Consider the following 114,174-nt stretch of genomic DNA (forward strand, 5'->3'; position numbering starts at 1 on the left):
ACCCGACGGGCATCGACCAGATCCGGCTGCTCACGGAGCGAGGCGTCTCCACCGTGGTGAGCCCGGGCGTCGTGCTCACGTCGATGATCGTCTTCACGCTCGTCTACGGGGCGCTGGCCGCGGTCTGGTTCACGCTCATGCGGCGCTACGCGATCGAGGGCGTCCCGCTCACGGTCCGCGACGAGTCCCCGGAGGCGCAGGAGCCGCCGGACGAGGGCTCCGAGGCCGCCGACCGTCCGCTGTCCTTCGCGTACTGACCCGACGCGCCTGAACCCGCCCAGAAAACTCAGGAGACATCGTGGATCTCGCCGTCGTCTGGTTCGTGCTCATCGCGGTCCTGTGGACCGGCTACCTCGTGCTCGAGGGCTTCGACTTCGGGGTCGGCATGCTGCTGTCGATCCTCCCCCGCGGTGACAAGGAGCACCGCGAGAAGGAGCGTCGCGTCCTCATCAACACCATCGGCCCCGTCTGGGACGGGAACGAGGTGTGGCTGCTCACCGCGGGCGGCGCGACGTTCGCCGCCTTCCCCGAGTGGTACGCGACCCTCTTCTCCGGCTTCTACCTGCCGCTCCTGCTCATCCTCGTCGCGCTCATCGTGCGTGGCGTCGCGTTCGAGTACCGCGGCAAGATCCGCGACGAGGGCTGGGCGCGCCGCTGCGACGTCGCGATCCAGGTCGGGTCGTGGGTCCCGGCCGTGCTGTGGGGCGTCGCGTTCGCCAACCTCGTGCGCGGCGTGCAGCTCGACGCCGACCACCAGTTCGTCGGCGGCTTCTTCTCGCTCCTGTCGCCGTTCGCGCTCCTCGGCGGTCTCGTCACGCTGAGCCTGTTCCTGCTGCACGGCTCGGTCTTCGTCGCGCTCAAGACCGACGGCGAGATCCGCGCCCGCGCCCGTCAGCACGCCTCGGTCTTCGGTGTGGCCGCGCTCGTGCTCGCCGGCGGCTGGGCCGTCTGGGCCCAGGTCGCGTACTCGGTGCCCTGGACGTGGGCCGCCGTCGTGCTCGCCGCCGCCGGGCTCGTGACGACGCTCCTCGCGAACCGCAAGGGCTCCGAGGGACGCGCGTTCACGGCGTCGGCCCTGACGATCGTCGCCGCCGTCGTGCTGATCTTCGGCTCGATGTACCCCGACGTGATGCCCGCCGTCGACCCGGCGAACTCGCTGACGGTCCACAACGCGTCGTCGACCGACTACACGCTCACCGTGATGACGTGGGTCGCCGTGATCCTCACTCCGCTCGTCATCGCCTACCAGTCGTGGACGTACTGGGTGTTCCGCCGCCGCCTGTCGACGAAGGACATCCCCGCGCCCGCGGGCCTGTCGCTCAAGAAGGTCCGCGAAGCGGCGTTCGGCGGGGCGTCCTCGGGCGGCTCGACCGGCCGCGGCCTGACCGACGGCGGAGGCTCCGGCTCGTGAAGCCGCTCGACCCGCGGCTCCTGCGCCACGCGCGGGCCGCGCGGGGGTACGTCGTCCTGACGGCGGTGCTCGGGTTCGCCACGGCGGCCCTGGTCGTCGCCCAGGCCCTCGTCCTCGCGTCGGTCCTCGCGCCGGCCGTCCAGGGGACGGCCGACCTGGCCGACCTGGGGCCGCGGGTCGGGCTGCTCGCCGCCGTCGTCGCCGCGCGCGCCGGCACCTCGTGGGCGCAGGAGCGCTTCGCGCTGCGTGCCGCGACGCGTACCGTCGCCGAGCTGCGCGAGCAGGTCGTCACGCACGCCGTGGCGCTCGGCCCGCGCTGGCTCGCGTCGGGACGCGGCCCCGAGGTCGCGACGCTCGCGACCCGCGGGCTCGACCAGCTCGAGCCCTACATGGTGCGGTACCTGCCCCAGCTCCTGCTCGCCGCCACGGTCACGCCCGCGACGCTCGCCGTCGTGCTGGGCCTGGACTGGGTCTCGGCCGTGATCATCGCCGTGACCATCCCGCTCGTCCCGATCTTCATGACGCTCGTCGGGCGCCTCACCGCGGGGACGTCGGAGCGGCGCCTCGTCGTCATGCAGCGGCTCGGCGCGCAGGTGCTCGACCTGCTCGCCGGCCTGCCGACGCTCCTCGCGTTCGGCCGCGCCCGCGGCCCCGAGCGGCGCGTGCGCGCGCTCGGCGAGGCCAACCGTCGCGCCACGATGGGCACGCTGCGCGTCGCGTTCCTCTCCGGCATGGTGCTCGAGCTCCTCACGACCCTGTCCGTGGCCGTCGTGGCCGTGGGCGTGGGCCTGCGACTCGTGCACGGCGGAATGGAGCTCGAGCCGGCGCTCGCGGTGCTCGTGCTCGCGCCCGAGGTCTACCTCCCGCTGCGCCAGGTCGGCCTGCACTTCCACGCCTCGACCGACGGCATCGCCGCGGCCGAGCAGGCCTTCGCCGTCCTCGACGAGGACGCGCCCGCGCGAGGCACCGCGTCGGCACCCGCGCTCGCCGGGACGACGCTCGCCCTGCGCGGCGTGAGCGTGCGGGCCGGGGAGCGCGACGTGCTCGCGCCCGCCGACCTCGACCTCGAGCTCCGGCTCGGGACGTCGTCGGGCCGCGTCGTGGCCCTCACCGGGCCGAGCGGCGCGGGCAAGACCACGACGGCGATGGTCCTGCTCGGTCTCGTGCGGCCCGACCGCGGCACCGCGACCCTCACCGCGCCGGACGGCGCCCGGCTCGACCTGGCCGACGTCGACCCCGAGACGTACTGGCCCCAGGTCGCGTGGCTCCCCCAGCGCCCCGTGCTCGCGCCGGGACGGCTGCGCGACGTCGTCGCCGGCGGCCTGGACGTCACCGACGCCGACCTCGACCGCGCGGCGCGCACCGCCGGCCTCGACACGGTGCTCGACACGCTGCCCGCAGGCTGGGACACCGAGGTCGGGCGCGGCGGCGTCGGGCTGAGCGTGGGCCAGCGCCAGCGCGTCGCGCTCGCCGCGGCGCTGCTCGGCGACCCCGCGCGCGTCCCGCTCGTCGTGCTCGACGAGCCGACGGCGCACCTGGACGCACGGGGCGAGCAGGTCGTGCTCGACGCCGTGCGCGCGTTCCGCGACCAGGGGCGCACCGTCGTCGTGGTCGCGCACCGCGCCTCGCTCGTGCGCGCCGCGGACGACGTCGTCGAGGTCCGCTCCGCTCCGCTCGACCCGCCCCCGGCGGGCACCGACGACGCCCCGGCCGATGCCGTCGACTCCGCCGTGGCGGTCGGCTCCCCCACCTCCACGACCCCCGAGGGGAGCGTCCCGTGACCGGACCTCGTGCCCGCGTCGCCGCCGACCCGCTGTGGCGGGCGGTCGGGCTGCTCGACGTGCGCTGGCGCCGCGTCGTGTGGGCGGTCGTGCTCGGCACGCTCTCGCTCGGGAGCGCCGTCGGTCTCGCCGCCGCCGCGGCGTGGCTCATCGCGCGCGCCTCGCAGATGCCACCGGTCCTCACGCTGTCCGTCGCCGTCGTGGGCGTGCGCGCGTTCGGTATCTCGCGCGGCGTCTTCCGGTACCTGGAGCGACTCGCCTCGCACGACGTCGCGCTGCGCGGCATGGCGTCCCTGCGCGCCAACCTCTACACCGCGCTCGCGCAGGGCTCGCCCGCCGCGCTCGTCGGGCTGCGGCGCGGTGACCTGCTGGCGCGCGTCGGCGCGGACGTCGACGCGGTCGGCGACGTCGTCGTGCGTGCGTTCGTGCCCGCCGGGGTCGCGCTCGCCGTGTCGGTCGGGTCCGTCGTGCTCGTGGGCGCGTTCCTGCCCGCGGCCGGGGTCGCGCTCGCGCTGTGCCTGCTGCTCGCCGCCGTCGTCGCGCCGTGGCTCTCCGCCCGGTCGGCGCGCGAGGTCGAGGCGCGCGGCGCCACGACGCGCGCGGCGATGACCGCCACCACGCTGGAGATTCTCGAGGAGTCCGGGCCGCTCGCCGTGTCCGGGCGCCTCGGCACGCGCCTCGACGACCTGCGCGCGACCGACCGGGCGCTGGCCCGCGTGACCGACGACGGCGCCCGCCCCGCGGGGGTCGCGGCCGGGATCGCCGCGCTCGCCGTCGGCCTCGCGGTGCTCGCGTCGCTCCTGCTCGGCATCCCGGCCGTCACCGCCGGCACGCTCGCGCCCGTCGAGCTGTCGGTCATCGTCTTCACGCCCCTCGCCGTGTTCGAGGCGGCGAACACGCTGCCCGCCGCGGCCGTCCAGCTCCACCGCTCGCGGCAGGCCGCCGCGCGCGTGGTCGGCCTCCTCGACGCGCCCGCGACCGTGCCCGGCCGGACCGCGTCCCCGGCGCACGGTGTCGGCGAGGGCGACGACGACGGCGACGGCGACGCCCCGGGCCGGGCCCGGGACCCGCGCACGTCGCTCGTGCTCGACGACGTCGCGGCCGGCTGGCCGGGCACGGGACGCACCGTCGTCGAGGGCGTGGACCTCACGCTGGCGCCGGGGCGCGCGGTCGCCGTCGTCGGGCCGTCGGGCGTCGGCAAGACGACGCTGCTCGCGACCGCCGCCGGGCTCGTCCCGGAGGTCGCGGGGCGCGTGCTCCTCGACGGCGCCCCGACGGCCGACCTGCCGCGCGAGGACGCGGCGCACGGCGTCGTGCTCGTCGCGGAGGACGGGCACGTGTTCGACACGACCGTGCTGGAGAACCTGCGCGTCGCGCGCGGCGACGTCACGACCGAGGAAGCCGAGGCCGCGCTGCGGGCCGTGGGGCTCGACCCGTGGCTCGCCGCGCTGCCGGACGGCCTGGAGACGCTGCTCGGCCCGGACGCGACCACGGTCTCGGGCGGCGAGCGCCGCCGTCTGCTCGTCGCCCGCGCGCTCCTGTCCCCCGCGCCGCTGCTGCTGCTGGACGAGCCCGTGGAGCACCTCGACGCCGCCGGCGCCGACGCGCTCGTGCGGCACCTCGTCGCGACGACGCGCGCCGCGCAGGACCGGCGCGGCGTCGTCCTCGCGACGCACCGGCTGAGCGCGCTCGAGGCGGTCGACGAGGTGCTGCTGCTCGGCGTCCCCGACGGCGCGCCGGACGGCGCGCCCGCACGCGTCGTCGCGCGCGGGACGCACGCCGAGCTGCTCGCGCTCCCCGTCTACCGCTGGGCGCTCGACCAGGAGGCCCCCGCGGTGCGGTGATCCCGCAGGTCAGCCCTCGCCGAGGCGCGCGAGGAACAGCGCCTCGCCGACCGCGAGGTTCTCGATCTCGCTGGGCGCGACCGACTCGTTCGGCGCGTGGATGAGGCACGCGGGCTCCTCGACGCCGAGGAGCACGATCTCCGCGTCCGGGTACTGGCCCGCGAGCACGTTGCACAGCGGGATCGAGCCGCCCTGGCCCGCCGTGACCGTCTCGCGCCCGTACGCGTCCGCGAGCGCCCTCGTGAGCGTGTCGAACACGTGCCCGCTCGTGCGGGCCGCGAACGGCTGCCCGACGGCGTCGCGCTCGACCCGCACCCGGACCCCCCAGGGAGCGTGGGCCGCGAGGTGCGCGACCAGCCTGTCCTGCAGCTCCTGGGCGTCTGCACCGGGCGGCACGCGCAGGTTGAGGCGGGCGGACGCGCGCGGCTGGATCGCGGCCGCCGAGCCGACGACGCTCGGGGCGTCGATCCCGAGGATCGTCACGACGGGCCGCGCCCACAACCGGTCGGCGACGCTGCCGGTCCCGACGAGCCCGACGCCGTCGAGCACGCCCGCGTCGCGACGGAACTGGTCCTCGTCGTACGCGACGCCGTCCCACGTGCCGTGCGCGACGGCGGGCGGCACGCCGTCGATGGTCGTGTCGCCGTGCTCGTCGCGCAGGCTCGCGAGGATCGCGACGAGGGCCGCGAGCGCATCGGGGGCGGCGCCGCCGAACATGCCGGAGTGGATCTCGCCCTCGAGCGCCTCGACGTGCACGACGACGTTCGCCGCGCCCCGCAGGGTCACGGTGAGCGTCGGGAGGCCGAGCTCGGCGTTGCCGGTGTCCTGGACCAGCATCGCGTCGGCCGCGAGCGCCCCGGGGTTCGCCTCGACCCACCGGTCGAGGCCGCCCGTCCCCTGCTCCTCGGAACCCTCGACGACGAGCCGGACCCCGACGGGGAGGTCGTCGCCACCGAGGGCGCGCAGGGCCCGCAGCGCGGTGAGGTGGGTGACGACGTTCCCCTTGCAGTCCGCGGCGCCGCGGCCGTAGAGGCGGCCGCCGCGCTCGGTGAGCTCGAAGGGCGGGCTCGTCCACGCGGCGTCGTCGAGGGGCGGCTGGACGTCGTAGTGCGCGTAGAGCAGGACGGTGGGTGCGCCGTCGGGCGCGGGACGGTGGCCCAGGACGACCTGCGACCCGTCGGGCGTGACCTCCAGGCGCGTGTCGATCCCCTCGGCGCGGAACGCGTCGGCCACCCACCGCGCGGCGCGCTCGCACTCGGCGCGGGGGTAGAGGCGCTCGTCGGCGACGGACGGGATGGCGACGAGCGTGCGCAGGTCGTCGAGCGCGCGCGGCAGGAGGCCCTGCACGGCGGCGCGCACCTCCTCGACGTGCCCGGTGGCGTCGGGTCGTGCTCCGGTGCTCGGCTGGCTCACGCGTCCTCCTCGGTCGTGGTCGCGGTGGTGGGGTCGGTGCCCTCGCTGCCCTGCTCGGTGGTGCGGCCGGGGTCGAGGTCGAGCGAGTCCACGTAGGCGTCGAACGCGTCGAGCTGGTCGGGGCAGTAGACCTCGATGACGAGCCGGTCGCCGGCGAGGCGGCGCTCGTCGAGCACGGAGGGCCGCAGACCCGGGCCGGCGGCCCCGTTCGCCGCGCCGAGGTTCGCCGTCGCCTCGACGAGCGCGGCCGGGTCGGCGCAGAAGCCGCCGCCGTCGTCGCCGAGGACGTCGGCGATCGTCTCCTCGCTGAAGGCGGTGATCCCGATCGCGGCGAACCGCTCGTGCAGCTCCGCGGCCTTCTGCTCGGCCTCGCGCGCGTCGCGGTTGGACCGCACGTTGTCGAAGACGATCAGCATGACTGCGCCGAGAGCGACGAGGAGCAGCGCGACGGCGGTGTACGTGACCCACCGCTTCGACGAGACCGGCTCGGGCTCGTGCTCGGGGACGTGGGCGGGCCGGGTCGTGGTCATGCCGCCTCCCCCTCCCCCGCCTCGTCCGCGGCCGCGATCGCGGCCGCCTCGGGGTCCCGCCACGACGGCTTGCGCAGCAGGTAGAAGAGCGCGGGGACGAGCAGCCCGATGATCCCCAGGCCGCCGCCCACGATGAGCACGTACACGCCGACGTTGCCGCTGGAGAACTGGGCGGGCGGCACGAACCCGATGATCATCGCCGCCACCGACGCGCAGAACCCGACGACGCACAGGAGCGTCAGCGCGGGCGCGCGGTAGCCGCGGGGGTGGTCGGGCGCACGACGGCGCAGCCGCACCGCCGCGACGAACAGCAGCAGGTACATGACGAGGTACACCTGCGTCGTGATGACGGACAGGATCCAGTACGCGCTCGAGACGTTCGGGATGAACGCGTAGAGGAGTGCGATACCGGTCGTGATGACACCCTGCGTGACGAGGATGTTCTGCTGGACGCCGTGCTTGTTGAGCCGCTGCAGGAACGGCGGGAGGTAGCCCTCCTCGCGCGCGACGGTGAGCAGTCCCTTCGACGGCCCGGCGAGCCACGTGAGCATGCCGCCGAGCGACGCCGCGATGAGCATGAGACCGAGGACCGGCGTCAGCCAGCTCACGCCGAAGTTGGCGAAGAACGCGTCGAAGGCCTGCATGACGCCGGCGGTGAGGCTGAGCTGGTCGGCGGGGATCACCCAGCTGATCGCGACGGCCGGGAGGATGAAGATCACGAGCACGAGCCCGATCGCGAGGAACATCGACCGCGGGAACTCCGTCGCCGGCCTGCGCAGGGTCGTCACGTGCACCGCGTTCATCTCCATGCCCGCGTACGACAGGAAGTTGTTGACGATGAGCACGAGGGACGCGAGCCCGGTCCAGGCCGGCAGCAGGTGCTGCGCGTCCATGGGCGCGGCCGACGGGTTGCCCTGGGCGAGGAAGACGATGCCGAGCACGACGAGGATCGCCGCCGGGACGAGCGTCCCGATGACGAGACCCCAGCTCGACAGCCCCGCGACCGTCTTGGTGCCCTGGGACGAGAGCCACACGCCCGTCCAGAAGAGCACGACGATGACGATCGCCACGTAGAGCCCGTTGCTCGCCAGGCTGGGGTCGATGACGTAGGCGAACGTGCTCGCGACGTACCCGAGCAGGCTCGGGTAGTAGAAGATCGTCATCGCGAACTGGCACCAGATCGCGAGGAACCCGAGCGGCTTCGAGACGCCGTCCGCGACCCAGCGGTACACGCCGCCGGACCACCCCGACGCGAGCTCGGCGGACACGAGCGACGTCGGGAGCAGGAACACGAGCGCCGGGACCACGTAGAGGAACACGGCCGCGAGGCCGTAGACCGCCATGGTCGGCGCCGCGCGCAGGCTCGCGACCGACGACGTGATCATGAACGCGAGCGTGAGCCACGTGATGTAGTTCTTCGGTGTCCGTGCCGTGATCGCCGCGCGCACGTCAGCGTGCGTCGGCGCGCCGGTGGACGAGCCCATCCCCACCCCCGAAGCCGTGACCCCCGCCGGGGCCGACCGGGACGGCGCGCGGCCGGCGCGTCGTCGGAACACCGCGAACATATCGCCGCGGGGCAGGTCGCGCCTGGGGAGTGGTCCGGCCCCTGCCGGGGGCGCGGACCGGAGCTGCACGGGCGCGGGGTCGGCGCCGGGCAGGCAGCGGGCCGGCGGCGGGCCGGCACGGGGCCACCACGAACGCGGTGATACGTTCGCGAGGCGGCCCGCCCGCGCAGCGCCGGGGCCGTGACCACACCACGGACCACCCCCTGGGAGCAGCGTTGAAGATCCTCGTGCCCGGCACCATCGCCCTCGACGTGCACGCCGGACCGGACGACGAGGTCGTCGTGTACGACGCCGCGGCCCCGTTCCGCCCCGAGGACGCCGACGCCGAGGTGCTCGTGGTGTGGGGCGCCTCCCCGGAGAACCTGGCCGACGCCGCGGCGCGGCTCACGCGCCTGCGCTGGGTCCAGACGCTCGCCGCCGGCCCCGACGCCGTGCTCGCGGCCGGGTTCGGACCCGACGTGACGATCACGTCGGGCCGGTCCCTGCACGACGGCCCCGTCGCCGAGCACGCGCTCGCGCTGGTCCTCGCGGCCGTGCGCCGGCTCGACGTGCTCGGGGCGGCGCAGCGCGAGCACCGGTGGGACACCGCGGTGAACCGGGCGCAGGCGGACCCGGTGACGGCCGCGCGCTACACGCTCGACGGCGCGCGCGTGACCGTGTGGGGCTTCGGCTCGATCGCGGCCCGGCTCGCGCCGCTGCTCGCGGCGCTCGGCGCGGACGTGACGGGCGTCGCGAGCCGCCGGGGCGAGCGCCACGGCTTCCCCGTCGTGACCGACGACGACCTCCCCGACGTGCTCGCCTCGACCGACGTGCTCGTCTCGCTCCTGCCCGCCCTCGGCACGACGCGGCACGCGTTCGACGCCGCGCGGATCGACCAGCTCCCCGACCACGCGGTCTTCGTCAACGTGGGCCGCGGCGCCACGGTCGACGAGGGCGCGCTCGTCGCCGCGCTGCACGACGGTCGGCTCGGCGGCGCCGCGCTCGACGTCACCGAGTCCGAGCCCCTGCCCGCGGAGTCGCTCCTGTGGGACGCGCCGCGCCTGATCCTCACGCCGCACGTCGCGGGCAACCGGCCGCAGCGCGCGTCGGAGCTGGTGAACGCCAACCTCGACGCGCTGCGCGGGGGCCGCGAGCTCCGCAACGTCGTCCCCCGCTAAGTGCACGAAAGAGTCGCGTCCGGGTCGACCGGACGCGACTCTCTCCTGCACTCAGCGTCGGGGGCGCTGTCGGGGGGCTTACCAGCGGCCGTTGCGGGGGCGGGGCTGGCAGCGCGGGCACGTGTACGACGAGCGGTTCATGAACTCGTCGCGCCTCACGGGTGTTCCGCACCGGGGGCACGGCTCGCCCTCCTGCCCGTACACCGCGAGCGACCGCGAGAAGTAGCCCGACTGCCCGTTCACGTTGACGTAGAGGGCGTCGAAGCTCGTGCCACCCTGCGCCAGGGCCTCCGTCATGACCTCGGCCGCCGCGTCGAGCAGGCGGTGGGCCTCGGGACGGCGCAGCGTGTCCGTCGCGCGGGCGTAGTGCAGCCGGGCGCGCCACAGCGCCTCGTCCGCGTAGATGTTGCCGACGCCGGACACGACGGTCTGGTCGAGCAGCGCGCGCTTGACGCCCGTCCGACGACGCCGGATCGCGTCCACCACGTCGTCGCGCCGCAGCGACGGGTCGAGCAGGTCCCGGCCGATGTGCGCGACCGGAGACGGGACCGCGGCGAGGTCGGACCCGAGGCCGCCGGGGGCGCCGTCGGGCGTCGGGACGAGGTCCTGGACGGACAGGTGCCCGAACGTGCGCTGGTCGACGAAGTCGAGCGCCTGCGCGCCGTACGCGGTGCGGTCGTCGTGCTCGAGCACCACGCGCACCCGCAGGTGCGGCGAGCGGTCGGCGAGCGCGACGCCCGAGCGGACGAGGAGCTGGCCCGACATCCCGAGGTGGGCCAGCAGGGCGGCGGCGGGGCCGTCGTCGGACCCGGCAGCGGGTTCGAGCGGGAGCCAGAGGAACTTGCCGCGCCGCACCGCGGCGCCGAACCGCTGACCGAGCAGCTCGTCGCGGAAGCCCGCCGGCCCGCCGTCGTGTCGCCGCACGCTGTAGTCCCGGAGCACCTCCACGTCGACGACGCGAGCGCCCACGACGTGGCGGGCGAGACCGTCGCGGACGGTCTCGACCTCGGGCAGCTCAGGCACCGGCGTCCTCGGTCGCGACCGGCGAGGCCGGGGCTGCGTCCCCGTCCTCGCTCCCCTTCTCGCGCTCGCGCTCGGCCTGCTCCGTCGCCAGCGCGCGGTACGCGCGCTCCGCGGCCTCCTGCTCGGCGTACTTCTTCGCCGTCCCGCTGCCCGTGCCGTAGAGGCGGCCGTCGAGGTGCACGTACGACGTGAAGACCCGCGCGTGGTCCGGCCCGACGGCGTCGCTCGAGTACGAGGGCGCGCTCAGCCCGGCCGCGGCCGCGGCCTCCTGGAGCGACGTCTTCCAGTCGAGCCCGGCACCGAGACCGGCCGCCGCCGAGAGCGTCGGCTCGACGAGCTCGAGCACGAGCCCGCGGGCCGGCTCCAGACCGTGGCTCAGGTAGACCGCGCCGATGATCGCCTCGACCGTGTCGGAGAGGATCGAGTCCTTGTCGTTGCCGCGCGTGCGGATCTCGCCCTTGCCGAGCAGCACGTACTGCCCCAGGCCGAGCCGGCGCGCGATCGCGGCGAGCGACTTCTGCGAGACGGTCGCGGCCCGCATCTTGGCGAGCTCGCCCTCGGACAGGTCGGGGTGGCGGCGGTAGAGGGTCTCCGTGACGACCAGGCCCAGGACGGTGTCACCGAGGAACTCGAGACGCTCGTTCGTGGGGATGCCGCCGTTCTCGTGCGCGAACGACCGGTGCGTGAGCGCAAGCACGAGAAGCTCGGGGTCCAGATGGACCCCGAGCTTCTCGAGAAGACCGGATGCCGGTGCAGCCGGTGCCACGCGCCTCAGCCTGCGTGCTCGGTGCGCAGCGCCTCGGCGTACTGGCGGCCCTTGTAGGTACCGCACGTCGGGCACGCCGCGTGCGACAGCTTGTCGCCCTTGCACTGCGGGCAGGTCGTGAGGTTCGCGGCGGTCGTCTTCCACTGCGAACGACGCGCACGGGTGTTGCTGCGCGACATCTTGCGCTTCGGAACAGCCACGGCTAGCTCTCTTTCGTCTCGTCGGACACGTTCGAGGTGTCGAACATGCTCTCCAGCGCCGACCACCGAGGGTCGACAAGTTCGTGGGTGTGGCCCGGGTCGTCCGCCAGGCGCGCACCGCACTCGGAGCACAGCCCCGGGCAGTCCGCTCGGCACACCGGACTGAATGGTAGTGCAGTGACGACCGAATCCCGTAGCGCGGGCTCGATGTCCGCGAGGTCGCCGTCCAGCTCGTAGACGTCCTCGGCGTCCTCCAGGTCGTCGCCCGACTCCTGGGCGGCCTTGGCGCGCTCCGGGTAGGCGAACAGCTCGCCGAGCTCGACCGAGACGTCCTCGTGCACCGTGTCGAGGCAGCGCACGCACTCCCCGACCGCGTGGCCCGTCACCGTCCCGGAGACGAGCACGCCCTCCATGACGGCCTCGAGACGCAGGTCGAGCTCGAGCTCGCTGCCCTCGGGGATGCCGATGACGGCGGTCCCGAGGTCGGCCGGCGCGGGGACGGTCCGACGGACCGTCAGCATGCTCCCGGGTCGCCGACCGAGCTCGTGCGTGTCGAGCACGAGCGGCGACGTCTTCTCGGCGGTGATGGTGCGCTCCAGGATCGGAGCCCGCAGGCGTGGGTGCCCGCGGACGGTGGTCAACGATGGTCGGGGGCCGGCGACCGCTCGACGGCGGGTGCCAGGCACGGGTCGACGCGTGACGCGACGAGCCCAAACATCGATCTTACGTCACCGGACGCCGTGGTCGCCACCGTCGCGGTGCCGGCCGCGGCGGCCGTCGGGGACGCCGGCCCGCCGGTCGTCAGCGGGCCGCGCGCTCGCCGCCGCGCTCGCGCATCGTCGCCGGGAACGGCGACTCGTCGGCGTCGCCGAAGCGGTCGCCGAGCCGGTCCGCGAGCTTCGCGCGGCCCGCCTGGACCTGCGCGAGCAGCTTGCCGAGGTCCACCTCGAAGTCCGCGAGCCGCCGGTCGCAGTAGTCGTCGGCGTCGCGCCGCAGCACGGCCGCCGCCTCGTCCGCCTCGTCGACGATGTCGCGGGCACGCGCCTCCGCCTGGACCACGACCTGCTCCGTCTGCACCAGCTCGATCGCGCGGGCGCGCGCCGTCGTGAGGATCTCCTCGGCCTGTCGGTGCGCGTCCTCGAGCACGGCGTCCGCCTGCGCGAGCACCTCGTCCGCGTGCGCGAGCTGCTCCGGCAGCGCGCCCCGCAGCTCGTCCAGGAGCGCGAGCGCGTCGCCCTTGTGCACCAGCACCGAGGCGGACATCGGCATCGTGCGCGCCGACTCGACGAGGTGCGTGAGATCGTCGAGGATCGCGTTCAACCCGACCTGCGCCTCCTCGCCCGCGTGGTCCTCGTGCGTCGTCCGTCGGCCCTGCTGCTCGCTCACGTACCCGGTCCTTCCCGTCGTGCTCACCTGCTGGTCCCCTGCGTCCGTGCCAGCGCCGCCCGGACGGCGTCGCCCACCCCCGGCGGGACGAGGTCGTCCACCGGTCCCCCGTACCGCGCGATGTCCTTCACGAGCGACGACGCCACGTGCAGGAGCGCGGCGTCGCCCGCGACGAACACGGTCTCGACGCCCGCGAGGTGCCGGTTCATCAGCGCCATCGGCAGCTCCGCGTCGAAGTCCGCGCCACCGCGCAGGCCCTTGACCACCGCCGTCGCGCCCGCCTCCCGGCAGAAGTCGACGAGCAGCCCCGGCACGACCTCGACGCGGACGCCGTCCAGCCCCGCGTCCCGCACCGCGGACCGGGCGAGGTCCACGCGCTCGTCGACGCTCAGGAGCGCCGACTTCGACGCGTTCCGGGCGACGCCGACGACGACCTCGTCGAAGAGGGCGCGCGCACGGCGGACGATGTCGAGGTGGCCCAGGGTGATCGGGTCGAACGACCCGGGACAGACGGCTGTGGTCACCTCGTCACGGTAGTACACGGGGGCCGCCGGACCCCGGCGGCGCGGCCGGGCGCGCGCCGACCGTCGTCGGGCGCGACGATGGTCGGCGTGACCACCCCCGCCGTCGTGCCGCTCACCGACCCGGATCTGCTGCGCTCGCTGCACCGCGACGTCCTCGCGCCCTCGTTCCCTCCGGCCGAGCTCGTCGACGAGCAGGAGCTGCTCGACGCCCACGCGAGCGGGCGGCTGCGCAGCCTCGGCGTCGTCGAGGAGGGCCGCGTCGTCGCCGGGGTGGTCGGCGAGTGGTTCGCCGACGCACGCGTCCTCCTCGTGCTCTACCTCGCGATCGCCCCCGGACGCCGCGGCGGCGGGGTCGGTGGCCGCCTCGTCACCGCCGCGCTCGAGGACTGGCGCACGCTCGACCCGCTCGTCGTCGTGGGCGAGGTCGAGCACCCCGCGCACCACGCCGGCAGCGAGGCCTACGGCGACCCGGTCGCGCGGCTCCGGTTCTACGCGCGGCTCGGCGCCCGCGTCCTCGCGCTGCCCTACTTCCAGCCCGGCGACGGCCCGGGCGGCGAGCGCGTGCCCGCGCTCCTCCTCGTGTCGTTCCCCCTCGGGCCGCACACCGCCGGCGACGACGTCCCGGCCGCACCGCTGCGCGCCTTCCTCGCGGAGAACCTCCGCGAGAGCGAGGGCACGCTCGCCGACGACGCCGCGGCCCGCCGCCTGCTCGACGCCGCGGGCGGGGACAGCGTCCGCCTCGTCGACCCGGACGACCCCGCCGCCCTCGCGACCGTGCCCGTCGGCACGCTCGCCCCGGCCGAGACCCGCGCCCCGACGACCTGACCAGGCAGCCCCGGCCGAGCAGGCGGTCCAGGTGCGTCAGCCGACCCGGACGAGCCAGAACCGTCGACGGGCTACACGTCGTCGGGGAGCTCGGGGCCGACGAAGAACACCGCGGTCTCGCCGTAGTCCTTGTGCGCCACCAGCTCCCAGCCGGCGGGCCACGTCGGCTCGGGCGTGCGCGTCGAGCGCTCGACCACGACGACGGCCGACGCGTCGAGCACGCCGGGCACCGCGAGGTGGGCGAGGACGCGCTCGAGCGCCTCGGCCGTCACGTCGTAGGGCGGGTCGACGAGCACGAGGTGATAGGGGCCGTGGCCCGCACGCCCCGGCGTCGGCGCCCCGGCCGCTCCGACCGCGTCTCCGGCCGCCGTCCGCTGCGCCGCGGCCGCCGCCACGCCGGCGACGAACGCCTCGGCGGGCTGCGCGACGACGCGCACGTTCGGCAGACCGAGCGCGGCGACGTTGCGCCGCGCGACGTCGGCCGCGACCCGGGCGGAGTCGACGAGCGTCACGTCGGCCGCCCCGCGGCTCGCCGCCTCGAGGCCGAGCGCGCCGGAGCCCGCGTAGAGGTCGAGGACGTGCGCGTCGTCCACGACGCCGAGGTGCTCCAGCCGGGAGAAGATCGCCTCGCGCACGCGCTCGCTCGTCGGCCGCGTGCCGCGGGGCGGGACCTGCAGCGTGCGCCCACCGACTGTTCCCGCCACGATCCTCGTCACGCGCCCACCCTACGCAGAGGCCGCGGCGCCCGGCCGTCACGCACGCTCGAGGAACTCCTCGCGCTCGGGGTCGAGCTGCTCGCGGATCGCGGCGGCGAGCGCCGGGTGGTCCGCGAGGTCCGGGTCCTGCGCGACGACCTGCGCCGCGTCGGCGCGCGCGGTCTCGATGACGTCCGCGTCCTTGACGACCCGCAGGAGCCGCAGCGAGCTGGCCCGCCCGGACTGCGCGGCGCCCAGGACGTCGCCCTCGCTGCGCAGCTCGAGGTCGACGGTGGCGAGCTCGAACCCGTCCGTCGTCCGGGCGAGCGTCTCGACGCGCGTCGCGGCGGGCGTGCCCGGCTGCGCGGTCGAGACGAGCAGGCACAGCCCGGCGGCGGAACCGCGCCCGACGCGCCCGCGCAGCTGGTGGAGCTGGGAGATGCCGAACCGGTCAGCGTCGAGCACGACCATCGCCGTGGCCTCCGGGACGTCGACGCCGACCTCGACGACCGTCGTGGAGACGAGCACCTGGACCGCACCCGACGCGAAGTCGGCCATCACGGCGTCCTTGTCCGCGGGAGGCATCTGCCCGTGCAGCACGCCGATCGCGAGCCCGGCGAGCCGGGGGTGGGCGCGGAGCTCCTCCGCGACCTCCAGCACGGCGCGCAGCGGTGCCCGCTCGACGGCGTCGGGCTCCTCGGGGTCGAGCAGGAAGTCGGGGACGTCGTCGAAGTCGTCGTCCCCCGTGCCGCCCGCGCCGGCGTCCGGCTCGTCCGGGTGGATGCGGGCGCACACCACGTACGCGCGGTGCCCGGCGTCGACCTCCTCGCGCACGCGTGCCCACGTCCGCTCCATCCAGGCCGGGTTCCCGGCGGGCACGACGTGCGTCGTGATGCCCGACCGCCCGGCGGGGATCTCCGTGAGCGACGACGTCTCCAGGTCGCCGAACACGGTCATCGCGACGGTGCGCGGGATCGGCGTCGCCGTCATGACCAGCAGGTGCGGGGCGGTGCGGGCCTTCGCCCGCAGCGCGTCGCGCTGCTCGACGCCGAACCGGTGCTGCTCGTCGACGACCACGAGCCCGAGGTCGGCGAACTGCACGTTCTCGGAGAGCAGCGCGTGCGTGCCCACGACGATCCCCGCCGCGCCGCTCGCGGCGTCGAGCAGGGCCTCCTTGCGCGCGGCGGCGCCGAGCGAGCCCGTGAGGAGCGCGACGCGCGTCCCGTGCTCGGCGCCCCCGAGGAACCCGCCCTCGGCGAGCGGACCGAGGAGCGCCCGCAGGGTCCGCGCGTGCTGCGCGGCGAGCACCTCGGTCGGCGCGAGGAGCGCCGCCTGTCCGCCGGCGTCGATCACCTGGAGCATCGCGCGCAGCGCGACGACGGTCTTGCCGGAGCCGACCTCGCCCTGGAGGAGCCGCTGCATCGGTCGCGCGAGCGCGAGGTCGTCGGCGATCTCGCGGCCTACGTCGCGCTGCCCCTGGGTGAGCGTGAAGGGCAGCGCCGCGTCGAAGTCGGCGAGGATCCCGGGCTCGCCCTCCGGGCGCGGCGGGCGGGCGGTCGCGGGCTCGGCGGCGGCCCGCGCGCGCCGCTGCGCGAGCGCGGCCTGGAGGACGAACGCCTCCTCGTACCGCAGGCGGTCGCGACCTCGGCGCCACTGCTTCTCGTCGTACGGCTCGTGGACGTCGCGCAGCGCCTCGAGCCGGGTGCCGAGCCCGTGCCGCTCGCGGACGGCGTCGGGCAGCGGGTCGGGGACGTCCTCCTCGCGCAGCGGGTCGAGGACGGTCCGCACGGCGGGCTGGATCTTCCAGCTCGGGATGCTCCCGCTCGCGGGGTAGATGGGGATGGGCCGGCTCGCCTCGAGGACGGCGCTCTCGGCGTCCTCGGCGTCGTCGTCCATGCCGATGATCTTGTAGTCGGGGTGCGTGAGCTGGCGCGTGCCCCGGTAGAGGCCGACGACGCCCGTGAACAGGCCGTGCCGACCCGGCGCGAGCCGCTGCTCGTGGTACCGCAGCACGTTGGGGCTCTTGGCGAAGAACGTCAGCGAGAGCTGCTGCGGGCCGTCCGTCACGACGGCCTCGAGGATGGCGCCCGCGCGGTTGCGCATGCGCCGGACGGTGGCGCTGCGGACCTGGGCGACGATCGTCACGTGCTCGCCGAGGGCGAGCCCGCCGAGGTCCGTCAGCCGGCCGGGGTCGCCGTAGCGGCGTGGGTAGTGGCGCAGCAGGTCGCCCACGGTCTCGAGGCCGAGCTTCGCGAGCGGCCCCGCGCTGCGCGTCCCGACGGCCCGGGTCAGCGGCTCGGCCAGACGGTCCGTCATGCCCCCACCGCCTCGTCCGTGCCGTGGTGGACGACGGCGCCCTCCGCCGCGAGCGCGACGGTGCCGCCGTCCCGGCCCGAGCGCAGGAGCACCAGCTCGGCCCCGGACCGGGCGGCCGCGGGGGCGAGCTCGTCGAGCGCCGGGAGCGGGACGTCGTCGTCCGCGAGCACCGTGACGACCTCGGCGGGGCTCGCGAGCAGCGCCTCCAGGAGCCCGACGAGCCGGGCCGCGACCTCAGGACCGTGCGCACCGGCCGTCGTCGTTCGGGACGTGCGCACCGTGTCGAGCGCCGACCGGACGGCGTCCACGCGCGCGCGGCCGTCGGCCAGCTGGGCGGCGGCGAGGGCGACCGTCACGTGCAGGTCCGTCGGCGCCGGGAGCACCTCGAGCGTCTCGACGCCGTCCTCGCGCAGGGCCGCTCGGAGCGTCGCGACGTCCCGCTCGGGGAGGTCGCCGCCGGCCAGCACCACGACGTGCGCCGCGCGCGCGTCGACGGCGACGCGGTGCAGCGCCGCGAGGTCGGGCGCGCCGGGCGCCTCGCGCAGGAGCACGACGGCGCCCGCGCGCGCGAGGTCCGCGACGAGCCCCGGCGCGGTGGTCACCGCGACGATCCCCGCCTCGTCGGACCGGCCACGGTCCGCCGACGCGTCACCGGTCTCGGGAAGGTGCCCGTCCCCGTGCGCGCCGGTCAGGTGGCGCACGCGGACCTGCCGCAGCGCGGCAGGCTCCTGCGCGTGACCCTGCGAGTCCCGGCCGGAGGCGTCGGCGAGCACCGCCCGCCCGGCCGCGACCGCGGCCATCGGGTCGTCGGTGTGGACGTGCGCCTGCCAGAGCCCCGACCCGTCCTCGCCCGCACCGCCGACGACGACGACGGAGTCCCCGATGCCGGACAGGTCGGACCGCAGCCTCTCCCCCGGTCCCGCGGACAGGCCGGCGGCGTCGCCGAGAGCGCCGCCCGGCAGGTCGACCACGTACATCACCTCGAACTCGCCCCCCTCGTGCGCGGCCGAGGTCCCCGGCGCCGCCGCGGACGACCCGGTGACCGGCGTCATGCCGGACATCATGCCCAGCACCTCCGACACGACCGGCGCGGTGGCCGCCGGGGCCGTACCGAGCCCGCCGATCTGCTCGTCGAGCCGCTCGTCGGCGCTCCTGTCGCCCGCCTCGTCGGTCCGCTCGTCGACGTGCCCGCGGTCCGGCTCGCCGGTCCGCTCGTCGAGCGCGGCGACGAGCGCGCCGAGCACGAGGACGAGGCCGAGGGCGCCGGCGTCGAGCACCTGCGCCCGCGCCAGCACGTCGAGCTCGTCGGTGCTGCGCAGCGCCGCCGCACGGGCTCCGTCCCGCGCCGCCGCCGCGACGGCTCCCGGCGAGGCGTCGCCGTCGGTGACGACGACCGCGGCTGCGCGTGCCGCCGCGTCGGCTGCGGTGAGGATCGTGCCCGGCGCCGGGCGCGCGACAGCGCCACGGGCCGTGCGCGCGGCACGGTCCAGGCCGGCGGCCAGCGCCGCGCCCGAGACGCTCCGGTGCTCGGCGAGCTCGAGCGCGAGCCCGCGCAGGTACTCGCTGAGGATGACGCCGGAGTTCCCCCGGGCCCCGACGAGCGCCCCGCGCGCGAGACGCACGAGAAGGTCGCCCGCGCCGCTCCCGGCCGCCGCCCCGGCAGGCAGCGCCCGGACGGCGTCGAGCAGCGTGAGGTACATGTTCGTGCCGGTGTCCGCGTCGGCCACGGGGAAGACGTTCACGCGGTCGAGAGACGTACGCGCCTGGGCGAGGGCGTGGACGCCACCACGACCCCACGCGACGACGACGGCGGCGTCGACCACGTCGGCTCCGGGGCTCACGTCGGGACGGCTCCTCGTACGCTGGGGGACGGCCCGGCCGCGCGCGGCGGGTCGGACGACCCGGCGGTCGTCGGGACCACGGTAGTCAACGCGGCCCGCGGTCGTGGGCAGAGGCGCCCCGGGGTCCGGCGTGATCCGTGCGACGCGGACCCGGTTTGAGCTGAGGCCCTCGGATCGGCTACCCTGACGAGGTTGCCCGGGTGCTTCGCGCGCCCTCGACACCGTCGAGGAGCCGCCGAGGGACACCGGGCCGGACACCCTACAGACCATTCAGGACGTCGCCGCTGCGTGCGCGACGTGCACGACGATCAGGAGAAACCGTGGCTGCCAACTGCGACGTCTGCGGCAAGGGCCCGGGCTTCGGGCACAGCATCTCGCACTCCCACATCCGCACGAAGCGCCGCTGGAACCCGAACATCCAGCGCGTGCGCGCCGTGGTCGCGGGGACGCCCAAGCGCCTCAACGTGTGCACCTCGTGCCTCAAGGCCGGCAAGGTCACCCGCCCCGCCTGAGTCGCGCGACTCCTCCACGAGAGCGCCTGCCGGTCCCCGGCGGGCGCTCTCGTCGTCTGCGCCCCCGTCGAACGGTCGTCCGACCTCCGGAGATCTCCTGAAGATCCGGACAAACGGGCTTGGTGTATCTCCGCCCGGGTGGCAGTCTTTGTACATGGTGACGGAACTGAGCGAGGTAACGATCCGCCCGGCCGGCCCCGCGGACGCGCGCGCCATCGCAGCCGTGCACATCGCGTCGTGGCGCGGCGCCTATGCCGGCATCGTGCCGGACGAGTATCTCGCCTCGCTCGACCACGACCAGCGCGAGAAGCACTGGGTCCAGAGCCTCGGCACCGCCGGCGCGCGCACGTGGCTCGCCGACGCCGACGGCCGCACCATCGGCTTCGCCACCCTCGGCCCCGGCCGCGACGAGGACGCCGAGCCCGGGGACCTCGAGATCTACGCCATCTACCTCGACCCCGAGTCCTGGGGCCGCGGCGTCGCGCGCGACCTGATGCGCACCATGCTCGGCGAGGTGGGCCCGGGCACCACCGTGACGCTCTGGGTCCTCGAGGACGCCGAGCGCGCGCGCCGGTTCTACCGCCGGCACGGGTTCAGCCCGGACGGGGTCGAGCGCCGCGACGACATCGGCGGCAAGGACCTCACCGCGGTGCGCTACCGCCGGAGCTGACGCCCGCGCTCAGGCGCGGAAGTGGTCCCACCCCGACGGCCGGCGCGGCACCGTGCCGTCCAGGCGCACGCCCGCGCCGTCGTCGCCCGCCGGACGCACCGTGCCGAGCGGTCGGAACCCGGCAGGGAGCGGCGTCGTCGCGGGGAACGTGGCGAGCAGGCCGTGGTCCTCTCCCCCGGACAGGACCCATTCGTCGACCAGTCCAGCCCCGTCGTCCTCGCCCGCGAGCACGACGGCCGCGTCACGCAGCCGGGAACGGTCGGCGTCGAGCGCGCCCGTGCCGAGGTCGACGACGACGCCGCTCGCCCGCGCGACCCGGCCCGCGTCGCGCAGCAGGCCGTCCGAGACGTCCATCATCGCCGTGGCCCCGGCGACGGCCGCGACCGGGCCCGCGGCGAGCGGCGGGTCGGGACGCAGGTAGGCGGCGACGAGCGCGTCGTCGACGTCCGGGCGACCGGCGTCGAGCAGCGCGAGACCCGCGGCGGACCGTCCGAGGGTCCCGGCGAGCGCGACGACGTCGCCCGCACGGGCCCCGCCGCGCAGCACCGGATCCCGGCCCTCCAGGTCCCCGTGGACGGTCACGGCGACCACGACCTGGTCCCCTCCGGACAGGTCGCCGCCGACGACCGCGGCGCCGAGCGGGGTGCACGCGTCGGCCAGCCCGCGCGCGAGCCCCGTGACCCAGTCGACCGGCAGGTCGCCCGGCATGACGAGCGAGACGACGAGCGCCGCAGGGCGCGCGCCCATGGACACCACGTCGGCGAGGTTCTGCACCGCGGCGCGCCGACCGACGTCGTACCCCGTCGACCAGCGCCGACGGAAGTGCCGGTCCTCGACGAGGACGTCCGTGGACACGACGTAGCGGCCGTCCGGCGCGGCCACGACCGCGCAGTCGTCCCCGGGCCCGACGATCGTCGAGGGGGAAGTGGGCAGCAGGGGGAGGATCCGGGCGAGGAGCGCCTCCTCGGGCACGTCGCGGACCAGCAGGGGCGTCTCGCTCACGCGGCCACCCTAGTCGCCGCCCGGGCGGTCACGGGCACCGGTCGCGGGCGGCTACGGTGGTCGCGTGCTCGACGTCGTCCCTCCCCGCTCCCCCTCCACCCTCCCGGGGTCCCCCCGGCCGTCGGGGCGCCGGCTCGTCCGCGCCCTCGCGGTGCCCGCGCTGCTCGGCGTCGTGGCCACCACCGCCGCGTGCGCGCCGCGCGTCGGCGTGCCCGTGGCGGACGACGCCCAGAACCCGCTGTGCGCGGACGTCGTGCTCGCGCTGCCCGACTCGCTGGGCGAGGACCTGCCGAAGGTCGGCACGACGAGCCAGGCCACGGCCGCGTGGGGCGAACCCGGTGCCGCGGTGACGCTGCGGTGCGGCGTCGAGGTGCCCGGGCCCACGACGACGACGTGCCAGAGCGTCGTGTCCGAGGGGGGCAGCGTCGACTGGCTCGTCGTGGAGGACGAGGGCACGTGGTCGTTCACGACCTACGGCCGCGACCCCGCGGTGCAGGTCGTCGTCCCGCCCGCCGTGACGGAGGGGCACTCGACGTCGTTCATCGCGGACCTGGGCCGCGCGGTCATGGAGGTCCCGCAGACGCGCGCGTGCGTCGGGGCGGGCGACGCCGGCTGAGCCGGAGCCCGTCCCGAGGCGGGCCTCCGGCCCGTCGCCGGTGCGCTCAGCGCAGGCCGGTGGGCCGCTCGAGCGCGAGGGCGACGAGCTCGTCGATGAGGTCGGGGTAGCTGAGCCCCGACTTCTCCCACATGCGGGGGTACATCGAGAACGGCGTGAAGCCGGGCATGGTGTTGATCTCGTTGACGACGACCTGCTCGTCGGGCGTGACGAACACGTCGACGCGCGAGAGGCCCTCCGCGCCGACCGCCTCGAACGTGCGGACCGCGATCTCGCGCACGCGCTCGACGAGGTGCTCCGGCAGGTCTGCGGGGCACGACAGCTCGACCCCGGCCTCGTCGAGGTACTTGGCCTCGAAGTCGTAGAAGTCGTGCTGCTCGCCCGTGACGACGATCTCCCCCGGCAGGGACGCCCGGGGCCGCCCGCCCCCGCGTCCGCCGAGGACGGCGCACTCGATCTCTCGGCCGACGACGCCGGCCTCGACGACGACCTTCGGGTCGTGCTCCTGCGCGGCGGCGATCGCCGCGGGAAGGTCGGCGAGGTCGTCGACCTTGGAGATGCCGAGGCTCGACCCGGCGCGCGCGGGCTTGACGAAGACGGGCAGGCCGAGCGCGGCCACGGCCTGCGTCACGGCCTCCGGGTCGCGCTCGAACGCCCCCGGCTTGACGACGGTGTACGGCGCGATCGGCAGGCCCTCGCCCGCGAGCACGAGCTTCATGAAGTGCTTGTCCATGCCGACCGCCGACGCGAGCACGCCGGCGCCCACGTAGCGCACGTCCGCGAGCTCGAGCATGCCCTGGAGGGTGCCGTCCTCGCCGTAGGGCCCGTGCAGGAGCGGGAAGACGACGTCGACCTCGCCCAGCACGCGCGGCACCTCGCCCGGCGCGAGCACGCGCAGGTCCCGACGACCGGTCGACAGCGGGAGGAGGACCTCCTCGCCCGTCGGCTCGACCTGCGGCAGCCGGCCCGCGGTGATCTCCCAGCGCGCGGGCTCGTCGGCCGCGAGGACCCACTCGCCCGACGGCGTGATCCCGACCGGGACGACGTCGTAGCGCGACCGGTCGATGGCGCGCAGGACGCCCGCGGCGGTCGCGGCGGAGATGGCGTGCTCGCCCGAGCGCCCGCCGAACAGCACGAGGACGCGGGGCTTGCGGGGGGCGCCGGTGGGGTGCTCGTCGGTGGACGGCACGGACCGGTCGGGGATCTGGCTGGACATCGCCGACGACCCTACCGGACGCCTGCTCGCGCGCGGACGCGCACCGGTGCGAGATCCCGGGAACGATCCGGGAGGCTCCGGCGTTGGGAGTGCCGTGGAAGACACGACTCTCGAGGCCCCCGCGGCCGACGACCCCGACCATAGTCCCGGCCGCACCGGCCCCGGCAGCGAGCGGACGCACCCACGCGTCCCCGACGACCGAAGGGCGGTGCGGGCACGATGACGACCTTCCTCTCCCTCCTCCTCGGGCTCCTCGTGGTCCTCGCGATCACGGCGGCGACGGCCTACTTCGTCGCGCAGGAGTTCGCCTACATGACCGTCGACCGCTCCCGGCTGGGGGCCAAGGCGGAGGCCGGCGACGAGTCGGCCCGGCGCGCGCTCGCCGTGACCCGGCGCACCTCCTTCGTCCTGTCCGGCGCGCAGCTCGGCATCACGGTGACGGGCCTGCTCGTCGGCTACGTGGCCGAGCCCCTCATCGGGCAGTCGCTCGGCACCATGCTCGGTGGCGTCGGCGTCCCGACGGGTGTCGGCGTCGCGGTGGGCACCGTCCTGGCGCTCGTGCTGTCGACGATCATCCAGATGCTCTTCGGCGAGCTGTTCCCCAAGAACCTCGCCATCGCGCGGCCCGAGCCGCTCGCGAAGGGCCTGGCGCGCTCGACGTCGGCGTACCTCACGGTGTTCGGCTGGCTCATCGCGGTGTTCGACAAGGCGTCCAACGCGCTGCTGCGGATGCTCAAGATCGAGCCCGTCCACGACGTCGACAACACCGCGACCGCGCGCGACCTCGAGCACATCGTGGCCGACTCGCGCGAGAGCGGGGACCTGCCCGACGAGCTGTCCGTGCTCCTCGACCGCGTGCTGGACTTCCCGCAGCGCGACGTCGAGCACGCGATGATCCCGCGCTCGCGCGTGGGCACCGTCCGGCCCGAGGCGACCGTCGCCGAGGTGCGCGAGCTCATGGCCCGGGCCCACACGCGGTACCCGGTGGTCGACGACACGGACCAGCCGCTCGGCGTCGTCCAGCTCGCCGACGTCCTCGCGACCGACCTGCCCGCGGACGCACCCGTCACGGCGCTCATGCGCCAGGCCGTGGTGCTGCCGACGGCCATGACCCTCCCGGACGCCCTCGCGCAGCTCAACTCCACGCGCAACCAGCTCGCGTGCGTCATCGACGAGTACGGCGGCTTCACCGGCGTGCTCACGGTCGAGGACCTCGCCGAGGAGCTCGTCGGGGAGATCACCGACGAGCACGACCCCGAGCAGCCCGCCACGGTCACGGCCGAGGAGGACGGCGTGTGGGTCATGGGCGGCGACGTCCACGTCGACGAGGCGGAGCGCGCCCTCGGGCACGACCTGCCCCGCGGCGACCACGAGACCGTCTCCGGCCTCCTCATCGCCCAGCACGGCGCCCTGCCGCGCGCGGGCGACCAGATCGAGGTGCCGCTCCCCGACGACCCGGCCGACCTCGTGCACGACGAGCCCGTGCACCGCGCGCTCCTCGTCGACGTCCTGTCGGTCGAGCGGCACGTGCCGCGCCTCGTGCGCGTGCGGCTCGTCGAGCGGCGCGGCGACGTCCCCGTCGACGTGGTCGTGCACGCGACCGCACGCGAGGCTGCCCGCCCGACGGACGCAGCGGAGGAGACCCGATGAGCAACCCCTGGGTCGTCGTCACGGCGACCGTCGCGATCATCGCGCTCAGCGCGTTCTTCGTCGCCGTGGAGTTCGCGCTCCTCGGCGCCAAGAGGCACCGCCTCGAGGACGCCGCGCCCACGAGCCGCGCCGCGCGCGCCGCGCTGCGCAGCTCGAACGAGCTCACGCTCCTCATGGCCGGCGCCCAGCTCGGCATCACCGCGTGCACGCTCGCGCTCGGTGCCATCACCAAGCCCGCCGTCCACCACTGGCTCACACCCGTCTTCGAGACGTGGGGGGCGCCCCTGTGGGCCGCCGACGTCGCGGGCTTCGTGCTCGCGCTCGTCGTGGTCACGTTCCTGCACCTCGTCATCGGCGAGATGGCCCCGAAGTCGTGGGCCATCGCCCACCCCGAGCGGTCGGCCACGCTCCTCGCGCTGCCGATGCGCGGGTTCATGTGGGCGTTCCGCCCGCTGCTGCGCTGGCTCAACGAGCTCGCGAACCGCTGCGTGCGGGCCGTGGGGGTCGAGCCGGTGGAGAACGTCGAGGTGGGCGGGCAGGACGCCGCGACCCTGCGGCACCTCGTCGAGCACTCGGCGAACGTCGGTGCGCTCGAGGCGTCGTACCGCGTGCAGATCTCGGGCGTGATCGAGCTCGAGACCCTCACGGTCGACGCGCTCGTCCCGACCGGGAGCCGGCCGACGTCGGTGCCCGCCGACGCGACCGCGGCCGACGTGCGACGCGCGTCGGCCCGCTCGGGCCACCTGCGCATCCTCGTCCAGAACGGGAGCGTGGTCCCGAAGGTCGTGCACGTGCGCGACACGCTCCTCGAGCCGGACGACCGGCCCGCCAAGGAGCTCGCGCGCCCCGGGTTCGTCCTGGAGTCCGGCACCACGGTGCACGCCGCGCTCGCGCGCATGCGCGAGTCGAGCGAGCAGCTCGCGGTCGTCATGGACGGCGAGCGGTTCGTCGGCGTCGTGACGCTCGCCGACGTCCTGCGCCGCATCCTCCCCCACCCGGAGGACCCGGTGCCCGTCCTCGTGGGCTGACGGCCGGCTACCGGCCGCCGTACGGTGGAGGGGCCCCGGCGACGCACGTCGCCGGGGCCCCTCGCCGTCCACCCTCCACCGTCCGTCCCGAGACCGAAGGCAGGCCATGCCCACGCCCGTCCCGTCCCCCGCCCCGTTCCCCGCACCGCGCACGCTGCTCTCCGACGACCTGCTGGAGCAGATCCGCGGCCGGGCCGCGGGCTACGACCGCGACAACGCGTTCTTCACCGAGGACCTCGCCGCGCTCACCGAGGCCGGGTACCTGCGCGCGCTCGTGCCGGAGTCGTTCGGCGGCGCGGGCCTCACCCTGCGCGAGGTGGCGCACGAGCAGGCGCGGCTCGCGGGCGCAGCCCCCGCGACGGCGCTCGCCGTGAACATGCACCACGTGTGGACGGGCGTCGCGCGCTACCTCCACGAGCGCGGCGACGCGTCGCTCGACTGGCTGCTCGAGGAGGCCGGCCGCGGCGAGGTCTTCGGCTTCGGCTACTCCGAGGGCGGCAACGACCTCGTGCTGCTGGGCTCGCGCACCGAGGCCCGTCCCGACGAGCGGGGCGGGTACACGTTCCACGGCCGCAAGATCTTCACGTCGAACTCGCCCGCGTGGACGCGGCTCGGCGTGCTGGGTCTCGACACCCTGTCGGCCGACGCCCCGCGCCTGGTGCACGCGTTCGTCCCGCGCGACGCCGGGGTCCAGGTGCTCGACGACTGGGACACGATGGGCATGCGCGCGTCGCAGTCGCGCTCCACGGTGCTCGACGGCGCGTTCGCCCCCGCCGAGCGGGTCGTCCGGCGCCTCCCGCCGGGCCCGACGCTGGACCCCCTCGTCGTCGGGATCTTCACGACGTTCGAGACGCTGCTCGCGTCGGTGTACACGGGCATCGCGGAGCGCGCGCTCGAGCTCGGCGTCGCTGCGGCCCGCCGTCGGACGTCGATGAAGAACGACGGCGCGCCGCTCTCCGAGGACCCGGACGTCCGCTGGCGCCTCGCGGACGCCGCGCTCGCGCTCGACGCCGTCTGGCCGCAGATCGACACCGTCGCGGCCGAGCTCGACGCCCTCGTCGACCGTGGCGCGGGCTGGTTCCGCGCGACCGCGGGGCTCAAGGTGCGCGCGACGGAGACGGCGAAGACCGTCGTCGACCAGATGGTGCGGGTCGCGGGCGGCTCCAGCTACTTCGCCGGCAACGAGCTCGGCCGCCTCTACCGCGACGTCCTCGCCGGGATCTTCCACCCGTCCGACGACGAGTCCGCCCACTCGACCGTCGCCCAGTCGCTCCTCGGCCCCCTCCCCTGACCACCCCGCCCGACGCCGAGCAGGTGGTCCTGGCTCGTCCCGGCCGCAGGACGAGCCAGGACGGCCTGCTCGGTCGACCGTGATCGCCTGGTCGCGCGGTCGGGTGGCGGTCGCCCGGGGCACTCGTCGCACGGCCGGGCGTACGCTGCCGCCATGACCGACCCGCACGTGCCCGACGCCCTGTCCCCCGCGACCGTCGCCGTCGCCGCAGGGCGCCCCGAGCGGTCGCAGGGCGCGCCCGTGAACCCCCCGATCGTGCTGTCCTCGACGTACGTGTCGCAGGGGTTCCAGCAGCCGGGCGAGCTCCTGTACACCCGCATGGACACCGAGACGTGGCACCCCTTCGAGGAGGCGCTCGCCGCGCTCGAGGGCGCGGAGCACCCGGGCGTGGTGTTCGGCTCCGGGATGGCGGCGATCGCCGCGGTGTTCTCGTCCGTGTCTGCGGGCGGGAAGGTCGTGCTCCCGCGGCACGCCTACCAGGTGTCGCTGGGCTTCGCGGACGACCTCGCGGCCCGGGCCGGAGTCGAGGTCGTGCGCGTCGACGTCGCCGACACCGACCAGGTCGTCGCGGCCCTCGACGGCGCGTCGCTCCTCCTCGTCGAGTCCCCGACGAACCCCATGCTCGAGGTCGCCGACCTGCCCGCCCTCCTCGCGGCGGCGCGCGAGCGCGGGGTGCTGTCCGCCGTCGACAACACGTTCGCGACGCCGCTGGGCCAGCAACCCCTTGCGCACGGCGCGGACGTCGTCGTGCACTCGGTGACGAAGTACCTCGCCGGGCACTCCGACGTCGTGCTCGGGGCGGCCGTCGCGCGCACCCCGGAGCTCACGGCGACGCTGCGTGCCTACCGCACGCTCCACGGCTCGATCCCCGGGCCGTTCGAGGTGTGGCTCGCGCTGCGCGGCCTGCGCACGCTCGCCCTGCGCGTCGAGCGCTCCCAGCAGAACGCGGCGGAGCTCGCGCGCCGGCTCGCCGAGCACCCGGACGTCGTCGAGGTGCGGCACCCGAGCCTGCCGGACGACCCGGGCCACGAGCGCGCGACGCGCCTCATGACCGGGTACGGCTCGATCCTCGGCGTCCGCCCGCGAGGCGGCGCGGCGGGCGCGGACGCCGTCGTCGCGGCGGTCCGGCTGTGGGTGCCCGCGACGAGCCTCGGCGGCGTCGAGTCGAGCCTCGAGCGCCGGCGCCGGTTCGCGACCGAGTCGCGCACGGTCCCGGAGGACCTGCTGCGGCTCTCGGTCGGCGTCGAGGACGTCGAGGACCTCTGGCGCGACCTGGACCGGGCGCTGCGCGGCGCGGCCGACTGACGCCGACGCGCGCGGCGGCGCTCGATCGGCGAGCAGTCGGACACGCGCACCCGGCTTCGCACCCGCACGCTCCGACGCTGCCTCAGAGCAGGTCGTCCTCCGCCTGTTCGACGGGGCCGCTCCACCACGAGTCCGGCCCGGTCGCGGTGCTGTCGACGGCGCGCAGCCTCGTGCGGAGCGTCCGCAACCGCGCGCCGTGCGAGAGCGCCCCGTGCCCGGACGGGCGGGACCGAGGACGGACCTCGCCCGCCCGGAAGGCACGCAGCCGCTCCGCGGCCTGCTCGGCCGTCATCGTCGTCGGCCCCGGAGCAGGCGGCCCGGAGCTCAGGTACTCCGCGAACGCCTGCACGACGTCGAGCCGCTGACGTTCCTTCTCCTCGGTGAGGTGCGTGCGGTTCGGCTGGACGATCTCGCCGAACATGCCGGACGACGCGCTCTCACCCGTTCCCTCGGAGCGCCGGGCACGCGCCTCCGCCCCGGACATGTAGCGCACGATCCCCACCACGACCAGTCCCGTGAGCGCGACCGCGAGCAACGCACCACCGATCCCCTGCGACGTCCCCCGAGGGTAGCGGCGGGGACGTCGCCGGGACAGGGTGCAGGGCGTGCGAGACCGCGCCGTGACACGACCGTCGTCGGACCGTGGCCCAGCCGCCGCGCGCGCGTGACCTGGGCTTTCTAGGATCGACGGCATGACGACACGACGAGCGGTGCGGACGCGGCAGGTACGAACGACGGGCGGCGCGGTGCCCGGAGGCCCGGTGGCGATCGCCACCGGGCTGCTCGTCCTCGCCCTCGCCGCGTGCAGCCCCGGCGGGACGGACGAGTCCCCCTCGCCGTCGAGCACCGCGACGAGCGCGTCCCCCACCCCCACCGACTCCCCGACCACCCCGGAGCCCGGTACCGAGCCGACCGACGGCACGTCGACGCCGTCGGACGACGCGACCGAGGCGCCGCTGCCGTTCCCCGCCAACACCGACCCGGACACGCAGGACCCGTCCGCGGACGCGGCGCTCACGGTGACGGACGTCCGCGTCGGCCACCACGACGGGTTCGACCGTGTGGTGTTCGAGCTCGGCGGCACGGGCACGCCCGGGTGGCGGGTCGAGTACGTCGACCAGCCGGTCGACGACGGCAAGGGCGACGTCGTCGCCGTCGACGGCGACGCGTACCTGCAGGTCATGATCTCCGGCTCGGGGTACCCCATGGACACCGGGGTCGAGGAGTACGCCGGTCCGAACCCCGTCCGGGCGGGGGACGACGGCGAGGTCGAGGAGGTGCTGCTGCGCGGCGTGTTCGAGGGGTACACGCAGGCCTTCGTCGGGGTCGACGACGAGCGGCGCCCGTTCCGGGTGTTCTCGCTCGAGGACCCGGCCCGCGTCGTCGTCGACGTCCGCGACGACGGCTGACGGCCCGCCGCAGAAGACCGAGGGCCTCAGCGCTCTGCCGCGACGCCCTCGGCCTTCTGCGGCCGGGACAGCAGGCCGCGCGCCATCTCGTCGACGGGCATGCCCTCGTGCAGCACCGCGACGACGCCCGCCGTGATGGGCATCTCGACGCCGACCTTGCGCGCGAGCTCGAGCACCGAGCGGCACGACTTCACGCCCTCCGCCGTGCCGCCGGTCGCGGCGATCGAGTCGTCGAGGCTCAGGCCCTGGCCGATGTGCTTGCCGAGCGTGTGGTTGCGCGAGAGCGGCGACGAGCACGTCGCGACGAGGTCGCCCATGCCGGCGAGACCGGGGAACGTCTCGGCGTCGGCACCGAGCGCGAGCCCGAGGCGCGTGATCTCGACGAGGCCGCGGGTGATGACGGTGGCCGTCGTGTTGTAGCCGAACCCGCGGCCCTGGGCGATGCCGACGGCGAGCGCGATGACGTTCTTCACCGCGCCGCACAGCTCGACGCCGACCACGTCCCGGTTGGTGTACGGGCGGAAGTACGACGACGAGCACGCGCGTGCCACGTAGCGGGCCACGTCGTCGTCGACGCACGACACGACGGTCGCGGTCGGCTGCCGGTGCGCGATCTCCCGCGCGAGGTTCGGCCCCGAGACGACGGCGACGCGCTCGGGCGGCAGACCGAGCGACTCCGCGACGACCTCGCTCATGCGCCGGTCGGTGCTCAGCTCGACGCCCTTCATGAGCGAGACCGCGACGGCGTCGGGCGCCACGTGCGGGCGGAGCTCCGTGAGCGTCTCGCGCGCGACCTGCGAGGGCACGGCGACGACGACGAGCCCGGCGCCCGCGAGGGCCCCCGCGGCGTCGGTCGTGGCCCGGATCCCCTCCGGGAGGTCGATGCCCGGCAGCCGCTTCTCGTTGCGGCGCGAGGAGTTCACCTGCTCGGCGACCTCGGCGTCACGGCCCCAGAGCCGCACCTCGCACCCGGCGTCGGCCAGCACGGCGGCGAACGTGGTGCCCCAGCTGCCGGACCCGAGGACGGCGGCGACGATGCGCTCGGCGCTCACGCGCGGTCCTCCGTCCCGGGCCGACGGCGCAGGTCGAACCGCTCGGCGGGCGCCTGCTCCCCGCGGATCTCCTCGAGCTGGCTCGTGATCGCGGCCATGATGCGCTCGGTCGCCTCGCGCAGCGTCGCGGTGTCCTGCGGGCGGTCGTAGAGGTCGGAGAGGTCGACGGGCGGCCCGGCGTGGACCGCGACCTGCTTGGGCGGGATCGGCTTGAACACCTTGCCGTAGGGCGCCAGGAGCCGGTGCGCGCCCCACTGGGCGATGGGGACGACGGGCGCCCGGCTCGCGAGCGCGAGGCGCGCGACGCCCGTCTTGCCGACCATGGGCCAGCCGTCCGGGTCGCGCGTGAGCGTGCCCTCGGGGAAGAACACGACGCACTCGCCCTCGTCGAGCCGCGCGGTGGAGTCCACGAGCGACTGCGCGGCGCCCGCGGTCCCGCGGTGCACGGGGATCATCCCGGTGCGGGTGAGGAGGCCGCCGAGCACGGGCACCTTCCAGAGCGAGGCCTTCGCCGTGATCTTGGGGGCGCGGCCCTGGTCGTAGAGGAAGTGGGCGAGCGTCACCGGGTCGACCTCGGTGACGTGGTTCGCCGCGGCGATGAACCCGCCGTCGGGCAGGTTCTCGGCACCCCGCCAGTCGCGTCGGGTGATCGCGAACAGGATCGGGCGCAGCAGGAACGCCAGGGTCTTGTACGCGCGCGGGGTCTGGGGCTGGCTCGGCACGGTCACCGAGCCTACCGGGCGGAGCCCGGCCTCAGATCCAGCCGTGCCGCCGCGCCGCGTGCGCGGCCTCGTGCCGGTTCGCGGCACCCAGCTTGGCCGCCGCGGACGAGAGGTAGTTGCGCACCGTGCCGGGCGCGAGGTGGGCGCGCGTCGCGATCTCCTCGACGGGGGCGCCGTCGGCGGCGAGCTCGAGCACGTCGGCCTCGCGCGGCGTGAGCGGGCTCGCGCCCGCGGCGATCGCCTCCGCGGCGAGCTCCGGGTCCACGTACCGGCCGCCGTCGCGCACCTGGCGCACGACGTCCGCGAGGACGCGCGCCGAGACGGTCTTCGGCAGGAACCCCCGCGCCCCCGCCTCGAGCGCGCGCTTGAGGTAGCCCGGGCGGCCGTGGCTCGTGACGATGACGACGCCGCACGACGGCAGCTCGCCGGCGAGCCGCTGCGCGACCTCGACGCCGTCGAGCCCCGGCATCTGGAGGTCGAGCACGGCGACGTCGGGCCGGAGCTTGAGCGCGGCGGCGACGGCCTCGGGGCCGGACGCCGCCTGCGCCACGATCTCGAGGTCGTCCTCGAGCGCGAGGAGCGACGCGACGGCGTCGCGGATGAGGTTCTCGTCGTCGGCGAGGAGGATGCGGATCACGCGGGGGTGGTCCTCTCGGGGAGCGGGGACGGGGACGAGCGGTGGGGCCGGGTGGCGTCGGGCACGCGGGCCACGAGCCCGAAGCGGCCGTCGTCGACCCACGTCTCGAGGCGACCGCCGGCGCCCTCCAGCCGTTCGCGGAGCCCGACGAGGCCCGAGCCGCCGCCGGTGCGCGGCGTCGTGGGGACGCCGTCGTTGACGACCTCCACGACGCTCCACGCGCCGTCGCGATGGACGGTGATGACGCACGTGCGCGCGGTCGAGTGCCGCACGACGTTCGTCACGGCCTCCCGGACCGCCCACGCGAGGGCCTCCTGCGCGTCCTCGCCGACGGGGGTCTCGTCACCGTGCACGGTCGTCTCGATCCCGGCGGACCGCAGGACGGAGCGCGCGCCGGCCAGCTCGGCGCCGAGGTCGGCCGTGCGGTAGCCCGCGACGACGGCGCGCACCTCGCGCAGCGCGTCCTGCGCGATGCGGCGGACCTCGAGCATCTGCTCCTCCGCGCCGGGACGGCCGCGGGCCGCGAGCTCCGCGGCGAGCTCGCTCTTCACGGCGACCACGGACAGGGTGCGCCCGAAGACGTCGTGCAGGTCGCGCGAGAACCGCAGCCGCTCCTCGGCGACGGCGAGGCGCGCGTGGAGCACGCGCGTGCGCTCCTGCTCCCACACGACGCCGAGCATCCAGACCGAGGCGCGGTACGAGCCGAAGACGCCGAGCAGCATGACCAGGACCGAGAGGCCGAGGCCCACCGCCATGCCCGCCGTCCTCGCGGTCACGGGCCCGGTGCCCATCCACACGGAGCACCCGGTGACGACGGCGAGGACCAGCGCGACGAGCGCGACCCGCCGGAAGGTGAGCAAGGGGACGAGCGCCAGCACCCCGTAGCCGAGGCCCAGGAGCATCGCGTAGTAGCGACCGCTCGCGGCGACGTCGTCGGCACCGTCCACGGGGAAGGTGCCGACGGCGAGCGCGGCGACCGCGAGCGAGAGGACCCCGAGGGACGCGAGCAGCACCGGGTGGACGCGGCGTCCGCCGAGGAAGTGCCCGATCCCGGCGCGCAGCGCGAGGATGCAGACGACCGTGTGCACGAGGACGAGCGCCAGCCAGAACCGCGCCGCCGACGGCTCGAACGTCCGGTCGCTCCCGATGAGGGCGAGCGCGATGAAGGGCTCGGTGCCCGAGAGGAAGTAGAGCGACCATCGGGTGTAGGAGTCGAACCGCTCGGGGCCGGTCCGACGGCTCCACACGTCGAGGAACGTGCGCGGTCGGGTGATCACGACGTCCAGCCTCGCACGCGGACCGCGTGCGAGGCCGTGACAGTCGTCATGACGTGGGTGCCCAGGGCACCCGTGGCGGCGTCAGTCCCGGCGGACGTCCGCGCCGAGCGCGACCAGCTTGTCCTGGAAGTTCTCGTAGCCGCGGTCGATGAGGCTGATGCCGCGCACGGTCGACGTGCCCTTCGCGGCGAGCGCGGCGATGAGGTGGGAGAACCCGCCGCGCAGGTCGGGCACCTCGATGTCGGCCGCGGTGAGGGGTGTCGGGCCGGAGATGACCGCGGAGTGGTGGAAGTTGCGCTGCCCGAACCGGCAGTCGCGCCCGCCCAGGCACTCCTTGTAGACCTGGATGGTCGCGCCCATGCCGCGCAGCGCGTCCGTGAAGCCGAAGCGGTTCTCGTAGACCGTCTCGTGCACGATCGACAGGCCCTTCGCCTGCGTGAGCGCCACGACGAGCGGCTGCTGCCAGTCCGTCATGAAGCCCGGGTGCACGTCGGTCTCCAGCACGATCGGCGTCAGGTCGCCGCCCGGGTGCCAGAACCGGATGCCGTCGTCCTGGACGTCGAAGCGGCCGCCGACCTTCCGGAACGTGTTGAGGAACATCATCATCTCGGGCTGCGTCGCGCCCTTGACCGTGATGTCGCCGCCCGTCGCCAGCGCGGCCGACGCCCACGAGGCCGCCTCGATGCGGTCGCCGAGCGCGGTGTGCGTGTAGCCGTCGAGGCGGTCGACGCCCTCGATGCGGATCACGCGGTCGGTGTCGACCGAGATGATCGCGCCCATCTTCTGGAGCACCGCGATGAGGTCCATGATCTCGGGCTCGATCGCGGCGTTCGCGAGCTCCGTGATGCCCTCGGCGCGCACGGCCGTCAGCAGGAGCTGCTCGGTCGCGCCCACCGACGGGTACGGCAGCGCGATCTTCGTGCCCTGGAGGCGGCGCGGGGCGCGGATGTGGATGCCGTTCTCCCGCTTGTCCACCACCGCGCCGAACTGGCGCAGGATGTCCAGGTGGTAGTTGATCGGCCGGTCGCCGATCCGGCAGCCACCCAGGTCGGGGATGAACGCCTCACCGAGACGGTGCAGCAGCGGGCCGCAGAACAGGATGGGGATGCGGCTCGAGCCCGCGTGCGCGTCGATGTCCGCGACGTGCGCCGACTCGACGTTCGACGGGTCCAGGTCGAGGATCCCCGCGTCCGGGTCGGACTTCACGGTCACGCCGTGGAGCTCCAGCAGCCCCGTCACGACGCCGACGTCGCGGATCTGCGGCACGTTGCGCAGCACGCTCGGCGACTCCCCCAGCAACGACGCCACCATCGCCTTCGACACGAAGTTCTTCGCGCCGCGCACGGTGATCGTCCCGTCCAGCGGGGTCCCGCCGTCGACGTACAGCACATCCTTCATGAGCTCTGGTCGCCCTCTCGCCAAGCCGGTGGTCGTGGTGCCCCTGCGGGGCAGGGGCCCGCGTGCGGGGCCGCGGACGGCCGTTCCGCGCGCGCGGGTCCCGTGCGTGCCAACGTGCGACACCCGGAGATTATTCACCCCCTGCGGGGGTGCTCGCCGCCGAGCCGACGGCGGCGGCCGTCCCCGACACGTTACTCCCCGGTACGTCCGCGCGGGACTGCTGCCCAGAACCGCGAGGTGAAGGCGAGGTCTCGCGGGGTCAGACCCCGGGTCCCGCGAGGTAGAGGCGTGGTCCCGCGAGGTAGAGGCGTGGTCGTGACCACGCCTCTACCTCGGCGGACCGGGGCTCTACCCCGGCAGGATGGGAGGCCGGGTCAGACGGCGGTCGCGTCGAAGGCCGCGACGTACCGGTCGATCTCGGCGAGGTAGGCCGCGCGCTGCGAGTCGCCGAGCCACGACGCCTCGAACGAGTTCCTCGCGAGCTGCACGACCTCCTCCGTCGTGAGGCCCGCGGCCTCCGCGAGCGCCACGTAGTTCTCCGCGACGTAACCGCCGAAGTACGCCGGGTCGTCGGAGTTCACGGTGACGCGCACGCCCGAGCGCAGCAGACCCGCGATCTCGGTCGCCTTCATGTCGTCGGTCACGAACGAGTTCGAGATCGGGCAGGTGGTGAGGCCCAGCCCGCGCTCGCGCACGACGTCGACGAGCGCCGGGTCCTCCACGACGTTCGTGCCGTGGTCCACGCGGTCGACGCCGATCTCGTCGAGCACGGTCCGGATGTTGTCGATGCTGCCGACCTGGTCGATGTCGCAGTGCATCGTCAGCCGGTACCCGAGCTCGCGGGCGCGCGCGAACACGTCGGCGAACTTCTGCGGCGGGTTGTCGCGCTCGTCGGAGTCGAGCCCGACGCCCAGGATCTTGTCGCGGAACGGCACCGACGCCTCGAGCGTCTCGGCCGCGCTCTGCGCGGAGTGGTCGCGCAGGAAGCACAGGATGAGGTGCGCGTCGATGCCGTGCTTGCTCGGCGCCTCGGCCGCCGCGCGGTGGTACCCGGTCACGACCGCCTCGAACGGCACGCCGCGCGACGTGTGCGCCTGCGGGTCGAAGAACATCTCGGCGTGCTTCACGCCGTCCGCCGCCGCGCGCGCGAGGTAGGCGTCGGCGAGCTCGTAGAAGTCGTCCGCGGTCTGCAGCACCTCCATCGCCGGGTAGTACACGGCGAGGAAGCTCGTCAGGGAGTCGAACGCGTACGTCGCGCGCACCTCCTCGACCGTCGACTGGCCGATGTCGATGCCGTTGCGCTGCGCGAGGCGCAGCTTGAGGTCGGGCTCGAGCGTGCCCTCCAGGTGCAGGTGCAGCTCGGCCTTCGGCAGGCCGGTGACGAACTCGCGGGTGGGCGTCGTGGGCGCGGGCATGGGTCTCCTTCTCGGTCGGTGTCCCCCGGGACCATCTTCTCCCGGGCACGACGACGGCGGCGCACCCGGGTGGGGTGGCCGCCGCCTGGTCGCGCCGGGGACGAGCGCCGTCAGAGCAGCCGGCCGCCGGTCACGCCGATGCGGTCGCCCGTGATGTAGCTCGACTCCTGCGAGGCGAAGAACACGTACGCCGGCGCGAGCTCGGCGGGCTGCCCGGCGCGGCCGAGCGGCGTGTCGGCGCCGAACTGCTCGACCTTCTCCTCCGGCATCGTCGCCGGGATGAGGGGCGTCCAGATCGGCCCGGGCGCCACGGCGTTGACGCGGATGCCCTCGGGCGCGAGCTGCTGCGCCAGCCCCTTGGTGAAGTTGAGGATCGCCGCCTTGGTGCTGGCGTAGTCGAGCAGCGGAGGGCTCGGGTCGAACGCCTGGACGGAGGTCGTGTTGATGATCGCGCCGCCGCTGGGCAGGTGGTCGAGCGCCGCCTGCGTGATCCAGAACAGCGCGTAGACGTTCGTCTTGAGGACCCGGTCGAGCTGCTCGGTCGTGATCCCCCGCAGACCCTCGTCCTGCGCCATCTGGTACGCGGCGTTGTTCACCAGCACGTCGAGCCCACCGAGGCCCGCGACGGCGTCCGCGACGAGCTGCCGGCAGAACTCCTCGTCGCGGATGTCGCCCGGCAGCAGCACGGCCGTGCGGCCCGCGTCCTCGATCCACCGGGCCGTCGTGCGGGCGTCCTCCTCCTCTTCCGGGAGGTACGAGATCGCGACGTCCGCGCCCTCGCGCGCGAAGGCGATCGCGACCGCCCGGCCGATCCCCGAGTCGCCGCCGGTGATCAGCGCCCGCTTCCCGTCGAGCCGGCCCGACCCCCGGTAGGTGGTCTCCCCGTGGTCCGGCTCCTGCGACATGTCGCCCGTGCGTCCCGGCGGCTGGAGCTGGTCCGCGGGCTGCTCCGGCTGCGGCTCCTGCGTCGTGGGGTCCTGCGGCGTGGTCTGGTCGGACATGTGGCAACTCCCCTGTCGTCGTTCGGCGGAACGTCCAGCATGGGGGCGTCCGCGCGCGCTCGCAGCGCGCCGCCTGCGGGACGGCCGGCGCCCGGGCTGCGGAGCACCGCGACGGCGGACGGCGGACGGCCGCTCAGGAGTCGTCGCGGAGCGCGGACGGCTTGTGCACGGCGTCCTTGCCGCTCGCGTCGCTCCGGACGCGGTACTGCGGGTCGTCGTCCGACGCGCGGACGGTCCGACCGGCTGCCTCCGTGTCCTCCGTGATCTCCTCGACCACCTCGCCGCGCACGGTGCGCCCGTGGCTCGACCAGGTCACGTCGTCGTCCTGCGGCGGGACGCACGAAGGCCCGGACCTGCGGAGCGCAGGTCCGGGCCTCGGCGCCGGTAGCCGCCCGACCGGGCGGCCGCCCGGTCAGAAGTTGATCATGTGCCCCGCGAGGCCGTGGATCGACTCCTGGACGGCCTCGGACAGCGTCGGGTGGGTGTGCACGTTGCGCGCCACCTCGTTGACCGTGAGGTCCCACTTCTGAGCGAGCGTGAGCTCGGGCAGCATCTCGGAGACGTCGGGGCCGATGAGGTGGCCGCCGAGGAGCTCGCCGTAGGTCTCGTCGGAGATGAGCTTGACGAAGCCGACCGGGTCGCCGAGGCCGTGCGCCTTGCCGTTCGCCATGAACGGGAACGACGCGACCTTGACCTGGTAGCCCTCGTCGCGCGCCTGCTGCTCGGTGAGGCCGAAGCTCGCGACCTGCGGCTGGCAGAACGTCGCGCGCGGCATCATGCGGTAGTCGCCGAGCGTGAGCGTCTCGGCGCCGCCGATGGTCTCGGCCGCGACGACGCCCTGCGCCTCCGCGACGTGCGCGAGCATGAGCTTCGCGGTGACGTCGCCGATGGCGTAGATGTGCTCGACGTTCGTCCGCATGACGTCGTCGATCGCGATGGCGCCGCGCTCGGTGAGCTGGACGCCGGTGTTCTCGAGGCCGAAGCCCTCGACGTTGGGCGCGAAGCCGACGGCCATGAGGACCTTGTCGACGACGAGCTCGCCCGGCTTGTCGTCCTTGACGCCCTTGTAGCTGACGGTGACGCCGTCGGCGCCGTTGTCCTTCACCGTCTGGACGGCGGTCGAGGTGAGCAGGTTGACGCCGAGCTTCTTGTACTGCTTGGCGATCTCCTTCGACACGTCGGCGTCCTCGTTGGGCAGCGCGCGGTCGAGGAACTCGATGATCGTCACGTCCACGCCGTAGTTCTTGAGGACGTAGGCGAACTCCATGCCGATCGCGCCCGCGCCGACGATGGCGATGGAGCGGGGCAGGTCGCGCGTGAGGATCTGCTTCTCGTACGTGACGACGTTCTCGGACAGCTCGACGCCGGGGAGCAGGCGCACCTTCGAGCCGGTCGCGATGATGACGTTGTCGAACGTCACCTGGTCGGTCGAGCCGTCGGCGAGCTTCACGTCGAGCGTGTGCGCGTCGCGGAACGTGCCGCGGCCGTCGTACTCGGTGATCTTGTTCTTCTTCATGAGGAAGTGCACGCCCTTGACGCGCCCCTCCGCAACGGTGCGCGAGCGGTCGAACGCCGCGCCGAAGTCGAAGCTGACCTCTCCGGAGATGCCGAAGGTCTTCGCGTCGTGCTGGAAGATGTGCGCGAGCTCGGCGTTGCGCAGGAGCGCCTTGGACGGGATGCAGCCCACGTTGAGGCACACCCCACCCCAGTACTTCTCCTCCACGACCGCGACCGACAGACCCAGCTGGGCTGCACGGATCGCGGCCACGTAACCACCGGGACCTGCACCGAGGACGACGACGTCGTAGTGGGATGCCATGGCCTCAAGCCTACTGGGGCAGCATCGGCCGTGGCGCGCCCGCGTGCGCGACGTCCGCCACACCCGGCCCCGCCCCGGTCCTGCGCCGTCCCGGTATTGACCGCGCGTCGGCGCCCGGGCGACGATGGCCGGGTGCGACACCTGAGGCTCCTCCTTCGCCGGCCGCGCTGAGCCCGCCGGGCGGGCACGCTCAGCGCGGCGGTGCCTGCGCGTCCCCGAGGGGCCGCACGGCGAGTGCCCGACGACGAGTCCACCTCTCGAGGAGCCCTCCCGATGCACGCCGCACCCCCACCACACCCGTCTGTCCCGACCGTCCCCGCCGACCATGCGGGTATCGACCATGTCGAGCCGAGCTCGGGCGACAGCCGCATGCTCGGCGCGTCGTCGCGAGAGATCGAGGCCCGCTGGCAGCGGTACTGGGCCGAGCACGGCACGTTCCGCGCGCGCGACGACGGCTCGCGCCCCCGCCGGTACCTGCTGACGATGTTTCCGTACCCCTCGGGCGACCTGCACATGGGTCATGCCGAGGTGTTCGCGCTGGAGGACGTCGTCGCGCGGTACTGGCGCCTGCGCGGGTACGACGTCCTCAACCCGATCGGCTGGGACTCGTTCGGGCTGCCCGCCGAGAACGCGGCGATCCGCCGCGGCGAGAACCCCGCCGTCTTCACCGAGACGAACATCGCGACGCAGGCCGCCACCGCGCGCCGGTACGGGGTGTCGTTCGACTGGTCGCGCCGCCTGGAGACCCACCGGCCGGAGTACTACCGCTGGACGCAGTGGCTGTTCCTGCGGCTGCTGGAGCGCGGCCTCGCCTACCGCGCGACGGCGTCGGTGAACTGGTGCCCGGTCGACCGGACCGTGCTCGCGAACGAGCAGGTCGTGGGCGGTCGGTGCGAGCGGTGCGGGGCCGTCGTCGGGCAGCGCGAGCTCACGCAGTGGTTCGTGCGGGTCACCGCGTACGCGGACCGCCTGCTCGACGACATGGCCGCGCTCGAGGGCGCGTGGCCCGCACGCGTGCTCACGATGCAGCGGAACTGGATCGGGCGCAGCGCCGGTGCGCGCGTGCGCTTCCCCGTCGCGCCCGACGACGCCCCGCGCGCCCCCGCGAGCGCCGCGCCCGGGGCTGCCTCGCGGCCCGCCCACGTCGAGGTCTTCACGACGCGCCCCGACACCCTGCCCGGCGCGACGTTCGTCGCGGTCGCGCCCGACGGCCCGCTCGCGGCGGCACTGTGCACACCGGAGCACGCGGAGGCGCTCGCCCGGCACCGCGAGGCCGCGCTGGCGTCCGGGGAGATCGAGCGGACGAGCGCGCAGCGCCCGAGCGCCGGGACGTTCCTGGGCGCCTGGGTCCGTCGTCCCGGCAGCGACGAGCGGCTGCCGGTCTGGGCCGCCGACCACGTGCTGCCCCACTACGGGACGGGTGCGGTCATGGGCGTGCCCGCGCACGACGACCGCGACGCGCGCTTCGCCGCCGCCCACGGTCTGCCGACGGGGTCGGGCGAGACGTGGCCGGGCGTGGAGGAGACGATCGCCCGGCTGGAGGCCGACGGCGCGGGCGAGCGCGCGACGTCGTACCGGCTGCGCGACTGGCTGGTCTCGCGGCAGCGCTACTGGGGCGCCCCCGTGCCGGTCGTGCACTGCCCGGGCTGCGGCGTCGTGCCCGTCCCGGACGAGGACCTGCCCGTGCGGCTCCCCGACCTGGCCGGCGACGACCTCCTCCCCCGAGGTCGCTCGCCGCTGGCCTCGCCCGCCGCCGAGGCGTGGCGGCACGTGCCGTGCCCCCGGTGCGGCGCCGACGCCGAGCGCGACCCGGACACGCTCGACACGTTCGTCGACTCGTCGTGGTACTTCCTGCGGTACTGCTCGCCGGGCGACGACGGCCCGCCCGACGACGTCCCGTTACGCCCCGAGGACGCGCGGCGGTGGATGCCCGCGGCGCAGTACGTGGGCGGCGTCGAGCACGCGATCCTGCACCTGCTGTACAGCCGGTTCGTCACGAAGTTCCTGCACGACGAGGGCTGGGTGGACGTCGTCGAGCCCTTCGCGACCCTGCTGAACCAGGGGCAGGTGCGCAACGGCGGGCGGGCCATGAGCAAGTCGCTCGGGAACGGCGTCGACCTCGGCGAGCAGCTCGACCGGCACGGCGCCGACGCGGTCCGCCTCGCCCTGGTGTTCGCCGGGCCGCCGGAGGACGACGTCGACTGGGCCGACGTCGACGCGGGCGCGATGCGGCGGTTCTGCGCGCGCGTGCTGCGGCTCGCGGACGCCGTCGGCGCGGTGACCGGGCCGCGGGCGGCCGGCCCCGAGGTGCTGGGCGCCGTCGCTTCCGGTTCGCGGGCGCACGCGCTGCGCCGGGTCACGCACCGGACCGTGCACGAGGCGGAGGACCTGCTCGACCGGAGCCGGTTCAACGTCGTCGTCGCCCGCGTCATGGAGCTCGTGAGCGCCGCGCGGCGCGCGTCCGACGCCGGGCCTGCGTCCGACGAGGACGCCGGCGCGCACGCCGCCGCCGTGCGCGAGGCCGTCGAGGCGGCCGTCGTGCTGCTGGGCCTCGTCGCGCCGCACACGGCGGAGGAGGCGTGGCGCCGCCTCGGGCGCGAGCCGTCGGTGGCCGAGGCGGCCTGGCCGGCCGTCGACCCGACGCTGCTCGTCGCCGACGAGGTCGTGGCGGCCGTCCAGGTCGACGGGAAGGTCCGTGACCGGGTGCGCGTGCCCGCGGACGTCGACGAGCGCACGCTGCACGACCTCGCGCTCGCCACGACGGGTGCCGCCCGGGCGACGGCCGGGCGCGACGTCGTGCGCGTCGTCGTCCGCCCACCGCACGTGGTGAACGTGGTGACCCGGCCCCTGGCCAGGTGAACCACCGCCGAGCACGGGGTGGGCGACCGAGATCACCGCGATCCGGTCGTGGACCCCGTGCTCGGCGCCTCGGCCTCGCCGTGCGTGGATCCAGCGACGCGTGGTGGGGGCGGAGTCGCTACGATGCTGCGGCCGCGTCCACTCGACCAGCGGCCCGTGCGCGGCGACACGGGCCGGCGCACGGAGCACCCACCCATGGCTTTCGGACTCGCTGCCCTCCTGGACGACATCGCGGCGTTCGCCAAGCTCGCGGCCGCCTCGATCGACGACGTCGGCGCCGCCGCCGGGCGCGCGAGCGCGAAGGCGACGGGCGTCGTCATCGACGACACCGCCGTCACGCCCCGCTACGTCGAGGGTCTGGCGGCCAAGCGCGAGCTGCCGGTCATCAAGCGCATCGCGACGGGGTCGCTGCGCAACAAGCTGCTCTTCATCCTCCCGGCGATCCTGCTGCTGAGCCAGTTCCTGCCGTTCCTGCTCACGCCGCTGCTCATGCTGGGCGGCACGTACCTCGCGTTCGAGGGCGCGGAGAAGCTGTGGGAGCTCGTCTCGGGGCGGCACCACGCCGAGGTCGAGACGAAGACCGAGAAGAAGGCGGTCGACGAGGACTCGGTGGTGTCGAGCGCGGTGCGCACCGACTTCATCCTCAGCGCGGAGATCATGGTCATCGCGCTCAACGAGGTCGCGTCGGAGAACTTCTGGTCGCGTCTGATCATCCTCGTGATCGTGGCGATCCTCATCACGGTCCTCGTGTACGGCGTCGTGGCGCTCATCGTGAAGATGGACGACATCGGCCTGCACCTCGCGAAGCGCGACACGCCGTGGGTCCAGTCGTTCGGGCGCGGGCTCGTGGGCGCGATGCCCAAGGTCATGTCCGTCATCTCGATCGTCGGGATCGTCGCGATGCTCTGGGTCGGCGGGCACATCCTGCTCCAGGGCACGTACGACCTCGGCTGGCACGGCCCGTACGACGTCGTGCACCACCTCGAGCACGCGGTGACCGGCGTCGCGGGCGTGGGCGGGTTCCTCGGCTGGCTCGTCAACACGGCGTGCTCCGCCGTCGTCGGGATCGTGGTCGGCGGCGTGGTGGTCCTCGTGGCGCACCTCGTCCCGCGCCGCAAGCACGGCGAGCCCGGCGCGACGGAGGCGACGACGCCCGAGGGCCCCGCCCCGACCGCCGGCTGAGCCCACGCCGGGCCGGGCGGTTTGGTTGGATGAGGCATGGACTCCGGCACCTGGACCAACATCGGCCTCGTCCTGCTCTTCATCCTCGTCGGCGGCGTGTTCGCCGGGACCGAGATCGCGCTCGTCTCGCTGCGTGAGAGCCAGGTCGCCCGCATCGAGAAGCAGTCGGCGCGCGGCGCGCGGGTCGCGGCGGTCGCGCGCGACCCCAACCGCTTCCTCGCCGCCGTGCAGATCGGCGTGACCGTCGCGGGGTTCTTCTCGGCCGCGTACGGCGCGTCGACGCTCGCACCGGACCTCGCGCCCGCGCTCGAGGACCTGGGGCTGTCGAGCGGGCTCGCGGACACCGTCGCGCTGGTGGGGCTCACGCTCGTCATCGCGTACCTCTCCCTGGTGCTCGGCGAGCTCGTGCCCAAGCGCATCGCGCTCCAGCGCTCGGCGGGCGTCGCGCTCGTCGTCGCCCCTCCCCTGGACCGCTTCGCGACCCTCATGCGGCCCGTCATCTGGCTGCTGTCGCGCTCGACCGACGGCGTCGTGCGGCTGCTCGGCGGCGACCCCTCGGCGCGCAGCGAGGAGATGAGCGAGGAGGAGCTGCGCGAGATCGTGCTCGCGCACGAGTCGCTGCCCGAGGACGAGCGCCGCATCCTCGACGACGTGTTCGCGGCGGGCGACCGCTCGCTCGCCGAGGCGATGACGCCGCGCGGCGAGGTCGCGTTCCTCGCGGCCGACACCCCGCTCGCGGACGCCGCCCAGACGGTCGCGGCGGGTCCGTACTCGCGCTACCCGGTGACGGGCGACGACTTCGACGACGTCGTCGGCTTCCTCCACGTGCGCGACCTGCTCGGGCGGGACTGCCCCGACCACCCGCCGACGGACCCGACGACGGGGCGCACCCTCACCGTGCGCGACGTCGTGCGGCCCATCCTCGCGCTGCCCGCGACGAACACCGTGCTGCCCGCGATGTCGCAGATGCGGCGCGAGGGCGTGCACATCGCCGTCGTCGTGGACGAGTACGGCGGCACCGACGGGATCGTCACGCTCGAGGACCTCGTCGAGGAGCTCGTGGGCGACATCCGCGACGAGTACGACGCCGACGAGCCGTCGCCCGCGCGCGAGCACGGCGCGACGACGAGCGTCGACGCCGGCCAGACGATCGAGGAGTTCGCGCGCCGCACGGGCGTCGAGCTGCCCGACGGCCCGTACGAGACCGTCGCCGGCTTCGTCCTGGCGCAGCTCGGCCGGCTCGCCGTCGTGGGCGACCACGTCGACACCGACGGCCACCGGCTCACGGTGACCGACGTCGCGCGGCGCCGCATCGTCCGCGTGGACGTCGTCCCGCTCCCCTGACCGCACGACGCTGAGTGCAGGAGACAGTCGCGTCCCGGCACCTCGGACGCGACTTCTTCCTGCACTGAGGGGTGTGGGTGGGGGCGCGTAGCGTCCGGTGGATGAGCGCAGCGACGACGGGGACAGGGATCAAGGTCGGGGTGGTCGGGAGCTTCGGCTCCGCCGCCCAGGTGCTGGAGATGGCGGTCGGGGCGGAGGACGCCGGCTGGGACGGGTTCTTCTCGTGGGACGGGCTGAGCCTGCTGTCCATACCGGTCAACACGTTCGACCCGTGGGCGGTGCTCGCGGCGGCGGCGGTCCGGACCGAGCGGATCACGCTGGGCGCGATGGTCTTCGCGCTCCCCCGCCGCAAGCCGTGGGAGGTGGTGCGCCAGGCGCTGACGGTCGACCACCTGTCGGGCGGCCGCCTCGTGCTGCCGGTCGGCGTCGGCGTGCTCGACGACGGTGGGTTCTCCGCGGTGCCGGGTCAGCCGCAGTCGCTGCGCGAGCGCGCCGAGCTGCTCGACGACGCGCTCGCCTATCTCGACCGCGCGTGGACCGGCGAGCGGTTCACGTTCGAGGGGACGCACGTGCGGACCGGGGAGATGCAGTTCCTCCCGCAGCCGGTGGAGCGCCCCGTCGTCGGCTACCACGTGCCGGTGTGGCCGGTCGGCGTGTGGGACGCCGAGCGCCCGCCGGTGCGCTCGCTCGACCGCACCCTGCGCGCCGACGGGATCGTGCTCCAGCTCCGCGGCGACCGCGGCTTCGACGTGCCCACGCCCGACGACGTCTCCGCCCTCGTCGCGTGGCTCACCACGCGTCGCGCCGAGCTGGGCCTCGACGCGGCCCGGCCGTTCGACGTCGTCGTGCAGGGCGAACTCCCAGCGGACCGCTCCGCGGCGGCCGACCAGCTCGCGGGCCTCGCCGACGCCGGAGCGACCTGGTGGGTCGAGTCCCGCTGGAACCCCGAGACCGCGACCCCGGACTCGCTCCTTGCCACGATCCACGCAGGCCCGCCCCGTCCCTGAGCAGGGACGGACCCAGGCGGCGTATGCGCAGGCTTCACCGCGCGACGTGTCGGGGACACGATCACGGGCGGGCTCTGGGGTGGTGACGACGGGTCGTGGCGGGCCTGGCGGGAGCAGGGCGAGGGACGAGCCCTGCGGATGGTAGACCCGTCGTCACCACCCCAGAGCCCGCCCCCGACCACGGACCCGACGAGTCAGACCGGCCGCGCCGCCTCGATCTCGACCTTGGGCAGCGTCTTCGCCGGCAGCGTCTTCGGCCGCCACGACGCGCGCGTCGCCTCGAACGCGGAGATCTCGTCCGCGTGCTGGAGCGTGAGGCCGATGTCGTCGAGGCCCTCCATGAGGCGCCAGCGCGTGTAGTCGTCGATCTGGAACGGCACGGTGACGTCGAGCGCCGACGCGGTGCGGGCGACCAGGTCGACGGTCACCTCGGTGCCCGGGTTGGTCTCGAGGATCTTCCACAGGAGCTCGACGTCCTCCTGCGCGACGATGCCCGCGACGAGGCCCTGCTTGCCGGAGTTGCCGCGGAAGATGTCGGCGAAGCGGGACGCGAGGACGACGCGGAAGCCGTAATCCTTGAGCGCCCAGACGGCGTGCTCGCGCGACGAGCCCGTGCCGAAGTCGGGGCCGGCGACGAGCACGGAGCCCGCGCGGTAGGCGTCCTGGTTGAGGACGAACGTGGGGTCGCCGCGCCACGCGGCGAACAGCGCGTCCTCGAACCCGGTGCGGGTCACGCGCTTGAGGTAGACGGCGGGGATGATCTGGTCGGTGTCGACGTTGCTGCGGCGCAGCGGGACGCCGACGCCGGTGTGGGTCGTGAACTTCTCCATGACGGAACCTCTTCGGGTCTTCGGGGCGACGGGTGGGCGGCGCGGTGCGGCGGGCTCAGACCTGCACGAGGACGCGCGGGTCGAGCGGCGCGAGCGGCGTGCCGTCGAAGGACGTGATGTCGGTGCCCTCGGGCAGGTCGAGGTCGCTGAGCGACGACAGCGTGCCCCGCAGCGCGGTGGCCGCGGCGACGAGCGGCGACACGAGGTGGGTACGGCCGCCCTTGCCCTGGCGCCCCTCGAAGTTGCGGTTGGACGTCGAGGCGGCGCGCTCGCCCGGCTGGAGCTGGTCGGGGTTCATGCCGAGGCACATCGAGCAGCCGGCGTTGCGCCACTCCGCGCCGAAGTCGAGGAAGATCTGGTCGAGGCCCTCGGCCTCGGCCTGGAGGCGCACGCGCGCGGACGCCGGGACGACGAGGACGCGGACGCCGTCGGCCTTCTTCTTGCCCTGCACGACCTTCGCGACCGAGCGGAGGTCCTCGATGCGGCCGTTGGTGCACGACCCGATGAAGACCGTGTCGACGGGGATCTCGCGCAGCGGCTGGCCCGGCGTGAGGCCCATGTACTCGATCGCGCGCTCGGCGGCGACGCGCTCGTTCTCGTCCGCGATCTGCTCGGGGACGGGCACGGTCGCGGAGATGGGCAGGCCCTGGCCGGGGTTGGTGCCCCACGTGACGAAGGGCTCGAGGTCGGACGCGCGGAGCGTGACCTCGGTGTCGAACACGGCGTCGTCGTCGGAGCGCAGCGTGCGCCAGTACTCGACGGCCGCGTCCCAGTCGGCACCCTCGGGCGCGTGCGGGCGGCCCTTGAGGTACTCGAACGTCGTGTCGTCCGGGGCGATCATGCCGGCGCGCGCGCCCGCCTCGATCGACATGTTGCAGATCGTCATCCGCGCCTCCATGGAGAGCTTGCGGATGGCCTCGCCGCGGTACTCCAGGACGTAGCCCTGGCCGCCGCCGGTCCCGATCTTGGCGATGATCGCGAGGATGATGTCCTTGCTCGTGGCGCCGGGCGGCAGCTCGCCGTCGACGTTGATCGCCATGGTCTTGAACGGGGCGAGCGGGAGCGTCTGCGTGGCGAGCACGTGCTCGACCTCGGACGTGCCGATGCCGAACGCCAGCGCGCCGAACGCGCCGTGCGTCGAGGTGTGCGAGTCGCCGCACACGACCGTCAGGCCGGGCATGGTGAGCCCGAGCTGCGGCCCGACCTGGTGCACGATGCCCTGGTCGGCGTCGCCGAGCGAGTGGATGCGGACGCCGAACTCGCGCGCGTTGTTGCGCAGCGTGTCGATCTGCGTGCGGCTCGTGAGGTCCGCGATCGGCAGGTCGATGTCGAGCGTCGGGGTGTTGTGGTCCTCGGTCGCGATGGTGAGGTCGGGGCGGCGGACCGGGCGGCCCGCGAGGCGCAGCCCCTCGAACGCCTGGGGGCTGGTGACCTCGTGCACGAGGTGGAGGTCGATGTAGAGGAGGTCGGGCGACCCGTCGGTGCCTCGTCGCACCAGGTGCGCGTCCCAGACCTTCTCCGCCAGCGTGCCGGCCATGTAGCTCATCTCCTCGTCGTCTGTCACGGTCCTCCTGGGGGGTACGGAGAGCCGCCTGGGTCGATGGTCCGCCGTCCGGCATCCTGCCGGGGAAGACGTCCAGCGGGTGGAACATCCGTGCCGGACTTGCATCTCAGTGCGTGAGACGTCAATATCGACCTATGGACAATACTAGCGGAGTCGGAGTGCTGGACAAGGCGGCCTCCGTCCTGGGCGCCCTGGAGTCCGGACCTGCCACCCTCGCCCAGCTCGTCACGGCCACGGGCCTGGCCCGCCCGACGGCGCACCGCCTCGCCGTCGCCCTCGAGCACCACCGCATGGTCGCGCGCGACATGCAGGGCCGGTTCGTCCTCGGCCCCCGGCTCAACGAGCTCGCGACCGCGGCCGGCGAGGACCGGCTGCTCGCCGCCGCGAACCCCGTGCTGACGGCGCTGCGCGACCACACGGGCGAGAGCGCCCAGCTCTACCGCCGCCAGGGCGACCACCGCATCTGCGTCGCGGCCGCCGAGCGCCCGGTCGGCCTGCGGGACTCGATCCCCGTCGGCGCGACGCTCACGATGAACGCCGGCTCTGCGGCCCAGGTGCTGCTCGCCTGGGAGGAGCCGGACCGGCTGCACCGCGGGCTGCGCGAGGCCGTCTTCACCGCGACCATCCTCTCCGGCGTCCGACGCCGCGGGTGGGCACAGTCCGTCTCCGAGCGCGAGCTCGGCGTCGCGTCGGTGTCGGCGCCCGTGCGCGGCCCGTCCGGCCGGGTCGTGGCCGCCGTCTCCATCTCGGGCCCGGTCGAGCGCCTCAGCCGTCAGCCCGGGCGGCTGCACTCCGGCTCCGTCGTCGCCGCCGCGAACCGCCTCACCGAGGTGCTGCGCCGCGCCGGCGAGTGAGCCGGGCCGACGCCGGCCCGTACCGGGCCGGCGTCGGCGTGCCGCGGGCCGCAAACGGGACGCGCCCTGTCAAAATGTCCCCGGCTGCTGCCATGCTGTGCGTGCCCCGACGCCCGGACAGCGCAGCGGTCGCGGGGGCGACCGCTGACCGTCCGATCCCGAGACACGAGGAGTTCCGATGCACCCGAAGCTGAAGGCAGCCCTGATCTGGGTCCTCGTGATCTTCGCCGTGTACGCGATCGTCACGAGCCCGGACCGCGCGGCCGACATCGTCGAGGGCGTCTGGGACGTGATCGTCGGGGCGTTCCGCTCGATCGGCCAGTTCTTCAGCTCGCTCCTGGACTGACCGTGGCCCGCGGCGGACCTCGCAGCAGGATCCTGGACCGCTACGTGCTCAACGGCGAGCGCGTCGTCATCGCGACGCGCCACCACTGGGGGATGCTCGTCGAGCCCGTCGCGACGACGGTCGCGGGCGCGGTCGTGATCGCCTGGCTCGTCGTGCAGGCCGGCCCCGCGGTGGGCGACGGCGTGCTCGTGCTGTGGTGGCTGTGGCTGATCCTCGCCGCCCGACTGGTGTGGAAGGTCTTCGAGTGGCGCAACGAGTGGTTCGTCGCCACGGACAAGCGCCTGCTCCTGCTCTACGGCCTCATCACGCACAAGGTGGCGATGATGCCGCTCACCAAGGTGACGGACATGAACTACGGGCGCTCGCTCGTCGGGCGCGTCCTGGGCTACGGGCAGTTCCTGCTCGAGTCCGCCGGGCAGGACCAGGCGCTGCGCCAGATCGACTGGGTCGCGCGCCCCGACCGGACCTACCGCCTGCTGTGCGACACGCTGTTCATCCCGGGCGCCCGCCCGGGCGGAGCGCCGGTCGGACCGGGCGGAGCCGCCGCGACGACCGCTGCCCCGTTGCCCGCGACCGTGCCGCCGCCCGCGCCGCGACCGCCGCAGCCCGCCGAGCCCCCACCGGTCGAGCCCGCGCCCGCGTGGGACGGCCACAGCCGGGCCGCCACGACCCCACCGCCCCCGGCGCCGCTCCCGACGGACCCGCGGGTCGTCGTCGTGCCCGGCCGGTCCGCTGGCGTGTCGAGCGGGCCGACGCAGCCGATCCCCGCCACGGGCGACGCCCACGCGGGGCAGGTCGCCCCGCGCCCCGACGGCGGGCCGGCGGCCCCCGACGAGGGCGAGCCGGGCTGGACCGTGTCCGGGGAGCACCGCGCGACGTACGTCCCCGTCACGCCGGCACGCCCGTCGTCGACGCCCATCCCGAAGCCGTACGAGCCCGGCCCGGGGCGCGACAGCGCACCCTGACCCTGCCCGCACGAGCTCCCGCCACGGGCCTCTCCACCGGCACCGGTGGCCCCGCGACGTGCGTCACACCGGGCGGGCCCGGCCGCGGCGCCGCGATCACCCGGAGATCGAACAAGCGGCTGAAGAAACGACGAAGGCCCGGTCACCGTGATGGTGACCGGGCCTTCTTCTGTACCCCCAACGGGATTTGAACCCGTGTTACCGCCGTGAGAGGGCGACGTCCTAGGCCGCTAGACGATGGGGGCCTGTGGAGCTTCGTACCGTTTCCGGTCCGTTTCTCCGGTGAGAACTCTACCTCATGTTTCTCGCGGTCTTGACCGCTCGATCCAGAGCCGGAGCTCTTCGCTGGGGTACCAGGACTCGAACCTAGACTAAGTGAACCAGAATCACTCGTGCTGCCAATTACACCATACCCCAAGGGGGTAACCGATCCGCGTCGGGAAGCCGTTGCGACGAGTCCGAGACTTGTCTCCTGGCTCCCTCCCGTGGAGGTCCCACCGGCCGAGAACATTACCGGACATGCCGACGCGGACCAAATGCGCCTCGCGCACCCGAGCCGTCCCCCGACCTCCGCGTGGCGCGGTCGACGCGCACGGCCGCCGTCTGGCACCGTCAGGCCATGAGCCCTGGAGACTCCCTCGACCCCGGTTCGCGCGCCGACCGGGCCGCGTCGTTCGAGCACGGCGCCGCGCAGTACGCCTCCACCCGGCCGTCGTACCCGGACGCGGCCGTCGACTGGCTCGTGCCCGACGGCGCTCACCGCGTCCTGGACCTCGCCGCCGGCACCGGGAAGCTCACGGAGCGGCTCGTCGCGCGCGGCCTCGACGTCGTCGCCGTCGAGCCGTCCGACGCGATGCGCGACCGCCTCGCCGAGACCGTCCCCGACGCCGAGGCGCTCCCGGGCTCGGCCGAGGCCGTCCCGCTGCCGGACGCGAGCGTCGACGCCGTGCTGGTCGCCCAGGCGTGGCACTGGTTCTCCCCCGCGGCCCAGCCGGAGATCGCGCGCGTGCTGCGGCCCGGCGGCCGGCTCGGCATCGTGTGGAACGTCCGGGACAGCTCGGTCGACTGGGTGGGCCGGTTCACCGAGATCATCCACCGGGGCGACACGCTCGAGCACAGCTACCGCGAGCCCGCGCTCTCCGAGCGGCTCTTCACGACGCCCGAGCACCGCACGGTGCCGTGGGCGGACCGGGTCCCCACGTCCTCGCTGCGCCCGCTCGCCGCGTCGCGCAGCTACCTCCTGACCCTCCCGCCCGCGCGGCGCGAGGAGCTGCTGGACGAGATCGATCGGCTCGTCGCGACCCATCCCGACCTGGCCGGCCGCACCGAGGTGGACCTCCCCTACCTCGCCCAGTGCTGGCGCGCGGACGTGCGCCCCGACGCACCGGGTGCAGCGTGACCGGCCGCGGCGCCCACGGCGCGGTCACGGGCGACGACGTCCGGATGGCCGTCCGATGGCTCGCCGACCGCCTCGCGGGCCAGCCCGTGTCGGCGTTCGACGCACAGGCAGGCCCGGTCCGCTGGTCGTGCTGGACGACGACGGAGCACGTCGTGGACGACCTCCTCGCCTACGCGCTCCAGCTCGCGGCACTCCCCGCGCTCGCGTACGTGCCGCTCGTCGGGCCCAAGGGCGAGGGCGAGATCGCGCACGTCGACCGCGCGGCCGGGACGGCGGGGCTCGTCGAGGCGCTCGTCGGCGGCGGGGAGCTGCTCGCGACGCTCGCCGAGACGCGGCCCCCGGACGCGCGCGCCTTCCACCCGTACGGGGTCTCGGACGCCGACGGCTTCGCGGCGATGGGGGTCGTCGAGGTCCTCGTGCACGGCCACGACGTGCTCCTCGGGCTCACGGATGCACCGAGCCCGTTCCCCCCGGGGCTGGCAGCCCGGGCGCTGGCCCGCCTGTTCCCCGACGTCGACACCAGCCCGGACGAGGACCCGGACGCGGTGCTCCTCTGGGCGACAGGCCGAGGCGAGCTCCCGGGCCGACCGCGGCGCACGCGCTGGCGCTGGGACGCGACCGTGCGCGCGGACGCGCCGGGCTGAGCCGGTCCGTCAGCCCGACGACGCGGCGGCCGCCGCCGCGATGCGGCGCGCGGCCGAGGAGAGCGCCGTGCCGTCCTTCCAGACCATCCGCAGCCGACGGTCCAGCTCGAGCCCCGGCACCGCGACGCGCACGAGCGCACCCCGGGCCACGTCGTCGGCGACGGCGAGGCTCGACAGCACGGCGACCGCCCCGCCGTGCTGCACAGCCGTCTTCAGCGCGGCCGTGGAGCCGAGGTAGGGCAGGTGGTCCGGCAGGCGCTCCCCGAGCGCCGCGAGGCCGCGCTCGAGCGTCTCGCGCGTCCCGGAGCCGCGCTCGCGCACGACGAGCCCCCCGGACAGCAGCTCGTCGACGCGTACGGCGCTGCGGCGCGCCCAGGGGTGCGCCGGGCCGACGACGACGACGAGCCGGTCGTGCGCGACGGTGCGGCTGCGCAGCCCGCGCCGCAGCGTCGCGCTCTCGACGAACCCGAGCTCCACCCCGCCGTCGAGGACGAGGTCCGTCACCTCGCGCGAGTTGCGGACGACGAGCTCGACGTCGGGAGACGCGCTGCCCGGCGTTCCCTCGAGCGCGAGCCGGGAGAGCCAGCGCGGCGCGAGGTACTCCGCGACGGTGAGGCTCGCCGCGACGCGCACGCGGGCCGCCGGGGCGTCGCGCAGCGCCGCGACGGAGGTCTCGAAGCGGTCGGAGGCCTCGATCACCTCGCGCGCCCACGCCGCCGTCGCGCGGCCGGTCTCCGTGAGCCGGGACCCGCGCGTCGTGCGCTCGAGGAGGTCGAGGCCGAGGCGGCGCTCGAGCGCGCGCAGGCCCGCCGAGGCGGTGGGCTGCGCGACGCCGAGCGCGCGGGCGGCGGCGCTGATCGACCCGTGCGAGTCGGTCGCGACGAGCAGCTCGAGCGCGGAGAGGGACGTCCGGTCACGGGCGGTCGGGGCCATAGGTCCACTCTATGCCTCGCGAGGGAAGTCGCTCTTCTGCCGCCGCACCGGCCGCAGCACGCTGGAAGCATGACCCAGCCTGCACCTCCCTCGACCCGCACGGAGGCCCTCGCGACCCGAGGCGTCCCGGCGGTCACGGCCGCTCCCCCGGCGCCCGCACCCGACCGGCGCCCCGGTGCACCGCGCGGACCGCGCGACCTCGTCCCCGGCCTCGTGCTCGTCGGCGCGGCGACGCTCCTCGTGCTCGCGGGCGCGCGCCTGGTCCCGACGGTCTCCCCGCTCGTCGTGGCGCTCGTCCTGGGCGCCCTCGTCGCCCCGGTGCTCGGCCGGCTCGCGACGACGCGTCGGGGCGCGGCGACGGTCGCCGCCACGCGTCCCGGCGTCGCGTGGACGTCGCGCGTCGTGCTGCGGGTGGGCGTCGTGCTGCTCGGCTTCCAGCTCTCGCTCCCCGAGGTGCTGGGGCTCGGCTGGCGCGGGCTCGTCGTCGTCACGACGACGCTCGCCGTCACGTTCGCGGGCACGCTCGCGCTCGGCCGCGTGCTGCGCGTGCCGCGCGTGACGACGCTGCTCGTCGCGACCGGCTTCTCCGTGTGCGGGGCGGCCGCGATCTCCGCGATGCAGGGCGTCGTGGACCGGCCGGGCCGCACGCCCGACGAGGTGCGCGAGGACGACGACGGCGTCGCCACCGCGCTCGCGCTCGTCACCGTCTACGGGACGCTCGCGATCGTCGTGCTGCCGTGGCTCGCGGGGCTGCTCGGGCTCACGGACGACCGGGCCGGGCTCTGGATCGGGGCGAGCGTCCAGGAGGTCGCGCAGGTCGTCACCGCGGCCGGGACGATCTCCGCGCCGGCGCTCGCGACCGCGACGGTCGCGAAGCTCGCCCGCGTGGCCCTGCTCGCGCCGCTCGTCGCCGTCGCCGGGGTCGTGGTGGCTCGTGGGGCCCGACGCGCGGCGTCGGCGCTCGCGGCCACGGCCGCGCTCGGGGCGCCGGACGCCGCGCCGTCGTCCGGTGCGGAGGACGGCGAGCCCCGCGGCGTGGGCGCGGGTGCGGAGGCCGAGAAGCGACGCGTCGCCCCGGTGCCGTGGTTCGTCGTGGGGTTCGTGGCGGCGGTGGCGCTCCGCAGCCTCGGGGTCGTGCCCGCGCCGGTGCTCGCCGTCCTCGTCACGGCCTCGACGCTCGCGTTCGTCGCGGCGATGTTCGCCCTCGGGCTCGGCGTGGACGTGCCGACGCTCGTGCGCACCGGGCGGCGGTCGCTCGTGCTCGGCGCCCTGTCCGCGGTGCTCGTCACCGCGACGGCCCTCGTGGGCCTCCTGCTCCTCGCCTGACCGCCCACGATAAAGCGGCCCGGTCCCGCGAGGTAGAGGCATGGTGGGCCGAGGTAGAGGTCTGGTCATGACCAGACCTCTACCTCGCGGAACCAAGGCTCTACCTCACGGAACCAGGGCTCTACCTCGCAGGACCGGGGCTCTGCCTCGCGGGCGGGGGCTGTGCCTCGCGGGGCCGGGGGTTAGCTCGGCGCGGGGGTCTGCGCGGCCGCGACGCCGAGCGTCGCGGGGAGGTCGTCGAGGCCGTGGACGACGTGCACGCCCGACGCGCGGGCGGACGCCGGGTCCTCCGGGTGCGGGCCGCCGCGGCGGGTGCCGGGGCGGTCGAGCCACACCCCGACGAGGCCCGCCGCGAGCGCGCCGCGCGCGTCGACGTCGAGCTCGTCGCCGACGTACGCCGTGCGGGCCGGGTCGGTGCCGAGACGACGGCACGCCTCGGCGAACACGCGCGGGTCGGGCTTGCCGAAGCCGAGCGTGTCCACCCCGACGAGCAGCGGCACGTCGGCCAGGCCCGCGGCCGCGAGCTTGCGGGTCTGGAGCTCGACGCGCGCGTTCGTCAGCGAGCCGACGCGCACCCCGGCCCCTGCGAGCGCGTCGAGCACCCCACGGGAGTCGGCGAACGCCGTCCACGACGCCTCGAACGTGCCCCAGAAGAGGTCCTTCCAGTCGACGTACGCCGCGTCGTCGAGCAGCTCGCCGCCGAACGCCGCCTGGAGCTCGTTGGCGCGCGCCATGCGCTGGGCGTCGAAGTCGACCTCGCCGCGCGTGTACGCGCGGTAGTGCCCGTTGGGGTCGGCGCGCCACAGCGCGAGGACGTCGTCGTAGCGCTCCTCGGGCAGGTGCGGCAACCACACCCGCGACGCGGCGGCGATGGCCTCGGCGAAGGCGGCGCGCGTGTCGACGAGCGTGTCGTCGACGTCGAACAGGACACCCTCGAGGGGCGCGGCCGCCGAGGCCGCGGCGTCGGTCACAGCGCGTCCCGCAGGCGCACGAGGCGCTCCAGCGTCGAGCCCTTGCCGAGCAGCTCCATCGACTCGAACAGCGGCGGCGAGACGCGGCGGCCCGTGAGCGCGACGCGCAGCGGCGTGAACGCGAACCGCGGCTTGACGCCCATGCCCTCGACGATCGCGTCGCGCAGGCGCTCCTCGATGGCGGCGGTGACGAACTCGTCGTCCTGCAGCACGTCGAGCGCGGCGATCGCCGCGGCGAGGATGTCCTTCGCGTCGTCGCGCAGGGCGCCGCGCGCGTCGTCCTCGACCGTGAGCGCGTCGTCGGCCGTGAAGAGGAAGCCCAGCATCCCGACCGACTCGCTCAGCAGCACCATGCGCTCCTGGACGAGCGGCGCGGCCGCCGTGAGGATCTCCTGGTTGCGGGGCGACAGGTCGGCGAACGAGTCCGCCGGCACGAGCCCGCCCGCGTGCAGGTACGGGACGAGGCGGTCGCGGAAGTCCTCCGGCGCGAGCATCCGCACGTGCGTCGCGTTGATCGCCTCGGCCTTCTTGAGGTCGAAGCGCGCCGGGTTCGGCAGCACGTCGTGCACGTCGAAGGCCTCGACCATCTCGGTGACCGTGAAGATGTCGTGGTCCGGCGAGATGGACCAGCCGAGCAGCGCGAGGTAGTTGAGCAGGCCCTCGGGCGTGAACCCGCGCTCACGGTGCAGGAACAGGTTGGACTCGGGGTCGCGCTTGGAGAGCTTCTTGTTGCCCTCCCCCATGACGTACGGGAGGTGGCCGAACTCCGGCATGACGTGCGCGACGCCGATCTCCAGCAGCGCCCGGTACAGCGCGATCTGGCGCGGCGTCGAGGACAGCAGGTCCTCGCCGCGCAGCACGTGCGTGATGCCCATGAGCGCGTCGTCGACGGGGTTCACGAGCGTGTAGAGCGGCTGCCCGTTCGCGCGCACGAGCGCGTAGTCCGGGACCGAGCCCGCCTTGAACGTGATCTCCCCGCGCACCACGTCGGTGAAGGTGATGTCCTCGTCCGGCATCCGCAGGCGCAGCACCGGCTCACGGCCCTCGGCGCGGAAGGCGGCCTTCTGCTCGTCCGTGAGGGTGCGGTCGAAGTTGTCGTAACCCTTCGTCTTGAGCCCCGCGGCGGCGTTGCGCGCGTCGGACTCCTCCGGGGTCGAGAACGACTCGTAGACGTACCCGCCCTCGACGAGCCGCGCGATGACGTCCTGGTAGATGTCCGCGCGCTGCGACTGCCGGTACGGCTCGTGCGGGCCGCCGACCTCGACGCCCTCGTCCCAGTCGAGCCCGAGCCAGCGCAGCGCGTCGAGGAGCTGCTGGTAGCTCTCCTCGCTGTCGCGCGCCGCGTCGGTGTCCTCGATGCGGAACACGAACGTGCCGCCGGTGTGCCGCGCGTAGGCCCAGTTGAACAGCGCGGTGCGGATGAGCCCGACGTGCGGCGTCCCGGTCGGGGACGGGCAGAAGCGGACGCGGACGGGCGAGGAACCAGGTGCGGGGATCACGGCTCCCAGCCTAGTTGCCCGACGCCGCCCGGCACCCGCGCGTCCGGCGTCGGGCCCGTCCTCGTCTCAGTCCGGGACGGTCTCCGCCGCGCCTCCCGCGCGACCGGCCCGCCACGACCGCGTCGCCACGACCGCCGCCCCGAGGGCGGCGCCCGCGAGCGCGCACCCCGGGACCAGGATGATCGCCAGGACGACGGCGTACGCCAGCACCTCGCCCGGGGGCACGTTCCCCGAGGCGATCGCGAGGACCGCGAGCACGAGGACGACCACGCACGGGACGACGGCCCCCCAGCCCGCCCACCGCGCGACGGCGCGGCCCGGACCGCGTCCCACGATCAGCCGCGCCGGACGACCGGGTTGCTCAGGACGCCCAGCCCCTCGACCTCGCACTCGACGCGGTCGCCGACGTCGATCAGCCCGACGCCGGCGGGCGTGCCGGTGAGGATGACGTCGCCGGGCAGCAGGGTCATCGCCTCGGAGACGTACGACACGAGGAACGGGATGTCGAAGATCATGTCGCTCGTGCGGCCGTCCTGCTTGACCTCGCCGTTGACGCGGCTGCGGACGCCGACGTCCTCGGGGTCGAGGTCGGTGTCGATCCACGGCCCGAGGGGGCACGCGGAGTCGAAGCCCTTGGCGCGCGCCCACTGGCCGTCGGTGCGCTGCGCGTCGCGCGCGGTGACGTCGTTCGCGACCGTGTACCCGAGCACGTACGCCGGCGCGGCCTCGGGCGACACGTCCTTCGCGAGGCGACCGATGACGACCGCGAGCTCGGCCTCGTACGAGACCTCCTGCGAGAAGTCGGGCAGGACGATCGGGTCGTCCGGGCCGACGACCGACGTGTTCGGCTTGAGGAACAGCAGCGGGCTCGTCGGGACGTCGTTGCCCATCTCCTTCGCGTGGTCCGCGTAGTTGCGGCCTACGGCGACCACCTTGGAGCGCGGGATCACCGGCGCGAGGAGCCGGACGCCGTCGCCCAGCTCGACGCGCTCGCCCGTCGGCGTGACGGGCATGTAGAGCGGGTCGCCCGTGAGGACCGCGAGGTACGTGCGGTCCCCCTCCTGCTGGACGAGGGCGTAGCGGGGGTCGTCTCCGGTGGTGAATCTCGCGATGCGCACGGGCCCAGGCTATCCGGCCGTGCCCGCACGATCACGCGCGGGCGAGGACCTCGCCGTTGAGGACGGCGAACCAGCCCGCCGGCTCCTCGGCCCAGCGCAGCCAGTCCTGCGCGAGCTGCTCGAGCGCGACGTCGTCCGCGAGCGCCGACTCCTTCGCCTGGACGGCGAAGTTCGACGCGACGCAGCGCTCGGCCCACAGCCCGCCCCACCACGTGCGGTCGGCGGGGGTGGCGTAGCACCAGGTGCTCGCGCTGGGCTCGATCCCGTCGAGCGGGAACCCGGCGTCCTGCACCCAGGAGAAGAGGCGACGACCGGCGTCGGCCTCGTACCCGTAGGCGTGCGTGACCTCGTGGTAGAGCGTGTTCCACTCGGTGAGCCCCGGCGACTCGGGGTACCAGGTCATGGCGGCGTAGTCGGCGTCGCGCACGGCGACGAGCCCGCCCGGCTTCGTGACGCGTCGCATCTCGCGCAGCGCGGCGATCGGGTCGGACAGGTGCTGCAGGAGCTGGTGCGCGTAGACGACGTCGAACGTGCCGTCGGCGAACGGCAGCTCGTAGGCGTTCGCGTGCTGGAACGAGATGTTCGCGGTGCCGCGCTGGGCGGCGAGCTCGCGAGCGCTGTCGAGGACGGCCTCGGACGCGTCGACGCCGACGACCCGTCCGTCGCCGACGCGGTCGGCGAGGTCGACGGTGACCGTGGCCGGGCCGCAGCCGACGTCGAGGAGGCTCATGCCGGGTCGCAGGTGCGGCAGGAGGAACCCGGCCGAGTTCTCGGCCGTGCGCCAGCGGTGCGAGCGCAGCACGGACTCGTGGTGGCCGTGGGTGTACGACTCGGACTCCTGCGCGGGGTCGCTGCCTGCCCCGGTGGGGGCGTCGGCGTGGTGGTCGGCGGCCTCGTCGGCGCCGTGGGGGGTGTGCGTCATACCCGCACCGTAGGCCGCGGTTGCGGCGTTCTCGACCCCGTTCTCACACTCTGGGCGCGTGGTCCCCGCGCGGCTCGTCCCCGGCGTGGCGGCGGGGTGGGAGCGCGCCCGCGCACGGACAATCCCCCCATGACGGCCGCGACCGGCACGACCTCCGCCTCGGGCGATCCCGCCCGGTCCTCCGTGGGCTTCGCGCGGCGCCACGCTGCGCTGCTCCTCGGCGGGCCGGGCCGCGTCACGGGGCTCGACGTCGCGCGCGGGGTCGCGGTCCTCGGGATGTTCACGGCGCACGTGGGCTTCACGACGGACGACTTCGGCGAGGTCTCCGGCTGGCTCTCGCTGTCCCACGGCCGCTCGTCGGTCCTCTTCGCGCTCGTGGCCGGGGTGTCGCTCGCTCTCGTCTCGGGCGGGCGCACCCCGCTCGACGGGCTGCCCGCGCTGCAGAACCGCACCCGCGTCCTCGTGCGCGCGGTGCTCCTGGTCGCCCTGGCGGGCCTGCTGGACCTGCTCGGCACGCGCGTCCTGCTGATCCTCGGCTTCTACGCCGCCTACTTCGTGCTCGCGCTGCCGTTCCTGCGCTGGCGGCGCCGGGACCTCCTGCTCCTCGCGGGGGCGGTCGCCGTCGTGGGCCCGGCGCTCGCGCTGTGGCTCCCGGAGGTGCTCGCGCGCGCCGGGCTCCACCTGCCCGACGACGGGTCGGGTGCGCTCACGGACTTCCTCGTCTCGGGGCACTACCCGGCGGTCGTGTGGATGGCGTACGTGCTCGTCGGGATCGCGATCGGTCGGTCCGACCTCGGCGCGAGGACGACGCGCGTCGCGCTGGTCGCCGGCGGGCTGCTCGCGGCGGGGCTCGGCTACGGCGTCTCGGCGGCGCTCACGGGTCCTCTGGGCGGGGCGCAGGCCGTGGAGGACGCGGCCGCGGTGTGGTCGAGCGCGTACCGGCCGGAGCCGCTCGGGTGGGCGGACCCGTGGCCGACGAGCGCGTACCTGTGGCTCGCGGGCCCGCACACGGACACTCTCCCCGAGGTCGTGGGGTCGGGCGGGTTCGCCGTCGCGGTGCTCGGGCTGTGCCTGTTCGCGGGCCGGGTAGGTCGCTGGGTGCTCGCCCCCGTCGCCGCGGTCGGCGCCATGGCGCTCACGGTCTACTCGGCCCAGATCGTCGTCCTGTGGGCCTGGGGCGACGCGGCGTACGAGCAGACGACGAACGGCCCGCTCCTCGCGCTCGTGCTCGCGACGCTCGGGGCCGCGACCCTGTGGCGCTGGGCGTTCGGCCGCGGCCCGCTGGAACGGCTCGTCGCGTCCGTCGCGGCGCGCGCCTCCGCCGTCACGTCGTCGCGCGGGCCGACGTAGGGTCGGCCGCATGACCACCACGAGCGACGACACCGCACCCCGCCCCGCCCTGCGCCGTCTCGGCCGGTCCGGCCTGGCCGTGTCCGCCGTCGGGCTGGGGTGCAACAACTTCGGGCGCCCCTCGACGGCGACGGAGACCCTGGAGGGCACGCGCGCCGTCGTCGACGCCGCGCTCGACGCGGGCGTGACGTTCTTCGACACGGCCGACACGTACGGCGGCCGCCCGGGCCTGAGCGAGGAGCTGCTCGGCCAGGCGCTCGGGTCGCGGCGCGACGACGTCGTCGTGGCGACGAAGTTCGGCATGTCGATGCGCGGGGCCGCGGGGGCGGACTTCGACGCGCGCGGCTCGCGCCGCTACGTCGTGCGGGCGGTCGAGGGCTCGCTGCGCCGCCTCGGCACCGACCGCATCGACCTCTACCAGTTCCACACCCCCGACCCGCAGACGCCGATCGACGAGACGCTCGCGGCGCTCGACGACCTCGTGCGCGCGGGCAAGGTGCTCTACGTGGGTCACTCCAACCGGGCCGGGTGGCAGATCGCGGAGGCAGAGCTCGTCGCGCGCGCGGCGGGCACCGTGCGGTTCGTGTCCGCGCAGAACCAGTACAACCTCGTCGACCGCGCGGCCGAGCTCGAGGTGCTGCCCGCCGCGGCGGCGTACGGGCTCGGCGTCCTGCCGTACTTCCCGCTCGCGAACGGCCTGCTCACCGGCAAGTACGCGCACGGCGCGCGGCCCGACGACGGCCGGCTCGTGCGCAGCAAGCCGCACCTGCTCGAGTCCGCGCCCTGGGAGGCGCTCGCGCGGCTGGGCGCGTTCTGCCAGGTGCGCGGCATCACCGAGGTGCAGGTCGCGTTCGGGTGGCTGCTCTCCCGGCCCCAGGTGTCGAGCGTCATCGCGGGTGCGACGAAGCCCGAGCAGGTGCGGCAGAACGCCGCCGCGGGTGCGTGGCGGCCCACGGCCGACGATCTCGCGGAGCTCGACGAGATCTTCCCGCCGCTCGGGAAGGTCGCACCCTTCTGACCCGTCCCGCCGCGCTCCCGCGGGCGCGGCGGCCGGTCGTGTGGCCCGACCGCGACCGGCTGCCTACCGTGGGGGCATGGCCTCGTGGGAGGACGTCGGACGGGTCGTGGCGGTGCTGCCGGGCACGGACCTCAAGGACGCGCGCCGGTGGACGGTGCACGGCAAGCTCTTCGTGTGGGAGCGCCCCCTGCGCCCGCGCGACCTCGACGAGCTGGGCGACGCGGCCCCGGCGGAGCCGCCCGTCGCGCTGCGCGTCGCGGACGAGGGCGAGAAGTCCGCGCTGGTCCAGGACGACCCCGGCACGTTCTTCACGACGAGCCACTTCGACGGGTACCCGGTCGTGCTCGCGCGGCTCGACCGGCTCCCCGTGCCGGAGCTCGAGGAGCTCGTGCAGGACGCGTGGCTCGCCCGCGCCCCGCACCGCCTCGCGCAGGAGTACCTGCGGCGCACGGAGTGACGCTGCGCGAGCGGGGAGAGGCGTCACCAGGAGAAGACGGCCACCGCGTAGTTCGCCCACGTCGGCTCCAGCGCCACCGTGACGTCCTCCGGGTCGTGGACGGCGTACACGAGATCCCACTCGCCGCTCGATCCCCGGGCCACGAGATCGGGGCGTTCGAGCAGGACGTCCGGCGCGTAGTCGTACACCCGGCGGGCCACGAGGCCGCCCGACACCGGTTGCACGTCGATGCTCCCGGGGTCGACGGCGCGGCCCGTGCCGTTCGTCAGGCGCACCCGGACGCGCACGGAGTCCGGCGGGTCGCCGTCCCGCACCGCCGCGTGCTCGCTCGGCGTGTACGCCTGCGGGGCCGAGACCGAGACGACGAGGCCGTCGGCGTACCGGACCGATTCGCCGAACCAGACGCGGTCGGACACGGCCGTGATCTCCGGGCCGTCGTCGGACCCGCCGCCGAGCGGGTACCCGCGCAGCGAGCTCCCCACGCCGTAGCCGGGACCGGTCGCGGGCACGACGTCGACCGCGACCCAGGTCGTGACGACGACCGTCCCCGCGAGCAGCGCGACGAGCGCGCGCGTCGCCCCCGGCACGCCGCGCGTGCCCCGACGCCAGGCGACGGCGCCGACCGTGAGCACGACGGCTCCGGCGACGGGGTAGAGCCAGCCCACGTGCGCCCAGCCCCAGCGCGCCGTCATGGCCTCGGTGACGAGGACGGCCCCGACGAGCAGGACGCCGAGGCACGCCGTGACGAGGACGCCCGTCCCCGAGCGTCGGGCCCGCGCGGGCTGCGCCGTCGGTGCGGGCTCGGGGTCGCCGGGGGCCGGGCGTTCGCCGCCGTCTGCGGGCGGCGAGGGCTCCGCAGGGCCGGGTGCCGACGGCGCGGGCTCGCGCTCCCCCGCCGCGCCGGGCGCCGTGCCCCACGCGGGTGCGGGCCCCGCGTCGTCGGGCGGGGTCCTGGGGTCGCTTCTGCTCACCGGTCCGTCCCTCGGTCCCGTGCGCCGGTCAGTACGCGCTCACGCGCGTGACCTCGAAGGTCGCCGTCTTCATGGCCTCGAGGTTCTCGGAGTCGATGAAGTCGAAGGCCTCGACGGTCGTCGACTCGCCCGGGGCGAGCTGGTCGGTGTAGACGAAGTCGGACTCGACGACCGTGCCGTCGGCCGCGACGGCGTCGACGTCGAGGTCGAACGTCAGCGGCTCGTCGGAGGTGTTGGTCAGCGTGAGCGGCAGGGCGGACTCGACCCAGCCGAACTCGTCGGCGGTGCCCTCGAACGTGCCGACCTCGACACCGAGGTCGTTCGCGAGGATCTCGTCCGTCGACTCGCCGAGCGCGCGGTCGGAGTCCTCCTGGATCTCCGAGAGCGTCTGCTCGTACTGCGACGAGGCCTCGTTCGCCGCGACGACGAAGAGGACCCACACGAGGATGGTCACGAGCACCGAGACCACACCGAGCACGATCGCCGCGATCGAGAAGCCCTTGCCCGACCGGCCCTGCTTCGCCTGCGACAGCCCGACGAAGCCGAGCACCACGCCGGCGATGCCCATCACCGCGGCGAAGATGTTGACGAACGGGATCCAGCTGCCGAGGAAGCCGAGGATCGCCAGCACGAAGCCGACGATCGCCATCGTCCCGGTCGACGGCGCCGGCGCCGTGTACGCGGCGTAGCCGTTCCCGTACGGGCTCCCGTAGGGCTGCTGGGCGGGGTCGCCGTAGGGCTGGCCGTACGGCTGCTGCGCCCCGGCGTCGGGGTAGGGCTGCGCGTACCCCTGCGCCGGGGACCCGGCGGGCTGGCCGTAGCCCTGCTGCCCGTACGCGGCCTGAGGATCGGCACCGTAGGGCGGGTGGCCGGGGTCTCCGTAGGGCGCCTGCTCCGGCGTGCTGCCGTACCCGGGCGCGCCGTACGCGGCGTCGGGCGAGCCGTACGGCCGGGGCTGCGGCTCTCCCTGCGACGCCCACGCGTCCTGCCCCTGTCCGTGCCCCTCCTGCGCAGGGTCGGAGCCCTGCGGCCGGTAGGGGTCGAACTGGTACGGGTCCTGCGGTGCCGTGGGCGGCTGCGACATGGTGCTCCTCCGCGGCCTCGCCGCGAGATCGGTCGTTCGGGTCGGGGTGGACGGCCGACGCGCGGTCGGCCGGCCGGACGCGCCGGGTCTTCACAGCACGTTCACGGCCATTCTTCCCGGTCGCGCCCACATCGGGAAAACCGCGCGGCGGGTGAAAGTCCGCCGCGCCGACGCCCCCGCGGGCTCTCGTACCCTGGATGCGTGCCTGCGACCGCCCCCGCGACCCCCCGGACGACGCCCGTCGTCGTCCCCGGCGTGCTGCCCGCCGCGGAGTGGGCGGAGCGCGAGCGCGCCCACGCCGAGCGCGCGGACGCGCTGACGGCCGGGTGGCGGCACCGCAAGCCGCTCGGGCAGAAGCACGCGATCGAGGACTTCCTCTTCACCTACTACCCCACGCGCCCGGCCCAGCTCCGGCGCTGGCACCCGGGGCCGGGCGTCGTGCTGGCTCCCCCGACCGCCGCGAGCGGTGCGGCACCGGGCACCGACGCGGCGCCCGACCCGTACGCCGACCGCTCTGGATGGCGCTGGTACCGGAGCACGCCCGACGGTCTGACGCTCGACACCGACGCGTTCCTCGCCGACCGCGGCGACACCGTGCGGTACCTGCGCGCCCTGCTCGACGCCACCGCGTCGCGCCCGGGCCGGTTCGGCTGCTTCGGGCTCCACGAGTGGGCCATGGTCTACCGCGACAAGGAGGCCGGGCGCGACCACCGGCACCCGCTCCCCCTGCGGCTCGGGCACGAGGGGACGGACCGGGTCGTCGAGGACCACCCCGTGCAGTGCTCCCACTTCGACGCCTTCCGCTTCTTCACGCCGGAGGCCGGGCCGCTCAACCGCCTGCGGCCCACGCGCGAGACGCAGCCCGCCCTGGAGCAGCCGGGGTGCCTGCACGCGACGATGGACCTCTACAAGTGGGCGCTCAAGCTCACGCCGGCCGTCCCCGGCGACGTCGTCCTCGACGCCTTCGAGCTCGCGCGCGACGTCCGCGTCGTCGACATGCAGGCGTCGCCCTACGACGTGTCGTCGTACGGGCTGGAGCCGGTCGCGATCGAGACGCCCGAGGGCAAGGCCGAGTACGTGCGGCACCAGCGCGCCTTCGCCGTCCGCGGGGCAGCGCTGCGCGAGCGGCTCCTCGCCGTGTGCGACGCGCTGCTCCCGCCGGACGGCGACGCGTCCGCCCACGTCTCCCGCTGAGGCCTGACATCCGACGCGCGGACGAGGGACGTCGCGCCGGCGGCGGCCGTGACCGGCGACCGGCCCGCGTGCGAGGATCGCCCGCGTGAGCCGCGCCGAGACCATCGCCGAGATCCCGACCGGCCCCGTGGCCGTCCCCGCCGTCGTCCGCGCGCTCGCGGGGGACGACGTCGTCACCCCGGTCTGGCGCAACACCGTCGGCGGGCTGACGTTCCGCCTCGACCCGCGCGGCGGCGAGGCCGCGGGACCGGTCCGGTACGCGAAGTGGGTCCCGGCGGGCGTCCCGGAGATCGACCTGGCGGGAGAGGCCGAGCGGCTCGCGTGGGTCGGCGACCGGACCCCTGTGCCGCGCGTCCTCGACCAGGGCGCGGACGACGACGGCTCGTGGCTCGTGACGCAGGCCGTCGCGGGGCGGTCGGCGGTCGAGGCGCGCTGGGCGGGCGACCCGGCGGTGGCCGCGACCGCGATCGGCCGCGGGCTGCGCGCGCTGCACGAGGCGCTCCCGGTGGCCTCGTGCCCCTTCACCTGGTCCGTCGCGCAGCGTGTCGCGAACGCCGACGACCGGCTCGCACGGGGGCACGGGCCCGACGAGTGGTTCCCCGAGCACCGCGGTCTGGCCGTCGCCGAGGCGCGCGCCCGGCTCGACGACGCTCCCCCGGTCGACCGCCTCGTCGTGTGCCACGGGGACGCGTGCGTGCCGAACACGCTCCTGCACGACGACGGCACGTTCGCCGCGCACGTCGACCTCGGGTCGCTCGGGGTCGCGGACCGCTGGGCGGACCTCGCCGTCGCGGCGTGGAGCACGGAGTGGAACTACGGCCCCGGGTACGACGGCCACGTCTACGCGGGCTACGGCATCGACCCCGACCCGGAGCGCATCGCGTACTACCGGCTGCTCTGGGACCTGTCCTGACGGCGGGGTGCGGCGCGCCGTGCGCCGTCAGCGACGCGGCTGGTGGGCGGCGACGCCCTGCTCGGCGAGCTCGGCGGTCTCCGCGATCCGGCGCGCCCGGGTGTCGGGCCGCTTCGCCTCGACGATCCAGCCGAGGATCGAGCGCCGCACGCCGGGCGTGAAGGCGTCGAAGCGCTCCCGCGCGTCGGGCCGCTCGCCGAGCGCCGCGGCGAGGTCGTCGGGGACGACGAGCGCCTCCGCGTCGTCGTGCCGGGTCCAGGACCCGTCCGCCCGGGCGGCCTCGACGACGGCGCGCCCGGCGTCGGTGAGGCGCCCGTCCGCCTCGACGCGTGCGACCCGCTCCTTGCTGAGCCGCGTCCAGCGGGAGCCGGGACGGCGGCGCGTGAACCACAGCGCGTGCCGGTCCTGGTCGACGGTCGCGGCCTGCCCGTCGATCCAGCCGTAGGACAGCGCCTCCTCGATCCACGGCTCGTACCCGAACGTCGGCCGACCGCTCTCGCGCCGCCACGTGAGGAGCCAGACCCCGGGCTCGGGGTCGTCGTGGTGCGCGGCGAGCCACGCCCGCCACTCCGCGGGGGTCTGCGCGTGGAACGCGGGACGGCCCTGGTACTCCTCGGTCACGGTGGCGCCTCCGTCGTCGGTCGGGGCACCAGCGTGCCCGGTCCGCCGCGGAGGTGCCAGGGTGCCGACCCGGGAGGCGCCCCGTCGGCGCCTCCCGGGTCGGTCGTGCGTCCTGCGGTCAGGAGCAGGACGGGACGGTGACGACCTGCTCGACCGTCTGGGTGCCGTCCGCCCCCGTCGCCGTGACGGTGACGTCCAGGTCGCCCGTCGCGGACCGCGCGGCGAACGACTGGTACGCGCTCGCCCCCGCCGCGACGCCGGCGAACGACCGCGTCCCGAGCGACGACGCCAGCTCGACGTCGACGGCCGCGTCGGAGACGTTCACCGCGCGGACCGCGACGTAGGGCTTGCCTGCGAGGCAGCGCGGGCTGACCTCGACCTCGACGAGCACGACGTCGGCCGGCTCCTCGAGGGCGTCGATCGCGCCCTGGAGCGCGAGCCGCGCGTCGCGCAGCGCCGCGTCGGACGCCGCGGCGTCGTCGAGCGTCCCGGTCGCCGCGCCGAGCGCCGTGCGGAAGGCCTGCCAGGACTCGGGGCTGTACCCCTCGTCGGTCAGGGCCTCGGCGCTCGCCACGAGGTTCTCGAGCCGACGGCGCTCGGCGGGCACGAGCTGGTCGGTCGCCAGGCCGAGGCGCCGCGCCCGCTCGTCGGCCTGCGCCTGGGTGGCGCCGGCGTCGGCGAGCACGGACCGTGCCGCCGCGAGCTCGCGCGTGAAGACGCGCGCGTCGATCCGGCCGTACCGCGCGATCTCCGCCTCGGGCGTCCCGGCCGCGTCGACCGCCGCGGCGAGCGCCGCGGTGTCGGTCGGCGGGGCCTCGACGTCGTACGCGTCGGTGAAGAAGCGCATGCTGTCGAGGTTCGCGACGTACGGGTGGTCGGCGTACGCCTCCGTCGACAGGCGCACCCACACCTGGTGCTTGCCGCGCACGGTGCTCGGCAGGTCGACGACGGCCGTCCCGTCCGTGGTCCAGCTCGACCCGGTGCTCGCGAGCGGGACGGTGACGAACGGCTCGCCCGGGTTCGCGGGGTCGAACGCGTCGAGGTAGACCGACAGCGCGGAGCTCCGCCCGGACCGGTTGGCGTTGTGCACGTAGTGCACGGAGAGCTGGTCGAGCGCGGCGGAGCCGAGGTCGATCTCCCCGTACGCGAGCCAGTCGCCGTCGGCGGTGCCGCCGACGTTCGTCACCGGACCGCTCGTCCACGTCGAGCTCTCGTTCTTGAGCCCGCGACCCGAGTTCGAGGTCCAGGCCTCGGACTCGACGACGACCGACGTCGGGCCACCCGGCGCGAACGTCAGGCTGTCGAGGTTCGCGACGTACGGGTGGTCGGCGTACGGCTCGGTCGTCAGGCGCACGAACACCTCGTGCGTCCCCTGCACCGTCTCGGGCAGGACGACGGTCGCCGTCCCGTCCGTGGTCCAGGTCGACCCCGTGGTCGGCAGCGGCACGGTGACGAACGGCTCGCCCGGGTCCGCCGGGTCGAACGCGTCGAGGTACACCGACAGCGCCGAGTTCTTCCCGGACCGGTTCGAGTTGTGGACGTAGTGGACCGACAGCTCGCCGAGCGGCAGCTCACCGAGGTCGACCTCGCCGTAGGCGATCCAGTCGCCGTCCGCGGTGCCGCCGACGTTCGTCACCGGCCCGCTCGTCCACGTCGAGGACTCCTTCTTGAGCCCGCGACCGGAGCTCGCGGTCCAGTCCTCGGCCTCGATCGTCACGGTCGGGGACTCGCCCGGCTGGCCCGGGGCGCCCGGGTCCTCGGCGCTGAACCGGAACCAGTCGAAGTTCCCGACCCAGCTCCGGCCCGACGGCGCGAGGAGCTCGAACGTCACGACCTGCGCGTCGACGAGCGCCTGCACGTCGCCGAGCTCCGCCGTCACCTCGGTGTACTTTCCCCAGCCGCTCGTGCCCGTCAGGTCGACGGTCGCGACCACGGGGCCGCTCACGTCGCCGGCGTGCACGCGCACGGTGCTCGGCGTGTCCGTCGGGGCGAAGCTCGTGTCGTACCGGACCGTGAGGAAGCGCGGCGGGGTGTCCCCGGCGGCGGTCTCGAAGGTCATGTCGCGGTACTGCACCCACGACCCGGAGCGCACGCCGCCGAGGTTGCCGGACGAGCTGTTCGCCTCGTTCTTCAGCTCGCCGCCCGACCACGCCTCGGACTGCTCGGCCTCGAGCGTGCGGTACCCGCCGCCCGTGAGGTCGAGCGCGTCGGCCGCCGCACCGAGCCGGTCGGCCGCGAACCGCAGCGCGATGCTCGTCGCCGCCTCGTCCGCGAGCGCCTCCTGCGCCCGGGTCAGGGCGGTCGAGAACCGGTCGAACGTCACCGAGGAGTAGTTCCCGTGCCGCACGAGCACGGCGTCGTCGACGAGCGCGGCGAGCGCGTCGCGCTCGGCGGACGCCACGGACAGCCGCAGGGGCGAGCGCACCGAGACGCCCTGCCCGCGGAGCGACGCCGCGGGGACGCCGTCGGCGAGCGCGGCGTCGCGCAGGTGCACGAAGAAGCGCGCGTCGGCGGACGCCGTCCCCGTCAGGGAGACGGTCAGCGCGGTCGGCGCCGCGACCGTCACGGCCGCGGTGACGCCGTCGGGCAGCCCGACGACGCTCGCCGCCCCGCTCGCGACGAGGTCCGTGCCGGCGGGCGCGGCGAGGCGGGCGCCGTCGAGAGTGAGCGTCACGGTCGCGTCGAGCGCGCCGCCGTCGCCGGTCCGCACGGTGGTCGGGTCGGCGCTGACGCGCGGTCCTTCCGCCGGCTCGTCGGTCGCGGTGCTCATCGAGAACGCGGGCGCCGTGTCCGTGCCCCAGTCGCTCGGCTGCTCGCCCATGCGGAACGCGAGGTCGGCTCCGCCGACCACGGTCGCGTAGTCGACCCACGTGTTGCCGAACGTCACGCCGTCGAGCGTCGCGGACTGGACGTAGAACGCGTCCTCGGAGACGCCGTCGGCCGTGACCGTGAAGGCGCTGCCGTCGTCGTAGGTGATGGTCGTCGAGTCGAAGAACGGCGACCCGACCTGGAACTCGGACGAGCCCGCGGTCACCGGGAACAGCCCGACGGCCGCGGCGACGAACATCGTCGACATCGTGCCCGCGTCGTTGTCCATCGTGGGGAGCATCCCGCGGGGGTCGAGCCGGTACACCTTCGTCTTCACGGGCGGCGTGAACTCGCCGCCGCCGCTCGGCACGGCGCTGGAGGAGCCGGTCGCGATGTACCGGTTCCAGGTCTCCTTCGTGTAGATCGCGCGCGCCCACTTCTGCGTGAGGCTCGGCTCGCCCGTGTAGTTGAAGAGGTACGGCGCCTGGAGGTCGATCTCGTTGGCGTTCGAGTGGAGCATGGCCTTGCCGTCGTCCGGCGCGTGCTCACCGAACATGTGGCGCATGGCGAGGCGCGCCGCCTCGGGGCCGCCCATCGCCTCGACGAGCGCGTCCATGTCGTACGCGTCGTACCAGTGGTATTGCCAGAGCGTGCCCTGGTAGAGGCCGGCGGCCTCGAACTTCGCGTGGTCGGCGCTCTGCCACGACCCGTCCGCGGCGCGCGGGGTGAGGAGGCCGACCTGCGTGCCGTCGGCGGCGGTCCACGCGCCCGGCTTGGTGAGCTTCTCGATCGGCCACGACGCCTGCTCGCGCAGCGTCTCGGCCTCCTCGGTCAGGCCGAGCTCGTCCGCGATCACGGACAGGCCGTACTGGTCGTAGCCGCGCTGCACGGACGCGCCGGGGTTGCCCGCCACGTAGCCGCGCCGGAGCTCGTCCGCGCTGTACTGCCCGACGAGCCGCTGGAGCGCCGGGTACGCCTCGTCGAGGCGGTCGAACCCGTCGAAGCCCTTGGCGATCGCGTCCGCGACCACGACCGACGACCGCTCCCAGCGCACCGTCGGGACCGAGTGCACGAACCCGCCGAGGCCGCCGCCGGTGCCCGTCGCCTCGGCGTCCGCGAACAGGTAGACCAGCGACTGCACCATGTCCCGGTACAGCGCCGGGTCGATGTACGCGATGACGGAGAACTTGCGGAAGTCGTCCCACGTGGCCCACGAGTCGTAGTACGTGAAGCCCTGCGCGGCGTGCACCGCCCCGTCGACGCCGCGGTACGTGCCCGAGGTGCTCGTCGCGTTCATCGGCATCGCGAACATGCGGTAGAGGTGCGTGTAGAAGAGCCGCTGGAGCTCGCCCGTCGGGTCCGTCGCCGTCGAGGCGTCGATCGCGACCCGCCCGAGCGTCGCGTTCCACTCCGCGCGGGTGCGGTCACGGATCGCGTCGAACGACAGGTCGCCGAGCTCGACCTGCTGGTCGATCCGCGCCTGCTCGACGCTCACCGGCGACAGGGTGACCTGGAGCCCGACCTCCCCGGCGTCGGCCGGGTCGAACGTGAGGATCGCGCCGGTGTCGACGCCGTCCTGGGCGGTCGCGTCGACGAGCCGGTCGTCGTCACCCCACGTCTGGACCGTCGCGGGCTGGAGCGTGCGCGCGGTGTAGTACAGCGTGTAGGCCGCGTTGTAGAAGTAGCCCGTGACCTGCCCGGACAGCTCCACGGTGCCGTCCGCGCGCGTCTCGACCTGCACCGACGACGACCGGCGGCTCGTGTTGTTCGTCTCGAGGTCCACCACGAGGCTCGGTGTCGAGCCGGCGGGGAACGCGTAGCGGTGCACGCCCGAGCGCGTGGTGGCCGCGACCTCGGCCTCGATCGTGCCCGGTGCACCGGTGATGGCGCCGTCCTTGCCCGCGACGTTGCCGAGCCCGACGGAGTAGAAGCCCGGTCCGGCGTCCTCGTCGTCGTGCGAGAACGGGTGCGCGTACGTGCCCGTGCCGGGGCGCGCCGTGTACGACCCGGACGTCGGCACCACGAGGAGGTCACCACCGCCGCCGGAGCCCCCGACCCCGTCGAGGTTGGTGTGCGTGAAGCCCGAGATCTTCGACTGCGCGTAGTCGTACCCGGTGTTGTTGCGGCCCGGGGTCGTGCGCGGGTTGACCTTCGCGAGGCCGTTCGGCGCCTGCGCGGCGGGCATGTCGTTGCCGTAGTCGCCCTCGGTGCCGACGAAGACGTCGACCAGGGACGCGTAGTCGGCCGACGGCGGCTCGGGGGCGGCGCTCGCGGCGGTCGCGGGCGCGAGACCGACGACGGCGAGCGCCACGGCGAGCGCGCCCGCGACCAGCCGCGGGGCGGGCCGGCGCGGGCGGTCCGGGGTCGCGGGGGTCACAGGTCTGGGCTGCAGGGATCGGGGGGTCGGCAGGCTGGGGGCCATGGTGTCCTCGGGCAGGGGCCGCCGGCGGGGGCGCCGGGACGGCAGGGTCGGTCAGGGGGTGGGATGGCGCGGGCGGCCGGGGCGGCGCCCGCGCCACCCTGTCAGGGGCAGGTGACGAGCGGGTGATCTGCGGGTGGCCGCACGGGGTGCTCCCTCCGTCCCACGGCGGCGTGGGCTCGGTGGTCGTCGGTGACGCGGAGGCTGGACGCGCGTCCCGTGCACGTCCGGGGCTACCCTCGCACAGGTTGACAGCGCTATCAACCCCCTTCTCGGTCCCCCGGGACGCCCGCTGCGCCGGTCCGGCGACCGGCCTCCCCGACACCTGACAGACTCGTCCCGTGACCACCACGACCGGCCGCACCCCGGCTCTCCTCGCGCACGTGCCCGCCCCGACGGGCAAGGCCCCCGACCCGGACGCGCTCTACGAGGGGTTCACCACGTGGACGACGGAGCAGGGCCTCGAGCTCTACCCGCACCAGAGCGAGGCGCTCATCGAGCTGGTCACCGGCTCGCACGTCATCCTCTCGACGCCCACCGGCTCGGGGAAGTCCCTCGTCGCGATGGGTGCCCAGTTCGCGGCGCTCGCCGCGCACCGCTCGGGCCGCGGCGGCCGCACCTACTACACCGCGCCGCTCAAGGCGCTCGTCAGCGAGAAGTTCTTCGCGCTCGTCGCGGCGTTCGGATCCAAGAACGTCGGCATGACGACCGGTGACTCCGCCGTGAACCCCGACGCCCCGATCATCTGCTGCACGGCCGAGATCCTCGCGAACATCGCGCTGCGCCGGGGCGGCGAGAACGCCGGTGCGGACGACGAGGACGCGATCTCCCAGGTCGTCATGGACGAGTTCCACTTCTACGCGGACCCGCAGCGCGGCTGGGCGTGGCAGGTGCCGCTGCTCGAGCTGCCGAGAACCCAGTTCCTGCTCATGTCGGCGACGCTCGGCGACACGACCCGGTTCGTCGAGGAGCTCGAGGAGCGCACCGGCCGGCCGGTCGCCGAGGTGACCACCGCCCAGCGGCCGGTCCCGCTGCACTTCAGCTACGTCGTCGAACCGTTGACCGAGGTCATCGAGGAGCTCGTCAGCACGCGCCGCGCGCCCGTGTACGTCGTGCACTTCACCCAGAAGGACGCGGTCGAGCGCGCGCAGTCGCTGCTGTCGATGAACGTCGCGACGAAGTCCGAGAAGGAGGCGATCGCCGCCGAGCTCGGCGACTTCCGCTTCGGCACCGGGTTCGGCAAGACGCTGAGCAAGTTCCTGCGGCACGGCGTCGGCGTGCACCACGCGGGCATGCTGCCCAAGTACCGGCGCGTCGTCGAGCGCCTCACGCAGGCGGGCCTGCTCAAGGTCGTGTGCGGCACGGACACTCTCGGCGTCGGCATCAACGTGCCGATCCGCACCGTGCTGCTCACGAGCCTCGTGAAGTTCGACGGCGAGCGCATGCGGCACCTCACGGCGCGCGAGTTCCACCAGATCGCGGGGCGCGCGGGCCGCGCCGGGTACGACACCGTGGGCGAGGTCCTCGTCATGGCACCCGAGCACGTCATCGAGAACCGCAAGATGCTCGCCAAGGCGGGCGACGACCCGAAGAAGCTCAAGAAGATCGTCCGCAAGAAGGCGCCGCAGGGGTCGGTCAACTGGACCGACGCGACGTTCGAGCGCCTGCGCGACGCCGAGCCCGAGCCGCTGACGAGCCACTTCACCGTCACGCACGCCATGGTGCTCAACGTCCTCGCGCGCACGGCGCAGCACGGTCGCGGCGGGCAGGCCGACGCGAGCGACCCGCGCCGCGACCCCGTCGAGGCCATGCGCCACCTGCTCCTCGCGAACCACGACACGGAGTCGCAGCGCCGCGAGCACGTGCGCCAGACGTTCCGCATCTACCGCTCGCTGCGCGTCGCGGGCATCGTCGAGCGCGTCCGCGTGCCCGACCCGTCGCGCCCCGCGGGCTACCGCCCGAGCGTGCGCCTCGTCGGCGACCTGCCGCGCGAGTTCGCGCTCAACCAGCCGCTGTCGCCGTTCGCGCTCGCCGCCCTGGACCTGCTCGACGTCGAGGGCGCGACCCACGCGCTCGACGTCGTCTCCGTCATCGAGGCGACCCTCGACGACCCGCGCCAGGTGCTCTACGCCCAGCAGAACGCCGCCAAGGGCGAGGCCGTCGCCGCGATGAAGGCCGAGGGGTACGAGTACGAGGAGCGCATGGCGCTGCTCGAGGAGATCACGTGGCCCAAGCCGCTCGAGGAGCTGCTGGCGCCCGCGTTCGCGATGTACAAGCGGTCCAACCCGTGGGTCGCGGACGCCGAGCTCTCCCCCAAGTCGGTGGTCCGCGACATGGTCGAGCGCGCGATGACGTTCGCGGAGTTCGTGTCCGTCTACGGCCTCGAGCGCACGGAGGGCGTGGTGCTGCGATACCTCGCGGACGCCTACCGGGCGCTGCGCCAGGTCGTCCCCGAGGAGCACCGCACCGAGGAGGTGCAGGAGATCGTCGAGTGGCTCGGCGAGCTCGTGCGCGGCGTCGACTCGTCGCTCCTCGACGAGTGGGAGCGCCTCGCGCACCCGGTCGACGACGACGCGGACACCGAGGTGGGCGACGGCCCGCTCTCCGGGGCGGGGGCCGAGGCGCCCACCCGTCCTGTCACGGGCAACCCGCGCTCGTTCCGCCGCCTCGTGCGCAACGCGCTGTTCCGGCGCGTCGAGCTCGCCGCGCGCGAGGACTACCGTGCGCTCGGCGCGCTCGACGGCGGCGCGGGCTGGGACGCGGACGCGTGGGGCGACGCGCTCGACCCGCTCTTCGAGGACCAGGGCGACGACGCGATCGGCATCGGGCCCGGCGCCCGCTCCGCGGTGCTGTTCCGCGTCGTCGAGGCGGGCGCCGAGCTGCCCGCAGGCCACGAGGGCCCGACGGCGGAGCACGCCCCCGGCGGCGTGGTACCGGCGGGCACGTGGCTCGTGCGGCAGGTGCTCGACGACCCGGCGGGCGACCACGACTGGGCGATCACGGCGAGCGTCGACCTCGCGGCGAGCGACGAGGCGGGCGAGCCCGTGGTGACGGTGCTCGCCGTCGGGCCGCTGTAGGCCGGGTGCGCACGGTCGGCCGGGCGTCCGGGCCCGGCCCTCACTCGACCGGCAGGAGCCCGCGCCGCGCGAAGACCTCCTTCGCGACCGCGGTCGCGTTGAGGGCGCGCGGGAAGCCGCAGTACACGGCCGACTGGAGGAGCGCCTCGACGATCTCCCGGGGCGTCAGCCCGACGTCGAGCGCGGTGCCCACGTGGATGTCGAGCTGGGCCTCGCACCCGCCGAGAGCGCTGAGCATGCCCAGCGTGACCAGCTGGCGGTCGCGCGGCTCCAGGTGCGGCCGCGCGTACATCTCGCCGTACGCCCACGCCGAGATCTGGTGCTCGAGCTCGGGCGAGACGTCCGCGAGCGCCTCGGCGATCGCGGCGGGCGCCGCCTCGTTGACCGCGCCGAACACCGCCCGTCCGTGCTCGTAGCGCTCCGCGCGCGTCGTCGGCCTGTCGTCCGTGGAGTTCCCCTGCGTCACGCGGTGCAGGGTAGAGGACGCGCACCGGCCGTGGTCGACGGTCTCGCGCCACCGGTCGCGCTCCGGCGGCGGCGCCCTACGGTGAGACCATGAGCGACACGCCCCGGACCGGTCGTCACCCCGGCGAGCCCCATCACCCGGAGGGCACGGGCTCGCGGCTCAACCGGCTCCGGGCGGGAGTGCTCGGCGCGAACGACGGCATCGTGTCGACGGCGGGCGTCGTCGTGGGCGTCGCGGCGACGAGCACGTCGATCCCCGTCATCGCGACGGCGGGGGGCGCGGCGCTGCTCGCGGGCGCGCTGTCGATGGCCGCGGGCGAGTACGTCTCGGTGAGCACGCAGCGCGACACCGAGAAGGCGCTGCTCGCGACCGAGCGCCGCGAGCTCGCGGAGATGCCGGACGAGGAGCTCGACGAGCTCGCCGGCATCTACGAGGCGAAGGGTCTGACGCCCGACCTCGCGCGCCAGGTCGCCGTGCAGCTCACCGAGCGCGACCCGCTCGCCGCGCACGCCGACGCCGAGCTGCACATCGACCCCGACGAGCTCACCAGCCCGTGGGAGGCCGCGGTCGCGTCGATCGTGTCGTTCACCGTCGGCGGGCTGCTGCCGTTCGCGGCGATCCTCCTCACCCCGGCGGCCCTCCGCATCCCGCTGACCTTCGTCGCGGTCGTGCTCGCGCTCGTCCTCACCGGGTGGGGCTCGGCCCGGCTCGGCGACGCGCCGACGCGCCGCGCGACGATCCGCACCGTGGTCGGGGGCGCCGTCGCGATGGGCGTGACGTACGCGATCGGCTCGTTGCTCGACGTGAACGTCTAGCCGGTCTCCCGACCGAGACGGTCGGGGCGCTCCGGGCGCGCGTCCGGCGCTGTGGGTAGGGTGTGGCCCATGTCGACCCCTGAGGCATCCACTCCGGGGGCTCTCGGTCACACCGTCAGCCCCCAGGACCGCTGAGCCGCTCAGCGCTGCCTTCCGCCCCCCGCTCCGTGCGGGTGCCGTACCGGACGCTGCCCTCCGGGTGCTGACCGTGGTGACGAGACACCTCCTGCTCACCCTCTCGCACCCCGGAGCCCTCGATGCCTCGTGCCCTGTACCTGCTCGCCCTGGCGGTCTTCGCCATGGGCACCTCGGAGTTCATGCTCGCCGGCCTGGTGCCGGACATCGCCACCCGCTTCGACGTCCCGGTGGGGACGGCGGGCCTGCTGACGTCGGCCTTCGCCGTCGGCATGGTCGTCGGCGCGCCGGTCATGGCGGCCTCGGCCCGCCGCCTGCCGGTGCGCGCGACGCTGCTCGGCTGCGTCGCGCTGTTCGCCCTCGCCCACGTCGTCGGCGCGGTGACCCCGAGCTTCGCGGCGCTCGTCGTGGCCCGGGTGGTGGCGGCGTTCGCCAACGCGGGGTTCCTCGCCGTCGCGCTCAGCACGGCCACGACGCTCGTCCCCGCGGACCGCACGGGGCGTGCCGTCGCCGTGCTCCTGTCGGGCACCACGGTCGCGATGGTCGCGGGCGTCCCGGCCGGGGCGCTCCTCGGCGCCGCGTGGGGGTGGGAGTCGACCTTCTGGGCCGTCGCGGTCCTCTGCCTGCCCGCTGCGGTCGGGATCGCCCGCGGCCTCCCTGCCGCGCGCGGGACCGAGCGGGCTGACCTCGTGCCCATCGGCGCACCGACGCTGCGGGCGGAGCTGGCACAGCTCGTCTCGCCCCCGCTCGTCCTCACGATGGCGTCCGCCGCGCTGGTCAACACCGGCACCTTCGCGACGCTCACGTTCCTCGCACCGCTGGTGACCGACGTCGCCGGGCTGAGCCGGTGGTGGGTCCCGGTCGCGCTCGTGCTCTTCGGGGTCGGCTCGTTCCTCGGCGTCACCGTCGCGGGCCGGACGTCCGACCGCATCCCCGGGGTCGTGGTCGGCGTGGGTGGTGTGCTGCTGCTCGGGGGCTGGGTCGCCCTGGCCGCCTTCGCGGCCGTTCCCGGGGTGCTGCTCTGCCTCGTGCTGGTGCAGGGCGTCCTGGGCTTCGCGGTCGGCAGCACGTTGATCACGCGGGTGCTCCGCGGCGCGTCGGGCGCGCCGACCCTGGGCGGCTCGTTCGCCACGGCGGCGCTCAACGTGGGCGCGGCCGTGGGGCCGGCTGCCGCCGCAGCGACCATCGCCACCGGGCTCGGCGACCGGGGTCCGGTGTGGGTCGCCGTGGCGGCGACCGCCCTCGCCCTGGTGCCGGTGGCCGTCCTGCGTCGCGTGACCGGCCCCGCGACGGCCCGCGCGCCCCGATGACCCGTGCGAGCGCTCCCCCGCGGCCGCTGCGGCAGAATCGGGACGTGGCCAAGAAGTCGAAGTCCTCCGCGCACGCCGGAACGCCTGCGGTCGCCCTCCTCGAGCGCGAGGGGGTCGCGCACACGCTCCACCCGTACGAGCACGACCCGTCGAGCGAGCTGTCCTTCGGGCTGGAGGCGGCCGCCGCCATCGGGGTGCCCGCGGAGCAGGTGTTCAAGACGCTGCTCGCCGTGGTCGACGGCGGCCCGCTCGTCGTGGGGATCGTGCCGGTCGACCGGCAGCTCGACCTCAAGGCGCTCGCCAAGGCCGCGGGCGGCAAGAAGGCGACCATGGCCGAGCCCGCCGCGGCCGAGCGCGCGACCGGGTACGTCGTGGGCGGGATCTCGCCGCTGGGCCAGAAGCAGCCCCACCGCACGTTCCTCGACGACAGCGCGCTCGCGTTCGACGCCGTCTACGTCTCGGGCGGGCGCCGAGGGCTCGACGTGGGCCTGGCGCCCGCGGACCTGCTGCGCCTCACCGCGGGCACGGCCGCCCCCGTCGCGCGGTAGGACCGCGCCGCGGGGGGCGCGACCCCGCGCCGACCTCAGCGCTGGTAGAAGGTGTACCGCGCGTCGGTCGGGACGATGTCCTTGCCGAGCGGCAGGAGCGAGACCGGGATCATCTTGAGGTTGGCGATCCCGAGCGGGATGCCGATGATCGACACGAACAGCGGGATCGCAGTGACGACGTGCCCGATCGCGAGCCAGATCCCCGCGACGAGCACCCAGATGACGTTCCCGATCGTCGACCAGGCGCCCGCCGTCGGCTTGTCGACCACCGTGCGGCCGAACGGCCACAGCGCATAGCCCGCGATGCGGAACGACGCGATGCCGAACGGGATCGTCACGATCAGGATGCAGCAGATGACCCCCGCCACGACGTAGCCCAGCGCGAGCCACAGCCCGGCGAACACGAGCCAGATGATGTTGAGCAGCGTCTTCACGGCACCGTCCTTTCCCCACCATTCTCGCCGATCGGGCGGCCGTGCGGATCGGGGACCACCCTGAGACGACCCGGATCCCGGACCGTGCGGCCGACCTAGACTGGCCGCATGCCCCTCGCCGAGCCGTCGTCCGTGCTGCCCGCGCAGATCGCGCAGAACCTCGCCCGGGTGCGGACCCGGGTGGACCACGCCGCGCGCGCGGCCGGGCGTGCGGCGTCGGACGTGCGGCTGCTCGTGGCGACGAAGACCCAGACCGCCGACGCGGTGCGGGCGGTGGTCGAGGCGGGCGCGGACCTCATCGGCGAGAACCGCGTCCAGGAGCTCGTGGCGAAGGCGCCCGACCTGGCCGACCTCGTCGCCGCGGGTCGGGTCGAGGTCCACATGATCGGCCACCTCCAGCGCAACAAGGTCAACCAGGTCCTCGCCACCGCGACCGGCGTCGAGAGCGTGGACTCGCTCGCGCTCGCCGAGTCGCTCGCGGCGCGCTGCGCGCGGGACGGCCGCGTGCTCGACGTCCTGGTCCAGGTCAACGTCTCGGGCGAGGAGTCGAAGTCGGGCGTGCGGCCCGACGACGCGCCCGCCCTCGCGACGGCGGTCGCCGCGCTCGACGGGCTGCGCCTCGCGGGCTTCATGACGATCGGCGCGAACTCGCCCGACGAGGCCGTGGTGCGCGCGGGCTTCGCGCGCCTGCGCGCGGTGCGCGACGCCGTCGTGGGCTCGGGCGCACCCGGGACCGCGGACGCCCGTGCGCTGTCCATGGGTATGAGCGGCGACCTGGAGCTCGCGGTCGCGGAGGGCGCGACGATCGTCCGCGTCGGCACCGCCGTCTTCGGCCCCCGCCCCACCCCGCCGAGGGAGAGCCCCGGTCAGCCGAGGTAGAGCCCCGGTAGCCCGAGGCAGAGGCCTGGTAGGGCGAGGTCGAGGCCTGGTCCCGACCACGGCTCTACCTCGTGGTACCTGGCCTCTCCCTCGCCGGGGTCGTCAGCGCGCGGGGAGGGCGCCCAGGCGCGCGAGCGCGCCGCGGACGCCGGCCACGCCGTCGCCGGCCAGGGCGTCGCGAGCGGCGTCGGCCTCGACGCCCGCGAGGAGCATGACGAGCGCGACGTGCACCTCGCCGTCGGCCGCGCGCAGCACGCCCTCGCACTCCTCCGCGCGCAGGCCCGTCGCCTGGACGAGTATCCGGACGATGCGGGCGCGCAGCTTCTGGTTCGTCGGGCGCACGTCGATCATGAGGTTCGAGTACGTCTTGCCCAGGCGGATCATCGCCGCGGTCGAGAACGTGTTGAGCACGAGCTTCTGGGCGGTCGCCGCCTTCATGCGCGTGGAGCCCGTGACGACCTCGGGACCCGTGTCGACGAGGATCGCGACGTCCACCCCCGCGGCGAGCGGGGCGTGGGGGTTGGCCGAGACGAGCACGGTGCGCGCGCCGCGCTCGCGCGCGAGGTCGAGCGCGCCGCGCACGTACGGGGTGCGACCGCTCGCGGCGAGGCCCACGACGACGTCGCGCGGCCCGACCGCGTCGACGTCGGACCGCCCGAGCGCCACGTCGTCCTCCGCGCCCTCGACGGCCACCATCATCGCGCCCACGCCGCCGGCGAGGTGCGCGACGAACCACTCCTCGCCCACCCCGTACGTCGGCAGGAGCTCCACGGCGTCGAGCACGCCGAGGCGCCCCGACGTCCCCGACCCCACGTAGTGCACCCGGCCCCCGCTGCGCAGCGCCTCGACCGCGAGGTCCACGGCCTCGGCGATGCGGTCCCGCTGGGCCCGCACGGCGTCCGCGACCCCGGCGTCCTCCTCGGTGATGAGCCGCACGACGTCCGCGGTGGGGAGCAGGTCCACGTCGGCGGTGCGCGGGTTGCGCTCCTCGGTCGGCGAGGCGAGGCGGACGAGCTCCTGCCACTCGTCGGGGCTCGAGGCGGTGCTCGTGGCGACGGTCGGGTCGGTCATCGGGAGGTTCCCTTCGTCGGGTCCGGCAGCGGACCCTGGGTGCGCGGGCCCGGGTGCAGGCCGTGCGGGGTGTTGGCGAGCGCCAGACGGCGCACCGGGCCGCTCGCCGCGGGCCACGGCAGCGGCGTGGGCGGCGTGAGCGAGCCGAGGACGACCGCGCGGCGCGCCCCGGTCGCCCGACGGCGGTGCTCGCCGGCGGCGGTGCCCGGCAGCCCGTGGGCCGACAGGAAGCCGAGGAGCGCGAAGAGGTACGCCTCCTTCGCGTCGACGGGCAGGCCGAGCGCCTCGGACGTCACGACGTCGCACGCGTGCGGCACGCGCTCGGCGAGCGCCGCACGCAGCCGGTCGAGGAGCACGGGGTTGCGCGCTCCCCCGCCGGACGCGACGACGCGGCGCACGTCGCGGCCCGCGAGCGCGTCGGCGACGCTGACCGCGGTGAGCTCGGTGAGCGTCGCGACGAGGTCGGGGCCCGTCAGCCCCGGGCGCACGGACGCGAGCCGGCGGGCCGTGTACGTCGTGTCGAAGAGCTCGCGGCCCGTCGACTTCGGGGCGGGCGCGGCGAAGTACGGGTCGTCGAGCAGCGCGGCGAGCGCCACCGGGTCGACCGTGCCCTGCGCGGCGAGCTCGCCGTCCCTGTCGTACGCGAAACGGCCGTCGGTGAGGGCCGCGACCGCGACGTCGAGCAGGCAGTTGCCGGGGCCCGTGTCCCAGCCGGTGACCGGGTCGTCGACGCGCCCCACGAGGGACACGTTCGCGATCCCGCCGATGTTGAGGGCCGCGGTGAGCCCGGTGCCCGCGCCGTCGGCGCCGGTGTCCTCACGCCCGAGCCAGAGCGCGTCGAGCACGCTGACGAGCGGCGCGCCGTGGCCGCCGGCCGCGACGTCGGCGACGCGGAAGTCGCTGATGACCGGGCGCTTGACGTGCTCGGCGACCCACGCGGCGTTGCCGAGCTGGAGCGTCCCGCGGGCCCGCGCCCCGACGACCCAGTGGTAGATCGTCTGGCCGTGGGACGCGACGAGGTCGACGTCGCCGCCGGCGACGTCGTCGATCGCGCGCCGGCCGGCGCGGCCGAGCTCCTGCCCGATGAGGGTGTCGAGCTGGGCCACCTCGGCCACGTCGACCGCGGCGGGCGGCAACGCCTTGAGGATGCGCTCGCGCAGGGCCCGCGGCCACGCGTACTCCGTGTGGCCGAGGGGCCGCATGCGCAGCACGCCGTCGTCGCCGAGCGTGAGGTCGGCCGCGGCCGCGTCGATCGCGTCGACCGACGTGCCGGAGGACAGTCCCAGGACGATCATCGCTCCCCCTCCCCTGCCGCGCCGACGGGCACGTCGTCGCGAGATGTCCCCGCCTCGGTGCCCGCGGCCGCGCCGGTCCCCCGCAGGAGCGCGACGGCGGCGCGCGCGTTGGCGCGCCCCGTCCCGCACGTGACCACGACCGTGCGGTCCGCGCCGAACCACGCGTCGACGGCGCCGGGGAACCCGGTGTGCACGACCGCGGCGTCCGGCCGCGCGGCGAGCAGCTCGGTGAGCCGCTCGTGCTCGCCCGAGCCGGGGACCGGCTCGCGCGTGAGGACGACGAGCGGGCGATCGCCCGCGCGCACGGCGTCGAGCGTGCGCGCCCACGCCGCGGCGTCGGCCGGGCGCAGGTGCCGCACGTCGGGCCCGAACGCGTCGTCGAGCGCGCGCTGGACGTGCTGCGCGGTGCGGCCCGCGGCGTGGTCGAACCGCAGGCGCAGGTCGACGACGTCGGGCGCCACGGTCACGGGCGGATCCTGCGGCGCGGGGCCGGCGAACCGGACGGCGCGCGCCGCGACGCGGGCGCCCACCCGGTCGAGGGCGTCGAGCGCGGCGTGCGCGGACTCCGGCGAGGGGACGACGCCGCTCGCCGCCTGGCGCGCGCGGACCGCGGCGAGGGTGCGCGCCGTGCGTGCGGCGGACGCGTGCAGGCGCTCGACCGCGACGCGACCGGACGCGACGGCGTCCACGAGCGCGCGCTGCGCCTGGCGGAACAGGACCTCGTCGTCGCGCCCGACGGTCGTGCCGAGGCACAGCAGGTCGGCGCCCGCCTCGACCGCGCGGACCGCGACCTCGCCGATGCCGTGCGGCGCCGTGTCGTCGCCGACGGCGCGGGACGGGGCGCCGGACGCCGCGAACGTCGCGACCGCACCCATGTCCAGCGCGTCGGTGACGATCGGGCCGTCGAACCCGAGCTCGCGCACGAGCGCGCCGACGGCGGGCTCGAGCGTCGCGGGCAGCGGGCCGAGCGCGGGGACGACGACGTGCGCCGTCATCACGGCGTCGAGCAGCGCGTCGTCGGACCCGTCGCCCGGGGCGATGGTCGCGACGAACGGCGGCAGGTCGCGCGCGCGGAGCTCGTCGAGGCTCGCGTCCACGACCGGGAGCGCGAGGTGCGAGTCGACGTTCGTCGCACCGTGGCCCGGGAAGTGCTTGCCGCACGCGCCTGCGCCGCCGGTGTGCAGGCCGCGGACGAACGCCGCGCCGTGGCGGGCGACGAGCGCGGGGTCCGCGCCGAACGAGCGCACGCCGATCACGGGGTTGTCGGGGTCGGAGTTCACGTCGAGGTCGGGCGCGAGGTCGAGGTCGACGCCCGTCGCGGTGAGCAGGCGGCCGAGCGCGGCGCCCACCTCCTCGGTGACCGCGACGTCGTCGACCAGCCCGAGCGCCGCGTTGCCGGGCAGGCTCGACCCGGTCGCCGCCTCCAGCCGCGAGACGTCCCCGCCCTCCTCGTCGACCGCGACGAGCAGGTCGGGCGACGCGCCGCGCAGGCGCGCGGTCAGCCGGGCGGTGGTCGCGACGTCGGGCGTGTTGTGCCCGAACAGCACGACCCCGGCCAGGCCGTCGCGGGCCGCGTCGACGAGCCACGTCGGCAGGTCGTCGGTGCCGGTGAACCCGGGCAGGAGCACGCCGTTCACGGCGCGCACGACGTCGACGGCGCGCTCCGCCGCGCCCGAGCCTGCGGTCGGGGGCGTCACGGCGCTCATCCCTTCACCGACCCGGCGGTGAGGCCCGACGACAGGTTGCGCTGCACCAGGACGAAGAACACGAGCACGGGCAGCGTGATGATCGTCGACGCGGCCATGACGGCGCCCCAGTCGGTCGTGTTCTCGCCGAAGAACTTCTGCAGCCCGATCGGCACGGTGTACTTGCTCGACTGCTGGAGGAACGTCAGCGCGAAGATGAACTCGTTCCACGCGGTGATGAAGGAGAAGACGCTCGTCGCGACGACCCCGGGCGCGACGAGCGGCACCAGGACCTTCCAGAACATGCGCCCCCACGACGCGCCGTCGAGGAACGCCGCCTCCTCCAGCTCGACCGGCACCGCGGCGACGAAGCCGCGCAGCGTCCAGATCGCGAAGGGCAGCGCGAACGCGAGGTACACGACCGCCAGGCCCAGGAGCGAGTTGAGCATGTTGAGGTTGCGCATCTGGATGAACAGCGGGATGACGAGCGCCTCGAGCGGCACCATCTGCACCATGAGGATGAGCACGAGCATCGACTTGCGGAACCGGAAGCGGAACCGGCTCACCGCGACGGCGGCGAGCAGCGCCACGACCGACGACGCGAGCACCGTGCCGAGCGCGACGAGCACCGAGTTGCGCAGGTAGTGGCCGAACCCGCCGTCGTCGATCACGGTGACGAAGTTGTCCCACGTGACGCCGGCGGGCAGGAGCCGGGCGCCGCGCGTCGCGGCCTCCGGGTCGATCGCCGAGGAGAACATCCAGTAGGCGGGGAAGAGCGAGAAGGCCAGGAGGGCGACGATCCCCACCGTCTTGGCCGCCGCCACGCCGGGACGACGGCGGCGGGCGCGCAGCACCCGCTCGGTGCGGGCGCCGGGCCCGGGGGTGGCGCGGGTGTCGACGGCGGCGCTCACAGCTCCTCCTCCTTGAACAGGGTGCGCATGTAGACGAGCGTGATGCCGAGCAGGATGAGCGTGAGCAGGACCGCGATGGCCGCGCCCATGCCGTACTTGCCCTGCGCGAACGACTGGATGTACGACCACACGCCGAGGTTGAAGACGCCCTTGTTCCCGCCGTTGCCGCCGGGCATGAGGTAGATCTGCGTGAAGACCTTGAAGTCCCAGATGGTCGACAGGATCGTCACGACCGCGAACACGGGGCGCAGGATGGGCGCGGTGATGGCCCAGAACCGGCGCCACGCCGTCGCGCCGTCGACCTTGGCGGCCTCGTGCAGCTCGTGCGGGATCGTCATGAGACCCGCGAGCACCGTGATCGCGACGAACGGGAACCCGTGGTGCACGACGTTGAGCGTCGCGATCGCGTAGAACGACAGGCGCTCCGTGAACCAGTTGACGGTGCCGGGCTCGATCGCGCCCACGCCCTCGAGCACCGAGGCGACGAGGCCGTTCAGCGGGTCGAAGATCCACACCCACACGTACGTGCCCGTGATCGCCGGGACCGCCCAGGCGACCATGATTGCCGTCGCACCGACGCCCCGCCAGAAGCCGCCGAGCGTGTTGAGGAACAGCGCGACCGCGGTCCCGAGCGCGACCGTGAGCACGACGCACGCGAGGGCGAACAGCACGGTGTTGGGCAGGACCGTCGTCCACAGGTAGCTGTCGCCGAGCAGGTCGGCGTAGTTCTGGAGCCCGATCCAGTTGGACTCGCCGCTCGCGATCTGCCGCAGGCCGTAGTCCTGCAGCGAGAGCAGCACGACGCGCACGAGCGGCCACAGGAGCAGGACGCCGAGGACGACGAGTCCCGGGGCCAGCAGCAGCCAGGGGCGCAGCGGGGAACGGTGGCCGAGGCCCGTGCGGCGCCGGCGCCCGGCGGTCGGCGCGGTACTCGACGGCGGCCGGTCGGCCGGGGCGGCCGGGGCCGGCGAGGCGCCGGGCGCGGCTCGAAGGTCTGCCATGGGAGAGGTCCTGTCGCGGGGTGCGGGTCGTGGTGCGGGCGCCGACGGTCGGGGCGCCGGCGGAGGGCGGCGTCCGGCCGCGGGCGTGCTGCCCGCGGCCGGACGCGTCAGGTCAGGAACCGAACGTCTCGTCCATGTCGGCGGCCGCGGTGTCGGCGGCCTCCTGGACGGTCGCGCTGCCCGACAGGACGGACTGGAGCATCGTCTCCAGCGTCTTCTTGCCCTGGATCTGGCCGTAGAGCGGCGTGACCGGGACCGAGCGGCCGGCCTCCACCATCTGCTGGGCGAACGGCGCGACGATCGGGTCGTCCTCCTCGATGACCTTCTCGAGCAGCGACGTCTGGCCCGGGAAGTAGCCGGACTGCTCGCCCCACGCCTGCGCGAACTCGCCGGTCGTCATCATCTCGACGAACTTCCACGCGAGGTCCTGCTTCTCGCTGGCCTCGAAGACGCCGAGGTGCGAGCCGCCGAGGAACGAGTCGGACAGGCCCTCGGTCTGGCCGGGGATGGGGAAGGCGCCGATCTTGCCCTCCATGTCCGGGACGTCGGCGAGGATCTTGCCGGGGGTCCAGCTGCCGGAGATCATCATGCCGACCTGGCCCTGCTCGAACGCGGCGAGGAGGTCCGTCTCCTTCCACGTCGTCGCGGCGGCCGTCGAGAAGCCGTGCTCGGTCGCGAGACCGGTGTAGAACTCGAGGCCCTCGACCGACTCCGGCGAGCTGATCTCCGACGTCCAGGTGTCGCCGTCCTTCACCGCGAGGTCACCGCCCGCGCCCCAGACGAACGGCATCGCGCCGTACTGGCTGTCGCCCGCGACGGGGAACGGGATGATCTCCGGGTTCGCCGCCTTGAGCGCGTCCGCCGCGGCGACGAGCTCGTCCCACGACGTCGGGGTCTCGATGCCGGCGGCCTCGAAGAGGTCGGCGCGGTAGACGACCGAGCGCACGCCCGCGTACCACGGCATGCCGTAGACGCCGCCGTCGAGGGTCGCGGACTCGACGAGCCCCGGGACGAGGTCGTCCTCGAGGCCGGCGTCCGCGATGCGGTCCGAGAGGTCGGCGAGCGCGCCGACGTCGGCGAACTCGCCCGTCCAGGTGGTGCCCACCTCGGCGACGTCCGGCGTCGTGCCGCCGGCGATGGCGGTCGTGAACTTGTCGTGGGCGCTGGCCCACGGCTGGAACTCGATCTGGAGGTCGGCGCCCGTCTCGTCCTTGAACGCGGTCGTCACCTCGTCGAAGAACGCGTCCGCGTCGGGGTTGGTGCCCTCCATGATCCAGACGGTGAGGGTCTCGCCCGAGAAGTCGGTCGCGTCGTCGCCACCGGTCCCCTCGGAGCCGGACCCGCCGCCGGAGCTGCACGCGGCCAGGCCGAGCGCGAGGACGAGGGTGCCCGTGACGGCCACCGTGCTGCGTCGCTGCATGCCGTGACACTTCCTTTCTGGTCGGCCGTCGGGGGAACGGCCGGGTCGTGTGTCCTGACGGTCCCGCGCGGCCGGTCGGCTCCCGCGGTGTGAAACTTACTTCCATCAGTGGACGTATGCGTGAAGATTACTGCCACGCGTGCGCGAACGGAAGCCACGGCGGCAGATGTTGCACGTTCTTAACAATCGCCGGGGCGGTGCCCGGCTCGGGGCGACCGCTCAGGCCGGGCGGCCGGGCCTGCAGGCGGGCGTCATCCTCAGGCGCCGGCCACGCAGGGCCCCAGGCTCGGCCCCGCCCGCGTCACGGGACGCGCGCGGTCCACTCCGGCGTCGAGAACTTCGTCCGCGCGAGCTCCTGCGCGCGCTCGCGCTCCTCGGGGGTGACGGCACCCTCGACCGTGCGGTACCGCGAGCGGAAGTGCTCCTTGAACGCCTCGATGACGTCCTCGCGCGCCATGCCCGTCTGCGAGCGCACCGGGTCGACGCGCTTGTTGGCGCTCGTCGTCCCCTTGTCCGAGAGCTTCTCGCGCCCGATGCGCAGCACCTCGGTCATCTTGTCGGCGTCGATGTCGTACGCCATGGTCACGTGGTGGAGCACCGCTCCCCCGCGCAGCCGCTTCTGGGCCGCGCCCGCGATCTTGCCGGCCGGCGACGCGATGTCGTTGAGCGGCTTGTACGCCGCCTCCACGCCGAGGTCGGCGAGAGCGCCCAGCACCCAGTCGTCGAGGAACGCGTACGAGCGCTCGAAGCTGAGCCCCTCGACGAGCGACCCCGGCACGTACAGCGAGTAGGTGATCGTGTTGCCGGGCTCGACGAACATCGCGCCTCCGCCGGAGATGCGCCGCACGACCGTCACCCCGTGCCGTTCGGCACCCTCCGGGTCGACCTCGTTGCGCAGCGACTGGAACGAGCCGATGATCACCGCGGCCGACGCCCACTCCCAGATCCGCAGCGTGGGGCCGCGACGGCCCTCGTCGAGCTCCTCCGTGAGCACCTGGTCGAGCGCCAGGTGCATCGCCGGCTCCTCGGGCCCCTCGTGCAGGACCTCGAACGTGTGGTCGCCCCAGCCCGTCGCGTGGCCGAGCGCCCGGCGCACCGCGATCGCGACCGCCTCGGGCGAGAACCCGACCATCGTCACGTCGGGGCCCAGCGCCGCCTGGACGGCGCTCGCGAGCTGCGCGACCGTCGCCGTCTCCGGCATGCCCGTCAGGGCGCCGTCGATGTCCTCGAGCGCGTCGTCCGGCTCGAGGAAGAAGTCGCCGCTGACCGCGACCCGGGCGAGCCGCCCGGCCTCCACCTCGACGTCGACCGCCACGAGCTTGCCACCGGGGACCTTGTACTCACCACGCACGCGTCCACCCTAAGCCCGACGGCCCGCACCTCCGGCTCAGCGCGGCTCGACGCCCGCGTGGACGAGCCCGTAGATCGCGGAGTCGGTGAGCGCCTCCCACGCCGCCTCGATGAGGTTCGGCCCGACGCCGACCGTCGACCACGACGTCGAGCCGTCGGTCGTCTCGATGAGGACGCGCGTGACCGCGTCCGTGCCCTGCTCGGTGTCGAGGATGCGCACCTTGAAGTCGATGAGCTCGAACGCCTCGATCTCGGGATAGACGCGCCCGAGCGCGAGCCGCAGCGCGTGGTCGAGCGCGTTGACGGGGCCGTTGCCCTCGCCCGTGGAGACGATGCGCTCACCCCCGGCGTGGAGCTTGACGGTCGCCTCCGCCGTCGCCTCGGTGCCGCGCGACCCCGCGCGCTCGACGATCGTGCGCCAGCTCTCGACCCGGAAGTACGGCGGCCGCTCCCCCGCGATCTCCTCGCGCAGCAGCAGCTCGAACGACGCGTCGGCCGCCTCGTACGTGTAGCCGCGCGCCTCGTCGTCCTTCACGCGGTTCGTCACGCGGGTGAGGAGGTCGCCCTGGCCCGACAGGTCGAACCCGAGCTCGCGACCCTTGAGCTCGATCGACGCCCGTCCCGCCATGTCCGAGACGAGCATGCGGATGTCGTTGCCGACCGCCGTCGGGTCGATGTGCTGGTACAGGTCGGGGTCCACCTTGATGGCGCTCGCGTGCAGGCCGGCCTTGTGCGCGAACGCGCTCGCCCCGACGTACGGCTGGCGCGCGTACGGGGAGATGTTCGTGATCTCGCTGATCGCGTGCGAGATGCGCGTCGCCTCCTCCAGGCCCTCGCCCGTGAGCGTGCGCACCCCGTGCTTGAGCTCGAGGTTCGCCACGACCGTGAGCAGGTCGACGTTGCCCGTGCGCTCCCCGTACCCGTTCACCGTGCCCTGGACGTGCGCGGCGCCCGCCTCGACGGCGGCGAGCGTGTTCGCGACGGCGCAGCCCGAGTCGTTGTGCGCGTGCATCCCGAGCAACGCGTCCCCCGGCAGCGCGTCGCGTCCGTGCGGGAGCCCGACGGCGTCGCGCAGCTCCGCCACGGTCTCGGCGACCCACGTGGGGAGCATGCCGCCGTTGGTGTCGCACAGCGCGACGACCTCGGCGCCGGCCTCGAACGCGGCCTGCACGGCCGCGCGCGTGAACGCGGCGTCGTACCGGTAGCCGTCGAAGAAGTGCTCCGCGTCGACGACGACGCGGCGTCCCTCGCTCACGAGGAAGGACACCGTGTCGGTGATCATGGCGAGGCCCTCGTCGGGCGTCGTGCGCAGCGCGCGCTCGACGTGCCGGACGTCGGACTTCGCGACGAGCGTGACGACCGGCGCCTCGGAGTCGACGAGCGCCCGCACCTGCGGGTCGTCCCACGCGCGCAGCCCGGCCTTGCGCGTCGCGCCGAACGCCGCGAGCACCGCCCGGCGCAGGTCGAGCTCCTTGGCCGCACGGCGGAAGAACTCGGTGTCCTTGGGCACCGCGCCCGGCCAGCCGCCCTCGATGAAGCCGACGCCGAGCTCGTCGAGCAGCGGGGCGATGGCGAGCTTGTCGGCGACGGAGAGGTTCATGCCCTCCTGCTGCGCGCCGTCGCGCAGGGTGGTGTCGTAGACGTGGAAGACCCGGGGCTCGTGGGGGCCGGTCACGGGGGTCGTCGCCGAGGTCATGGTGCCTCTTCCTGCCGTTCGTCGTGTCGCGGGCGTCGCTGCGCCCGCCCCTGCGGTGCGTCTCCCGACGCCGGGCGGGGCCCTCGTGAGGCGGTGGGCCCGGCGTCCGTGCCGCCGGGCGGAGGTGGTGCCCAGCAACAAAAAAACCCCCCGAGGGTGCGGGAGGTCTGCGCGTCCGGTGGGTGCTACCGGGCGCGCTACTCGATAATGAGCTGGGAGACGAGGTGTGTCACAGGGCACATGGTGCCACAGGTTCCGCCAGGATGGACCAGAGCGTCCATCCACTGAGCCGCCCGCCGCTCGTCGGCGCGACGGCGACCGAGCGAGGAGTGACGATGAGCGACCCGACCCCGGGCGGGTACGACCCGCAGAACCCTCCGACGCGGCGCTACGGCCAGCCGCCGGTCCCCCCGCAGTCCCCGCCCCCGGCGATCCGCCCGACGGACCCGCAGGCCCAGTTCCCCGAGCCCCGCACCCCGGTGAGCCCGGCGGACCCGCGCCTCACGGTCGAGGCCGGACGGTTCTGGGCGGGTGCCGCCGCGACCGCGCTCGTCGCCGCCCTCATCGGGCTGCTCGGCGTGATCATCTTCGAGCGCATCTTCGCGATCACCCTCGTCCCGCCGCCCGACCTGTTCGCCACGGGGTCGCGCCAGGCCGCGTGGGCGATCGACGGCGCGATCCTCGCGCTGCTCGCCGCCGGGGTGCTGCACCTGCTCATCCTCAGCACGCCCCGGCCGCGCGCGTTCTTCGGCTGGATCATGGCGCTCGTCGTCGTGGCGATCGCGGTCCTGCCGTTCGCGTGGTCGAGCGACGTCACCGCGGCCGCGCTGTCCGGGCTCATCAACCTGCTCATCGGCGTCGCGGTGTGGTCGCTGCTCGCGGGCGTCGCGGGCCGGACGATCGTGGCGCGGCCCGCGCCCGTCGTCTGACCCGGAGCACCCGGGCCCGCACGGCACCCGGCTGCTGCACGACGACGGGGCGCCCCTCCCGCGGGAGGGGCGCCCCGTCGTCGTGCGGACCGGCTCAGGCGAGCCGGCGCAGCCAGCCGTGGCGGTCGGCGGCCCGACCGGTCTGGATGTCCGTGAGCTCGGTGCGGATCGTCATGGTCAGCGAGCCCGCCTCGCCGGTGCCGATCGTGTGGTCGAAGTCCGAGCCGGCGAGCCGACCGATCGGCGTGATCACGGCGGCCGTGCCGCACGCGAACACCTCCGTCACGGAACCGTCCCGGATCCCGGCGAGGACGTCGGTGAGCGGGATGCGGCGCTCGACGACCTCGTGCCCGCGGTCGGTGAGGAGGCGGATGATCGACGAGCGCGTCACGCCCTCGAGGATCGATCCGCTGAGCTCCGGCGTCTCGACCGAGCCGTCCGCCTTGACGACGAACACGTTCATGCCGCCGAGCTCCTCGAGGTAGGTGCGCGTCGCGGAGTCGAGGAAGCACACCTGCTCGCACCCGTGCTGCTGCGCGACCACCTGCGGGAGCAGGCTCGAGGCGTAGTTGCCGCCGCACTTGGCGTCCCCGGTGCCGCCGGCGCCGGCGCGGCTGTACTCGCGGTCCACCCAGATCGACACGGGCTTCACGCCGCCCGAGAAGTACGGGCCGACGGGCGACGCGATGACGAGGTACTCCGCCTCGAGCGACGGGCGCACGCCGAGGAAGGCCTCGGAGGCGTACATGAACGGGCGCAGGTAGAGGCTCGCCTCCTCGCCCGTCGGGACCCAGTCCGCGTCCGTGCGCACGAGCGCGGTGATCGACCCGACGAAGTCGTCCATCGACAGCGCGGGCAGCGCTAGGCGGTGCGCAGAGCGCGCGAACCGGGCGGCGTTGGCCTCGGGCCGGAACGTCCACACCGAGCCGTCGGCGTGGCGGTACGCCTTCATGCCCTCGAAGATCTCCTGCGCGTAGTGCAGGACGGCGGTCGCCGGGTCGAGGAGGAGCGGTCCGTACTTCTCGATGCGGCGGTCGACCCACCCGTCGGTCGAGTTCCAGCTGATCCGCGCCATGTGGTCCGTGAAGACGGTGCCGAACTTCGGGGCCGCGATGGCGGCCTCCCGCTCGGCGGGCGGGGTCGGGCTGTCCGTGGGGCGGACGTCGAACAGGGCGACGAGGTCCTCCGCCGAGGAGGACGGCTGGTGCTGCGCTGCGAGGGTGCTCATCATGAGGCCTTTCACCTGGCGACCCGGGTGGTCTCCGCCTAGTTTTCCACGCCGGTGCGGCTCGTGCGGGGATCCGCGCGAGGGCACGACGACGCGGGGCGTCACCGGGTCAGAACGGGAGGGATCCGGTCCTGGGGCGATGACGACCGAGGTGCGGGGACTGCGGCGAACCGGTGCCCGGGCCCACCGGGGGCCCGTGACGGCGTGTCAGCCGGCGACGCGAGCGGCGAGCTCGCGGCCCACCTCGGCCGTCGAGCGTACTCGGCTCCCCCGCTCGGCGAGGTCGGCGGCGACGGCCGCCTCGACGCGCTGCGCCTCGTCGCCGAGGCCCAGGTGGTCGAGGAGCAGCGCGACCGACAGCACCGTGGCGGTCGGGTCGGCCTTGCCCTGCCCGGCGATGTCCGGCGCCGAGCCGTGCACGGGCTCGAACATCGACGGCGCGGTGCGGTCCGGGTTGATGTTCGCGGACGCGGCGAGGCCGATCCCGCCCGTGATCGCGGCGGCCTGGTCGGTGAGGATGTCGCCGAACAGGTTGTCGGTGACGATCACGTCGAAGCGCGAGGGCTTCGTCGTGAGGAAGATCGTCGCGGCGTCGACGTGCAGGTAGTCGGTCGTGACGTCGGGGAACTCCGCGTTGACGGCCTCCACCGTGCGGCGCCACAGGTGCCCCGCGTGCACGAGGACGTTGTGCTTGTGCACGAGCGTGAGGTGCTTGCGCGGACGCGCCTGGGCGCGGGCGAACGCGTCGCGCACCACGCGCTCGACGCCGAACGCGGTGTTGAGCGAGACCTCGGTCGCGATCTCGTGCGGCGTGCCGGTGCGCAGCGAGCCGCCGTTGCCGACGTACGGGCCCTCGGTGCCCTCGCGCACGACGACGAAGTCGATCTCGCCCGGGTCGGCGAGCGGGGACGTGACGCCCGGGTACAGCTTGCCCGGGCGCAGGTTGACGTAGTGGTCGAACGCGAAGCGCAGCTTGAGCAGCAGGCCGCGCTCGAGGACGCCCGACGGGACGCTCGGGTCGCCGATCGCGCCCAGGAGGATCGCGTCGTGCCCGCGGATCGCGTCGAGGTCTGCGTCGGTGAGCGTCTCCCCCGTGGCGTGCCAGCGCCGCGCACCCAGGTCGAACGGCGTCGTGGAGACCTTCACGTCCGAGCCGGCCACGGCGGCCTCGAGCACGGCGAGCCCCTGCTCGACGACCTCGGTCCCGATGCCGTCGCCGGCCACGACTGCCAGATCAATGGTGCGCGTCATGCCGGCGAGCCTACGCCGCGCCGCCACGCTTCGGGACGGTGGTCTCACGTCTCGGACGCAAGCGGAGTTGCGTTCCCGGCGCGCAGAGTCCACTATTAGTAAACTTTCCTAAAGCCCGTCGAAGGACCGACCACATGACCGCGCCCGCCACGTCGAGGGTTCCGGGGACCCCCGGACTCCTGCGCACCATCAACGACCGCGCGGCCTTGGAGCTCCTCCTCGACGGAGGACCCCTGACCCGGTCCCAGATCGGCGACCGCACCGGCGTCTCCCGCCCGACCGCCTCCCAGATCGTCGCACGTCTCGAGCAGTCGGGGCTCATCGAGCCCACCGGTTCCGTGCAGGGAGCGCGGGGCCCGCAGGCCACCCAGTACGCCGCCCGGACCGACGTCGTCGTGGGCCTCGCGCTCGACGTCGTCCCCGCCGGCGTGCGCGCCAGCGTCGTCGACGCGCTCGGCCGCACGCTCGGCGAGACGACCGTGGCGGCCGGTCCGGAGCGCTCGGCCGCCGCCGACGTCCTCGCCGCGCGCGACGAGGCCTGCGTCGACGCCGGCATCCCCGTCTCCCGCGTCGCGACCGCGGTCGTCGGCGTGCAGGCCGCCGTCGCGCCGCGCACCGGCGACATCGCCCTCGTCGGCGAGCTTCCCGGCTGGCCGCGCCACGGGCTGCGCACGCACCTCGAGGACGTCCTCGGCATCGACGTCCACGTCGAGAACGACGTCAACCTCGCCGCGATCGCCGAGCGCGACGCCGGCCGCGACGAGGAGAGCTTCGCGCTCCTGTGGCTGGGCGAGGGCATCGGCATGGGCGCGTGGCTCGAGGGCCGCGTGCACCACGGCACCGCGGGGGGCGCCGGCGAGATCGGCTACCTGCCGGTCCCCGCCGCCGGCATCGACGACTCCGTCAACGTGCAGGACCTCGTCGGCGGCCTCCGCCTCGTCGAGCTGTGCGCCCGCGCGGGGGTCCCCGGCATCATCGAGGGCGGCTCCTCCTACGGCGACGCCGTCGCCGCCCTCGCCGCGCACCGCGACAGCACCGCCGTGCACGAGCTCGTCCAGGACCTCGCGCACCGCGTCGCGGTCGTCCTCCAGCCCGTCGTCGCCATCCTCGAGCCCGACGCCGTCGTGCTGGGCGGGCCCACGGGCGTCGCCTGCGGAGCACCGCTCGCCGAGGCGACCGCCGCCGTCCTGCGCGGCACCGACCAGCGGTCGGGAGCGGTCGTCGCGAGCGTCGTCCCCGAGCTCGCCGTGCTGCGCGGCGCGCGCTCCGTCGTCGCGCAGGACGTGCGCACCCTCCTGCTCGCCGCCGCGGGACGACCGGACCACCCGGTCGTCGCGCCCTCCGTCCCGGGGTAGTCCTCTTCACCTACCTCGCGAGCGGTGGCCGGCCGACCGTGGCACGGCCGGCCACCGCTCATCCTCGCCACGCTCAGCGCGGGTAGCGCAGCTCGAACCGCTCGCACACCAACGGCATGTCCGGCGCGAACTCGCGCGACAGCACCCGGCGGAAGTACTTCTCGTGCTCGACGCGCCACGACTCCAACGACCGGTCGTCCTCGCCCTCCGCGTGCGCGAAGTCCGCGTCGACGTCCTCGAACGCGACGATCTCGACCGAGGTGGTGCGGATCAGCGCGCGCGGGTGGCCCGCACCGTCCAGCAGGATGGACAGCTCGCCGACCCGCGGCACCGCCTCGCCCGTCTCCTCGTACTCCCACAGGGCCGACGACGTCGCCGTCTTCTCGCCCGTGAGCACGGCCATGAGCAGGTCGTCCGCCAGGGCCGGGTTGTCCCCGAACGACCACGCCGGGGGCGGGACGCTCTCGGACACCGTGGTCCCCGTGACGACGCCGAGCCGCGCCATGCCCGCGCTGGGCCGGGCCAGCTCCCAGAACGCCAGGATCTCCGCCGCCCGCTCGTCCACCGTCACGTCGTCCGTCACCGGGTCTCCCTCGTCCGTCTCTCGGGTCATGCCCCCATCCTGGCGCACGGGGCCGCGCACCACCCGCACCGCCCGCCCACCGGTCGTCGGCCGGTCACGACGGCGACGACGAACGGCCGGCCAGTCCGGTGGGACGACGAAGGGGTGGGCGACCCCTCGCGCGGAACGCGCGAGTCGGTCACCCACCCCCGGTGTAGCGGAGGAGTCAGCGCGCGGCGCTGCCCTCGGTACCTACGGTCGGGCAGACACCTCCCGCCGACTCCGGCAAGAGCTCCTCCGTCGCCCTGCCTGCGTCAGCGTGCGGCGCTGCCCTCGGTGTAGTCGGCGTCCTGCTGCTTCCACGCGAACAGCGACCGCAGCTCCTTGCCGACCTTCTCGATCGGGTGCTGCGCAGCCTTCTCGCGGAGCTTCGTGAACTCCGGCGCGCCGGCGTCCTGGTCGTCGATGAAGCGCTTCGCGAACGCACCCGACTGGATGTCGGCGAGGACGCCCTGCATGTTCTCCTTGACGCGGGCGTCGATGACGCGCGGGCCGGAGACGTAGTCGCCGTACTCGGCGGTGTCGGAGACGGACCAGCGCTGCTTGGCGATGCCGCCCTCCCACATGAGGTCGACGATGAGCTTGAGCTCGTGCAGCACCTCGAAGTACGCGATCTCCGGCTGGTAGCCGGCCTCGGTCAGCGTCTCGAAGCCGTACTGGACGAGCTGCGACACACCACCGCAGAGCACGGCCTGCTCGCCGAACAGGTCGGTCTCGGTCTCCTCGGTGAACGTCGTCTTGATGACGCCCGCACGCGTGCCGCCGATCGCCTTCGCGTACGACAGCGCGACGTCCCAGGCCTGGCCCGACGCGTCCTTCTCGACGGCGATGATGTCCGGGATGCCACGACCCGCGACGAACTCGCGGCGCACCGTGTGGCCCGGGGCCTTCGGGGCGACGAGGATGACGTCGACGCCCTCGGGGGCCTCGATGTAGCCGAAGCGGATGTTGAACCCGTGCGCGAACGCGAGCGTCTTGCCCGTGGCGAGGTTCGGCTTGATCTCGTCGTTGTAGATCGAGCGCTGGTGCTGGTCCGGCGCGAGGATCATGATCAGGTCGGCCCACGCCGCGGCGTCCGCCACGGACTTGACCTCGAAGCCCTCGTCCTGGGCCTTCGCGACGGACTTGGAGCCCTCGCGCAGGGCGACGACGACCTCGACGCCCGAGTCGCGCAGGTTCTGGGCGTGCGCGTGACCCTGGCTCCCGTAGCCGACGATCGCGACCTTCTTGCTCTGGATGATGGACAGGTCGGCGTCGTCGTCGTAGAACAGCTCAGCCACGATGGATCTCCTCGGTTCTTCGTTGCGGTGCAGGGGTCTGTTGCGGTGTCGCGCGGAACGGCGACCGGTGCGCACCGACGCCCGCAAGGGTCTCGGTGCGAGGGTAGGCGATGGTCAGGCGGAGCGGACGACGCGTTCCAGCGCGCGGTCCGTGATGGAACGGGACCCGCGCCCGACGGCGACGGTCCCCGACTTCACGATCTCGCGCACGCCGTAGGGCTCGAGGGCTCCGAGCAGCGCGTCGAGCTTCTCCCCCGTGCCGGTCGCCTCGATGGTCACGGCGTCGGGCACGACGTCGACCACCTTCGCGCGGAACAGGTTGACGACCTCGAGGACGCCGGTGCGGTGGGCACCGTCGGCGCGGACCTTGACGAGCAGGAGCTCGCGCTGCACCGAGGCGGTCGCGTCGAGCTCGACGATCTTGATGACGTTGACCAGCTTGTTGAGCTGCTTCGTCACCTGCTCGAGCGGGCGCTCCTCGACGTCGACGACCACGGTGATGCGCGAGATCTCCTCGTGCTCCGTGGGGCCGACGGCGAGGGAGTGGATGTTGAAGGCGCGGCGTGCGAACAGGCCCGCGACGCGCGTCAGCACGCCGGGCTTGTTCTCGACGAGCACGGAGAGGGTGTGGCGGGACATGGCGGGTCAGTCCTCTCGGTCCCACGCGGGCGAGATGCCGCGCGCGTACTGGATGTCGTCGTTGCTCACGCCGGCGGCGACCATCGGCCACACCATCGCGTCGCGCGAGACGTTGAAGTCGATGACGACCGGGCGGTCGTCGATCTCCATCGCACGCTTGATCGCGGCGTCCACCTCGCCCATCGACTCGACGCGGATGCCCGCGCACCCGTACGCGTCGGCGAGCTTGACGAAGTCGGGCACGCGCGCCGTGCCGTGGCCGGTGTGCAGGTCCGTGTTCGAGTAGCGCTGGTCGTAGAACAGCGTCTGCCACTGGCGCACCATGCCGAGCGAGCTGTTGTTGATCAGCGCGACCTTGATGGGGATCTCGTTGATCGTGCAGGTGGCGAGCTCCTGGTTGGTCATCTGGAAGCAGCCGTCGCCGTCGATCGCCCACACCGTGGCGTCGGGGCGGCCGACCTTCGCGCCCATGGCCGCCGGGATCGAGAAGCCCATGGTGCCGAGCCCGCCGGAGTTGAGCCACGTCCGGGGGTGCTCGTAGCGGATGAACTGGGCCGCCCACATCTGGTGCTGCCCCACGCCCGCGACGTAGATCGACTCCGGGCCGGAGATCTCGCCCAGGCGGGAGATGACGTGCTGCGGCGCGAGGTGGCCGTCGTCGGGCTCCGTGTAGCCGAGCGGGTACGTCTCGCGCCAGTCGTCGATCTGGCGCCACCAGGCCTCGACGTCCGGCTTGCCCTTGGCCGCGTGCTCGCGCTCGAGCTCGGGCAGCAGGTCGGTGATGACCTCCTTGAGGTCGCCGACGATCGGCACGTCCACGTCGCGGTTCTTGCCGATCTCCGCGGGGTCGATGTCGGCGTGCACCACCTGCGCGTGCGGCGCGAAGCTGGACAGCGCGCCCGTGACGCGGTCGTCGAACCGCGCGCCGAGCGACACGACGAGGTCGGCCTTCTGCAGCGCCGCCACGGCCGGGACGGTGCCGTGCATGCCGGGCATGCCGAGGTTCTGGGGGTGCGTGTCGGGCACCGCGCCGCGCGCCATGAGCGTCGTCACGACGGGCGCGCCCGACAGGTCGACGAGGCGACGCAGCTCGGGCGACGCGTTCGCGCGGATCACGCCACCGCCCACGTACAGGACCGGACGACGGGCCGACGCGAGCAGGCGCGCGGCCTCCTTGATCTGCTTGCTGTGCGGCTTCGTCACCGGGTGGTAGCCGGGCAGCTGCACGTCCTGCGGCCAGGCGAACGTGGTGCGGGACTGCATCGCCGACTTCGCGATGTCCACGAGCACGGGGCCAGGGCGGCCGGTCGAGGCGATGTGGAAGGCCTCGGCGATGGTGCGCGGGATGTCGTCCGGGTCGGTGACCAGGTACGAGTGCTTGGTGATCGGCATGGTGATGCCGACGATGTCCGCCTCCTGGAAACCGTCGGTCCCGATCATCGACTCGGCGACCTGCCCCGTGATCGCCACGAGCGGGATCGAGTCCATGTTCGCGTCCGCGATCGGGGTCACCAGGTTCGTCGCGCCCGGGCCCGACGTCGCCATCGTGACGCCGACGCGGCCGGTCGCGTGGGCGTAGCCCTGCGCCGCGTGGCCGCCCCCCTGCTCGTGGCGCACGAGGATGTGGCGCAGACGCTGGGAGTCCATGAGCGGGTCGTACGTCGGGAGGATCGCACCACCCGGGATGCCGAAGACGACCTCGGCACCGGCCTCCTCGAGCGAGCGGACGATCGACTGCGCGCCCGTCATCTCCTCGCCCGTCGGGGCGCCGGTCGAGGCGCCGGCCGGGCGAGCCGTGGCTGCGCGCCGGACGTCGCCGCGCGGGGCGACCGACGCGGGTGTCGGGGCGGGCTTCGGCGCCGCGGCGGACGCCGGGGCGCCCTGTCGCGGAGGTGCCGGGGTGGGACCCTGGGCCATGGTGTCTCCTGCGTGTCGTGGCCTCGGCCCGGCGGGCGCCCCGTGGGGCGCTCCGCCGGGAACCGGAGCCGACCGTGGTGGTGCGGTCGTGCTGGTCGCGGTGTGCGGGTGCCGGTCCTCGCGGGTCTCGCGGGTGCGGCGCTCGCGGTGGCCGGGTGGGCCCGCCGCGGTCTGTCTGCCGTGCTGATGGCGTTGTGGTGGCAACAAAAAACCCCTCGGACCCGGGATGCCGGGCTGGACGAGGGGTGAGCGCGCTGACGAAGCCTGGTGGCGTGGCCTCAGCCGGCGCGCTCAGGAAGTACTACAAGGAGGATCGTCTGCACGTCTGGGACTGTACGCCCATGTCCCGGTGATGTCACGTGTCGAGGCGGCCGTCTCACGCACTGGGACGTGCGGTGCGCGGACCGGTGCGACGGAGCACCCGCCCCTCCCACGGCTCCAGGTGCCCGACGACGCCCGGCCGCGTGCCGTCGTCGGCCCGCCCGGGGTGCGTGGTCACGAGGACCGACGCCTCCTCCCAGCCCGTGAGCGTCCCGGCCGGGACGTCCTGCGGGACGCCGCCGACGTTGACGAGCACGAGGAGCTCGTCCCGGACGGTCGTGCCGTCGGGGCCGGGCGCGTCGAGGGCGCGCGTGAACGCGTAGATCGCCTCGTGGTCGGGCAGCAGCATGCGGAAGTCGCCGAACGCGACGACCGGCTCCTGGCGGCGCAGCGCGACGAGGCGCCGGTAGAAGTACAGCACGGAGTCCTCGTCGGCCCAGGCCGCCTCCGCGTTGATCGTCGTGTGGTTCGGGTTCACCTCGAGCCACGGCGTCCCCGTCGTGAAGCCCGCGTTCGCGCTCGCGTCCCACTGCACGGGCGTGCGGGCGTGGTCGCGGCTCGCGTGCGCCAGCACGGCGAGCATCTCCCCGTCGGTCCGCAGGCGCGGAGCACCCGTGCGGCCGGTGAGCTCGCGGAAGTACCCGAGCGACTCGACGTCCTGGTACTGCTCGATCCGCGTGAACGGCGCGTTCGTCATGGCGAGCTCCTCGCCCTGGTAGACGTAGGGCGTGCCGCGGTGCAGGTGCAGCAGGAGGGCGAGCGCCTTCGCCGAGGCGACGCGGTGCTCCGGGGAGTCGTCGCCGAACCGCGAGACGACGCGCGGCTGGTCGTGGTTGTCCCAGTAGAGGGCGTTCCAGCCCCGGTGGGCGAGGCCCGCCTGCCACCGGCCGAGGGTCGCCTTGAGGTCGGCGAGGTCCCACCGGACCGGGTCGTAGCGGGTCGCGCCGTGGTCGATGCCCATGTGCTCGAACTGGAACACCATGTCGACCTCGCGACGGTCCGGGTCGGTGTACCGCACGCCGTGCTCGACCGTCACCCCCGGCGTCTCCCCCACCGTGAGGATCTCCCGGCCGCGGGCGAGGTAGGGCGCGAACACCTCGCGGTGCATCTCGGCGAGGAACTCGTGCACGCGCGGCCCGTCCGTGTAGTGCGGGCTCCCGTCCCCGTAGGTGCCCCAGTGCACCTCGCCGTCGGGCAGCGAGCCGTCGGGCGCGACGTCCTTGGAGACGAGGTTGATGACGTCCATGCGGAAGCCGTCGACGCCGCGGTCGAGCCACCGCCGCATCATCGCGTAGACCGCCTCGCGGACGTCGGGGTTCTCCCAGTTGAGGTCCGGCTGCTTGGTGTCGAACAGGTGCAGGTAGTACGCGCCCGAGGCCTCGTCGAACCGCCACGCGCTGCCCCCGAAGAACGAGCGCCAGTTCGTCGGCTCGGCGCCCGGGGCGCCCGGCTCCATGCCCTCGCGCGCGGGGCGCCACCAGTACCAGTCGCGCCGCGGGCTCTGCGCGGACGAGCGCGACTCGACGAACCACGGGTGCTCGTCGCTCGTGTGGTTGACGACGAGGTCCATGACGAGCTTCATCCCGCGCGCGTGCAGCCCCTCGATCAGGGCGTCGAGGTCTGCGAGCGACCCGAACAGCGGGTCGACGTCCTCGTAGTCGCTGATGTCGTAGCCGTTGTCCGCCTGCGGCGACCGGTACACCGGGGACAGCCACACGACGTCGACCCCGAGCCTCTCGAGGTGGTCGAGGCGCCGTGTGATCCCGGGGAGGTCCCCGACGCCGTCGCCGTCGGTGTCCTGGAACGAGCGCGGGTACACCTGGTACACGACCGAGCGCGTCCACCAGGGCGCGTCCGCCGGCGTCTCGGCACCGGGCCACCCCCCGCGGCGTGCGTCCTCGGCCTCGGTCCGGGCGTGCTGCGACATCGTCGGTCCTCTCTGCTCCACGTCTCGTCCCTCACCCTGCCCGACCGCGCCGCGGGGCGCGCGTCCGGCACGCCGGACGGACGTCCCCCACGACCGGGTCGAAGGACGGGGCGAGCACCGGTGCGGCGCTCACCACGCGTGCGCCCCGGCGAACGACGTCGGGGACGGGTCGACGCCCAGCACGTCCCGCAGGACCGTGAGGTCGTAGGTGCGTTCCGTCGCGAGGTGGCTCAGCGCGTACCGGGTGAGGCGCGGCGGCCCAGGGCGTCGCAGCAGCCGGGCGACGGTCTCGACCGCGCCCGCGAGCGCCCAGGCGGGGCGGACCGGGACGGCGACGACCCGCACGTCGGTGCCGCGGCGGCGCAGCGCGTCGACGAGCGCGTCGCGCAGCACGACCGGCTCGGCGTCGGCGACGTTCGCGACGAGCAGCCCCCGGGTCGCGACCTGCTCGTCGTGGTCCACGGCGGGCGCGGTGGCGCGGGCCGCGGCGTCGGGCAGCACAACGGCGGCGCGCACCGCGGCGAGCAGCGTGTCCACGTGGGTCAGGGACTGGAGCACGCGTCCGCCGCCGGGCAGGACGAGACGCCCGCGCCGCACGGCGGCCTCGACGCGCGGCAGGAGCGTCGTGTCCCCGGGACCGTAGACCGCGTGCGGGCGCAGCACGACGACGGCGCCCCGCTCCGGGTGACGCGCGACGTCACGGGCCAGCGCGCGCTCGGCCTCCGCCTTCGTCGTGCCGTAGGCGTCGAGGTACCGCGCGACCGGTGCCTCGCGCTCGCGGGCGCGGACGCTCGGGCGGAACGGGTCGTACACGCTGCCGGACGAGACGTGCACGAACCGGGCGCCGGGGAACGTGTCGCGGACCGCGAGCGTCCCGGCGACGTTCGTGGCACGCGCGACGTCGAGCGCGCACCAGTCGGACACGGCGGCGCCCGCGTGCACGACGGCGTCCACCGGGGGCGGGTCGACCAGCGGACCGGTGGTGAGGTCCCAGGCGAGGTGTCTGGCGCCGTCGACCGTCGCGTCGCGGCGGGACGCCGTCCAGACCTCGTGGCCGTCGGCGACCAGACCGCGCGCGACCGCTCCCCCGACGAACCCCGACGCCCCGGTGACGACGACCCTCACGCGCGGGGGCCGGGGGTGTCTCGGCCGACGGGGGTCGGCGCGGCGGGCACGCGCGGATCGGGGACCGCGAGCGGCGCGGCGGGCACCAGCGTCGCGGCGGCGCGCGAGAGCGCGGCGCGGTCGGGCTTGCGCGAGCGACCGGCGAGCGGCACGCGGTCCGCGTGCAGCACGACGTCGGGCAGCGCGTCGTGGTCGAGCACGCCCGGCAGCGCGGCGCGCACCCGGTCGACGAGCGGGTGGTGCGGGTCGAGGCGGACCGCCGCACCGGCGTCGGGCCTCGGACCGGGCCCGGCCGCCCCGCCCGGCCGCTCGCCCACCGCGGAGGTGACGACGAGCGCGACGCGTTCGTCGCCGTCCACCTGGGGCACGCCCACGAGCAGCGCCTCGCCGACGCCGTCGAGCGCGGCGATGCGGGGCTCGAACAGGCCGGGGTAGATGTTCGTCGTGCCGCGGATGATCATGTCCCGCGTGCGGCCGACGAGCACGAGCCGCCCCGCGTGATCGACGCGCGCGAGGTCGCCGGAGCGGTGCTCCGTGGCCCGTGCGCCCGCGCCGCGGACGGGGGCGTCGAGGTCGTGCAGGTAGCCCGCCATGAGCGACGGCCCCGACAGCACGAGCTCCCCGACGACGTCGTCGCGCCCGGGCTCGCCCACGCCGTCCCGGCCGCCCTCGGGCTCCTCGCCCTCGACCGGGTCGAGCCGCACGACCGTGCCCGGCAGCGGCGCGCCGACGAGGTCGCCGTCGCCCGCGTGCGCGAGCTTCTCCCGTGCCTCGACCACGGCGACCGGGAGGATCTCCGTCATCCCGTACACCGCAGCCCACCGCGTGCCGGGCAGCACGCGCGTCGCGCGCTCCAGGAGCGCGCGGGTCACGGGAGCGCCGCCGACGAGCGCGACGCGCGGCCCGCGCGCGGGCACCCTCCCGGCCTCGACCGCGTGGAGCAGCGCCGTGGCGTCCGCGGGCACGAGGTACGTGCCCGCGGCGCCGTCGAGCTGGCGCGCGAAGGTCGTGATGTCGCGGCCCGGCGGGTCGGCCGGCACGGACCACGTGGCACCCGCGAGCAGCGCCGGGACGCCGAGCAGCATCTGGTCGGTGTGCACGACGTCGCCCGGCGCGAGCGCGAACACGTCGCGCAGCAGGTCACAGCCGGCGAGCAGCGACCCGGCCGTGTGCACGACGGCCTTCGGCTGCGCCGTCGTGCCGGACGTGAAGACGGTGAGCGCCTCACGGTCCGGGTCGAGCGGCGGCAGCGCCGTGCGGTCGACCGGGCTCGCGGCGAGGCGACGCGCGGCGCGCGAGCCGCGCGGCACCCCGGGGAGCCACGGCCCCGCGTGCACGTGCCGCAGCGGCAGGCTCGCGTAGTCGGGCAGCAGCAGGCCCCGCGACCGGGCCAGTCGGCGCAGCGGCCCGCGCGAGACGGCGTAGAGCAGCGACTCGGTGGTCGCGAGCGACGGCCCGGCCGCGTGCACGCGCGCCGCGAAGAGATCGGGGGTCGACCCCGGGTCGACGAACACGATCGTGCTGCCCGCGCGGACGACCCCGAGCGCGAGCACGACGCCCGCCGGCCGGGGCCGCACTGAGAACAGGGCACGGTCCCCGGGCGCGAGACCGCCGGCCGCGAGCGCCGTCGCCGTCGCCTCGACGCGCCGCGCGAGGTCGGCGTACGTGACCTCCTCGCGCACGCGCGCGCCGCGGCGGCCCGGCCGCGTCCAGCGCCGGAGGGCGACGGCATCGGCGGACGCGTGCCCGGTGACGCCACGCTCGAGGATCGGGGCGAGCAGGTGGCGGGGCACGCCGTCGGGCACGCTCACGCCGCCTCCCTCGCTCGCACGACGAGCGAGCGGTACGCGGGGATGAGCACGCCGCGCGCGACGGCGCGGTCGGTGACCTCGAGGCTCCGGCCCGCCGCGGCGACCGGGCGCAGGGCGTCCAGCACCGCGTCGACCTGGGCGAGGGCGAGCGGCATGCCGAGGCAGAAGTGCGGCCCGGCGCCGAACCACAGGTGGCGCACGGCCGGGTCGACGGGGGCGTCCGGGTCGAAGGGGCCCGCGTCCTTGCAGCACGAGACCGTCGCGACGACGACCCGGTCCCCCGCGCGGACGCGGACGTCGCCCACGGTCGTGCCGGCCCGCACCGAACGGAGCATGGCGGGCGTGGGGGCCGTGACGCGCAGCGCCTCCTCCACGACGCGACCGCGCAGCGCGGCGTCGTGCCCGCTCTCCGCACCGGCCGCGAGGAGCCGGTCGAGCCAGCCGGTGTCGGCGGCGAGCGCCACGAGGCGCGGCACGAACGACTGGATCGTCTCGGTGCCGGTGAGCACGAACGCGCCGACGGCGCCCAGCGCCTCGTCCTCCGAGAGCCCGAGCTCGCGCATGCGCCCGGGCACGGTCGACGGGTCCCCCGCACGGTAGGCGTCGCGCGCCGGGGCGGACAGCCGCGCGAGGACGGCGCGCGCGTGCCGCACCTGGGTGGGCGTGAGGCTGCGCCGGTGCAGGCGCACGAGCCCGACCACGGACTGCGCGGCGGTCATCGCGTCGCGGACGGCAGAGTCCGTCGGGGGCAGCCCGGTCATCGCGCAGATGACCGTCCCCGCCATGGTCGCCGTCTGTGCCACGAGGTCGACGCGCTCGCCCGCGAGCAGCCGCGGGGCGAGCCCTGCGAGGACGTCGGGGACGCTCACCGCGACGAGGTCGCGCACCGCGCGGGGCGTGAAGAGGCCCGACAGCGCCCGGCGCAGGCGCGCGTGGTCGGCGCCCTCCATGTTGAGGAGCACGGACGGGCCGAGCACGGGCGTCCACAGGTCCGACGGCGACCCCGGACCCACCTTGGAGAAGTGCTCGGTGTCGAGCAGCACGGCGCGTGCCGTCGCGGCGTCGGACACGACCACCCCGATCCCGGGGACGCGCACGATCGGCCCGCGGTGCCGCAGGGCCCGGATCGCCGGGTAGACGAGCGGGTGCGCCCCGCGCTGGACCCGCTCCTCCCAGCGCATCGCCGCGGCGAGCCCGGCACGTGCGGGCGCGAGCGCCGTGCCGCTCATCGGATGTCCACGAGCTCGGGCCGGTAGCGGTGGTCGGCGTACCAGCCGAGCGTGCGGACGAGGCCCCACGCGTGCGCCCGGCGCGTGGACGCGAGCACGACGACGTCGCGGTGCGCGCCGTACCGCCGCGTGAGGCGGCGCACCGCGTTGACGAGCGCGCGGTCCTCGTGGACGTCCTCGATCGCGGTGCGCGGGAACCCGCCCGCCGCCTCGTACAGCGCCGCCGTGATCGCCATGTTGCAGCCCGGCGCCATGACGTAGGGGCCGAGGTAGGACGGGTCCTGGTTGCCGGGGCGGAAGCGCCCGAACGTGCTCGCGACGCTCACCGCCGCGGAGAGCACGCCCTGCTGGACGCGCGAGACCGGGCGGTCGTCGGTGCGCGGCACGAGGCGCCCCGCGACGAGGTCGTGCCCGCTCGCGAACGCGGCGCGCACGCGCCGGGTCCAGTCGGGCAGCGGCAGGCAGTCGGCGTCGGTCCGCGCGAGGTGCGTCGCGCCCTGCGCGATCGCCGCCCGCATCCCCGTGTCGGCCGCCGCGCCCGTGCCCTTCCGCGGCTCGTCGACGACGCGCCACCGCGTCATGCCCCACGCCGCCGCGGTCGCGCGCACCAGGTCGCCCGTGCCGTCCGACGACCCGTTGTCCACGACGACGAGGTCGAAGTCCGTGTCCTGCTGGTCGCGCAGCGCCTCCAGCGTCGCGACGATCCCGTGCGCCTCGTCCCGTGCGGGCACCACGACCGCGAGCCGCTGCGTGCTGGCCACGCCGCGCGTGAACCGTCGGGCGCTCACAGCCGGACCACCGTCGCGCCGATGCTGATGCCGCCCGCGAGGCCGACGAGCACGACGACGTCGCCCGGCCCGACCCGACCCGTCTCGAGCGCGGTCGCGAGCTGGAGCGGGAGCGTCGCGGAGGCGACGTTGCCGTGGTCGGCGACGGTGACGAGCGTGCGGCCGGTCGGCAGGCCGAGCGCCGCGTGCACGTCGTCGAGGTAGGCGACGGCGACCTGGTGCACGGCGACGAGCGCGACGTCGTCCCACGTGAGCCCCGCCCGGCCGAGCGCGTCGAGGACGACCCCGGGCCCGAGGGCGAGGAACGCGTCCCGGAGCCGCGACCCGTCGATCTCGAAGTAGGTGCGCTCGAGGTCGCGGGGGTGCGCGGTGCCGCCGCCGGGGAGCATGCCGACGTCCCAGTGCGTCGACTCGGCGCCGAACGCGCTCGCCAGGATGCCGCGGGGCGCGGGAGCGCCGGAGCCGTCGCGCGCGTCGGCCTCCGCCGGGGTGGCGCGGCGCACGAGGACCGCGGCCCCGGCGTCGGACATGGTGTAGCCCGGGGCGGAGAGCAGGTACGTCGCGCGGTCGGGGACGTCCCAGCGCACGGCGCGCGACGGCGCCTCCCCGCACGCGACGAGCACGGTGCCGTAGCGGCCCGTCGCGACGAGCGCCTCGGCGACCTCGATCGCGTTGAGCACCGAGTTGCACGCGTTCTTGACGTCCATGACGGGCGCCCGGACCCCCAGCTTCGCGGCGACGATGTGGCTCGTCGCGGGCTCGACCATGTCCTGGCTCGCCGACGCGAAGAGGAGCAGGTCGACGTCGTCGGGCGCGAGGCCCTGGGTGGCCAGCAGCTTCTCGGCGGCCGCGACGGCGAGGTCGGACGCGTCCCAGTCGTCGGGGAGCACGTGGACCTGGCGCACGCCCGTGAGGCGCGCGACCATCGGCACGCGCGGCGCCGCGCCCGGGTTGCGCGCCGCGAGCGCGCGCTCCGCCTCGCGCACGTCGACCACGCGCTCGGGCAGGTGGACCCCGACGGCGGCGATCACCGCCGCAGGACGCACGGGAGCGGGCCCGGGGGCCACCGGGTGGGACGGGTTCTCTGGCACGCGCGACACAGTAGCCAAGCAGACCCCCTCGGACGGCGGTCGTCCACAGGTTCCGATGGGGTGAAGTGCCCATCCCCGGACGGCGGCGCAGCCACCCCGTGGCCTCGCCGGTGCGCCACACTGACCCGGTGACTGCGACCACGACCGGCCCCGTGCCCACCCGCGAGCGACGTCGCGCCTTGCCCACGACCCGGCGCGAGCTGCAGGTCCTCACCGCCGCGCGCCCCGCGATGGCCGGCGTGCTCCTCGTGGGCGGCGCGCTCACCGGCCCGCGCCCGGGCGGAGGGCTGCGCCGGGTTCCGGGCCTCGGGTGGGTGACGGCCGACCCGACCGTCGGCCGCCGCATCCTCACCGACCACCGGCACTTCACGATCGTCGGCGAGGGCGGGGTCGGGCACCTGTGGGCCCAGATCCTCGGCGACTGGGTCCTCGACCTGTTCGACGGCCCGGGCCACCACGACCTGCGCACCCGCTCGCGCGAGCTCTTCACCGAGGCGAGCGCCGCGGCGCTGGTCGACGGCGCGTGGTCGCGCGCGCTCGACGACGCGCGCCGCACCCTCGCCGCGGGCGGGTCGGTCGACGTCGGCCGGCTCGCCCGCGTGCTCGTCGGCCGCATGATGATCTCGCTGCTCGGCATCCCGTCCCCGGCGGCCACCGGGGCGGGCACAGGGCCGGGCGCAGGGGCGGGATCAGCGGCGGGCGCCGTGAGTGGCGCGGCGCCGGAGGCCGTCCCGACGGACGACGACGCGCTCACGGCCTTCGCGACGGGCGAGCGGCTCGCGTCGATCGCGCTCGGCAGCGCCGGCTCGACGTACCTCGCGCCGGACCAGGTCGCGGCGGCGCGGGAGATCGTCGCCGAGCTGACCCAGGGCGTCCCGGACGGGTGGCGGCACGCGCCGGCCGACCGCCTGCTGGGCCGGTGCCGCGAGCTCGGCCTCGGGCTGGAGGAGACGACCGGGCTCGCGAGCCTGCTCATGGTCGCGGGCACCGAGACGTCGGCGTCGGCCATGGCCCGCACCACCGCGCTCCTGATCGACACCGGCGAGCAGCACCGCCTGCTGCGGCTCCTGGCCGACGAGCGGGCCCGCCCCGTCACGCGCGCAGCCGGCGAGCCGGACGCCGTCGAGAACGCCGTGCGCGAGGGTCTGCGCGTGACGAGCCCGGCGTCGGTGATCGGCCGGGGCGTGTCGGCCGACGTCGAGGTCGCGGGCCGCACCCTGCGCGCCGGGGAGCGCGTCATGATCCTCACGTGGGCGGCGAACGCGGCGGCCGGGCCGTTCCGCGCCGACCGCCCCTACGTGCGCGAGACGCGTCAGCTCTGGTTCGGCGCGGGGCGCCACCTGTGCCTCGGCGCCGCGCTCGCCCGCGCCGAGATCGCCGCGTTCCTGCACGCGCTGTACGACGACGGCGCTCCCCTGCGCGTCGTGTCCCGCCGCGCCAAGCGCCGGGTGCTCGTGCCCGGCTACGACGAGCTCGTCGTCGCGCGCGCCTGACCCCCTGTGGGAGGCCACGCCGCCGGGCCGGGAGCGACGCCTCGCGTCAGTCGCGCGCCTGCCAGGTGCACACGCACGCCTCGTTGCCCTCGGCGTCGGCCAGGACCCAGAAGGCGGGCGCGCGCCGGTCGGAGACGAGGTGCCCGCCCGCGGCGATGGCGGCGGTGACGCGCGCCTCCGCGACGTCGTGCGGGACCGTCACGTCCACGTGGATGCGGTTGCGCTGCTCGCGCGGCGCGTCCATCTGCTGGAACCAGAACGCGGGAGCGTGCGCGGTCGGGTCGCGGAGCTCGGGCGCGGGCAGCTCGGGCGCGCCCTCGTCGAACCCGAGGACGGCGCGCCAGAACGGCTGCACCGCCGTCCCGACGAGGGTGTCGACCGCGATCTCGAGGTCCTGCACCGCGGTCGGGTCCGCGCGGAGGTCGAGCTCGCGCGCCGCCGCGGAGATCTGCCGGGCGAGGGCCACGTCGCGCGCGCTGACGCCCCCGACGTCGTGCGACGTCAGCCGGACCGTCACCGACCCGTACCGCAGGTCGACGTCGGGGTGGTGGTTCGCCGCGTCCGCGAGCTCGCCGATCGCGTCGACCAGCTCGACGCCCGCGGTGAAGGAGCCCGTGCGGAACAGCGTCTGCACGGTCCTGAGGATGACCCGCCAGTCCTCGACGCCGTCGCTGTCGTGGAACTGGCGCGCGGTGATGCGGTCGTCCGCCGTCTGGGTCATGGCCGTCCTCCGGGGTGCGTCGCTGCGGCGAGGTGCGACACCACGCTAGTGCGCGCCTCCGACGCCCGCGCGCTCCGGGGTCACTCGAGGATCGCGCCGCGCGACGCCGACTGGACGAGCTTGGCGTACTTCGCCAGCACGCCGCGCGTGAACGTCGGGGGCAGCGGCGCCCACCCGTCGCGGCGCGCGGCGAGCGTGTCGGCGTCGACGAGCAGGTCGAGCGTCTTGTTCGCCACGTCGAGCCGGATCGGGTCGCCGTCGCGCACGAACGCGATGGGGCCGCCGTCGACCGCCTCGGGCGCGACGTGCCCGACGCACAGCCCCGTCGTCCCGCCGGAGAAGCGCCCGTCGGTGAGCAGCAGGACGGTCTTGCCGAGCCCCGCGCCCTTGATCGCGCCCGTGATGGCGAGCATCTCGCGCATGCCCGGGCCGCCCTTGGGCCCCTCGTAGCGGATGACGACGACGTCCCCGTCGGTGATCGTGCCGTCCTCCAGGGCGTCGAGCGCCGCGCGCTCGCGCTCGAAGACGCGCGCGGTGCCCTCGAACACGTCCTCGTCGAACCCGGCGGACTTCACGACGGCACCCTCGGGCGCGAGCGACCCGTGCAGGATCGTGATGCCGCCCGTGTGGTGGATGGGGTTGTCGAGGGCCCGCAGGATCTTGCCGTCCGGGTCGGGCGGGTCGATGTCGGCGAGGTTCTCCGCGACCGTACGGCCGGTGACGGTGAGCGCGTCGCCGTGCAGCAGCCCGGCGTCGAGCAGGGCCTTCATGACCACGGGCACGCCGCCGATGCGGTCGACGTCGTTCATCACGTAGCGCCCGAACGGCTTGAGGTCGCCGAGGTGCGGCACGCGGCTCGCGACCCGGTCGAAGTCGGCGAGCGTCAGGTCGACCTCGGCCTCGTGCGCGATGGCGAGCAGGTGCAGCACCGCGTTGGTGGAGCCGCCGAACGCCATGACGACGGCGATCGCGTTCTCGAACGCCTCCTTCGTCATGATGTCGCGCGCCGTGATGCCGAGCCGCAGCAGGTTGACGACGGCCTCGCCCGAGCGGTGCGCGAACGCGTCGCGGCGCCGGTCCGCCGACGGCGGCGCCGCCGAGCCGGGCAGCGACATGCCCATCGCCTCGGCGACCGACGCCATCGTGTTCGCGGTGTACATGCCGCCGCACGCGCCCTCGCCGGGGCAGATGGCGCGCTCGATGCGGTCCACGTCCTCGCGGCTCATGAGCCCGCGCGCGCACGCGCCGACCGCCTCGAACGCGTCGATGAGCGTGACGTCCTTCTCCGTGCCGTCGGAGAGCTTGACCCAGCCAGGCATGATCGAGCCCGCGTAGAGGAACACGCTCGCCAGGTCCAGCCGCGCGGCCGCCATGAGCATCCCCGGCAGGGACTTGTCGCACCCGGCGAGGAGGACCGTCCCGTCGAGGCGCTCCGCCTGGACGACCGTCTCGACCGAGTCCGCGATGATGTCGCGGCTCACGAGCGAGAAGTGCATCCCCTCGTGGCCCATGGAGATGCCGTCGGAGACGGAGATCGTCCCGAACTGCAGCGGGTACCCGCCGCCCGCGTGCACGCCCTCCTTCGCGCCCTGCGCGAGCCGGTCGAGCGACAGGTTGCACGGCGTGATCTCGTTCCACGAGCTCGCGATGCCGATCTGCGGCTTGGCGAAGTCCTCGTCGCCCATGCCGACGGCGCGCAGCATGCCGCGCGACGCCGTCGCCTCCAGGCCGTCGGTGACCTGGCGGGAACGCGGCTTGAGGTCGGGTCCGGCGTCGGACCCCGAGGTGTGCCCAGTCATGACCCCACTCTAGGAACGGCACCCGCGGGGGCGCGGCGGGACGCGCCGGACACGCCGCGGCACGCCGCGGACCGGAGCGAGCCCGAGCGGGACGAGACGGGCCGACCGCGGCACGACCCCGCACGGCATCATGGGGCCGTGCGCACACGCCCCGGGGCCGCTCGAGCCCTCCTGCCCGTCCTCGCCCTGGCCGCGACCGCCGCGTGCGCGGCTCCCGCGCCGTCGGGCACGAGCCCCGGCTCACCCGCCCCCACGACGTCCGCCCTTGCGCCGGACGCGACGACGAGGACGCCCGACGACGCCGCGACGGAGACCGCGCGCGCCGAGGAGGCCCCTCAGGAGCAGGCCGAGACGCCCGAGGAGTCGTTCCGCGCGTGGCTCGCCGCGAGCCGTGCACCGGACGTGGAGGTCGCGTGCGGCTACCTCGCCCCCGAGCTCGTCGACCGGATGGTCGCCGAGATGGCGTCCCAGGGGTGGCCCGGCATCACGGACTGCGCCTCGATGATCACGACCACCGCCGGCCTCTACGCCGCCGTGGGCGACGTCCCGGACGTCGAGGTCGGTGTCCGCGAGGAGCGCGCCGACGCGACGGTGCTGTCCGTCGTCTACGACGGCGGCGACTGCGGCACGGCCGTCATGGTGCCGCACGGGCCACGGTGGGTCGTCACGGAGCAGTCCGAGGAGGAGTGCTGACCCGCACCCGCACCGGGGGGCCGCTCCCGGTCGGGCACGACGACGGGCCCGCACCTTCCGAGGTGCGGGCCCGTCGTCGTCGGGTCAGCGGCGCTTGATCAGCGACACGTCGCGGACGGCGCCGCGGTCGGCGGACGTCGCCATGGCGGCGTAGGCCTGGAGGGCCGGCGACACGTAGCGGTCGCGGTCGACCGGCTGCCACGGGTTCTCGCGCGCCTCCATCTTGGCGCGGCGCTCGGCGAGCACGTCGTCCGGCACGTTGAGGCGGATGAGGCGCGTGTCGACGTCGATCTCGATCTCGTCGCCGTCCTCGACGAGGCCGATGACGCCGCCCGCGGCGGCCTCGGGCGAGACGTGGCCGACGGAGATGCCCGACGACCCGCCGGAGAAGCGGCCGTCGGTGATGAGCGCGGTGACCTTGCCGAGGCCGCGGCCCTTGATGAACGACGTCGGGTACAGCATCTCCTGCATTCCCGGGCCGCCCGCCGGGCCCTCGTAGCGCACGACGACGACGTGGCCGGGCTGGACCTGCTTGGTGAGGATCTTCTCGACGGCCTCGTCCTGCGACTCGCAGACGAGCGCCGTGCCGACGAAGTGGAAGACGTCCGGGTCGACCCCGGCGGTCTTGAACACGGCGCCGTCCTCGGCGAGGTTGCCGCGCAGCACGGCGAGCCCGCCCTCGACGGTGTACGCGTGCTCGAGGTCGCGGATGCAGCCGTCGGCCGCGTCGGTGTCGAGCGACTCCCAGCGGTTCGACGTCGAGAACGCCTGCGTGGTGCGCACTCCCCCGGGGGCCGCGTGGAACAGCTCGACGGCCTGCTCGGTCGCCTTGCCGCCCCGGACGTCCCAGTCGTCGAGCCACTCGCGCAGCGTCGGCGTGTGCACGCTCGTGACGTCGTGGTCGAGCAGGCCCGCGCGGTCGAGCTCGCCCAGGAGGGCGGGGATGCCGCCGGCGCGGTGCACGTCCTCCATGTGGAAGCTCGGGTGGTTCGGCGCGACCTTGGACAGGCACGGCACCTGGCGGCTGATGCGCTCGATGTCGGTGAGGTCGAAGTCGACCTCACCCTCCTGCGCGGCGGCCAGGACGTGCAGCACGGTGTTGGTCGAGCCGCCCATCGCGACGTCGAGCGCCATCGCGTTCGAGAACGCGGCCTTGGTCGCGATCGACCGGGGCGCGACGGAGTCGTCCTCGTCCTCGTAGTAGCGCTTCGCGAGCCCGACGATCGTGCGGCCCGCCTCGAGGAAGAGCTCCTTGCGCGCGGCGTGCGTCGCGAGGGTCGAGCCGTTGCCGGGGAGCGACAGGCCGAGCGCCTCGGTGAGGCAGTTCATCGAGTTCGCGGTGAACATGCCCGAGCACGACCCGCACGTCGGGCACGCGTTCTCCTCGACCTGGGCGAGCGCCGCGTCGGAGACCGCGTCGTCGGCCGAGTAGTTGATCGCGTTGACGAGGTTGAGCGGGGTCTTCGCGACGCCGTTCGCCACGACCGCCTTGCCCGCCTCCATGGGTCCGCCGGACACGAAGATCACCGGGATGTTGAGCCGCAGCGCGGCGTTGAGCATGCCGGGCGTGATCTTGTCGCAGTTCGAGATGCACACGAGGGCGTCGGCGCAGTGCGCGTTGACCATGTACTCGACCGAGTCGGCGATGAGGTCGCGGCTCGGCAGCGAGTAGAGCATGCCGCCGTGGCCCATGGCGATGCCGTCGTCGACGGCGATGGTGTTGAACTCCTTGGAGACGCCGCCGGCCTCGCGGATCGCGGACGCGACGAGGTCTCCCATGTCCTTGAGGTGGACGTGGCCGGGGACGAACTGCGTGTACGAGTTGGCGATCGCGATGATCGGCTTGCCGAAGTCCTCCGCGCCCATGCCGGTCGCGCGCCAGAGGGCGCGGGCGCCGGCCATGTTGCGGCCGTGGGTGGACGTCCGAGAGCGCAGGGGGCGGCTCATTCCGGGTCAGCTCCTTCGAC

Annotated in this window: 99 protein-coding genes and 2 tRNA genes (1 of these 101 only partly in view); 38 read left to right on the plus strand and 63 right to left on the minus strand. The window is 74.7% G+C overall.

Features of this window, described 5'->3' with window-relative positions; all coding sequences use genetic code 11:
* The 4 genes in view from ACZ4MO_RS06630 to cydC are tightly spaced (at most 41 nt apart) and all read left to right on the plus strand, a layout consistent with a single transcriptional unit that may run on beyond the window.
* On the plus strand, window positions 1–257 hold the 3' end of the coding sequence (locus tag ACZ4MO_RS06630; RefSeq protein WP_043659283.1) for a cytochrome ubiquinol oxidase subunit I. Its footprint begins 1,258 nt before the window's first position; only the last 257 of its 1,515 coding nucleotides appear in the window; its start codon lies off the left edge, out of view; the stop codon is at window positions 255–257.
* A gap of 41 nt (window positions 258–298) precedes the next feature.
* The gene (cydB, locus tag ACZ4MO_RS06635; RefSeq protein WP_085387659.1) at window positions 299–1,411 is read left to right on the plus strand and encodes a cytochrome d ubiquinol oxidase subunit II; all 1,113 of its coding nucleotides are present in this window, start codon (window positions 299–301) and stop codon (window positions 1,409–1,411) included.
* On the plus strand, window positions 1,408–3,192 hold the full coding sequence (gene cydD / locus ACZ4MO_RS06640) for a thiol reductant ABC exporter subunit CydD (RefSeq protein WP_175008305.1): 1,785 nt from the start codon (window positions 1,408–1,410) through the stop codon (window positions 3,190–3,192). The genes cydB and cydD overlap by 4 nt, the downstream gene beginning before the upstream one ends.
* Window positions 3,189–5,036: a thiol reductant ABC exporter subunit CydC gene (cydC, locus tag ACZ4MO_RS06645; protein ID WP_175008304.1), complete on the plus strand. Its 1,848-nt coding sequence runs from the start codon at window positions 3,189–3,191 to the stop codon at window positions 5,034–5,036. Before cydD ends, cydC begins: the two co-directional genes overlap by 4 nt.
* A gap of 9 nt (window positions 5,037–5,045) precedes the next feature.
* Here the strand turns inward: cydC and ACZ4MO_RS06650 are convergent, their stop codons facing one another.
* Genes ACZ4MO_RS06650 through gadC form a run of 3 tightly spaced genes read right to left on the minus strand, consistent with a single transcriptional unit; the run spans window position 5,046 to window position 8,463 of the window.
* The gene (locus ACZ4MO_RS06650; protein ID WP_175008303.1) at window positions 5,046–6,449 is read right to left on the minus strand and encodes a M20/M25/M40 family metallo-hydrolase; all 1,404 of its coding nucleotides are present in this window, start codon (window positions 6,447–6,449) and stop codon (window positions 5,046–5,048) included.
* Window positions 6,446–6,979: a hypothetical protein gene (locus ACZ4MO_RS06655; RefSeq protein ID WP_175008302.1), complete on the minus strand. Its 534-nt coding sequence runs from the start codon at window positions 6,977–6,979 to the stop codon at window positions 6,446–6,448. The genes ACZ4MO_RS06650 and ACZ4MO_RS06655 overlap by 4 nt, the downstream gene beginning before the upstream one ends.
* Window positions 6,976–8,463, minus strand: coding sequence for a glutamate/gamma-aminobutyrate antiporter GadC (gene gadC, locus ACZ4MO_RS06660; protein ID WP_175008301.1), 1,488 nt, complete (start codon window positions 8,461–8,463; stop codon window positions 6,976–6,978). The genes ACZ4MO_RS06655 and gadC overlap by 4 nt, the downstream gene beginning before the upstream one ends.
* A 296-nt stretch (window positions 8,464–8,759) precedes the next feature.
* Here gadC and ACZ4MO_RS06665 point away from each other — a divergent pair, with 296 nt between their 5' ends.
* Window positions 8,760–9,701, plus strand: coding sequence for an NAD(P)-dependent oxidoreductase (locus tag ACZ4MO_RS06665; RefSeq protein ID WP_175008300.1), 942 nt, complete (start codon window positions 8,760–8,762; stop codon window positions 9,699–9,701).
* A gap of 78 nt (window positions 9,702–9,779) precedes the next feature.
* Here the strand turns inward: ACZ4MO_RS06665 and mutM are convergent, their stop codons facing one another.
* The 6 genes from mutM to coaD all read right to left on the minus strand — a co-directional run bounded on the left by mutM (window position 9,780) and on the right by coaD (window position 13,600).
* Entirely contained in the window at window positions 9,780–10,724 is a 945-nt protein-coding gene (mutM, locus tag ACZ4MO_RS06670; RefSeq protein ID WP_175008299.1) for a bifunctional DNA-formamidopyrimidine glycosylase/DNA-(apurinic or apyrimidinic site) lyase, read from the minus strand.
* Complete coding sequence (gene rnc / locus ACZ4MO_RS06675; RefSeq protein WP_255437073.1) at window positions 10,717–11,490, minus strand: ribonuclease III; 774 nt, start codon at window positions 11,488–11,490, stop codon at window positions 10,717–10,719. The genes mutM and rnc overlap by 8 nt, the downstream gene beginning before the upstream one ends.
* A 5-nt stretch (window positions 11,491–11,495) precedes the next feature.
* The gene (gene rpmF, locus ACZ4MO_RS06680) at window positions 11,496–11,690 is read right to left on the minus strand and encodes a 50S ribosomal protein L32 (protein ID WP_021482203.1); all 195 of its coding nucleotides are present in this window, start codon (window positions 11,688–11,690) and stop codon (window positions 11,496–11,498) included.
* A 2-nt stretch (window positions 11,691–11,692) separates the two neighbouring features.
* Complete coding sequence (locus ACZ4MO_RS06685) at window positions 11,693–12,331, minus strand: YceD family protein (RefSeq protein WP_499278651.1); 639 nt, start codon at window positions 12,329–12,331, stop codon at window positions 11,693–11,695.
* A 160-nt stretch (window positions 12,332–12,491) separates the two neighbouring features.
* The gene (locus ACZ4MO_RS06690) at window positions 12,492–13,076 is read right to left on the minus strand and encodes an ATP synthase subunit B family protein (protein WP_255437072.1); all 585 of its coding nucleotides are present in this window, start codon (window positions 13,074–13,076) and stop codon (window positions 12,492–12,494) included.
* A gap of 23 nt (window positions 13,077–13,099) precedes the next feature.
* A complete protein-coding gene (gene coaD / locus ACZ4MO_RS06695; protein ID WP_074809926.1) occupies window positions 13,100–13,600 on the minus strand; it encodes a pantetheine-phosphate adenylyltransferase in 501 nt (166 codons plus the stop codon).
* Window positions 13,601–13,687: 87 nt separating this feature from the next.
* Here coaD and ACZ4MO_RS06700 point away from each other — a divergent pair, with 87 nt between their 5' ends.
* The gene (locus ACZ4MO_RS06700; protein WP_175008298.1) at window positions 13,688–14,425 is read left to right on the plus strand and encodes a GNAT family N-acetyltransferase; all 738 of its coding nucleotides are present in this window, start codon (window positions 13,688–13,690) and stop codon (window positions 14,423–14,425) included.
* 71 nt (window positions 14,426–14,496) lie between these two features.
* Here the strand turns inward: ACZ4MO_RS06700 and rsmD are convergent, their stop codons facing one another.
* Genes rsmD through ACZ4MO_RS06715 form a run of 3 tightly spaced genes read right to left on the minus strand, consistent with a single transcriptional unit; the run spans window position 14,497 to window position 19,277 of the window.
* Window positions 14,497–15,141: a 16S rRNA (guanine(966)-N(2))-methyltransferase RsmD gene (rsmD, locus tag ACZ4MO_RS06705; RefSeq protein WP_175008297.1), complete on the minus strand. Its 645-nt coding sequence runs from the start codon at window positions 15,139–15,141 to the stop codon at window positions 14,497–14,499.
* Window positions 15,142–15,177: 36 nt separating this feature from the next.
* Window positions 15,178–17,436, minus strand: coding sequence for an ATP-dependent DNA helicase RecG (gene recG / locus ACZ4MO_RS06710; protein ID WP_175008296.1), 2,259 nt, complete (start codon window positions 17,434–17,436; stop codon window positions 15,178–15,180).
* The gene (locus ACZ4MO_RS06715; protein WP_186810377.1) at window positions 17,433–19,277 is read right to left on the minus strand and encodes a DAK2 domain-containing protein; all 1,845 of its coding nucleotides are present in this window, start codon (window positions 19,275–19,277) and stop codon (window positions 17,433–17,435) included. Before ACZ4MO_RS06715 ends, recG begins: the two co-directional genes overlap by 4 nt.
* A gap of 320 nt (window positions 19,278–19,597) precedes the next feature.
* On the opposite strand from ACZ4MO_RS06715, the gene rpmB reads away from it, so the two are divergent.
* Both rpmB and ACZ4MO_RS06725 read left to right on the plus strand, forming a co-directional pair.
* On the plus strand, window positions 19,598–19,789 hold the full coding sequence (gene rpmB, locus ACZ4MO_RS06720) for a 50S ribosomal protein L28 (RefSeq protein WP_024840757.1): 192 nt from the start codon (window positions 19,598–19,600) through the stop codon (window positions 19,787–19,789).
* Between the two features lie 154 nt (window positions 19,790–19,943).
* Window positions 19,944–20,459, plus strand: a complete 516-nt coding sequence (locus ACZ4MO_RS06725; RefSeq protein WP_021483587.1) for a GNAT family N-acetyltransferase — start codon at window positions 19,944–19,946, stop codon at window positions 20,457–20,459.
* A gap of 9 nt (window positions 20,460–20,468) precedes the next feature.
* On the opposite strand, the gene ACZ4MO_RS06730 is transcribed toward ACZ4MO_RS06725, so the two are convergent.
* Window positions 20,469–21,461 carry a thiamine-phosphate kinase gene (locus ACZ4MO_RS06730; protein ID WP_175008294.1) on the minus strand — a complete coding sequence of 331 codons (993 nt, stop codon included), beginning with the start codon at window positions 21,459–21,461 and terminating at the stop codon, window positions 20,469–20,471.
* 64 nt (window positions 21,462–21,525) lie between these two features.
* Between ACZ4MO_RS06730 and ACZ4MO_RS06735 the strand changes: the two genes are divergently transcribed.
* The gene (locus ACZ4MO_RS06735) at window positions 21,526–22,077 is read left to right on the plus strand and encodes a DUF3515 family protein (RefSeq protein WP_255437070.1); all 552 of its coding nucleotides are present in this window, start codon (window positions 21,526–21,528) and stop codon (window positions 22,075–22,077) included.
* 46 nt (window positions 22,078–22,123) lie between these two features.
* Here the strand turns inward: ACZ4MO_RS06735 and ACZ4MO_RS06740 are convergent, their stop codons facing one another.
* Window positions 22,124–23,293, minus strand: a complete 1,170-nt coding sequence (locus ACZ4MO_RS06740) for a D-alanine--D-alanine ligase (RefSeq protein ID WP_175008293.1) — start codon at window positions 23,291–23,293, stop codon at window positions 22,124–22,126.
* 219 nt (window positions 23,294–23,512) lie between these two features.
* On the opposite strand from ACZ4MO_RS06740, the gene ACZ4MO_RS06745 reads away from it, so the two are divergent.
* From ACZ4MO_RS06745 to ACZ4MO_RS06760, 4 genes are all read left to right on the plus strand, one after another.
* A complete protein-coding gene (locus ACZ4MO_RS06745; protein WP_175008292.1) occupies window positions 23,513–24,943 on the plus strand; it encodes a CNNM domain-containing protein in 1,431 nt (476 codons plus the stop codon).
* Window positions 24,940–25,971 (plus strand): CNNM domain-containing protein, encoded by a 1,032-nt coding sequence (locus ACZ4MO_RS06750; protein WP_175008291.1) that lies wholly within the window; start codon window positions 24,940–24,942, stop codon window positions 25,969–25,971. Before ACZ4MO_RS06745 ends, ACZ4MO_RS06750 begins: the two co-directional genes overlap by 4 nt.
* Before the next feature lie 106 nt (window positions 25,972–26,077).
* Window positions 26,078–27,262, plus strand: a complete 1,185-nt coding sequence (locus ACZ4MO_RS06755) for an acyl-CoA dehydrogenase family protein (RefSeq protein ID WP_175008290.1) — start codon at window positions 26,078–26,080, stop codon at window positions 27,260–27,262.
* A 153-nt stretch (window positions 27,263–27,415) separates the two neighbouring features.
* Complete coding sequence (locus ACZ4MO_RS06760; RefSeq protein ID WP_175008289.1) at window positions 27,416–28,567, plus strand: aminotransferase class I/II-fold pyridoxal phosphate-dependent enzyme; 1,152 nt, start codon at window positions 27,416–27,418, stop codon at window positions 28,565–28,567.
* An 82-nt stretch (window positions 28,568–28,649) separates the two neighbouring features.
* Here ACZ4MO_RS06760 and ACZ4MO_RS06765 read toward each other — a convergent pair whose 3' ends face one another.
* Window positions 28,650–29,102: a hypothetical protein gene (locus ACZ4MO_RS06765; protein ID WP_175008288.1), complete on the minus strand. Its 453-nt coding sequence runs from the start codon at window positions 29,100–29,102 to the stop codon at window positions 28,650–28,652.
* Window positions 29,103–29,259: 157 nt separating this feature from the next.
* On the opposite strand from ACZ4MO_RS06765, the gene ACZ4MO_RS06770 reads away from it, so the two are divergent.
* Complete coding sequence (locus ACZ4MO_RS06770) at window positions 29,260–29,976, plus strand: AMIN-like domain-containing (lipo)protein (protein WP_255437069.1); 717 nt, start codon at window positions 29,260–29,262, stop codon at window positions 29,974–29,976.
* A 26-nt stretch (window positions 29,977–30,002) separates the two neighbouring features.
* On the opposite strand, the gene ACZ4MO_RS06775 is transcribed toward ACZ4MO_RS06770, so the two are convergent.
* The 9 genes from ACZ4MO_RS06775 to lpdA form a co-directional block, all read right to left on the minus strand.
* Window positions 30,003–31,028 carry an NAD(P)H-dependent glycerol-3-phosphate dehydrogenase gene (locus ACZ4MO_RS06775; protein ID WP_255437068.1) on the minus strand — a complete coding sequence of 342 codons (1,026 nt, stop codon included), beginning with the start codon at window positions 31,026–31,028 and terminating at the stop codon, window positions 30,003–30,005.
* Window positions 31,025–31,750, minus strand: coding sequence for a 1-acyl-sn-glycerol-3-phosphate acyltransferase (locus ACZ4MO_RS06780; RefSeq protein WP_175008287.1), 726 nt, complete (start codon window positions 31,748–31,750; stop codon window positions 31,025–31,027). The genes ACZ4MO_RS06775 and ACZ4MO_RS06780 overlap by 4 nt, the downstream gene beginning before the upstream one ends.
* A gap of 31 nt (window positions 31,751–31,781) precedes the next feature.
* Entirely contained in the window at window positions 31,782–32,387 is a 606-nt protein-coding gene (locus tag ACZ4MO_RS06785; protein WP_043654878.1) for a response regulator transcription factor, read from the minus strand.
* Window positions 32,384–33,664: a histidine kinase gene (locus ACZ4MO_RS06790; protein ID WP_175008286.1), complete on the minus strand. Its 1,281-nt coding sequence runs from the start codon at window positions 33,662–33,664 to the stop codon at window positions 32,384–32,386. The genes ACZ4MO_RS06785 and ACZ4MO_RS06790 overlap by 4 nt, the downstream gene beginning before the upstream one ends.
* Window positions 33,665–33,745: 81 nt before the next feature.
* On the minus strand, window positions 33,746–35,062 hold the full coding sequence (gene murA / locus ACZ4MO_RS06795) for a UDP-N-acetylglucosamine 1-carboxyvinyltransferase (protein WP_175008285.1): 1,317 nt from the start codon (window positions 35,060–35,062) through the stop codon (window positions 33,746–33,748).
* Window positions 35,063–35,436: 374 nt separating this feature from the next.
* Window positions 35,437–36,477, minus strand: a complete 1,041-nt coding sequence (locus ACZ4MO_RS06800; protein ID WP_074809821.1) for an adenosine deaminase — start codon at window positions 36,475–36,477, stop codon at window positions 35,437–35,439.
* Between the two features lie 110 nt (window positions 36,478–36,587).
* Complete coding sequence (locus ACZ4MO_RS06805) at window positions 36,588–37,382, minus strand: SDR family oxidoreductase (RefSeq protein WP_228485428.1); 795 nt, start codon at window positions 37,380–37,382, stop codon at window positions 36,588–36,590.
* A gap of 229 nt (window positions 37,383–37,611) precedes the next feature.
* Window positions 37,612–37,794: an HVA1 family protein gene (locus tag ACZ4MO_RS06810; RefSeq protein ID WP_175008284.1), complete on the minus strand. Its 183-nt coding sequence runs from the start codon at window positions 37,792–37,794 to the stop codon at window positions 37,612–37,614.
* A gap of 96 nt (window positions 37,795–37,890) precedes the next feature.
* Entirely contained in the window at window positions 37,891–39,297 is a 1,407-nt protein-coding gene (lpdA, locus tag ACZ4MO_RS06815) for a dihydrolipoyl dehydrogenase (RefSeq protein WP_074809824.1), read from the minus strand.
* 369 nt (window positions 39,298–39,666) lie between these two features.
* On the opposite strand from lpdA, the gene ACZ4MO_RS06820 reads away from it, so the two are divergent.
* The 4 genes from ACZ4MO_RS06820 to ACZ4MO_RS06835 all read left to right on the plus strand — a co-directional run bounded on the left by ACZ4MO_RS06820 (window position 39,667) and on the right by ACZ4MO_RS06835 (window position 45,689).
* Complete coding sequence (locus ACZ4MO_RS06820; protein WP_175008446.1) at window positions 39,667–42,156, plus strand: class I tRNA ligase family protein; 2,490 nt, start codon at window positions 39,667–39,669, stop codon at window positions 42,154–42,156.
* Between the two features lie 195 nt (window positions 42,157–42,351).
* A complete protein-coding gene (locus ACZ4MO_RS06825; RefSeq protein WP_175008283.1) occupies window positions 42,352–43,338 on the plus strand; it encodes a DUF808 family protein in 987 nt (328 codons plus the stop codon).
* A 36-nt stretch (window positions 43,339–43,374) separates the two neighbouring features.
* Complete coding sequence (locus ACZ4MO_RS06830) at window positions 43,375–44,682, plus strand: CNNM domain-containing protein (RefSeq protein WP_175008282.1); 1,308 nt, start codon at window positions 43,375–43,377, stop codon at window positions 44,680–44,682.
* 101 nt (window positions 44,683–44,783) lie between these two features.
* The gene (locus ACZ4MO_RS06835) at window positions 44,784–45,689 is read left to right on the plus strand and encodes an LLM class flavin-dependent oxidoreductase (protein ID WP_255437066.1); all 906 of its coding nucleotides are present in this window, start codon (window positions 44,784–44,786) and stop codon (window positions 45,687–45,689) included.
* Between the two features lie 194 nt (window positions 45,690–45,883).
* On the opposite strand, the gene leuD is transcribed toward ACZ4MO_RS06835, so the two are convergent.
* On the minus strand, window positions 45,884–46,519 hold the full coding sequence (gene leuD, locus ACZ4MO_RS06840) for a 3-isopropylmalate dehydratase small subunit (protein WP_074809827.1): 636 nt from the start codon (window positions 46,517–46,519) through the stop codon (window positions 45,884–45,886).
* 55 nt (window positions 46,520–46,574) lie between these two features.
* Window positions 46,575–48,056: a 3-isopropylmalate dehydratase large subunit gene (gene leuC / locus ACZ4MO_RS06845; RefSeq protein WP_074809932.1), complete on the minus strand. Its 1,482-nt coding sequence runs from the start codon at window positions 48,054–48,056 to the stop codon at window positions 46,575–46,577.
* A 161-nt stretch (window positions 48,057–48,217) separates the two neighbouring features.
* Here leuC and ACZ4MO_RS06850 point away from each other — a divergent pair, with 161 nt between their 5' ends.
* The 3 genes from ACZ4MO_RS06850 (at window position 48,218) to ACZ4MO_RS06860 (ending at window position 50,248) form a co-directional block, all read left to right on the plus strand.
* Complete coding sequence (locus tag ACZ4MO_RS06850; RefSeq protein ID WP_034654517.1) at window positions 48,218–48,937, plus strand: IclR family transcriptional regulator; 720 nt, start codon at window positions 48,218–48,220, stop codon at window positions 48,935–48,937.
* Between the two features lie 178 nt (window positions 48,938–49,115).
* Complete coding sequence (locus tag ACZ4MO_RS06855; RefSeq protein ID WP_167405768.1) at window positions 49,116–49,283, plus strand: hypothetical protein; 168 nt, start codon at window positions 49,116–49,118, stop codon at window positions 49,281–49,283.
* Between the two features lie 2 nt (window positions 49,284–49,285).
* Complete coding sequence (locus ACZ4MO_RS06860; RefSeq protein WP_222592364.1) at window positions 49,286–50,248, plus strand: PH domain-containing protein; 963 nt, start codon at window positions 49,286–49,288, stop codon at window positions 50,246–50,248.
* Between the two features lie 172 nt (window positions 50,249–50,420).
* Here the strand turns inward: ACZ4MO_RS06860 and ACZ4MO_RS06865 are convergent.
* Window positions 50,421–50,493: transfer RNA gene (locus tag ACZ4MO_RS06865), tRNA-Glu, on the minus strand.
* Between the two features lie 100 nt (window positions 50,494–50,593).
* Window positions 50,594–50,665 (minus strand) — tRNA-Gln (locus ACZ4MO_RS06870).
* Between the two features lie 202 nt (window positions 50,666–50,867).
* Here ACZ4MO_RS06870 and ACZ4MO_RS06875 point away from each other — a divergent pair.
* Together ACZ4MO_RS06875 and ACZ4MO_RS06880 are read left to right on the plus strand one after the other, a co-directional pair.
* Complete coding sequence (locus ACZ4MO_RS06875) at window positions 50,868–51,647, plus strand: methyltransferase domain-containing protein (protein WP_175008281.1); 780 nt, start codon at window positions 50,868–50,870, stop codon at window positions 51,645–51,647.
* A 44-nt stretch (window positions 51,648–51,691) separates the two neighbouring features.
* A complete protein-coding gene (locus ACZ4MO_RS06880) occupies window positions 51,692–52,291 on the plus strand; it encodes a hypothetical protein (RefSeq protein ID WP_499278652.1) in 600 nt (199 codons plus the stop codon).
* 9 nt (window positions 52,292–52,300) lie between these two features.
* On the opposite strand, the gene ACZ4MO_RS06885 is transcribed toward ACZ4MO_RS06880, so the two are convergent.
* The gene (locus ACZ4MO_RS06885; RefSeq protein WP_175008279.1) at window positions 52,301–53,224 is read right to left on the minus strand and encodes a LysR substrate-binding domain-containing protein; all 924 of its coding nucleotides are present in this window, start codon (window positions 53,222–53,224) and stop codon (window positions 52,301–52,303) included.
* Window positions 53,225–53,293: 69 nt separating this feature from the next.
* Here ACZ4MO_RS06885 and ACZ4MO_RS06890 point away from each other — a divergent pair, with 69 nt between their 5' ends.
* On the plus strand, window positions 53,294–54,550 hold the full coding sequence (locus ACZ4MO_RS06890; protein WP_175008278.1) for a putative sulfate exporter family transporter: 1,257 nt from the start codon (window positions 53,294–53,296) through the stop codon (window positions 54,548–54,550).
* A gap of 182 nt (window positions 54,551–54,732) precedes the next feature.
* Here the strand turns inward: ACZ4MO_RS06890 and ACZ4MO_RS06895 are convergent, their stop codons facing one another.
* The 5 genes from ACZ4MO_RS06895 to ACZ4MO_RS06915 all read right to left on the minus strand — a co-directional run bounded on the left by ACZ4MO_RS06895 (window position 54,733) and on the right by ACZ4MO_RS06915 (window position 59,060).
* The gene (locus tag ACZ4MO_RS06895) at window positions 54,733–55,521 is read right to left on the minus strand and encodes an HAD-IA family hydrolase (RefSeq protein WP_175008277.1); all 789 of its coding nucleotides are present in this window, start codon (window positions 55,519–55,521) and stop codon (window positions 54,733–54,735) included.
* Window positions 55,518–57,020, minus strand: coding sequence for a glutamate--tRNA ligase (gene gltX, locus ACZ4MO_RS06900; protein ID WP_186810376.1), 1,503 nt, complete (start codon window positions 57,018–57,020; stop codon window positions 55,518–55,520). The genes ACZ4MO_RS06895 and gltX overlap by 4 nt, the downstream gene beginning before the upstream one ends.
* A gap of 66 nt (window positions 57,021–57,086) precedes the next feature.
* Window positions 57,087–57,353: a hypothetical protein gene (locus ACZ4MO_RS06905; RefSeq protein ID WP_175008275.1), complete on the minus strand. Its 267-nt coding sequence runs from the start codon at window positions 57,351–57,353 to the stop codon at window positions 57,087–57,089.
* Window positions 57,354–57,355: 2 nt separating this feature from the next.
* Complete coding sequence (locus ACZ4MO_RS06910; protein WP_108048496.1) at window positions 57,356–58,138, minus strand: fumarylacetoacetate hydrolase family protein; 783 nt, start codon at window positions 58,136–58,138, stop codon at window positions 57,356–57,358.
* A gap of 31 nt (window positions 58,139–58,169) precedes the next feature.
* On the minus strand, window positions 58,170–59,060 hold the full coding sequence (locus tag ACZ4MO_RS06915; RefSeq protein WP_175008274.1) for a methyltransferase domain-containing protein: 891 nt from the start codon (window positions 59,058–59,060) through the stop codon (window positions 58,170–58,172).
* 129 nt (window positions 59,061–59,189) lie between these two features.
* Here ACZ4MO_RS06915 and ACZ4MO_RS06920 point away from each other — a divergent pair, with 129 nt between their 5' ends.
* The 3 genes from ACZ4MO_RS06920 (at window position 59,190) to ACZ4MO_RS06930 (ending at window position 61,885) form a co-directional block, all read left to right on the plus strand.
* Complete coding sequence (locus ACZ4MO_RS06920) at window positions 59,190–60,410, plus strand: heparan-alpha-glucosaminide N-acetyltransferase domain-containing protein (protein WP_175008273.1); 1,221 nt, start codon at window positions 59,190–59,192, stop codon at window positions 60,408–60,410.
* Window positions 60,411–60,420: 10 nt separating this feature from the next.
* Window positions 60,421–61,428, plus strand: coding sequence for an aldo/keto reductase (locus tag ACZ4MO_RS06925; RefSeq protein ID WP_175008272.1), 1,008 nt, complete (start codon window positions 60,421–60,423; stop codon window positions 61,426–61,428).
* Window positions 61,429–61,504: 76 nt separating this feature from the next.
* Window positions 61,505–61,885 carry an MmcQ/YjbR family DNA-binding protein gene (locus ACZ4MO_RS06930; RefSeq protein WP_175008271.1) on the plus strand — a complete coding sequence of 127 codons (381 nt, stop codon included), beginning with the start codon at window positions 61,505–61,507 and terminating at the stop codon, window positions 61,883–61,885.
* 23 nt (window positions 61,886–61,908) lie between these two features.
* On the opposite strand, the gene ACZ4MO_RS06935 is transcribed toward ACZ4MO_RS06930, so the two are convergent.
* A complete protein-coding gene (locus ACZ4MO_RS06935; protein ID WP_186810375.1) occupies window positions 61,909–62,856 on the minus strand; it encodes a hypothetical protein in 948 nt (315 codons plus the stop codon).
* 28 nt (window positions 62,857–62,884) lie between these two features.
* Window positions 62,885–63,940 (minus strand): DUF4190 domain-containing protein, encoded by a 1,056-nt coding sequence (locus ACZ4MO_RS06940; RefSeq protein WP_175008269.1) that lies wholly within the window; start codon window positions 63,938–63,940, stop codon window positions 62,885–62,887.
* 201 nt (window positions 63,941–64,141) lie between these two features.
* Here ACZ4MO_RS06940 and ACZ4MO_RS06945 point away from each other — a divergent pair, with 201 nt between their 5' ends.
* Both ACZ4MO_RS06945 and ACZ4MO_RS06950 read left to right on the plus strand, forming a co-directional pair.
* A complete protein-coding gene (locus ACZ4MO_RS06945) occupies window positions 64,142–65,134 on the plus strand; it encodes a 3-methyladenine DNA glycosylase (protein WP_499278655.1) in 993 nt (330 codons plus the stop codon).
* An 85-nt stretch (window positions 65,135–65,219) separates the two neighbouring features.
* Window positions 65,220–66,047, plus strand: a complete 828-nt coding sequence (locus ACZ4MO_RS06950) for a phosphotransferase (RefSeq protein ID WP_175008268.1) — start codon at window positions 65,220–65,222, stop codon at window positions 66,045–66,047.
* Window positions 66,048–66,074: 27 nt separating this feature from the next.
* On the opposite strand, the gene ACZ4MO_RS06955 is transcribed toward ACZ4MO_RS06950, so the two are convergent.
* Both ACZ4MO_RS06955 and ACZ4MO_RS06960 read right to left on the minus strand, forming a co-directional pair.
* Window positions 66,075–66,668 carry a YdeI/OmpD-associated family protein gene (locus tag ACZ4MO_RS06955; RefSeq protein ID WP_175008267.1) on the minus strand — a complete coding sequence of 198 codons (594 nt, stop codon included), beginning with the start codon at window positions 66,666–66,668 and terminating at the stop codon, window positions 66,075–66,077.
* A 118-nt stretch (window positions 66,669–66,786) separates the two neighbouring features.
* A complete protein-coding gene (locus ACZ4MO_RS06960) occupies window positions 66,787–71,853 on the minus strand; it encodes a glycoside hydrolase domain-containing protein (RefSeq protein ID WP_186810374.1) in 5,067 nt (1,688 codons plus the stop codon).
* 425 nt (window positions 71,854–72,278) lie between these two features.
* Here ACZ4MO_RS06960 and ACZ4MO_RS06965 point away from each other — a divergent pair, with 425 nt between their 5' ends.
* Window positions 72,279–74,972 carry a DEAD/DEAH box helicase gene (locus tag ACZ4MO_RS06965; protein WP_499278673.1) on the plus strand — a complete coding sequence of 898 codons (2,694 nt, stop codon included), beginning with the start codon at window positions 72,279–72,281 and terminating at the stop codon, window positions 74,970–74,972.
* Window positions 74,973–75,012: 40 nt separating this feature from the next.
* Here ACZ4MO_RS06965 and ACZ4MO_RS06970 read toward each other — a convergent pair whose 3' ends face one another.
* Window positions 75,013–75,438, minus strand: coding sequence for a carboxymuconolactone decarboxylase family protein (locus ACZ4MO_RS06970; protein ID WP_175008264.1), 426 nt, complete (start codon window positions 75,436–75,438; stop codon window positions 75,013–75,015).
* Between the two features lie 89 nt (window positions 75,439–75,527).
* Here ACZ4MO_RS06970 and ACZ4MO_RS06975 point away from each other — a divergent pair, with 89 nt between their 5' ends.
* The 3 genes from ACZ4MO_RS06975 (at window position 75,528) to ybaK (ending at window position 78,246) form a co-directional block, all read left to right on the plus strand.
* Window positions 75,528–76,253, plus strand: coding sequence for a VIT1/CCC1 transporter family protein (locus tag ACZ4MO_RS06975; RefSeq protein WP_209829706.1), 726 nt, complete (start codon window positions 75,528–75,530; stop codon window positions 76,251–76,253).
* A gap of 257 nt (window positions 76,254–76,510) precedes the next feature.
* A complete protein-coding gene (locus tag ACZ4MO_RS06980; RefSeq protein ID WP_175008262.1) occupies window positions 76,511–77,698 on the plus strand; it encodes a Cmx/CmrA family chloramphenicol efflux MFS transporter in 1,188 nt (395 codons plus the stop codon).
* A gap of 44 nt (window positions 77,699–77,742) precedes the next feature.
* Window positions 77,743–78,246, plus strand: a complete 504-nt coding sequence (gene ybaK, locus ACZ4MO_RS06985; protein WP_108048507.1) for a Cys-tRNA(Pro) deacylase — start codon at window positions 77,743–77,745, stop codon at window positions 78,244–78,246.
* Window positions 78,247–78,281: 35 nt separating this feature from the next.
* Here ybaK and ACZ4MO_RS06990 read toward each other — a convergent pair whose 3' ends face one another.
* Window positions 78,282–78,680, minus strand: a complete 399-nt coding sequence (locus ACZ4MO_RS06990) for a YccF domain-containing protein (protein WP_061266859.1) — start codon at window positions 78,678–78,680, stop codon at window positions 78,282–78,284.
* Window positions 78,681–78,788: 108 nt separating this feature from the next.
* Here ACZ4MO_RS06990 and ACZ4MO_RS06995 point away from each other — a divergent pair, with 108 nt between their 5' ends.
* A complete protein-coding gene (locus tag ACZ4MO_RS06995; RefSeq protein ID WP_175008261.1) occupies window positions 78,789–79,559 on the plus strand; it encodes a YggS family pyridoxal phosphate-dependent enzyme in 771 nt (256 codons plus the stop codon).
* Window positions 79,560–79,661: 102 nt separating this feature from the next.
* Here ACZ4MO_RS06995 and murQ read toward each other — a convergent pair whose 3' ends face one another.
* The 8 genes from murQ to cimA form a co-directional block, all read right to left on the minus strand.
* The gene (gene murQ / locus ACZ4MO_RS07000; RefSeq protein ID WP_175008260.1) at window positions 79,662–80,630 is read right to left on the minus strand and encodes an N-acetylmuramic acid 6-phosphate etherase; all 969 of its coding nucleotides are present in this window, start codon (window positions 80,628–80,630) and stop codon (window positions 79,662–79,664) included.
* Complete coding sequence (locus ACZ4MO_RS07005) at window positions 80,627–81,925, minus strand: anhydro-N-acetylmuramic acid kinase (RefSeq protein WP_175008259.1); 1,299 nt, start codon at window positions 81,923–81,925, stop codon at window positions 80,627–80,629. Before ACZ4MO_RS07005 ends, murQ begins: the two co-directional genes overlap by 4 nt.
* On the minus strand, window positions 81,922–83,622 hold the full coding sequence (locus ACZ4MO_RS07010; protein WP_499278659.1) for a glycoside hydrolase family 3 N-terminal domain-containing protein: 1,701 nt from the start codon (window positions 83,620–83,622) through the stop codon (window positions 81,922–81,924). The genes ACZ4MO_RS07005 and ACZ4MO_RS07010 overlap by 4 nt, the downstream gene beginning before the upstream one ends.
* A gap of 5 nt (window positions 83,623–83,627) precedes the next feature.
* On the minus strand, window positions 83,628–84,521 hold the full coding sequence (locus tag ACZ4MO_RS07015; RefSeq protein ID WP_499278660.1) for a carbohydrate ABC transporter permease: 894 nt from the start codon (window positions 84,519–84,521) through the stop codon (window positions 83,628–83,630).
* On the minus strand, window positions 84,518–85,522 hold the full coding sequence (locus ACZ4MO_RS07020; RefSeq protein ID WP_175008257.1) for an ABC transporter permease subunit: 1,005 nt from the start codon (window positions 85,520–85,522) through the stop codon (window positions 84,518–84,520). The genes ACZ4MO_RS07015 and ACZ4MO_RS07020 overlap by 4 nt, the downstream gene beginning before the upstream one ends.
* A gap of 112 nt (window positions 85,523–85,634) precedes the next feature.
* Window positions 85,635–86,942, minus strand: a complete 1,308-nt coding sequence (locus tag ACZ4MO_RS07025) for a sugar ABC transporter substrate-binding protein (protein ID WP_034654404.1) — start codon at window positions 86,940–86,942, stop codon at window positions 85,635–85,637.
* A 301-nt stretch (window positions 86,943–87,243) separates the two neighbouring features.
* Complete coding sequence (gene lplAB / locus ACZ4MO_RS07030; protein ID WP_175008256.1) at window positions 87,244–88,293, minus strand: lipoate-protein ligase LplAB; 1,050 nt, start codon at window positions 88,291–88,293, stop codon at window positions 87,244–87,246.
* 36 nt (window positions 88,294–88,329) lie between these two features.
* Window positions 88,330–89,988: a citramalate synthase gene (gene cimA / locus ACZ4MO_RS07035; protein WP_061266866.1), complete on the minus strand. Its 1,659-nt coding sequence runs from the start codon at window positions 89,986–89,988 to the stop codon at window positions 88,330–88,332.
* A gap of 335 nt (window positions 89,989–90,323) precedes the next feature.
* On the opposite strand from cimA, the gene ACZ4MO_RS07040 reads away from it, so the two are divergent.
* A complete protein-coding gene (locus tag ACZ4MO_RS07040; RefSeq protein ID WP_051028087.1) occupies window positions 90,324–90,917 on the plus strand; it encodes a hypothetical protein in 594 nt (197 codons plus the stop codon).
* Window positions 90,918–91,011: 94 nt separating this feature from the next.
* On the opposite strand, the gene ACZ4MO_RS07045 is transcribed toward ACZ4MO_RS07040, so the two are convergent.
* Together ACZ4MO_RS07045 and ACZ4MO_RS07050 are read right to left on the minus strand one after the other, a co-directional pair.
* Entirely contained in the window at window positions 91,012–92,145 is a 1,134-nt protein-coding gene (locus ACZ4MO_RS07045; RefSeq protein ID WP_175008255.1) for a branched-chain amino acid aminotransferase, read from the minus strand.
* 207 nt (window positions 92,146–92,352) lie between these two features.
* On the minus strand, window positions 92,353–93,396 hold the full coding sequence (locus tag ACZ4MO_RS07050; RefSeq protein WP_175008254.1) for a 3-isopropylmalate dehydrogenase: 1,044 nt from the start codon (window positions 93,394–93,396) through the stop codon (window positions 92,353–92,355).
* A gap of 134 nt (window positions 93,397–93,530) precedes the next feature.
* On the opposite strand from ACZ4MO_RS07050, the gene ACZ4MO_RS07055 reads away from it, so the two are divergent.
* Window positions 93,531–94,751: an ROK family protein gene (locus ACZ4MO_RS07055; RefSeq protein ID WP_175008253.1), complete on the plus strand. Its 1,221-nt coding sequence runs from the start codon at window positions 93,531–93,533 to the stop codon at window positions 94,749–94,751.
* A gap of 73 nt (window positions 94,752–94,824) precedes the next feature.
* Here ACZ4MO_RS07055 and ACZ4MO_RS07060 read toward each other — a convergent pair whose 3' ends face one another.
* The 10 genes from ACZ4MO_RS07060 to ACZ4MO_RS07105 all read right to left on the minus strand — a co-directional run bounded on the left by ACZ4MO_RS07060 (window position 94,825) and on the right by ACZ4MO_RS07105 (window position 107,501).
* Window positions 94,825–95,364, minus strand: coding sequence for an ASCH domain-containing protein (locus tag ACZ4MO_RS07060; protein ID WP_175008252.1), 540 nt, complete (start codon window positions 95,362–95,364; stop codon window positions 94,825–94,827).
* Window positions 95,365–95,627: 263 nt separating this feature from the next.
* On the minus strand, window positions 95,628–96,656 hold the full coding sequence (ilvC, locus tag ACZ4MO_RS07065) for a ketol-acid reductoisomerase (RefSeq protein ID WP_499278674.1): 1,029 nt from the start codon (window positions 96,654–96,656) through the stop codon (window positions 95,628–95,630).
* A 111-nt stretch (window positions 96,657–96,767) separates the two neighbouring features.
* On the minus strand, window positions 96,768–97,292 hold the full coding sequence (gene ilvN, locus ACZ4MO_RS07070) for an acetolactate synthase small subunit (RefSeq protein ID WP_175008250.1): 525 nt from the start codon (window positions 97,290–97,292) through the stop codon (window positions 96,768–96,770).
* A gap of 6 nt (window positions 97,293–97,298) precedes the next feature.
* On the minus strand, window positions 97,299–99,041 hold the full coding sequence (locus ACZ4MO_RS07075; RefSeq protein ID WP_499278675.1) for an acetolactate synthase large subunit: 1,743 nt from the start codon (window positions 99,039–99,041) through the stop codon (window positions 97,299–97,301).
* Window positions 99,042–99,585: 544 nt separating this feature from the next.
* On the minus strand, window positions 99,586–101,457 hold the full coding sequence (locus ACZ4MO_RS07080; RefSeq protein ID WP_175008248.1) for an alpha,alpha-phosphotrehalase: 1,872 nt from the start codon (window positions 101,455–101,457) through the stop codon (window positions 99,586–99,588).
* A 129-nt stretch (window positions 101,458–101,586) separates the two neighbouring features.
* A complete protein-coding gene (locus tag ACZ4MO_RS07085; RefSeq protein ID WP_175008247.1) occupies window positions 101,587–102,582 on the minus strand; it encodes an NAD-dependent epimerase/dehydratase family protein in 996 nt (331 codons plus the stop codon).
* Window positions 102,579–104,393, minus strand: coding sequence for an AMP-binding protein (locus ACZ4MO_RS07090; protein WP_175008246.1), 1,815 nt, complete (start codon window positions 104,391–104,393; stop codon window positions 102,579–102,581). Before ACZ4MO_RS07090 ends, ACZ4MO_RS07085 begins: the two co-directional genes overlap by 4 nt.
* A complete protein-coding gene (locus ACZ4MO_RS07095; protein ID WP_222592363.1) occupies window positions 104,390–105,622 on the minus strand; it encodes a cytochrome P450 in 1,233 nt (410 codons plus the stop codon). The genes ACZ4MO_RS07090 and ACZ4MO_RS07095 overlap by 4 nt, the downstream gene beginning before the upstream one ends.
* Window positions 105,619–106,383, minus strand: a complete 765-nt coding sequence (locus ACZ4MO_RS07100; RefSeq protein WP_175008442.1) for a glycosyltransferase family 2 protein — start codon at window positions 106,381–106,383, stop codon at window positions 105,619–105,621. Before ACZ4MO_RS07100 ends, ACZ4MO_RS07095 begins: the two co-directional genes overlap by 4 nt.
* Before the next feature lie 23 nt (window positions 106,384–106,406).
* Window positions 106,407–107,501: a 3-oxoacyl-ACP synthase III family protein gene (locus tag ACZ4MO_RS07105; RefSeq protein WP_255437063.1), complete on the minus strand. Its 1,095-nt coding sequence runs from the start codon at window positions 107,499–107,501 to the stop codon at window positions 106,407–106,409.
* 128 nt (window positions 107,502–107,629) lie between these two features.
* Here ACZ4MO_RS07105 and ACZ4MO_RS07110 point away from each other — a divergent pair, with 128 nt between their 5' ends.
* Window positions 107,630–108,994 carry a cytochrome P450 gene (locus ACZ4MO_RS07110; RefSeq protein ID WP_255437062.1) on the plus strand — a complete coding sequence of 455 codons (1,365 nt, stop codon included), beginning with the start codon at window positions 107,630–107,632 and terminating at the stop codon, window positions 108,992–108,994.
* A 46-nt stretch (window positions 108,995–109,040) separates the two neighbouring features.
* Here ACZ4MO_RS07110 and ACZ4MO_RS07115 read toward each other — a convergent pair whose 3' ends face one another.
* Together ACZ4MO_RS07115 and ilvD (ACZ4MO_RS07120) are read right to left on the minus strand one after the other, a co-directional pair.
* The gene (locus ACZ4MO_RS07115) at window positions 109,041–109,715 is read right to left on the minus strand and encodes a 4a-hydroxytetrahydrobiopterin dehydratase (RefSeq protein WP_175008245.1); all 675 of its coding nucleotides are present in this window, start codon (window positions 109,713–109,715) and stop codon (window positions 109,041–109,043) included.
* Window positions 109,716–109,795: 80 nt separating this feature from the next.
* Window positions 109,796–111,514, minus strand: coding sequence for a dihydroxy-acid dehydratase (gene ilvD, locus ACZ4MO_RS07120; RefSeq protein WP_074809864.1), 1,719 nt, complete (start codon window positions 111,512–111,514; stop codon window positions 109,796–109,798).
* 138 nt (window positions 111,515–111,652) lie between these two features.
* On the opposite strand from ilvD (ACZ4MO_RS07120), the gene ACZ4MO_RS07125 reads away from it, so the two are divergent.
* Complete coding sequence (locus ACZ4MO_RS07125) at window positions 111,653–112,207, plus strand: hypothetical protein (RefSeq protein WP_175008244.1); 555 nt, start codon at window positions 111,653–111,655, stop codon at window positions 112,205–112,207.
* A gap of 84 nt (window positions 112,208–112,291) precedes the next feature.
* On the opposite strand, the gene ilvD (ACZ4MO_RS07130) is transcribed toward ACZ4MO_RS07125, so the two are convergent.
* A complete protein-coding gene (gene ilvD / locus ACZ4MO_RS07130; protein ID WP_175008243.1) occupies window positions 112,292–114,154 on the minus strand; it encodes a dihydroxy-acid dehydratase in 1,863 nt (620 codons plus the stop codon).
* Between the last annotated feature and the right edge of the window lie 20 nt (window positions 114,155–114,174).

It is taken from the genome of Sphaerisporangium cinnabarinum (assembly GCF_055567015.1).

Coding starts and splice junctions, on each gene's coding strand:
- ACZ4MO_RS06770 (WP_255437069.1), top strand. CDS start 29,260: ATGACGACACGACGAGCGGTGCGGACGCGGCAGGTACGAACGACGGGC.
- ilvD (WP_074809864.1), bottom strand. CDS start 111,514: ATGACTGGGCACACCTCGGGGTCCGACGCCGGACCCGACCTCAAGCCG.
- ACZ4MO_RS06820 (WP_175008446.1), top strand. CDS start 39,667: ATGCTCGGCGCGTCGTCGCGAGAGATCGAGGCCCGCTGGCAGCGGTAC.
- ACZ4MO_RS07095 (WP_222592363.1), bottom strand. CDS start 105,622: ATGAGCGGCACGGCGCTCGCGCCCGCACGTGCCGGGCTCGCCGCGGCG.
- ACZ4MO_RS06805 (WP_228485428.1), bottom strand. CDS start 37,382: ATGTCGCAGGAGCCGGACCACGGGGAGACCACCTACCGGGGGTCGGGC.
- ACZ4MO_RS06855 (WP_167405768.1), top strand. CDS start 49,116: ATGCACCCGAAGCTGAAGGCAGCCCTGATCTGGGTCCTCGTGATCTTC.
- ACZ4MO_RS06880 (WP_499278652.1), top strand. CDS start 51,692: ATGGCCGTCCGATGGCTCGCCGACCGCCTCGCGGGCCAGCCCGTGTCG.
- ACZ4MO_RS06750 (WP_175008291.1), top strand. CDS start 24,940: ATGAGCAACCCCTGGGTCGTCGTCACGGCGACCGTCGCGATCATCGCG.
- ACZ4MO_RS06850 (WP_034654517.1), top strand. CDS start 48,218: ATGGACAATACTAGCGGAGTCGGAGTGCTGGACAAGGCGGCCTCCGTC.
- ACZ4MO_RS07080 (WP_175008248.1), bottom strand. CDS start 101,457: ATGTCGCAGCACGCCCGGACCGAGGCCGAGGACGCACGCCGCGGGGGG.
- ACZ4MO_RS06830 (WP_175008282.1), top strand. CDS start 43,375: ATGGACTCCGGCACCTGGACCAACATCGGCCTCGTCCTGCTCTTCATC.
- ACZ4MO_RS07005 (WP_175008259.1), bottom strand. CDS start 81,925: ATGATCGTCCTGGGACTGTCCTCCGGCACGTCGGTCGACGCGATCGAC.
- ACZ4MO_RS06940 (WP_175008269.1), bottom strand. CDS start 63,940: ATGTCGCAGCCGCCCACGGCACCGCAGGACCCGTACCAGTTCGACCCC.
- lpdA (WP_074809824.1), bottom strand. CDS start 39,297: ATGGCATCCCACTACGACGTCGTCGTCCTCGGTGCAGGTCCCGGTGGT.
- gadC (WP_175008301.1), bottom strand. CDS start 8,463: ATGGGCTCGTCCACCGGCGCGCCGACGCACGCTGACGTGCGCGCGGCG.
- ACZ4MO_RS06890 (WP_175008278.1), top strand. CDS start 53,294: ATGACCCAGCCTGCACCTCCCTCGACCCGCACGGAGGCCCTCGCGACC.
- ACZ4MO_RS06800 (WP_074809821.1), bottom strand. CDS start 36,477: ATGCCCGCGCCCACGACGCCCACCCGCGAGTTCGTCACCGGCCTGCCG.
- ACZ4MO_RS06740 (WP_175008293.1), bottom strand. CDS start 23,293: ATGTCCAGCCAGATCCCCGACCGGTCCGTGCCGTCCACCGACGAGCAC.
- ACZ4MO_RS07020 (WP_175008257.1), bottom strand. CDS start 85,522: ATGGCAGACCTTCGAGCCGCGCCCGGCGCCTCGCCGGCCCCGGCCGCC.
- ACZ4MO_RS06760 (WP_175008289.1), top strand. CDS start 27,416: ATGACCGACCCGCACGTGCCCGACGCCCTGTCCCCCGCGACCGTCGCC.
- recG (WP_175008296.1), bottom strand. CDS start 17,436: ATGACGGACCGTCTGGCCGAGCCGCTGACCCGGGCCGTCGGGACGCGC.
- ACZ4MO_RS06915 (WP_175008274.1), bottom strand. CDS start 59,060: ATGACGCACACCCCCCACGGCGCCGACGAGGCCGCCGACCACCACGCC.
- ACZ4MO_RS07060 (WP_175008252.1), bottom strand. CDS start 95,364: ATGACCCGAGAGACGGACGAGGGAGACCCGGTGACGGACGACGTGACG.
- ACZ4MO_RS06930 (WP_175008271.1), top strand. CDS start 61,505: ATGGCCTCGTGGGAGGACGTCGGACGGGTCGTGGCGGTGCTGCCGGGC.
- ACZ4MO_RS07040 (WP_051028087.1), top strand. CDS start 90,324: ATGAGCGACCCGACCCCGGGCGGGTACGACCCGCAGAACCCTCCGACG.
- ACZ4MO_RS06980 (WP_175008262.1), top strand. CDS start 76,511: ATGCCTCGTGCCCTGTACCTGCTCGCCCTGGCGGTCTTCGCCATGGGC.
- murQ (WP_175008260.1), bottom strand. CDS start 80,630: ATGACCGACCCGACCGTCGCCACGAGCACCGCCTCGAGCCCCGACGAG.
- murA (WP_175008285.1), bottom strand. CDS start 35,062: ATGAAGGATGTGCTGTACGTCGACGGCGGGACCCCGCTGGACGGGACG.
- ACZ4MO_RS06920 (WP_175008273.1), top strand. CDS start 59,190: ATGACGGCCGCGACCGGCACGACCTCCGCCTCGGGCGATCCCGCCCGG.
- ACZ4MO_RS07045 (WP_175008255.1), bottom strand. CDS start 92,145: ATGAGCACCCTCGCAGCGCAGCACCAGCCGTCCTCCTCGGCGGAGGAC.
- ACZ4MO_RS06755 (WP_175008290.1), top strand. CDS start 26,078: ATGCCCACGCCCGTCCCGTCCCCCGCCCCGTTCCCCGCACCGCGCACG.
- ACZ4MO_RS06725 (WP_021483587.1), top strand. CDS start 19,944: ATGGTGACGGAACTGAGCGAGGTAACGATCCGCCCGGCCGGCCCCGCG.
- cimA (WP_061266866.1), bottom strand. CDS start 89,988: ATGACCTCGGCGACGACCCCCGTGACCGGCCCCCACGAGCCCCGGGTC.
- ACZ4MO_RS06835 (WP_255437066.1), top strand. CDS start 44,784: ATGAGCGCAGCGACGACGGGGACAGGGATCAAGGTCGGGGTGGTCGGG.
- ACZ4MO_RS07115 (WP_175008245.1), bottom strand. CDS start 109,715: ATGACCCAGACGGCGGACGACCGCATCACCGCGCGCCAGTTCCACGAC.
- ACZ4MO_RS07050 (WP_175008254.1), bottom strand. CDS start 93,396: ATGACGCGCACCATTGATCTGGCAGTCGTGGCCGGCGACGGCATCGGG.
- ACZ4MO_RS06995 (WP_175008261.1), top strand. CDS start 78,789: ATGCCCCTCGCCGAGCCGTCGTCCGTGCTGCCCGCGCAGATCGCGCAG.
- ACZ4MO_RS06655 (WP_175008302.1), bottom strand. CDS start 6,979: ATGACCACGACCCGGCCCGCCCACGTCCCCGAGCACGAGCCCGAGCCG.
- leuC (WP_074809932.1), bottom strand. CDS start 48,056: ATGGCCGGCACGCTGGCGGAGAAGGTCTGGGACGCGCACCTGGTGCGA.
- ACZ4MO_RS07055 (WP_175008253.1), top strand. CDS start 93,531: ATGACCGCGCCCGCCACGTCGAGGGTTCCGGGGACCCCCGGACTCCTG.
- ACZ4MO_RS06825 (WP_175008283.1), top strand. CDS start 42,352: ATGGCTTTCGGACTCGCTGCCCTCCTGGACGACATCGCGGCGTTCGCC.
- ACZ4MO_RS06745 (WP_175008292.1), top strand. CDS start 23,513: ATGACGACCTTCCTCTCCCTCCTCCTCGGGCTCCTCGTGGTCCTCGCG.
- ACZ4MO_RS06975 (WP_209829706.1), top strand. CDS start 75,528: ATGAGCGACACGCCCCGGACCGGTCGTCACCCCGGCGAGCCCCATCAC.
- ilvN (WP_175008250.1), bottom strand. CDS start 97,292: ATGTCCCGCCACACCCTCTCCGTGCTCGTCGAGAACAAGCCCGGCGTG.
- ACZ4MO_RS07025 (WP_034654404.1), bottom strand. CDS start 86,942: ATGCAGCGACGCAGCACGGTGGCCGTCACGGGCACCCTCGTCCTCGCG.
- ACZ4MO_RS06925 (WP_175008272.1), top strand. CDS start 60,421: ATGACCACCACGAGCGACGACACCGCACCCCGCCCCGCCCTGCGCCGT.
- ilvD (WP_175008243.1), bottom strand. CDS start 114,154: ATGAGCCGCCCCCTGCGCTCTCGGACGTCCACCCACGGCCGCAACATG.
- leuD (WP_074809827.1), bottom strand. CDS start 46,519: ATGGAGAAGTTCACGACCCACACCGGCGTCGGCGTCCCGCTGCGCCGC.
- ACZ4MO_RS06875 (WP_175008281.1), top strand. CDS start 50,868: ATGAGCCCTGGAGACTCCCTCGACCCCGGTTCGCGCGCCGACCGGGCC.
- ACZ4MO_RS07075 (WP_499278675.1), bottom strand. CDS start 99,041: ATGACGGGCGCGCAGTCGATCGTCCGCTCGCTCGAGGAGGCCGGTGCC.
- ACZ4MO_RS06885 (WP_175008279.1), bottom strand. CDS start 53,224: ATGGCCCCGACCGCCCGTGACCGGACGTCCCTCTCCGCGCTCGAGCTG.